Raw genomic sequence first — 115,343 nt, 5'->3', positions numbered from 1 at the left:
GCTTCTTGGATTTTTCCTGAAATATTATCTAATAGCATCGCTGCTTGATGTAATTCAGAATTTATAATATCTAATATTTTCATTTAATTCTCATTTATATCGTTTGGATCTAAGTGTTATAGCATTTAGATCTAATGCTTTAGATTGCAATATATGTAGTTGGCTCAAATTTTGAAACCATCGCTAGCGATTAGTGACCAATAAAGAAATTCGAAAATAGTAAGCTATCCAGTTCATCATCCCACATTTATTTTATTAAAATTTACACACTCATCGTGTCTTTGCTAAACTTTAAAAAACTTAGGAGTTTCTTGAATGCAAAAACCGATCATCTTTTTTGATATGGACTGATCAAACAATAAGTTATTGTTTAGTAATTAAATAATTCCTTAATAGTAAATAAAACAAATATTATGTACACAATAGTGTACAACTTTATTAGTATGCTTTTAATATCATTTTTCATCCCATTTAAGAATATATGTATGAAGAGAATTAAACTTTCACTAATTAACATGAGCAAATTAATTAACTCTCTGAATTGTTCTTTAAATCTGTATGATAAATTTAAAAACTTTAATCTCCAAAAGCCCTAATTAATTTAAGGGCTATAGTACAAACAAGTAATTATCGGAGATTAGTGTGCAAAAATTCTATTTTTTATCTAAATTATTTTTGAAATATGGTCCTAGTAGAAAATCCCAAGCATCAACAATCTGTTGATATTCAAACTCACAATCCTCAGCACGATCTTTGTTAAGTAACTCATCACCTATTAGATGATTAAAACCTTTAGGATCTGATCCATAAACATAGCATAGAAAATTTACTGCACGTTGAGCATCTAATGAGTGTGAATCATAAAAAAGTAAATCATCTAATGACTCAGCTCTTTGTGCTGCAAGACTATAAGTCTCTGATACTGTGATTAGATAATCCTTATCTTCATTATTGTAAGTTAAAATATAAGCTGCCAATTGATCAGCAACATCTTCTTCACGGCCTGTTATTTTTAGATCAAGTACAGCAATAAGTGCATGCCCTGCTTCATGAAATAAAGTCCCAACAGCACTTTGATAAAGCAAGTTATCTAATACTTCCCCAGAATCACCTACATCACTGAACATTTTCCGTTCTTCCACACCTAATTCATAACATAATTCAATGGTATAATTTTCACGGTCATAAAATGCATTAGATTCATTACATTCTTTAGATATCACTTTAATATCTCTCGGTATTTTAACAAAATCATTCATTTCATCAGTAAAGTCTTCTAATAATTTATGACTACGCCAAAGATTTTCTTCAATTCTATTCTCTGCCTTGAGTGCAGGTTCATAAACTGGAATAAATTTACCTTTTGCTGTAATTGATTCATTTGTTGGCTGTGACTTCCAACTTGTAATTTTTGAATCAGAATTATCCTCACAACCAGTAAGAATCAAAAATGTCATTAAAGAAGCAGAGAATATTCCTAAAAATCTAGAATTTGTTGAAAAATATTTTTTCATGTATTAAGTTGCCTATAATTTAAAATGTACTCTGTCCATAATTAGAAACTATTAAATAGTTAATAAAATTCATATAATTAAATAATTTTATTAAAACTATCTTCTATTTGTAACTAGTTAGTGGATAATAAAAAATTATCTATTCTTTTCATAGAAATAAGTAATCTGCAAATGCAGACACTTGTAGAATATATTTTAATTGGCGTATGCTATTGGTCTTAAATTTGATTATTCTGGCTAGGTTTCTTTTGGAACATGCTCAAGCAGTTACTACCATTGAACTCCTAGGTAATTACTTATTAAAATTAGGTAATATTTCTAGAGAATATCTTGCTTCGGACTTTATACGGCGTGGATTAGAAGAGTTAAAACAAATCCTACCCTATGATTCAGCTTGGTGGGGATTAGTCAGCCACGACAGTAAAAAGCAGCAATTAGGCCTTCATCAAGCGGAGACTATTGGTCTTCCTTTAGAATTCGCATCTGAATGGAAAGGCCTTGCATTTGATGATGAGTTTGCACAGACTGTTCATGCTTTATCTGGCATAGTACATAACTATAGTTATCTAGACGATTATCAAGATATAAGTGAAGCATTTGAACTAAATCAGTTTAGTAGGAAATATCAATTATTACATGGTATGTCGATATGCATAAAAGATCCTTTTACTGGTCACATTTTTTTTATCACTTTATATAGAAATTCTGGTGTCGGTTTTTCAGACATTGATAAATCTATTTTTAATCAGGCTGTTCGTCACATTATTCAATTATGGCGCCAAAACTTACAAGATGCTTTAGCAATTTCTCTAAGAAACAATATGTTCCATGCAGGACTTATCCGTGAAGATGGTTATGTGCTAACTATTGGCATGCATTTATGTGAATTAATTTATAGAGAATGGCAGGAATGGGATGGAGTATTTTTGCCTACTGATTTTCTTAACCTTATTTATCAAAATCAACATAAAATACATATAGGTAAACAAACTATCAATATTAGTAAAAATGATGGAAATTTTTATATTGAACTAAGTAATATTAAAAAAATTCTAACTTTATCACCTCGCGAATATCATGTTTCATGTTTGTTTGCTGAAGGCTACTCTTATAAACAAATTGCAATGCAGGTAGAGTTAAGTCCTAGTACTGTTCGTACTTATTTACAAAGAGCTTATAGTCAATTAGGCGTAAATAATAAAATTCAATTAAGTAGAGCACTCAAAAATAGTTAATATTGGACTGCTCCCAGTATCCTAGACATGAGACAGCCTCATTTTGAAGCTGCGTCAAAGGCTTCTGGGCTCATCCCATCGAGATGCGAATGAAGCCTGATTCGACAGAATATCCACGTTCGGTAATCAATTTAACAGATTCATCTTCAAATTCTGGATTATATCTTTGTCCACTCATAAGGTTCTCTCCTATGCAAAAAGAATAGACTATATTTGTCTAGGAGAGTGATAGCAGTCCAATAGAGGCCTACGTGTGTCTAAAATTTTGGAGAATATTCATACAGTATTTTTCATTTTAAATAAAATATAAACCTAAGAGCATTAAAAGAATAATTAAAGAAATCATTAAATAAATATTTAGAGTGTTAAAACTCTTAATAAATTTCCACATAATACACCTCTAAAAATTCAACCAAGCCATATTTAACTAAAAGTTCTCTCCAAGTACCTTTATAATTCCCTTTTAAATATTCTTCATCATAAATGAGTTGTTCTAAGTGATTACTATGCTTCTTTGGTCCTTTGATCATCATTAAATAATTAATTATCGCCTCATAAGTAATAGATTGATTGTTATTTGTTTTTCTAATAAATTTTAGAATTTTATAATTTGGTAATTCTACCCAACAGTCTTGATATAATTCTCTAAGAGTTTCTTCTTGAAATGAATATTTAACTAAATGCTGTATATTATCCGCCTCGCCTTTCACACCTACCAGCGTAATCATTTTAATATTAGATAACCAATTTAGTGATGCAACAATTACTTTTATATCTAGTAAAAGTTCTTTCGATGAAATCTTTAATATACTTTCCTTACAATCTAATTTTACTGCCATTAAAATTAAGATTTTTAGGATGCCTATTCTTAATTTTAGACTTAAATTTCCAATTAAAATTTTAAAGTTTTTATCTTTCAACCACCACAAACATATTATTGTCTTTTTTGACATCAGTATTTCTCTTACTTTATCTGAATTTTAAAAAAAATGAATGTACCAACTTTCCTAAAAAAGTTGGTTCATCGATTTTTTTAAACTTTTAATTGAGATAATTTGAATAAAAAAAGTTCTTCCTATAACAACAGATTATTTATTCAAGAGTCTATCCAATCAGCACTTCAAAAATATTTCTAAAAATGCTACTGATGGATCACTTTTCAATATAGCCATCAACATCAATCACAACTCGACGGTTAGGAGCTAAACAATTGATGAGTTCTGTTCTCGATAAATTGTTTTCACACTCTGTAACAGGTTGTGCAGGTCCCCGTCCTTGTGAACTCACGATATTGAGATTCACCCCTCGATTGGCTAAATACTGTTTTAAACTTTCAGCACGATCTTGAGAAAGCTTTTGATTATAAGACATTGATCCTAATCGATCAGTGTAACCAGTAATTCTGATAGAGTTGAGTACTTTAAATTGCTCCAATTCTGCAATTAGATTATCTAGATCGACTCGACCTTTCGGATTCAAATCTTGAATATCACTTTTATCAAATGTAAATAATGCATCTGTGCCAAAGGTATAACGCTTTGTTGATACTTTCTCTGGAATCTGTTCCTTTGCTGGAGACGTTAAAGCTGGAGGACATACGCCATCTTGAGGATTGATTGGATTCCAATAAAAACTACGCGCATACATATTTTGATCAAATAGAACCTTGAATTGGCACGTCGTTATATTATTTTCACCTTGATCAGGGGTTGTAAAATGAAATAAATAATTCCATTCTCGTGGTCTCCAACCATCGTCATATTGTGGACGACCCATTAATTCATAAAGCTGATCTTTGGTCATTCCTTCTCTGATCTGATTTAAACTTTGTAAATTTGGAAAGGTTCCTGAATCTTTGTTAAAGATGACCTTTTCTACTTTGTGCCATTTAGGTTGGTCCGTTGTACCTTCTGGAGTAATGATTGTTCCAGTAGTACATCCACACATTAGTCCAGCAAGTAAACCAAATATAATTAATTTTTTCATATCTCAAATCTCGCAAAATTCTGTTTTTTAGGTAATTTGAATTCAATCAATTGTAGTGCCAGATACTTTTAAGGATTTAAAAGCATCTGACCTTTTTTAAAAATTACCATTGAATTCCTGTGCCGATTGTTCCACCGAAATCGCCACGAGAGTTACCACTTCCACTTATTTTGAACACCCAGCGCCCAGTATCCGATATTGATGACATTCCTATCGCGTAGCCACTTTCGCCACGGAATGTACCACCACTGATTGCCATCATGCTTTTCCCAGGGATATAAGCCTGTGGTAAACCTGCTGTAGCTAATGCTTGTGCATTACCCGCATTAGCGCGATTTTCTACATCATCAATACGTTTGTTCGTTGTATAAAAAGCTTGTTCAAGTCGATTGCTTACATTGGTTACACTTTGATCTAATGAGTTAAGAGCATCACCCACATTATTATACGAACCACTACCTACGTTATAAGTTGGACCTGTATTGGTCTCATAATTAGCACCACCACCTAAGTAGTTATATATGTTGGTATTGCTTGAATGTAATTGTGAACCATTTATAGCATCTGTTGATGTTGAGCTAATGGTTCCATTTGCAACATTCGTTACTTTATTTTCTCCGGCATTGATACCCGCTTGATCGATAACGACATTTCCAACCGTTATTTTATCGCTTGTAACTAAACCTGATTTAACCGTATCAAAACTCACATCTTTTTGAGTTGCCACTTGATAGTTTGTACTACCATCTGCATTTTTACTGGTAGAGACTGCAATATTGTCGCCAGCAGTGACTGTTGATTTTGCAGCAGTTGCAGCCTGTGTCGCATCTTGCACAACCTGCTTTAATTGATCTTCTGTAGCAGCTTGACCAGAAACAATATTATTTGGATTCCATGTGGTATTGGTTAAACCGTTTACGGTACCAGCTTCACCATTTACAGTGACTTGACCCGCAGTTATATTTCCTTTAGCGCCATCAATATGAACATCACCAACTTGGATTGTTCCAGCGTTACCATCAATCGATACCGCTTTACTTCCTGATCCAACCTGAATTTGATCACTCAATCCAACTGTAATATTATTGCCTGTATTCTTAACAGTAACTCCGCTAACTGTATCGCCATTGATATTTACTGTATCGCTCGGTTTAACAGTACTTGTCGCATTTGATCCAGAATCTGTAGTGACCTTCCATCCTTGATTTGCATTTGCAGCCTTATCATTGACATATTTAATTGCATCATCAATGTTATTCTGGCCAGTATCACCAATATTGCTCCAGCTAATCTGGTTATTCTCATAAAGTGCATTGCCGCCAAAGATTTGGGTCAGATTGCTACCTAAACTATAAAGCTGACTACCATTGATCGCTTCTTTAGAGTCTGCACTAATCACACCTTCTGCAACATCAGTTATTTTTTGGTCTCCCGCACTGATTCCATTTTTAGTAATGCTTGGTCCATTCGTAATAACTAATCCATTTGATGTAATAGTAGTATCTCCAACGGATACTTTATTAAAGTCGACATCATCAGCTGTAGCCACAGTATAAATCGTTTGACCATCTGCTCCAGTAGTAGAACTGATCTGAATATTTTTTCCTTGGTCAACTTCTGTTTTAGATGATGCTGCAGTAGTATCGACATAGTTTTTATTCACTATATGTGTCGCTTCACTGATTGGTCCACTATAATAGCTACCACCATTATTCACTGTGAAGCTATCGCCTAACTTGGTTTCACCAGTTACAGATAGATTAGTAGTATTCACTGTAGTGAAGTTAACATCTGCTGCTGTGCCAATTTGAATACTGCCATCGGCATTGGCTTTTAATTCAACATTATCACCTGTCACAAAGTTTACTTTGTTGTCATCTTTATTGACGTTCTTAACATCAACACCATCAATCTGAGTCACTACACTTTGTAATGCTGTATCAGCTTTAACTAAACTATCCTTAGTTGATTGACTTAAATCTACAGCATAATCAGTCACATTGTTGGAATCAGCTGATCCTGCTGTTACAGTTACTGCACTTGATCCTGCTGAAGTTGTTGAGCCTTTTGCATTAACTGTGTAAATATCTTGTCCATTAGTACCTGTACTTTTCACAATACCTGCTACATTCGTACCTCCAGCAACCTCAGTTCTTGATGCTTCAATAGCTTCATCAACCGTATTTTTCCCAGTACCACCGATATTAGTATAGCTGATACTACCATTCTGATTTAAAACAGCATTTCCACCTAAAATATTGGTCACATCATTACCAACATTACCTAATATTGCATTGGTTGCATAAAGTTGACTACCATTAATAGCATCAGTACTGGTTTCGGATATTGCTCCTGAACCAACATTTTTTATTTGACGTTCAGCCCCTATTGAACCAACAGATACTTGCATACCCTTATCTGTTACTTGACCAGCAAATAGTCCATACGTTAAACCATTTAATACTGCATTTGTTTCTGTTGTGGCATCACTAGCAGTATTTGAATTACTACCTAACGCAACTGCATTTTCTTTACTAACTTCAGAAGAAGCTCCTATTGCAACAGCAAAATTTTGCGTTGCCGTAGAATTAGACCCAATCATTACACTGTAATCAGTTAAAGCATAATCTGTACCTGAATTAGCACCTAACATGATGTTATTACTGCCTCGAGTTGAAATTCCAGCTTGATAACCAACAGCTACATTCTCGTCACCATTTGTAAACCCTAATGCAAGTTGACCAACACCAACATTATTGTTCCCTTCTACAGTGCTTCCAGCCGAGTTACCATTGAATGTATTTGAATTTCCCTTAAGTCTATCTGCCGCAAAGTTCCCTGTAACAGTATTTGAATTTCCTTTAAGATTATATGCTGCATAGTGCCCCACAGCAGTATTGAAATTACCCTCTAAACTTGCACCAGCGGCAGTACCGAGTGCGGTATTATAATTACCGTATAAATTAGTACTATCACTAGTACCAATAAGTGCATTACTACCTAATGCTACATTCGACCCCCCTGTTCTCCAGCGAGCTGCATTTTGTCCAACATAAGTATTATGATCACCAATACTATTACGACCAGCCTCATCTCCTACATAAGTAGCATACAAATATTGCGAGTTTCGCCCTGCTTGGCTACCTATCAATACACTGTCTGATCCATAGACATTTCTTGCACCATCATCAAATCTTTGAGCATCTGTTCCTGCATATGCTCCAATAACAGTTTCACTGCCACCTATCGAACGGGAATTTAAACCAATAGAAATTGAACCTGTTTTACCATTTACGTCATTGACATGACTTCCTAAAATTACTTGTGCATTATCTCCAATGGCAATACTACCACTTCGATAATCTACAGTTGCTGCATTACCAATGGCAACACTATTTTTCTGATTTGCATTTGCCCCATTTCCTAAAGCAATAGAATTCTCAGCAGCAGCAATTGTTGAAAGTGAACCTATAGCAACTGCATTTTTTCCTGAAGAATTTGAATCCAAATTATACGTGCCTGCGTCAAGGGGATTAGCAGTAACACCGTTAATTAAGGCAATTCCACCTGTAGCTGTTTGCCCCATACATACCCATTCACTGTCTGTTGCAACTCCTGGATCATTAGATTGTGTCAAACAAACATTTGAAGGTTCGACTACACCAGTACTAGTTGTTGTTTCAGGGAGAGCTGATTTCGCTGCGTATGTATTACCACCAAATACTGTACTCATAACAAGAGCACCACCAATTATAGCCTTGGTCTTACTTTTAGTTCTCCCTTTAGTTGTTTCTGATACTGCTACCCACGCACCTAATGTTGCATGCCAAATAACTTTGTAAACCTTATTCATTACAATTACCTCAAACTAATCTATTAATTTTTGAGCTTCCAAATAAAAAACAGGCAGTTGATATACAATCAACTGCCTGTTTTTGCTCTTTTATTTAACTTTAACGATATAAAAAATATTTTTTTGCTTGTTTTTTGAACAAATTGAGAATAATTTTAAAATTGATAGAGAACATGAATCCTCTTCATTTGTGATTTACTTGCTTTATATTAATGCTAATGTATACTACATCACAAAATAAACAGTAGTTGATTGTATATCAACTGCCTATTTCTTCATTTTATTGTTTTAAATTACTGTTTAGATTAATTAAATCATCTCAATTCCATTGCGTAATAATTCTATATCGTGGCCTATATATTGCATTGTTGTTCTGATCGACTGATGCCCAAGTATTTTTTGCGCCATATAAATATTATTGCTATTTCTTAAAATTGTTGTTGCAACAGTATGTCTAAAACGATGGGGGCTAATTTTAAAATTAACCTCTATTGATAAATATCTAAATATCGCATCTATTTGATATATTGACATTTTTCTCACTATTATATTTTGATATTTAAAACAGTTTATATTAAATAACTGATCGACAGAGGAGGAATTTAATTTTCTATGTTGTTCAAGTAATTCTTCTAAATATGGTTTCAGCTTACTTGATATGGGTATTTGATGACTTTTATGGTTTTTATTGTAAATTCCATCAATATAGATTATTCCTTCATTTAGTTTGATGTCTTGTATTTTTAAATTAAGTAGTTGTTTTTTTCTCATACCTGTATATTGAAAACTTTTCACAATAGTTATAAAAAACCATATTGGTTTAATAAATTTTAATTTTTTACGTTGGTGACATTCTCTTAAAAAAATTTCAAGTTGTTTTATCTGGTAGTTATTTAAATATTTAATAGACTTTGTATCAGATTTTATTTGAACTTTACTAAAGGGATTATCCGAGCGTTTCAATAATTTTTGTTTTATTCCAAAATTAATTAATGCATGTAAATGTCTCGCATAGGTATTCCAGCTTACAGGTTTAACTTGTTTCAATACACTTTTCCTCCATTTGATCACATCATCTACTGTAAGTTGTTCTGGTGAAATCTTTTGATGAGATTTTATAAAATAATGAATAATTTTTTTATATGTCATTTGACTATCCGATCTCAACACATGATATGCAAAAAACTTATCTAAAAGATCATCGAAGTTGATACTCATCACATTATTACCTAAATAAATAGTAAATTAAGGATGGTTATTTAACTAAATTAAATGCTTATTAAAAAGATTTATTATAAAAATAATATTTTCCATTTATTAGAATTATCATAAATATTTTCTGGTGTTAATTTCAATTTTTTTATAATAGATGTACAATAATAATTCTTATCTAATTAAATGAATTTATATTTTTAATAAATTCTTAAATGTAGCTGTTGTTATTCGTATAATTTTATTGAGAATTCGGTAAGTAACATTCTTCAATATGTCCTAACTTTTACCTATCAGCAAACCAAAATAAAATTAAATAATTTCAAATACATAAATAATTTTACAATGTATTAAATCATGTTTACTATTTTCCATAATAGAGTTTTAAATTTACTTTTTTTCTTTATAAATTCAGGTTTATTTAATAGAATTACATTGATGTAAGTTTGTTAACCATTGATTTATATTCCCTTACCCCGTCTAAGGCCATATGATTAAATAAATCAAGTTTAAGGATGCTTCTACAAGAAGTAAGTATTGCAAGCGATCCGAGAAAACTGAGCAATGAGAGTGGTTCTAAATTTAGTAGAGAATTTAAGCGTCTATTTAGCAACTGTATCAATAATCCATAATGTGATTTCTTTACCCTGCACTTACTCAAGTTTTAAGAGTTTAGGGTAGTGGACTATAGAGATATTGTTGTTTTAGAAAATTTGTATAGAATCATTAAAAGATATATATTACTAATTGACAAGAGCATAAGTTGTGCAAATTTTAAAAGTTGATGGAATATCATACAGTTAGGAAACATATAAAACATTCGACTTCAAAGAAATACATGGGTTAAATTTAGATAATAAAGAAATTGAAGTTCTAGAAATAAAAGGCATTGACTTTGATTTTCATGTTGTAATTCGTATCGATACTACTTGTTATGTTACAAAACCATCTTATGGTGATGATCCAGATTGGCTTAAAAGAACACCAGACTGGCCAGAAAATTATTATATTTATCATCGTTTTTTAATGAGTATACTTGTTTTAGGAAAAAAAATTTTAAGAAAATATGATATTGCCCAACCAGGTATACGACTATTTATTGGTCGCTCTAGAGTCTGTAAGCTTCAAGATAATGTAATTGAAAATAAACATGTACAAAAGTATATACAGTTTATCAATAGTGACCGCTTTAAACCATATATAACAAATTCAAGTGGAACAGTTATTGTAAGAAAAGCCTCTGAAAATGATGTTATTTAAATTTCTAATAAACTGAAGTAATTTAATAATACTAAATTTAAAAAAAGCCCTCACTCAGAGGGCTATGCTCCCTCAATCTTTCTACATCAACTGAGTGCTCAACCAATAATTAGCTAACTATAAGCAAAATTATCCAAAGATCTGCAACTACAGCAGTTAAAAGGAAAGATTTAGATTGAAAAAACTGGCTCTACTTCTACATTAAGCAAACGCTACAAATTAGTATACCTTTCTATAAATATAAGGGATAAGGTATTTATACAAAGCATTCAGTTTTTCATGTCGAGAATAAGAAATGTGCTCAAACTATGAAATTCCCACCCGAGAAGCTCTCGCCTTACTTGATGTCGAAGTCGATCAGCTAGAACTTGATCTGAAATCTCATGTCTACCCACTATATTCTGCCCCGATCATAATGAAGGGATTTGATTTGGATTTTGGGCGATTTGGCTTAATTCCCAAATGGGCTAAAGATTTAAAGTTTGGAACTCATACATATAATGCAAGAACTGAAACAGTAGCGGATAAGCCAAGCTTTCGTCATGCTTGGACTTACAGCAAATTTTGCCTTGTACCAGTTCAAGAATTCTATGAACCAAAATACATAGATGGTAAAAGCCATTGGTACGGAATTAAACGTAAGGACGACCAACCATTCACCGTTGCTGGTATATATGATGATGCAGTAGTCGATGGGCAAAGAATCAGATCTTTTTCAATGCTTACGATCAATTCAGACAACCACCCTTTTATGAAACAGTTTCATGCACCAAATGACGAGAAAAGATCGATCATAGTGATACCACAAGAATATAGGAACGACTGGCTAAACGTGGATCGTGAAAACGCACATGAATATTTCTTTGAAATGCGTGATGAGTTTGTCACATTTTCACGTGACCATTCATCTGAATCACCGAAACAAAGTGATCTATTTTAGATCACCTATGATTATCCACAGCTTTTAAATTTGAAATTTTAAAACATACAATCTAAACTCTTGAATATGTAACGTAATCAAGTGGTGTTTTTATGGATATTAAATTAGATGACAGTTCATCAAAAGCAAAGTTGTTAAAGCTAAATGAAGCAAGTCTAGCCCACTTAAAAGATTCAAAAGTTATTGATATTAGAGCACTTTCTTTTAAATCGAGATGCCTATCTGATATATCCAGAATATCGTCATTTCAAGCAACTACAAAGTATTCTATTCCATTAGTTCTAAATAAAATTGCTGCGGGTTTCCCTTCTCCAGCTGAAGATTACATTGATAAAAATTTAGATATGAATGATCTTCTGATTTCAAACAAGGAAGCTACATTCATTGTTCAAGTTGAATCACTTTCGATGAAAGACATTGGAATTGATATCAATGATTATTTGATTGTCGATAGAAGTATTCGCTCACAGCATCAAGATATCGTTATCGCATTCATCGACAATGATTTCACTGTGAAAAGAATGATGATTACACAGCGAATGTCTCATGATGAATTGTTTGATATTTTTCATAATGAAAATGATCTTAGAAATTTGCCAGCAGTATGGCTCAAACCTGAGAATATTGAATACAAACCAATTATCCCCTGCAATGAACAAGAATTAGTAATTTGGGGTGTAGTCACTAAAATTATTAAGAACTTAAAATGAAACATGAAGAAAAGATATTTGCTCTTATTGATATCAATAATTGCTATGTCTCATGTGAACGTTTCTTTAACCCCAAGCTGAACAATATTCCTGTAATCGTACTCTCAAACAATGATGGATGTGCAGTAGCCCGTAGCAATGAAGCAAAGGCAATGGGAATTAAAATGGGCGTTCCGCTCTTCCAGATAAAAGATGTAGTCCAAAAAAATAACGTTCAAGTACTTTCAAGTAACTATGCTATATATGCTGAAATGTCACGTAGATTTCATTCAATCTTAGCCGGATATGTCGCACCTCATGAACAAGAGATTTACAGCATAGATGAATGCTTTCTAGATCTGACAAGCTTTAAACATAACTATGATCTTGTTGCGTACTGTCAAGGCATGCGCGAACGTATTCAACAATGGATTGGATTGCCTGTTTCTATTGGTATAGGAAGATCAAAGACTGAAGCAAAAATCGCGAATCACATGGCCAAGAAAGGAAAAAGATTTAATGGAGTCTGTGATTTAGCAAATATGGCCCCAAGGCACCGTGATTATTTTTGGTCGCTGGTTGAGGTTGGCGAAGTATGGGGAGTAGGGAGAAAGCAGAATAAAAAGCTTAATGATATGGGGATTAAGACTGTTTTAGATTTATCTAAAGCGAATCCTCCAATCTTGGGGAAAATGTTCACTGTCTGTATGCAAAGGACAGTATTAGAGCTTCAAGGCATCTCATGTATGCCAATTGATGATCAACCCAAGCCAAAGCAGCAAATAGTGGCCAGTCGTTCGTTTGGTGTGAAAATCACTGAGCTTCAGGATTTAAAAGAAGCAATGTCGAAATATGTTCAAGATGCCGTAGGTCGATTGAGAAAAGAAAAGCTATTGTGTGGAGTGATTACTGCATTTGTTCAATCAAACCCTTTTGACGCTTCTGTGCCGTATTACAGCAAAGCACAAACTTATAAATTTGTTGAGCCCACTGATTGTGTTTTAGATTTGGTTGAAGTTGCATATCGTTTACTTGAGAAGATATATAAACCAGGTATCAAGTACAAAAAGTGTGGTGTGTTTTATTCAGAGTTAATTCTGAAATCAAATCATATACCCGACTTACTTTCAGATCATGAAACAAGAGCACTAAATGAGAATTTGATGCAGGCTTATGAAGATATTCAAAGTAAATTTGGCAAAGCTAAGATTTCAGTCGGACCCTGCTATTTCAAAGATCGAAAGTGGTCTATGAGTCGAGACATGTTGTCTAAGAATTATTTTACAAAGAATGGATTTATTAAAGTCAGTTAAGGAAATGGAAGATTTAAATTATAAAAAATAGCCCCTTATATGTAAGGAACTATTTTTTTAATATTGTTTAACGTGTCACTCTTTCCCATGCATCTTTCACAGCATGTTTAGCCTCTTCCCATTTTAATCGAGACTCACGCTTTGTTTTTTCCCATTGAAGCTTGAGATCTGATTCCACTTCTTCAAATTTGGTCTCATATGGATAATTACTTCTAGATGTATAACCTAGTAGATATGCATCATGATAATCACGATCGTAGTCTAAATCATCATGTATATGAATAGTTTCTTTATAGTATGGGCGTGAAATATAAGTTTCTCGCCAATATATATCTTCTTCAGTCGGATTAACAGCTTCAGCAACATTCTTACCAGCTAACCCACCGACAACAGCACCAACTACTCCACCAATTGCCACTCCTATTGGTCCTCCAACAGCACCAATGGCTGCACCTCCAGCAGCACCACCTACTGCTCCAACTCCTGTACCAATTGGATGAGCACCAGGCTCTCCAGAAATTGGGTCAGCATTTAATTGCTCACGTTGTTCTTTACTGAGATTCTTAACCACTTCGTTATCTATATTAGAGTTTGACATAATTAATCCTCAATTTTAATGAAAGTTTTAGTTATTCCATAAATTTAATAACAAGTTTAAAATTCTATGCTAAATATTTTTTTTAATTATTACTGTTTATTAGGCTTTACAAGTGTATTTTGTAGTTTTTATAAATTAAATTAAAATTTTAAAAACACCATAAACTACCAATAAACATATATATCCTTGAATTACAAACAAATTAAAGTAATAAGATATACACACTTATTAAATCACACTACATTACAATAAAACATATTGTAACATCATCAACTTTAAACACATCAATACATTAAATATTATTAGTTTAAGAATAATTGGAGAATTACACATGTTAACTACTGATCGATTAATATTAAGACAATGGAAAAGTGAAGATATAGAAAAATTTATTAAAATAAATAAAAACACAAGAGTAATGAAATATTATCCAGACATTCTTACACGATCTGAAACACTGAAATTTATTTCTACTGAATCTAAATTTTTACAAGAAAATGGCTGGGGATATTGGGCTGTCGAATTGAAATCTTCTGGAGATTTCTTGGGTTTTATTGGATTAAAAGAAGAAAAAACATTATTTGACTTTTCTCCATGTGTTGCTATTGCATGGCGACTAGATGAAGATTCTTGGGGCCATGGATATGCCTCAGAAGGAGCAGAAGTAGTTTTAAAATATGCATTTGAACACTTAAATTTAGATGAAGTAGTAGCATTTACAGCAGTGATCAATATGAGGTCAGAAGATCTTATGAAACACTTAAAAATGTCTAAAATTAAAGAGTTTACACATCCATCTTTGGATGAAAAACATCTTCTATCCAAACACATACTTTATGCAATAAAAAATAAAAGTTGGGTTAAAAATCAATGATTTGATTTTTTTAAAGAATTATTTTTAAAATAGTTATTTATATTGTCACAAGTTTCATCATTTTTCATTTTTTTCTTACGACTTGATTTTATGTTTTCAAAATATCTTTGCATAATAATTTTACAATCATTTTCATCATTAGTTTTTTTATCATTATCATGTGTTATTTTTTCAATAAAAGCTGATACCCAAAGTAAAAACTCCGTACTTTCAATGTCTTTAGGGATCATACTAAAATCTAATGAAAATTTTAAAACAGTTTCATTTGACCTATAAAATTCGTTCAAATCAATAAAATTACACAAAAGACTTAAATTTGTACCTTTTACTTTCCCTCTTAGCTCTTTTATTATTAAATTAACATTAAAGATTGGATCCTCAGAAAATCCAGTACTAGAATTTATTTTCAATATTATTTCATCTGCAATTTTTAGATACTGTGGCATAAAAGCCTCCTTGTAAAGCATTCTGATTAATTTTAAAAAAAGGTATTATTGTTCAGACTATTACAAAAAAAATTGTTGCTTTTATTGTTTTTTTTAAATACATATGTAATTTATGTTACAACATGCTTATAAAATAAAAAAAACAATAATATTATATTTTAGCATTTCTATTAACCGACAACAAATATAAGCACTACTAGATACCACATTAAAAAAAATAAGAGCTTCAAATCACAATATTATTTAAATAGTATTAACAACACTTAAAAAATTACACCAATTTCTAAATAATATATTTTTACTTTTTGAAATAATATTTCAAGACAATAATATATTTTTATAAACCCATATACAAAACAAAACATCTAAATTAATTATTTATCCATTTTATAGTTTAAATTTTAAGAATATCTTTAGATAAAGTATTTTCAATAATTAGTTGTATTATTTATTAATTACAACTTTGGCAGCTTTAATAAGTTACTTTGCATTTAAAACAAACAACATAATTAACCCACGTTCTGTTTTAAATATTTTATAAAAACTCTTATTAATCAGACCTAAACTAGGATATAAAATATGAAAGCTAGTAATAGTTCTAAAATTATACAGTTGAAAGATGAAGCTTACGTAGACCCTAATGGTAAAACCTTAACTTCATCTTTAGGCGTACCTATCGCGGACAATCAAAATAGTCTAAAAGTTGGTGAAACAGGGCCAACACTTTTAGAAGATTTTTTATTAAGAGATAAATTGATCCATTTTGATCGCGAACGTATTCCTGAACGTGTTGTGCATGCACGTGGTCTTGGTGCTCATGGTTACTTTGAAGCATATGAAGGTAATGAAAAGTGGACGAAGGCAAAGTTTTTAACAAATACTAGTACCCCAACTCCAATTTTTGTTCGAATTTCAACTGTTCAAGGCGGCAGAGGATCTGCAGATGTTGTTCGGGATGTACGTGGATTCTCCATTAAGTTTTATACTGAAGAAGGAAATTATGATTTAGTTGGAAATAATATACCCGTATTTTTTATACAAGATGCTATTAAATTTCCTGATTTTGTTCATGCAGTTAAACCAGAAGATCCAAATGAAGTACCAACAGGTCAATCTGCACATGATACTTTCTGGGATTTTATTTCACTAAATACTGAAAGTGCTCACATGACGACTTGGATAATGTCTGATCGCGCTATTCCACGAAATCTACGATCTATACAAGGTTTTGGAGTTCATACATTTAGATTGATAAACAATCAAAATGAAACCTTTTTAGTTAAATTCCACTGGACTCCTAAGCAAGGAGTAGCTCAAGTTGTATGGGATGAAGCATTAAAAATAAATGGTAAAGATCCTGACTTTCATCGAAGAGATTTTTGGGATGCAATTGAACGTGGAAATTATCCAGAATGGGAGTTAGGAGCGCAAATTTTTACCGAAGAAGACGCTGAAAATTTTGATTTTGATGTGTTAGATCCCACAAAGTTAATACCTGAAGAGCTAGTGCCAGTAACACCATTAGGTCGATTCGTTCTAAATAAAAATCCTGACGATTTTTTCGCTGAAACAGAGCAAGTTGCTTTCAGCCCTGCCAATATAGTTTCAGGAATTGATTTTAGTAATGATCCATTACTACAAGGTAGATTATTCAGTTATACCGACACTCATTTACATCGCCTAGGCACTGTAAACTTTAATCAAATTCCAATTAATAAACCTATTTGCCCATATCACACTAATAGACGTGGTGGTTACGCAAATCATGAGGTATATAAAGGAAAAGCAAATTATGAACCAAACTCAGTTGATGATAATTGGCCTAGAGAAGCAACTGATGTGAAGAGTGCTTTCAAAACGCATTCTGAGAAAGTGCAAGGTAGCAAACTAAGAGTGCGTCCTGAAAGCTTTGCCGATCATTTTTCACAAGCAACTATGCATTTCCAAAGTTTGAAAAAGCATGAACAGCAGCATATGAAGGATGCTTATGCCTTTGAACTTTCAAAAGTTAAAGACAAGGAAATTCGTGCTCGTGTCGTAAATGAAGTCTTAGCAAACATTGATTTAGATTTAGCGGGATTTGTAGCTAATGAATTAGGGCTTAAAACGCCAAACACACAATCTATGAATGTTCAACGATCTAAAGTCGAAATTTCGAAAAAACTTAGTACTTCTGCATTTCCAGCTCCAGACATTAAACAACGGAAAATTGCATTACTTGTACATGATGGTGCGAATGCAGCTTCAGTTGAAATTATCCAGGCTTGGGCAGAATCAGAAAATGCCATTGCGGAAGTTTTGGCTCCAAGTGCGGCACCAGTAAAGTCGAATGATGGGAAAAATATAGTGGTAGATGGCAGACAAAATGGTGAGCCATCTGTTACATATGATGCAGTTATTGTGATTGATGGCAATAATATTAGTAAATTTACAGATGATGGTGTAGCTAAACACTATGTTTTAGAAACCTATAAACATCTTAAGCCAATAGTATTGCTGGGTGAAAAAAGTGAATTGATTGAAATGCTAGGATTAACAAAAGATGAAACTTTATTTTCTTCTAAAAGCTTTGAAGAGATCAAAGATGAATTCAAAAATGCAATCCAAAATCATCGATTATGGGATCGCGAAAATAAAATAGCAGCTATTTCCGCTTAATTTTTAATAATTTATTATTAAACTGAAAGATGTATAGCCCTCACCCTGAGGGCTATACTTTGTATTAATACATTATATTATTAATATATTTGGATGCATTCCTTATCAAACTAAAAAAATCTACAAAATCGGTTGCGATTCAAGCCTTTCTAAGCTGTTTCCTTTATCAAAGTTTAATTAATTCGTCTATTCGATAAAAACGGAAATAAAAACTCAACAAACCTTTGTGTACTCCATAAGCCAATTTCCTGATGATGCATATGCGGAGCTAAATATTGCATTAATTTACTTACTTTATGAGCCGTATTTACAGATGTATTAACCTGCTTTTGTAAATCCTGTAATTCATTATTAACTGAATAGCTAAAGGTTTTTAATTTTAAGAAGTTACTGATCAATTCAGCATCGACTGATTTATTGTGGTGCATCGCTTCGCTGCCAGCGATCCAATCATAAATAAACGCCTTTTCAACAACAGAGAAAACTCCAAACATTTTTCCATTATCATCATTAATTATCTTCCAAAATCTACTATGTTCGGGATCCTGATTTAGCTTTATCCATCCTATATTGATTAGTTCACAAATAAAGTCTTCAATTTGATCTTCATCTGATAGCCATTCATTCGTAGCCTTATTTTTAAACATGCATTTATTACTGTGCATATGCTTCCCAACCACCGCTTTCTTTTTAAAAATATCTATAACCGTTTGCTTGGTATTCAAGCTCTTGATGATCTGGACAGAGCTAACTCCACTGTTATTCAATAAAAATCCAATTTTTAACTTACTCATGAATTCTGCTTGATCTTTGTAATTCTTTGCAATTTTCTTAACTGCATTAATCGATAGATGAGCATGTCCATTTTCAAAATTATCTATTGTGATATGTTGATTAAAATAATTTGAATCTATCCCTAACTCTTTAAGTTCATAGTTTGTTATAAGCAAATGTAGTGGAAGCTGCTCGTAACCTAAGTTGAATCCAGCTATTTCAGGTATAAAATCAGAGGATGCATATGCTAGCGCTAATTGAATCGCAGATTGATGATAATATTCATCTGAAAGATTCATTGAGAATTGGTGTAATCCTAATGAAAAGAGCAAATTATCATATAATTTGACATGATTGTTCTCCTCGTTACCTAAGCCTAATTCTTCAAGATAGATTTGAATAAAATCTCGGAAGGCTGGATCATCCCAGTACTGAATAAAACTGTATAACCATGCACCATCTACACGTTTGGTTGGTGCAATTTTATATAAAAACTCATAAGCCTTACTGGTTGTACTGAAATACTCCCTTTTACCCCCCTTACTACGCCTCCCAATATATTCGCCATAAAATATACATTGTGCTTTATTTTGCTTTGTAACCCATTGCTCTAATTGGTCAATATGATTAGGGAATTCACAATCCTTCTCACTCATATTGGAAAGCTCATTTTCTAAAAAGTGAAATGATTTGAGTTCTTTAACTGACTTGGGAATAGAAAAATCTAAAAAAAAGTTAGTTATTTCCAGATACTTTTGATGGTCATTTTTGGCTAATTTCAGAATTCTTTCTTTTTCTACAGTTGGCATTATAATTCTCTATTACTATATACAACAAATACAATAAACGATTATTATCATTGGTTTGTTAAGATCTATACACCCTACCGTTAATATATGTAATTAAATTTTAAAATCAACTTCAAAATAATAATTAAAAATCAATTAAAACCAAATTTCAGCACAATAAGTCACGCTTTTATAAAATATTGTGAATATTTATTAAAAAATATTCACTATTAATCATAATAAAATTATTGTTTCTTTCTACATTTAAGATACTAATAAATATTAAATACATTTTAACATTATAAAAATCCATGTAACTCTCTGTAATTATAATTCAGAATTATACCTATAAATTTCAACACTTAATTTTATAAAATCACACTTAATTACTTAAATAATAAAATGTAACATATAATAAAAACAAAAAAATAAATGTATGCTAATAATAATATATCTACTTATTAATCTTTGTAGATTTATTCTAATTTAAAAGGTGTAAATAAAATGACTAATCAAAATCAACAAAATGATCAACAGCAGCAACAAAATGACAAAAAACGTCAACCTAATCAACAGGACAAGCAATCTGGTCAGCAACAGCAAGAAAATGATCAAAAGCACCAAGGAAATAAGCAAAGTGATCAGCATGGTCAAAACGATCAAAAGCATCAACAGAACAAATAGATAGTATCTATTTACTTAACGTAAGTTCACAGTATCTATTCACTCAAAAAAGAATTTTATCTTTAGAATTCTTTTATTTGAGTTAATTGGAGATTATCATGTCTACTAATGACCATCAAAATGAAAATCCAATCAAACATGATTGGCGTACAGATTATCCTAATCGACCTTATTATAACGAAATACAAAAGGATATTCCTGACGTAGATTACGATCGAGATTTTCGTTCTGCTTATGAGCTTGGACAACATGCACGTAAAGAACGTGGTGAAAATTCAAATTTCGAAGATTCTGAAAGTGACTTGAAAGTTAAATGGGAAGAATTGAAAGCTGAATCTCGTTTGAAATGGGAACAAGCTAAACATGCTGTTAAAGATGCATGGGATAAAATGTAATTTCCTTCACACGATGATAGGGCATATTGCCCTACCGTCAAAAATTTATGAATATTAATTAATTAGAACTAAAATGGACTTTATAAAAATACTGCTTCATGACACTACATTAATCTTTGCAATCGAAATTATGATTCGTTGTATTCTGATGTACATCCTAATCATATTAGTTTTAAGATTTTCGGGTAAACGTGGTATCCGGCAACTTTCTATATTTGAAATTGCCATCATTTTAAGCTTAGGCTCTGCAGCTGGCGACCCCATGTTTAATCAAGACGTCCCTATAGTGTATGCTTTGATTGTATTTGCAGTCATTCTTTTTTTATATCGATTAACTACATATTTAATGATGAAGTCTAAAGCTATTGAAATAGTTTTAGAGGGGCAGCCTATGTACATTGTTAAAAATGGCCTGTTGATCATTGAGGATATTAAGCAAGAAAAATATTCATATGATGAATTTTTTGCTGAACTGCGTCAAAAGAAGATCGAGCATCTTGGTCAAGTAAAAACAGCATTATTAGAAACAGATGGATGCTTAAGTGTAATCCCTTTTAATAAACAAAATACTCAATGGGGTTTACCTATTTTTCCAGATGAATATCAAACGTCAAAGTATCTTATAGCTGATCATTTTTACTCTTGTATGCTTTGTGGGCAAACTCAACACTTGAATAACTTAAATGAAAAGTGTCCTCGCTGTACCAATACTCAATGGGCAATGTCTAAATGGGATTGCGAATAATAAAACAGCCCTCACTACGAGAGCCACGCTTACTCTAATTTTCTTTATCAAATCGAATTGAATCACTCTCTTTTGAGTTCCCACTTTCAATAACCAGCCAATTGCTTCCACCACTATGAAGATATGATGAAAGAGTACAGAACCTATGCCCATACCTTTTGCACCTGGTTTAATAATGATTTAAAGTTTATATAAAACAAAAATTTTAACTCTCACTGTAGTATTTTTAGATAGTATCAATGATCCAAAACATTGTTTCTTTACCCTATTTTGTCTCAAGTTTAAGAGTTTGGTCCACTGCTTTTATTTAACTATTGATGTGAATAATAAATTATCTAGAATTTTTTATAACTTCTATTATGTTAATTTGATATATATATTTTGATATAGTGTATTAAATAATTACTAGTATTAATGAATATATGCTTATTCGCCTAGCTACTGAAAATGACATTAAAAACTTAATCACTATCGACAGTGTTGCCTCAAACGATCCACAGCGAGTAATACAAATCCACAATTGGTGTATGAAAGGTGCCTGCTTCCTCGCTGAAGAATATGGAGAGGTAATGGGCTATGGAGTGCTGAATTACAATTTCTTTGAATGCGGTTTTATTGAAATGCTTATGGTCGGAGAAAAATATCGTAGATGTGGCGCAGGACGTGCACTACTGAACTCGTTGAAGTCAAAATGCCAACATCCGAAACTTTTTACCACAACTAATCTTTCTAACATACCAATGCAGCGATTGTTAATGACTTCTGGATTTATTGCGAGTGGTCAAATAGATAATATTGATGATAATGATCCAGAGTTAGTTTTTTTCCAACCCACTAGCGTAGGTGTTATAGGTAATAAATAGTGCTCAACTAAGAGCCTTATTCTTCACATCATTCAAAGCACTACATTCATTCTATTTAGCAACTGTATAAATGATCCAAAGTGTTATTTCTTTGCCCTGCCCTGACTGGAGTTTTAAAAGTTTAGGGCAAGGTATCATACTGGTATTTGAAGCGTTAAAGTATATCAAAAGTTCGACATCAGCTATATTGTGTTAATTATATAAAATTGAAAAAGAGGAATTTTGGTGATGCTAGAAACAGAGCGTCTTATACTTAGACAATGGCAAGAAAGTGATTACCTGCCTTTTATTAAAATGGGTAAAGACCCTGAAGTAATGAAATATTTTCCCAATAATCTTACTGAAGATGAGAGCCTTAAAATAATTCAAACAGTTAAAGAAATTCTTGATAGTAATAAATGGGGAATTTGGGCTGTAGAATTAAAAGCGAATCATAAATTTATTGGGTTTATAGGTCTGCATGATCAACCTCTTCAGTTTGATTTTTCTCCTTGTGTGGAGATTGCTTGGCGTTTAGCAAAAGAATATTGGGGAAAAGGCTATGCAACAGAAGGAGCTAGAGCTGTTTTAGAATATGCTTTTAATGTATTGCATCTAGATAAGATAGTTTCATTTACAGCTAATACTAATAAACCATCAGAGTCAGTAATGAAAAAAATAGGTATGACAATAGTTAGGGAATTTAATCATCCAGAATTTTCCTCATCTCCAGACCTTGAAAAACACATTTTATATGAAATAACTAGATCTGATTTAGCATAATGGTCGTTAGATGAATTAGCCCTCACTCAGAGGGCCACGCCTCCCTCAATCTTTCCGCATCAGCTGCGTGTCCATCAGCTTTTTCTGCCACTGTTCGATATTCAGTGATGCAGTTTTCGAGTATGTCACTGTTGGTATTAGTGTACTCAATGATGGTTTCTTTGGAAGCACTGGACAAACGGCTGTTTGCAACTTTGAGTTGCTTTGACAAGCTGTCAGCATTGGACTGAGCAAGATCAGCATCAGAGTCAATTTGTTTAATTTTAGCATTATAGTTTTGCTCCGCTTTTAACTTTTGTTCAGCCCATTGTTTCTCTTTAAGTGCTGAGTTTGCTTTGGCCTTTGCATTTTCAGCTTGCAGAACAATTTCAGTCAGTTTGTATTTCTCGATCTGCCCTGTTTTGTGGTTTAACAGTGCAAGGCAAATAAACAATAAAAAAGCGAGAAGTCCGATTAAGATTTCTCGCCATTTTGAGATGATTAGGAATAGTGTCATTTTAAAAATAATTCCATTTCAATTTTTCTGCGCTTTATAAGCCCATTCAAAACTCGACCACCTCCACGGTTCCAGCGCGGGAATTGCTCTGCAGCGCCTTTATAATCTTTTACATTTAACTTTTTAAGGAGTGTTGAGCTTTTAAATGCACTAATACCGATGTTGTATGTCAAAGATACCAACGCATCAAACTGGTTTTGATTTAATGGGACCTTTAGTGCTGTATTAACGGCTGATTCAAATTTCCTTAAATCTTGTGCCATGTAAGACTTAGCTTGTTCTGCAGTGCAAGTATCGCTTTTCTTAACTGCTATACCATTTATTGCTGTTGTGCCGTAACCTATAGTCCATACACCCACGCCATCGTCATAAGCTTTGAGTCGAAGATCTTCAAAACCTTTGATTAAGTCAATACCTGAATTACTTGTTTTCATTGCTATCACCTTTCTTTTCTTGTTCAGAACTACCAAAATAAAATCCACATGCTGTTGTCATTGCACCTGCAATAAAACCCAATGCTGTGTTAATCAGATTGCTGTTTTCCCGTGGCATATCCACAAAAAATAATGCAATAATCAGAACAAACATCAATGCAACCAATGAGAAAGCAAGATAGGCTCTTGTGTTGTCATTATTCATCGTCCTGCTTCCTCTAGCCGAGACACCTTCTCTTTCATCAAGGATTGATCTTGGCTCATTTGAATAATTGAAGATCCAACCCAAGCGCATAGCGAAAACACAACACCAGCAAAAATCCCAAGCAATACTCGTAATACAGAAAGCCCACCATCTTGAGAAGCTGTCCGATTTTCTAAATTGGAGACCTTGATATCCAATGTATCGATATCCTTTTTGTTTTGTTCGCTAGTTTCTTTGTGCGCTTCATTAATGAATGTCAGTCGTGTAACGTGATCCGACAACATACGAATATCACTCTGAATTGAATCAATTTTCTTTTCAAATCTAATCCCGTAGGACTCGTTTTCAGACATGTAACCCCCTATATTTTTGGCAATAAAAAAGCACCCGGTCGGGTGCTAAAACTGAATTGATTCTATTTGATCAATACTTTCTGAGTCATAAATAAGTTGCCGAGCTATTCGACTTCTTGAATGACAGTTTGAAACATGCTGAGCTAGCGCAATTCTCAAACCTCTCAATTGCTCTGCATCTAGCGAAACAATTGAATTGTCTTTCAATGTCCAATCTACTGAGACACCTAAATCACTTGCCACTATTATTCGGGCCTGTGAAGTAACATCTGACTCAAAAGTAAAGTTTAAAAAAGAAAAACCGCCATATTCGGCGGTTTCTCTTTGAATTTTGATCTCCGACCATTTCTGGTCTTTAGCTTGATCTAATGACCGAGGATCAATCCACTGTTTCAAATTATAATCAAATATATGATGAGTTGATGGTTGTTTGGGTATGTGTGCCCACCACCCACGATAATACATATTTGAGGATGGAGGATCTGAAACAGCCAAACCACCAAGCGGTTTATTTAGTGCAATTGTTTCTTTATTTGCATAAATCAACTGTAGCAGCTCACCTCTTTTTGAAATAATAGCTGTCATTTCTTCATTTCCGTCAGAATCATTTGTGGACTTTGAATGCTAAAAATACCTGTAGTACTGTTTAAAGTAATACGTATCGCCCGAGTATTGCGATTTGCAAAACCTAATTTGAGAACGTAAGTAGCTGGCCCACTAAAAATGTCTTCTATACCCGCATTCACCGCAAAAGTTCCAGTGAAATAAAATCCACCAGAACTCATTACATCAGTCGGAGGTGTTTCCTGCCGGGCGACTAAAGTTCCATTTCTGTAGATTGAAACAACTGCCCTGAGGTTTAACCTTTCAAAATATGAAAGCGAGCGACCATCAACTGCATAAGCAGTCAAGTATTCATTCCTAAAAGCAATACAAGAAGCATCAATTCGGCATTTTCCTCCTGATCGATTGATTGTAGCAGTTAATAAATTCCCGAATTTAGCCTCCCACTCTGCAAGTTGAGAATCATAATCGCTATATTGCGGACTATAAGCTCCTGAAACGACAATTTCACTTGTTGACTTGATTGATGTTGGAACAGTGACTGCTTCATCTTGTATCTTTAAAGTACCTACTGCTAAATCTTTGATTTTTCCTGCTGTCACGGCTAAATCTTCAATCTTTGCTGTTTTAACAGCCAAATCTTCAATATGTGAAGTCTTAACAGATTGATAATCAAAAAAACCTGACTTTATATAAGCACCAACAGGAAATACCGTACCTGTGACTGGATCAGTAAAGGCAGTATTTCGAAACACAATGGGATAGGTCACTACACCAGAATTATCAGAACCAAAAGCCACAGAACTTGAATTAAAAATGATGTCTGAAGTTTTTCCATCATTCATCATTCCAATACCGCTGATCAAATTACCCGACTGTAATTTCAATGTATATTGAGCATTGATACCGTTAATAGACAGCAACGATTGTTGGACCATTGCAGTAGTTTCAAAGTTGTTTGGTTGCCATTGCAGGACAGGTTGAGCAACATTATCCTCATACAAACAAGCCCAATAAACTTTCGCATAAGAGTTGTTTTGATCAGGTTGGCCACCTACGACATAGAAGTTGATAGCACCATCATATCCAGTTGAGAAATAGTCGTTATATACCCTTTGAACTCTAACTTGTCTCCCAAAAGATTGATTTGTCGATTCAAATGAAACATTTCCATGGATGTAAGGTGCAAAATAGCTATTAGCTCCACCAGTTTGAAACTGTGCTTCATAAACAAGTGTATACCACTTACCTAAGACCAACTTCTTCGACATAAGACAACCGCCAAATGGGTATGGATTAGAGCCAACTGGTTTTTCAGAAGATGTGTTAGAGTTAATTAATATATTTCCGACAGCATTACCAGCCGTGGTTTGAACCTGAGTCAATGCATTTGCCTGAGACTCAACCCTACCGTTGATTTCCACCACCTTGGCATCCAGTGTTTGGGTAGCCATTGCTGTTGCACCTAATCTATTGTTGATAGATACAGGAACCCAAGATGGGTTATAACCAGTACCAGCCCAACCATCGTAATAAGGATTACCTATCACATACTGGTTACAGGTGAAGTGGTATTTAGTACCACCTCTCAAGTAGACATACTCTCTCGAAGATTCATGCTGTTGGTTAATATCTTGGAAAGGTGATTGTCCACTCTGTGTCCAAAGCCAGTTTGCATTGGTGATCTGTCGATCCACATCTTGAGCGCCCCAACCACTACCTTTAGTTGTCCACCTCAAACTCATAGCGAATGAGCCACCACCATGACTTGACCAAGGTGCTTGTTCTGTACCAAGGTTCATTACAATCTCTATTTCAGCGATACCAACAGCGTTGACATTCATAAAGACAGGATAGTAAAGATTTGGATTAAGTCCAGATAAATCAACAATAGTCTTTTTACCATTCAAAGCCATATCAGATTTCGCTTCAACCTGAGTCAATGCGGTACCTTGGGCTGTGATTGTATTCCCTTGTTGATTAACCCTTGTCTCTAACTGATTCAGTGCATTTACATCAGCTTTTCCAGCAATAGAACTTTGAAGTCCTGTAATGGATTGAGCTTGTGCAGAGATGTCCTGACCATGTTGAACCACAGTAGCATCTAACTTAGAAATAGCTGTAGCATTGGCAAAAGTGTTTTGACGATCTTGTGTGTTCGTACCAAAACCAACAGGTGTACCATCGACAAGAGTGAAACTATGCGAGAACCAATCCATGTTATTTGGTGAATCAAATAGTACATAAATAGGACTTCCTGCGGTCGCACTTCTACGTGTAATGGCAATTGGCATCCTATTACTTGTCCAGTTTCTCAGGTCTTCTAGCCTGAAACCACAACCAATAAGCATGTTTCTCAAACCTATCACTGAGGCAGTTTCATCCCAACCAATATTACCTACGTTATCACACCCAGCAATGGCAAAGAAATTACCATAAGGAATATTTCCAATGGCTGTAACCATTGCATCACTAGCTGAATATAGATCACCATATGTATCAAAGTTTGAATACTTAACTAAATCACCAAGCCTATTAAACTCATAGATGTTAAGTCCACGACTGATACCCTGTGTCCATCCACCAAGAGCATTATACAATCCACGTTTTTCATGTTGACTGTCACCATTCCTGAAAGTGAAGATAGACCAGTTTCGTGTAAGACCAACCTTATTTGCTGTCTCACCAGCTTGGGCTGAAACAGAGGTTATAGCCTGACCTTGAGAAGTAAGTGTATTCCCTTGCTCAGTGACAGTTGATTTCAATGACTCAAGTGCCGATGATTCGGCCTTATTGCTAACAGAAGTTCTAAGGTCTGTGATAGCTTGAGCATTGGCATCAGTCTTGCCCTCAACAGTTGTTACCTTTGCATCTAAAGCTTGAACAGCCGATGCTGTAGCATATTCGTCAAATGAAGTGTTCCAAGCTGTTGGAATATTTCCACGCTCAATAATAGGTCTTCTAAGTTTGTATGTACCAGAGCGTCCAGCAAAACCAAAGTGAAATTGGAAATCATCCCCTTGTCCTTTGACATACTTCCTTGTGTGGTAATATCTCTGCCAAATATCGTAACGTTGCTCTTGTCCTTTAGCTAAGTTCAATAGTAGATATCCCATATCTGGCTTCCAATACATATCGGGAGCCAACACAGTACTGCCATTTGAAATCATAACTTCAACAGAAAAGATAACATCATCACCCTCGTTACAATTTTGCTCAATCTTGGCAATCTTACTGTAAGGGGTTAACATCCCTGTAACATAATTCCCTGTACCATTAGAGGTAACAGTAAGTACTGTATTTTCCTCACTTAAAGTTGCCGATATTGACGGATCACTTGTAACACTGTTACTCCAAACACCAGCATCAGTTATCAGGTTCTCTGACCCAACAGCGATATTATCAACCCTAGCCTCAACCTTTGTGATTGCTAGACCTTGTGATGAAATAGTATTGCCCTGTTGCTCAACTGTAGTCTTCAACTGATTGACAGCAGAAGCATCAGCCTTGCCAGCAATCGAGTTTTCAAGAGCGGTAATCGCTTGCCCTTGTGATGTAACGTTGCCATCAATAGTTGATACCTTAGAGTCAAGCGCTGTTAAAGCAGAAGCATCCGCCTTACCTGCTAAAGAATTTTGCAATCCAGTGAGGATATTACTTTGTGAATTAACCTGATCTCCTATAGTCACTACATCATTTTTTAGATTTTGTACTATCGATGCATCAGCCTTATTCACTACAGTATTTTGTAATCCAGTGATAATACTGCTCTGAGTATTAACTTGATCTCCTATAGTCACTACATCATTTTTAAGATTTTGTACTAACGACGCATCAGCTTTACCGTCAATCACTGAATCTAATGCAGTCAGCTTGGAAGTGTTGGCTTCAGTTGCCGTTGCAATCGTACTGATACTAGTTTGGACATTAGATAGTGAACCATCTATTGAAGCTTTGTAGTTGTCCAGCGTTTCAATCTGTGACTTATCAGCATCTTTACTTCGTGTAATTTCCTGAGTTAGACCATCTTTCAGCGCTTTGATACCCTCTCTACGCTGTACTGTTTCCTGAGTTAAAGCATCATTCAATGCTTTGGTATCATCTCTCCGCTGTACTGTTTCTGCTGTAAGCTCGTTCGTTAACTTATCGACTTGTAAAGAAGTAGCAGTTGCAATTTTATTTACTTCTACAACTAAGTCTTTTGCCTCTGAGCCCACTTCAATACGACTAATCAAATCTTGATGTAGCTGGCTATCTGTGATTTTCTCATTTAAAAGCTCAAGCACATCAGAGGCATCTGCTGAAGTCACACCACTGACCCATTCAGACCAGTCACCAACATTCCCGATTCTATCGATCAAACGTGCTTGATAAAATTGAGTTAGATTTGGCTGTAATCCTTGGATAACTGTAGTTGAGGTTGGATAAGCAAAAGAACCTAATGTAGCAATGTTAGATTTACCATCTGGTGAGACTTTAATCTCTACATAAGCAGTATCCAAAGCATTTGCTGGATAACTCCAATCCAGTTTCATACCAAATAAAATACCAGTTGCTTGGATAAACGCCACTTTAGGTGGTTTGCCCTGCTTTCCTTTTAATTCAGTCAAAATTGAATAGGTTGGTAAAGATGAAATATCAAAAGCACTAATCGCAACAACTCGCGCTTCATATTTACCTGCGTAGATACCGGCTATCTCTGCCGAATTATTTCCAGTTATTGGTAGCTTTAACCAGGTACCATTATCTTTACGCCATTCAACTTGATACTTGGTTGCACCTTTGGCTTGTGGCCAGCTGATCACCATGGTTTCAACAGATATTCCTTGCTGAACCATTTGCTCACTGGAAATGCTGACTGATTCAACAGGATCTTGAGTTGTAGGATTGATGATGGAGATTGGGCGATCATCAATAAATGCACCATGATCAATGGCATTAAATTTAGAATCAGCATGTTGTAATGCAGTAATGGTAAATTGGTGTGGCTCATCTTGTGAGATCGAAACTACACGAAATTTCATCGTCGCTAAATCTTGTGCATCAATCACCCATACATTTTGTGGGGCAACACTATCAAATGCTGATACAACAGTAACAACTCGACCAGCAATACTTGATACAACTCGTGCTTGTGCCTTTCCATTCTCGCCATTAACAACTAGACGGTCACCAGCTCGGCATACAACATCATCACGATCTAAGGTGATTTGTTTTAAATCAACACTAACTGAAGAAATACGCCCACCATTTGCACGACCAGCTAACAACTCATCAGCAAGTTCAATCACTTTACCTGGTAATGGAATATAGCCATCCAACCCAACTTTAAATGTGACTGTTCGAGTTTCGAGTTGTTCTGTTTTTAAAGCCCATTGGCCAGTACGTTGTGCTTGTCCTTCTGATGTACAGCCCCATGCTTCTAGTTCTAATAAACGTACCGCTTTAGCCTCTGCAATTGATTTTTCATCACGTACAAAAACATATTCAGTCTTATAGCGATTTTGCGGATTATCCCAAGCAACTTTAACTGCATTATGCCGATCACGTGCACGCGTACCGGTGTAATTGATACCAAGAACACCATCAATAATATTGGCAGATGTGTATGTAAAAATAGCATCTTGAGGTACATCAGCCTCACATACGATCGATGCACCATCCCAATAACTGATTGCACGAAATAAACCTGCAAGTTTGCTTAAAATATCGAAAGCAGATTCGGCACTTTGAATATACACATTACAAGTGAACCGTGGCTCTTGACCGCCTTTACCATTCGGTACCAGCTGATCACAATATTGGGCTAAACGATACAACGACCATTTATCAATCATTTGCTCGGTTAAACGGTTGCCAAGTGCATATCGCTTATTGGTACATAAATCATAGTAAATCCAAGCTGGATTATTGCTATAACTACGCTTAAATAGACCATCCCATATCCCGATGTAGCTTCGGCTTACTGGATCATAGTTGCTTGGTACTTTGATCTTTACACCCTTTAGATCAACAGCAATTTTGGCAATATTCGAGAATGTTTCAGCATCATATTGCACGCCAATCAATGCAGTATTTGGGTAGGCAAGTTTAAGATCGACAACTTCAGTAATGGCTTGAATATACATCTTATCGCTGACATATTCAGAGCTTGAATTCGGTGTTTTACGTGTGACTCGAATCAACCAATTATTATTGGCTTTTGGTAAGCCGATACGATGGGTACGTTCATAATTTGCTGAAGTTTTTCCTGACATTTGAGTATCAAGCATTAACTCCCATGATCCCCCATCAGTCTGCACTTCAATCGAGTAATCAATAACAATACCTGAAACATCTCCATTACTTGGGTCTTGCTGTTTTAAAGCCCCAAAACGCACTCTTACAATCACGGCATCGAGATTAAGATTGGTAATCCCTTTAACCCAAGGTGTATCACTTTTAAGTTCAACACCCACAGCAGTTTCAGAAGCAATGCTTTCAAAACCTTCCATGTATGCCTGATCATTGGTACCTGAGCGAAAATCTAGAGTGACATCTTGAAAATTTCTTGCACCACTATCGTTTTCAACTGGTGTGTCATCCAGGAAGATTGACTTAAAGCCATTTGCTAAGCCCTCAACTTCGCCCTCACTCATGCCATACTGTAAACGTGCATAGGTTTTTGAAGCGGTTGTATCATTTGCAACTTTTGGTTGTCTTTGGTTTTTGCTACCGCCTTTTGCGCCTTTTACTGTTTTAAGCATACTTTTTCCCACACAATAAAAAAGCGCTTAATGCGCTTATATTCTTAAATTATTTCTTCCCACCGCTGCTGCCACCACCAGTAAAACCAGCATCTGCCGAACTAAAAGTATCTACTGCAAATTGACCAGCATTTACAATGAATCCACCGACTTCGCGCCGACCATACAGAATCGGAACTGGATTACCTTGTGAGATTGTGGTGACTGCTCCACCAAATCCCTTATTTGCCCTGTTTCCGTCTTGATTTTGATCTTGTGCGTCAACCTTAGGTGTAAGCATCTGTGCAATACCGCCTACAACCATTCCAGCGCCAGCACCAATTAATGCTATGCCTAAATTGGAAGTTGCACCGCCAGTCCAAAAACCAGCAACAATCAAAACCGCCCCAAGTACAAGTTGTAAAACACCACCATTCCCCCCAGCCCCAATGACTTTAGGCACAATCTTGATAACTTTGGCACCAGTCTCAAAATCAATCTGATCCTCAGAGATATTTTCATCATCTTGAAAAACAGCAAAGCTAAGTCCGTGTTCATGAGCGGTTAGCATGAATTGTTCAAAGCCAGGTACTTGGACTGATAGTGCTCTTACAGCTTCACGGGTGCTTTCAACAGCAAGCTTAAATTCCTTACCAAACTTCTTTCCCAGTACGCCATATAATTTGATCGTTTTAAGCATTCTTATGCCTCACAATTTTGACAACACGCTCTTGCCATTGTTGCCCAAAGATTTCACGCACTGACTTTCGACCATAAGGATGATGTAGGATTAATGGTCCACCAAAACAACTTGTGCTTTCTTCTGACTTCAATTGCCACTGATCACCCAACCAAATCACAGCATGATTCGGGTGTTCTGTACGGCCAACATTACACACCAACATGTCACCATACTGAGGTTCTCTGACTTCATAAAATCCAGCTGTGTATAAGTTTTCTAGATAAAGGGATTTATGATCTTTATCACTCCACCAATCATCTTTACGCTCGAAATCAATCAACTGAATACCCAATTCACGATTATAAAAATCACGAATAATTGAATAGCAATCTTGATATCCATGATGGTAATCACGACTAATGAGTGGTGCTTTATAGCCACATGGCTTATAGACTTGAAAATCTACTTCGGGCCAAGCACAGATCACCCATAGCATTTCATGAAGTTCAATTTGTAATAAATCTAAATCAGAAGCACGTGCTGTAGCATTTGGATGTGAATGTACATAAGCTTGAATCTCACCATGATCTTCAGCATTCGCCAAGTCTTCGTGGTGAATTTGAAACTGACCTTTTTCAGCAACATTACGGCATGGAATATACTCACCAGAAACAATAACCCCGCAACATTCTGCGGGGAAACATTGTTCAGCATGAGATAAAATCGCTGCTTTGAGTTTTTTATTTAATTTCATTTTTACACCATTGAAGATGCAGGGAATCCACCAAAATGCAGTTCATTCTCTCGGCAACGACAGCCTGATGTTCGGTAGTTACATCGATCTAAAGCTGGATTGTCTGTTGATTCATCTTTTTCAGTAAACATTGCAGAACCGATATATCCGCACTCTTCGCTTCGATATTCCCAATTGCAGTAGTTTGAGATTTGCCGTGTAGGGATTTTTAGCCCTTCAAAATCCACTGGATTAGAAAGTTCAAAAGTCACTTGCTGAGCATTTTCAGAAGTCTTTTGTTCAATAAACCAAATCTGCTCGCGCTTCTCACTTGGATTCGCACTGGTATTACCAGCACTAAAGTTTTCTGAATCGAGATATTTAGCTAATGTGGTAATGACTTTGATTTTCGCACCAGCAAAATCACCAAACTGTAAACAATATGCAGTTACCGCACCTTGAATACCTTTAATATTGTTGGCCATACTTAAAGTTGGTGCTGAAGCCTTTCCATCACTTCGCATTTCCAAACCACTTACTTGCAACACCATTGGCTCAAAAGTCTGACCATTAAAAATGATATTGCGTTGCCAAACTCTTTCATCACCAAGATCAAATCCCTCACTGGTTGAGACAGACTCATTACCAATCGATGAATAAATCTTTTCCCAGTCTTCATGAAAAATATGACTGTGGAAACGCAAAACGCCAGCTCCTAATGCGCTGGCGTCTAATTCAAATAGTGTGATTAATCCATCTACATACAGCTTTTGAAAATCACTGTTTAACATTGTCATTCACCACAATATCAAGATCCAAGCCTTCCGCATCATAAATGGCTTGAATCGATTGGATTGAAACTCCCAACCGGTTCTGCAAAGAAATAATATGGGGGATCAACCAGCTTATGAATTGTGCTTCTTTTAATGAGACTCGGCTCACATCAGGCTCTTTATCCTTTTTTAAACCGATTAAGACATCATCTGTGGCCTTGTTATAATCAATCGACAGATAATCTATTTTTGATCCAAATTCATAGGCTGATGCTTCAATTTTGACTATGAGTGCTGCAGTAAAACTTGCTTCAATTTGTGTAAATTGCTTTGACATTTTTCATGTTCCTTCAAGTAAAAAGCCCCAACGAGTGGGGCGTGAAGTTAATTAGATTTAAGGGTAAAAAACTTGGGTAAAGGTTGTGGAAATAGTCCAGATCATTCCACCTACTTGACTAGGTGTATAGCTTGTATCTGTTTTAACTCTCACCTCACCATCCAATGGAGAATTCCATAGAAATGAATCTGCCCCTTTATGTCGATCAAAAAAAGCTTTGATTTGAAGGATTTCATCTTTAGTAGACATTCGTTTGTATGCCCATTCCCCCTTTCGATTGTTGATGCCTACTGAGATATTCTGTTCGTAGCCATCTCCAAATTTAGAAGTCAAAATATTGAAGTTTTGTTTGCCTGAGTTTCCATCTAGATCACATGGATATGTAAATTTTTCATTGCTCATAAATTGCGTCCAATAAAAAACCCACTTAGGTGGGTTTTTTAATTTCTAGGTTCTTAAAGTTTCTTGTAAGCAGCTATCATTTCATCAAAGCTTTTCTTAAAGCCTTCGAGTTCCACTTCATTATCAACATTGTATTCATAAGGCCATTTTTTATACCTAGTGTAAGCAACTTTTCCATTCTTTAATTGATTAATAATACTTAATGTATTTGAAAAGAATTTACCCTCTTTTGCGTTTAAAGTTGCATTTTTATCAATTTTCAAGCTACCAGTAGAACTTGGAAAGTGGTTCCCTCCCACCACCACGCCAAACACACCATTCAAGTAAATCAATGACAAATCTTTCTTAAATAGATAGCAACTTTTATCATTGGTAAATCTATCTTTTTTACAACTATACACCCAATCAGGATTGAGTATCTTCTCAACCTCTTTATCTCTAATCTTTTGAGAATCTATTTTTTTCTTAAAATCATTAAAATTTAATTTTGAATAATCGTAAGATAATTTATAGTCATCTTTTAAGTTTTCATTATTAGATAAACTATTTTTTAAAGTTTGAATATTATCACCTAATAAATATGAATTTTCATCATCATCAACAATGACCAATAGGGCTAAATTTTCGTATACATTATAGGCGACATATAAGGATAAATTGTTATTATAAAAATCTTTATTTTTTTGCCAAAACTTTGTAATTAATAAACTATTTGTGACAGATTTGGAATTTAAACACTCTCCCATATCAAAATCATTTATCCTTAATCCTCCAAATTCGCTTAAGTGCATTGACATTTTTGCTTTGAATTTACTATCTGTCTCTAGTAATTTAAAATTATCTATATTGCATTCTTTATCATCTATTGCAGCATTTTGTACATTATAAACAAATGATTCAGTGCTTGACATTCTTTTTAGTCTATCTTCACTATTAATCTGAGAGAAATTCGAAAAGTTCAGTGATGAGTCTAAATTAACGCCATATAGGTTATTCTTATATATTGGATTGGATTTTATTGCTTGTTTCAGCTCACCCTTATTGTCTCCCAATACATAAGCATTTTTATTTTGATCGATAATTACACCTAGTAAATCCTTACTTTTTAGGTTGTAAGCTATAAATAAGTCAACTTTAGTATCAAATATACTATTTTGACTCTGCCAAATATAAGTAGTAAATATATTATCCTGAAAATTAGATAATTGAACGCAATCGCCCTTATCGAAATCTTGTATTCGCATTGAACCAAACGTGTTTAATGTTGATTGTAGTTTTGAGCTAAAGTCTCGATCTGTACTCATAAGGTAAAAATTATCTATTTGGCAATTGATATTAATTTTTGGATTTTTAGTTATTGTTTTTTGAAAGTTAGCAAGATCAATTTGTTTCCCAGCAAAAGATAGACCTGATACCGTCAAAAAAAAGCATATTAATAATAATTTTTTCATTCTAAAGCACTCCTCAAAGTGCTCATAAAATATCAATTAAAACAGAAAAAAGCCACCGAAGTGGCTTTTCTTATTTTGACAACAAACCGCCTTGACGCTTCTCTTGAATAATTACAGCTCTCACAGCATTACCAACAATTTGAGCGAACTGTCTATGATCCTGAGTATTACCACCTGAAGTATTAACGCCTGAGTCAGTGATGTTGACTTCAATTTTAATATCTCTACTGCCTTCACCCTGAGATGAGTTCTTTGGAATAGAATTGAATCGCCTTCTATCAGCATCCTCATTACTCATTCGACTGACACCAACTAAACCACCATCTTTAAATTTTTGAGTACTGGAATCTGGTAAAGTAGATCCTAAAAACTGCGATTTCATAGCAAGATATTCACTTTGAAATGGAATTTCCCCAGTCTGATTCATATAATTTAAAGCAGTCAAACCAAGTTTAGATACGGAAGCAGCTTTCAACATAAACTCACCATTGGATGCCATGATTGGAATATCATCACTCGTTCCAGTGCCTTTACCTGTAATAGGGCCACCAGTTGCAAAACCTTGAGGGGTAATTGCTTGGATCATTGCTAAGAATGTACCTTGATCCAAAGCTGCCTTAGCGCCTGCGGCAACTTTCTGCCATACAGTACCTGGTTCTTTAGCATAAGCATCTGATACAGACGACCATAAATTCATACCAGCTTGAGTAAGTGCAAAGCCCTGCTGCATTGCAAACATAGTTTTATATGCACCTGAACTTTCACCAAGAATACCTTTAAACATATTCGCAAATGAACCTGTCAATTGCTGAGCTTGTGTTAATTGCAAATTCAAGGAATCCGTTTGATACTGATTTTCAATATCAATCATCCGCTTATTGTGATCAGCCCAAATTTTCTCACGAACCTCAGCTAATTTTTCCAAATCAGCACCTGGTTCTTGCTCTTGTCTCTCAGCGTCAGCACTCTGCGTTTCAAGTAGGGTTTGTGAAACCGCCATTCTGCTGAATTTATCTTGACTAATCTGGTATCGCCCTGTAGATCCATTCATTTGGGCTTGAACGGATTCCCAGCCTGTTGAGGCGTCTCTTAAACGTCTACTTAAATCAGCTTGATGTATTAAATATGTCCAAACTCTTAAAGGTTTACTTTCTGATAACTTATTCATCACTTTATCAACCTGCATATTTAGGTTAAAATTCATTTATGTTCTGATCCTCAAGTGTACGTTGTGGGTTGGAAACAAAGACCTCAATGTTTGCCGCATTGGGGTTTTGCTTTATTTATAATCTGAAAAATTGAAATTCAATTTATCGCGCTCTTTCCTAATGGCTTGCTTGCAAGCTCACTCTGAAATAATTGTGTTGATGTTATAAAAAGTATTTTTTAATTTCATGCCTTACAGGGGGTTAATGAATTTTTCAAAATTACGCCTGTAGGTTTTGACAAATTAAACTTTGTACGATTGTCCAAAATAATTCATATAATGCTGTCAATTGGCTTGGATTATTTTTTATTCACTTCACTCAAATACTTCCCATCCAGCGCAAAGATACACTCAACAAAAAGCCCTCGATCCAAGTCACAACCGTACACATCAAAATAGCTTTTAATATCCGCAAGAGTGAGTGAATCATAGAACCCACCACCCTGCGGAAAAGCAATAAACCGTCGCGCCCTTGAAATTAAATTAAAGGCTTTGATGATATGGTTTGCGGTGTAACTAGGTTCTAAACGCTCAGGTGGTTTTATGCCAAGCTTTTGGTAGACTTCTGCTGTTTTTTCTTCGCACCATTTGATGTTTCTTTGTTCGTAGTGCTTGAGGACTTTCCCACTTCATCAACAATCTCTTCTGCCTTAGAGTCATGGATCACTTTGGCTTTGTCCATGATGAATACGATAATTTCAAGTGCTTGCTTAGAGCTTGTACAAATCAGTTCTGCATTTTGCGCGCTGTATTCAATCGGCTTTTTATCCTTACCTACTAGCCCAACCCATCCTAGCAAAAGATGTGAAACAGCACGGTTAAAACCTAATTTGGCCTTAACCGCTCCTTCATCGGTAACGGCCTTAATGCCTGCAAGCTCTTGCTCAGCTTGAATCCCATTGAGTTCAAGTGAACGTTGAAACGATGGCTTATCAATACTCGCAATGAGTAGCTTTACACCATCTTTAAAATCAAACCATTCTTGAACATATTCAATGGACTTCTGTTCTTCGATTTCAATTAACATGATTAAGGCCCCGCAACTACAGGAATACGTGTAAGAGTTGGTGCAACATCCGCTACTGTAAACGAGAATTGGGTAGTTAATACATCACCAGCGCCACCACTTGGCAAAGGTGCAGATACTTGAACCTTAGGTAGTTTGAGTGTGTATTTATTACCTGCAGTATCTTTCAATGAATATTCAAGGCCGATCGGTTCATTTAAGAATTGTTTTTCATAAAGTTCTGCAGTGTTTTTGGACCATGCAATTGTAAAGTTACCACTGCCTTTCATAATGGTTTCTAAGATTGCGGCAATGTTATTTTCATAGTCTAAGCACTTCTGAATCTGCATTGTATTATCAATGGTTAATTCAATCTGAGTGATGCACATTCCGGGTTTCTTTTCACCATCAATAAGAATGTCACCAGTTGATAGACTGGTTAATGGAATAGCATCCACTGCAGGTGTTACAGTCCCAGTCGGTGCAACCTCATAAGCTGTACGCTTCATTCCCATAATTGCGAATTTAGAAGTCACAATGCCACTATCAGGAATCGATAAAGTCCACTGGTTAATGTGGCAACCGGTGAAAACTTGGAAATTATCGATATCGCTAAAGCCGCGAATAATTGATAGGGTTTTTCGAGTAGTGCCGCCAAAAGCTAAAACGTTGGCTGCCCATTGGTTGAAGGCTACCAACTCTAAGACACCATCTTGAATGCCATAAGCCCATTCAGATTCAATATCTCCTTGCACTTCAACACCAGTTACTAAAGTGCCGGCTGCAATTCGTGAATCTTTAATCGTTTGCGATTCGGTGGTTTGTGCTGATGCATCTAAACCATTCGTGGTAAATGCAAATGTATTCCAAGTTGTTGCAATCACACCAGGTGATGCTTCAAAACCAACTCGAGTTAATTGTTTAGCTCCAGAACTCATTAAGTTCTCCTTAATTTAGGCGTAAAAAAACCTCCCTTAAGGAGGTGGTTGATTTAAATGTAATTCAGGTTAGTTACGTGATTTAGCTAGTTCACTCGAAATTCAGCTCTCAGGATCTTTGCAAAAAAATTATCATCATCCATACCTTGTGGCGCATGGACTTTATAAACTTCAAGAGTGGAAACACCAAAGGATTGTAAGAAGTCACGCCATTTAACACATAGATTAGTCATTTCAATCGTGCCTGTATTCTTTGGTGCAAAGCATTGTATTGAAATAGTACCTATATCTCGAATACAGGGCTCATTTCCAATTCCAGCTATTTGGCTGTCTCCATATTGAATATAGACCTTACACCAAAGTTTATTTGGTGGTGGCTCAAATGGTTTACCATCTGGAGTTTTCTGATTTTCAATACGAAGATTTGTTTTTTCCACACCACTAAATTGACCTATTCGCTTGTATATCGCCAATTCAGCCTCTGATAAAGTCATCATTTATATTTACTCGTAACTGACTGGAAAGTGATTGAATAAATTCCTAGTGGTGCTTGCCCAGAATGTCCATTCTCTAGAGCAATTGCGTAAGGTAAATTATTGCTAATGAATACTCTCATCCCTAATTGAACGCTCAGTATTTTAGCCATTCCATCTGCAATGGTAGTGGTACCTGATTTATCTATTTTCTGAAAGTCTTTGGTGTAATCCACACTACCAATTGAAACACGATGATTACCTCTGAAAGCCCCTGTATCGACTGGACTTTTAAGTACAACACCTTGAAGCATTGCAGCAGTGATTTTTCTTTGTAATTCTGAGCCATCACGTAATACTTGGAGTGTGAATTGTGATGGTCTTAATCCGTTCCATCCCATAAGTTTCACCCATCAATCAAAATTAAACTTTTCTCAGTTGGCAAACCCAAATACTACCACTTGGATCTTTAGCTACGCTCAAAACTTTAAACTCACCACCTGCCACCCAAAAATCATCAATCTGAGGCACACCACTTACCTCATTTTGAAGCACAGTAGCTTTTAAATCTTCAACTTGGTAATTGATAGGCTTTACTAAATCTCGCTTATATGAGCCAAACACTCCACGTCCAGAGTATTGCTCAACGGTAACTATAGGATAAGTCTGCGTAACAAAGTCGAAATCACCTGATTGGATTTCTTTAGAACAGGTAAAAGTGGTGATAGCATCAGCAAGTTTTGTATTAAAGGCTTTAGCCACTTTGGATTGAATCTTATCTCTCATCCGCGATACACCTTGAATGTGAATCCTTTGGGTTTTAGATCCAGCGAATTTATAAATGCTTTAGCGATCTGCTCAAATTCTGATATTTCACGACTTCCTTCTACAAATGACTCTTCAACTTCAACTGAATCGGCCTTAATACGCTCGCTTGTAGTTTGCCGTGATACTCCTGAATAAATCACACCAGCTTTAATGCCTTTCACGATTTCACATGCTGCATCTTGCAATAAAGGATCTATTGGATTAGGAACAAAACCTATTTCATTCTTCATCCATGTATTGGCCAGCAAAACTAGACGAGCCTTATCACTATCATCGGCGAAGTCTGCACCAAGGATAGATTCAGCTTCTGCAATAGTAATAAAGCTCATAGTGTTATTCCTTTGGCAATAGGGCTAGCAAGTCATCTTTTTTTGCATCAGATGAGAATGCAATGCCTTTCAGTTTGAGTACATCTTTAAGTTCATCTACTTTAAGTTTTGAATAATCCACTAACTGAAGTTCAGAGATACGTTCTTGCATTGCACCAACATCATTTTTAAAGGCAATAAATTCACCTTCCACGGTGGCTAGTTGCTCTTTTGTATTAGTTAGATCAAGTGCTACAGCATCGAATTGCTCAGTAGGTATCAAACCAGTAAAATCAGTAGGCTCACCGTGCAAAAACTCAGTCTTTAATGATTCCAATTGTTGTTTTAGATCTTCATTCTCAACAACAACCTTTTCACATTCTGCCTTTGCGTCATCAATCACAGCTTGGAGTTCTGGTGTAATACCAACCTCAACATCTACAGTTAAAGGGTTGATAGAAAGTTCTTCACCCTCACACAATTCATGCTGGCCATGCTGAAAATCCGATTCGTTAATGATGCGAAAATCTTCACCATCTTTAATTTTTACTGTTTTTGCTAACATTGTTTATTCCTTAAAAAAGAAATGGGCGCAAGACGCCCAAACCATTACCCAATTAGCAAACCGATATGCCGCTTAGTAACAGCCTTTACACCCCAAGCTAAAGCAACTTCATACACAACCTGTTTGTACTGGCGATAAACTGATACTTCAAAAGCCAATCCAGTTAAAGGATCAACAATCGTAGTGCGGTCATCTGCGCTATCACCACCTTCGGGTAATGCAGGCGCACGTGTTGCTAATGCGATCGCAGAGCGAGAGAAAGCTACATTCGGCGTGTAAGATGAGCCAAGAGTAATTACAGAATTATCTGCAGGTTCAATAATTAGCCCTCCATTTAATGAAAGGTTGGCACCAACCAGCCCACCCGAAACATATTTATTGGTGTCACCAGCAAAAGTCAAAATGTCACCAGCTAAAACAGCACCAGTACCACCGTCAACAGTTAAAGTTTTATCACCAATTGCAGGTGCACCATTCACCAGGTAGTCAGCACCAGATCCTTTAGTGTGAATACCAATTGAATGAGAGTGGCGAATAGCAAAATTCATTACACGGTCAGTCATACCATTTCGTAGTAAATCAGCACTTCCAGCTTCATTTACTTTAAAGAGCTGTGATTGCTTACCACGGAAGTTACCAATTGCCGAATGTCCTAAAACTAACTGTAGGTCATTACGTGGTGCGCCATTGCGCTCTAATACACCCAAAATGCCTGAAAAGTCTGTCATATCAGCTGCTACAGCAAATGGAGTAGATCCAGCCACACCATATGCACCACCAGCACCTTTATATGCTTCAAGCCAGCAATCATATTCAACTTCATTAATCAATGTCCGCATCGCTTGTGCAAAGCGATCAGCCATAATTGTTTGATACGTTCCAGCATTTTGAAGTGAGCGAGTTTCCTCACCATTCCAACGAATCGGCACATTGCGAGATTTAGTAATCTTCGCAACCACATTATCAACTGTGCCATCACCAGCATTAGGCGCAGTTACACCAGGCACAGTATCTTGTGCACCGGCAACTGTAGTTACAGGAATTTTTACGTCATCCCCCACGGCGGCACGCTCAATTGTACTATCACGCGTAACAGCTGGAATAAACCCTGTTAATTCACGAGATACGATATCCATAGCAGTGTAAAGCGTAGGTAGTAAACCATTTAAATTGTTAGCCATTTATTGGACTCCAAAAATAAGAAAACCTGCTAATGCAGGCTGTAAGATATTTACAAATCAAGATTCAATTTCACCGCCACTTTTCATAAATGATGCTTTATCAGTAGGGCTTAATTGCTCAAAACCTTGACGTGACATTGATTTACCGCCAACCTGCCCACTTTGACCATTAAAGCCACCACCACCTGCTTGAGAGCCTTTAAGTAAAGAATCTTTGTGTTGATATCCACCAACAAGAATCTCTAAGGCTTCATCAAAACCAGCTGCATCACCATGATTGGTACGTGAATAAATCTTTTGACCGTTGTTGTCATAAGCAGTTGGCTTACCATCTTCAACTTTGAAGTTTTTGCCAAACATCGCTTGAAATACATCCGCAGGAACAGCTGATTTATCTGCAATATATTTAGATCGAGCGAATCCACCACCAATTAATTCACTATGTAATTGCTGTTGATATGTGTCACGATCTTTGGTTAATTGCTCAATTTGTGGATTGTATTTTTGCTCGAATGACTGTGTTACTGATGCAATCGCTTCATTACGAACACGCTCTGCTTCACCAGCATCAATCAATTTTTTAGCATCAAGATTCTGGACAGTAGTCAAAGCTTGTTTGGCTTTTTCAACATCAAGACCTTCAAATGCTTTCAAGCTAGTTTCTGCTGCTTCTTTTGCTTCACGATGGGTTTTAGCTTCCGCATTTAAAGAACTGATTTTTTGTACCGCATGGGCAGCATCAAAACCTACTTCTTTACCATCATCATGAACATAAATAGGCAAACCTTGCTCGTTCACTTCAGCGTATGTTTTACCTTCAACAACTACAGTTTTGATTTTCATAGGTTTCCACCTTTTAAAATTGAGCATCCGCTCGTTGCGCCTTGTTCATCCGAATTTCAGGCAATAAAAAACCGCCTTTCGGCGGTCGTATTGATTTTAAAAAAATTAAGAAATTACTGATAACTCAATAATTGCAAATTCATAACCTTCAGATTCTAAATTTTTGCCTAAGCTTTTTAGATGTTCTATTGCATTTTGTCTTGAAGTAAAAAGACCAACATTAATAACATTATGCTCAAGCCCATCCTCAATTTTCAGGTCAAACGTTTTAAGATAAAAATATTTTTCTTGCATTTTTAACCCCCTTAAAATTAAAAGACTTTTTACATAGTTAAGTTATACCTTAAATAATCTTTACTTCGTTTTAAATAGTTTTACAAATTGTAATTACAAACTTAAATCATTAAGAGTTTTGATATCATTTTTTCTCAATTCCTTAAGCGTGAATGCCTTTCCACTTAATGGATCAACAAATTTATCAATTGATAACCCACCTTCTGAATAGAGTTTGTATTTCGATGGACCTAACCATTCTTTTTGAAAAGATTCATCCTGATGAGCAAACCATTCTTTATACGTTTGATTCGCATACACCTGACCTATCTTGCTTTCACGTTGATCTTTAGGAATATTTTTGACAGCTCTCTTATCTGAAACGAAAGGACGTATACCAGCTAAATCACCATCTTTATCACAACCTACTTGAATAGTTCGGCAACGGCGGTGATATGGTGGTTTCTGATGACCTTCCCCAATTTGTTGTATGCGTCCATCTTTGGCAGCACAGCCTAAACTTGTACGCCCATCCAATGTTGCCACATCTTTTGTGTAGTTGAAGCCTAAGGCTTTCCAAGTATCCAGATATGAAATATTACTGACATGTGATCTTGCAGTTCTAACTTCGGCATCTATCGCATTACGGGTCTGATTTAATAAACCATCTGAGTAATTTAGCTTTTTAGTCCCCTTGATCCGTTGAACAATTTTCTGACTCGTTTGTCCCTGGTAAATACCATCACGAATAACATATTCAACCTTTTTAAGGACATCCTCAGCAATATTTGGAAAAATCAGATCGATCAGCTGACCTTCAGCATAAGGAACTTTCCTAAACTTATTAAAAAGCTTGTCACCTTCTAATTTAGGTTGCTTCTTTTCAGCTAAAGCATAAATAAATCCAGCCTCATGAACTGCTAAAGCAATTGCTGAAGCTGTAAATATCTCAGGAAGTACGACAGATATTGATTGCTGCCAATTCATCAAAATTCCTAAGATATCTTTCAATGAAGAGGTCGTGTATTTACCACTTGCCAAAATCGTCTTTTCAACTTCGTTTAGATCGATTAGCAAATTTTGAAGCTTATTTAACATCTCGATAGATAAACCATCAAACGTTTTTAGAATTTCATTAACTGATGCTGAAGAAAGTCGTTGAAGATATGAGTTGTGTTGATTTAAGGCATCAAGTATTGCTTGTTGAATCATTTGATCTTTCATCATCTACACCTTGATATGGCAGATAACCACCTAATGGCTTGCTCATCCGATATTCATCTATCTTTTTCTCGATATCTTCCCATTTGGCATCTGAGAACGTTCCTGTTTGCTCATATTGATAAAGAACTTCTGGTGGTATTAACTCACCTTGCACCATCTCTAAAATCAGTTTTGAACGTTCTACACTGTATTTCTGCTTATTGAAATCTTGAGAAATCACATAAGTTAATTCATCTGGTTTTATGTCATGGTTAGGCAATGCAAATTTCGCGCACCAACGTAAAGCCATTTGAAGTGCTTCACTAATGTTTGATACTGCCAAAGAGACGACAGAATGCTGAATAGAATCCTCATTATCGGCTTGAGTTGCAGTCTTATTAGCAGATCCTACTTCAATTAGGCGAGCACCCATTTCTTTCATTTGCCCCCATTTGTCTGTCATCAATTGTTTGGCCAAGTTATTACTTTCTGCTTGTACAATTTCAATTTTGGTTGGGAAGCCACGGCGCGAACCCACAGTTAAACCTTCATTCTTTGCAATTTCGTATTGCTCATGAGTCACATCAGGCATTGAAATAATGGGTTGACCAACAACAAAACCTGATTCTTCAACATCAGCGCTGTTACGGTAATGAGCGAGGTTTAAATCTGCGAGTTCAAGCAAAGGTGCGTTATCAATTTCATCTGTATTATCTACAGCTCCACAAAATGTGAATGGAATATATGACCAGGCTTTTCCATGATAATCTGTAGGGGTATATTTTTTATCTTCCACCCACTCGCCTTTATCATTCTGCTTATAAATTTGAACTGTATATGTATGGCCATTCTCACCTTCATCCAGTCTTAAAAATCTATATTGTTTCTTAACGTCACGGCCAAAACCGTCGGCAGTACGTGTAGAGACAGTTTCAAGAATCTTTACGAAAGAAAGCTTTTTCTGATTGCCCAAAATAATATGGTCCCAATCTTCAACTGAGGCTGCTTTTAGGACATGAATCATTGGAAATGCATTCTTTTGTTTATCTTCCTCCCGGTTACGACTGGGAGCTACTTCTGGATAATCAACATACACACCACAACGATAATGCTTGAGGATTAAACTCAACATGTATTGTGATGTTTGGAAAATCGAACGCCCAGATCCATCAGCATTACGATCTAAATACTCTAATTCTTCAGGTCGTTTGAAATCAGGAAGCTTATTAAAAGCTAAACCAATGTTGCTTTTCAGAGTTCGGCCAGTTACACCATAAAATACAGCTCGATCCAAATACTCTGTGTATCTGTCATCTTCTTCAAAAGTTTGTGGAACAGGTAAATAACGTTTTCCTTTAGCTTTAACTGCAGTCTGCCCTTTACAAACATCATCCACTTTTGTCCAAGCATTAATATTTGCACTATATTCTGTGTGCAGTGATGTTATTCCTGTCATTTTCTTCGTCCAAAAATAGAAATGTCTTTAAGGCTGGTTACAGGTTTTATAATCGGGAATCGCTTTGCCAATGGATAACCACCAGCATCTCCCACATGATCTAAACCTGATTTTTTATCTGGCATTCCAAAATCATCATAAATTTGCTGTTCTAGCGTTTCTGTAAAACGGGGGCATTTGTTGGTATTTACTTTAAGTGTTCGCTCACCCTCTGCATTAAGAATCAGAGCATTTACTGCGTTAATCCGATCTTTAATTGCAGGGTTTATTCCATCCACTTCAATCCTAAAACCCTTATCTCGTAATATTTGGTGATCTGACTCACTGCTATTTTTAGATGATGTAGATTGCCCTGCTGCATCAGGAATTACTGTCATTTCATGAAATGGAAAGCGCTCAATAAGTAAAGTTGCCATTGTTGGTGTATCTCTTACCCCAACCATCTCATCCAATGCTAGGGGCTTACCATCACGTATGACATAAATAACTGCAGCCATTTTCAAAACGTTAAAGTCCATACCAATGAGTAAAGACTCATTAGGTCTAATTTCTTCATTGGTGTGATTTAATTTTCGATCAAAATCAGGATATACAGCCCCACTAGTTAAGTTTACGAACTGCCCTTTTAAATATGCAGAAATGAGCTGAGGTGGATAGGACTCGAATAACGAAGAAATATAATCATCAGGTAAATTTGCTTCATTATCGTAGGTTGAAGCCTGAATCATTCCGTAAAGTGCTCGTTTCTGAGGTGTTGAGTTTGCCTCTTTTACAAACTGTTCATGTGTAAATTTAAATCCCTCAGGTGTGGTGGCCACATCAATACCATTGATTAAACCCGCTTGCTTATAACGCATACGAGCAATGATTTTTCGCCATGCTTGTTGCGCTTTAAGCGTAGGCATGACATCAAGTTCATCAATTAGCCCATGGCCAATTTTAAAACCAACAATTGTTTGAGGTTTTTCCATTGAACGGCAAATAACTGTACTTCTGTATTGGCGACCATAGTAAATATCAACTTCCTTATTTGACTCATAAATCTTGGTCTTAAGGCCCCAGTCAAAAGCAACTTCGTCAATGGTAGGAAAGAAAATATCTCGTATCTGAGGATAGGTTGGTGCAAAGTAGCCCAAAGGTACTTTCGGAAATTCCCAAGACTTATCACAAAGACTTGAACATCCCACCCAAGTTTTACCAGATCCAAACCCTGCGACAAATGCACGAAACTTATTTTTGAGTTGTAGAAAATTAGCCTGAGGTACATTCAGGGTCGGATTTATGTTCGGCATTTTCTTTACTCGCATCAACAACCTGAATTGTTACTTTTACTGGTGTAGGATCATCAGCGCCTTCACCATCTCCGTTTTTAATTCTGTCTATTTCAAGCTGTTTAAGCTGCTCATCTAATAATTGAATTTCATAACCATGCATTTCATCCTTAACCTGTTTAATGATGCTTTGTTTTTTTACTTTATTATTCTTCCAATCGACATACATCTTTTGGAGTTCATTAAGGCGTACCGCTTTATTGGCTAATGGAATGTCATATATATTTTTCTTGAAATGTTCGCGTGTATGTTGAAAAAGTGTCTTAAGCTTTTTACTCATTCCTCTACATGTTGCTTTTGTTGGATCATATGAGGCAACTTGCTGCCGTTCAATTTCAATACCAAATTCTTCTCTTACAGCATCTACAACTTGTTGAGGGGTTTCAAAGCAAGCAAGAGACTGAACTATAAAGATTTTCACAGGCTCTTTAAGTGTTGCCATAACCACCCCTTCGTAAGACTACGTAAGGGTAAATAGGCAAAAAAAAGAGCCAAGAGGCTCAATTGATCACACAAGTTCCACAACACGCAGATACATTAAAATCTGATACAAACGGCGGGTTCTTAGCGACCTCAACCAATCGCTTGACGTTCTCGCTTGCTCCCCAACGTTTGACTACCCCGATAAATTCCTCTACATCATGACCTGCTAAATAGTGCTTAGGTAAGCCTGTATGATCGCTATAGAGTATTTCCCCATCTTCATCACGCTCTACACCAATATGGTAAAGCTCATGCTCAATCAAAGCACAAAATTCACGGTCATTTGCACGTTCGCAAAAGCTTGCATCGACAGTAATGAGATAAACAGGAACAAATCCAAACCAGTCGCGCATTTGCTGCTCTTGCCGAGCTTTACGCCATCCACCTTGGTTAAACATTACTTTTTCACACTGGCCTAACACCATCCGTTTTTTAGCTACGGCGGCAGATGACGCCCAAGCGAAAGCTAAAAAAGTTTCATCGTCGTGTAATAGCTCTGCTATGTGGTCATGGTCGGGGTTATGAAGTGCACCGCCAAGCGTAAGAAAGTTGGTTACCACCCATTCTTTTAGATCCACGGCGGGTGCCAAGCGAATCGCTTCCTCTTCTTCTGCTTGATCAATTAGCTCAGTTGATGGAAATGGTCTGATCTGTTCCATTGAAAATATGCCTCTTCAAATTCTTAAGCCACTTGGAAGCTTGGTTAGATTCAATTTGCATTGGACCAAATTCATCAATCTTATGTCTATTCGCTGATTCTATCCTTACAACGGTATAACCCATTTCAGACGCCAAATCGTAACGATCCATACTCCAAGCTTTATCTTTCAGCTTACCTTTGCGACCACCCGACCAAGGTCCACCAGAAATTTCAACTAAAATTCTGAGTTCAATAAGATGAAAATCAAAACGCCAATGTTTTGTTGATTCAAATTGGAATAGTTTCTCATACTTAATTTTTAATACATTCAGCGATTGCTCAAAGTCTTCAAATGCTTCTAGGTATGCTTCTTTTGCCTTAGGTAAAGGTCTTGTTCTTGGTTTTAGTTTAGGTAGATTCTTTTTTGTTCGTTCATGATACTGCTTTAAATCCAATGGAATGTAACTCCCAAAAATTGACTTCAGATTAGTGTTTAACAAAACAAATAAAAAGTTAACTTAAAGATTTTATTTTTTTAAATATAAATATCAATAACTTAAACATATTGTGCAAAACGCAAAAAATCATTAAAATAAATATCAAACTTATGGTTATTAATTAAGTTTTTTATCATTCCTGAAAGTTTCTAATGAGGTGAAGTATGTTATATTTTTTTTTAATCTTGTTCTTAGGAGTATCTATTGATGATAGAAATAAATATTAAGGTAAAAATTAAAAAACCCCTAAATGCAGAGCCTATAGTTTGGTCGACGAAGAATCTGCTAGAAGGGGCTTGGTTTTTACGACTTAAATTAAACTGGACATATGTCTTTGTTTTTATTAAGTGTATATATTGGTTACATGTCTATATAAATCAATATATACCTTATCTTACAACTTAATTTCCCTTGCTTCAAGCCAACGCTTTCTCATGAAGGCGTTTTTGTTTTAAATACTATATTTAAAAATAAAGACCCCGCTACTTATTATGCAAAAATATCCGATCTAGCGCTATCAGTATGCTAACCTTAGTCTTCAATGTAAATTTTATATTTAGCTTTTAGAGTTTAAATTCTATATTTATATGACTGGCTTTAAAATTAATAACTTTCCATTTATTTAATCATAATCATCTTATTGAATAAGTTACCTATAATTTTATATTTTGAAAATGCAATATGTAATTCATCACAATTTTTTGTAACTCCAAGCTAACAATATTTAATGATTTCAATTGAGATAAAATTTTAGGATCTTCAAAGCTAATGTTTTTATTATTAAAAATTAATTCTAAATCATTAATGTATACTTCTATTTTATAAATGCTTTCATCATCTGAAATATGTTGAAGCAATCCATAATACAAATTCAAATACTGAAGATTCTCAGCATATCTAATTTTAATTTTTTCTACATGATAATCATTTTTAGCCTCCACTTTCCCCCAACTATCAATTATGGCTTTTATATTATGATGATTATCGTGCAAATAATTATAGAAAACTTTACTTTCAGCTGCAATAACATCACTAGCTTTTTGAGACCTCCAGCCATTGTAAGTCAATAGTAACGCTAATGGTGCAAATAAAGTAGCAGACCATATTAATAAATTTGTTGTAAGAGTGATATCAAGCTTAAAGAAAAAAATAATTGCATATAAAACCACATCAACTAATATCAAATATCCGTATATAGCCAAAATTTCATGTATGAATGTACTATTCTTCAATTTATAAAGTTCCGATATAAATAAACCCCGCAATGCGAGGTTTTAGACGGCGGTGTTATACAAATTCGCCAAGTTATCACAAATATGCCATAACCTGTGCGCACACTCAAGTGGTTTTTTCGAAAGTTTCAAAGACAAAATGCGAATATCGACTCTTAATAAAAGCCATTCCGCATTTAATATCTTGTCTAATCTGATTCACTGTTGTGTCATTACTTGAAGAGATATCTCTTAGAGAATTACCTATTACATGATGTGACCATACTGAAGAAATCCATTCTTGAAGAATTTCATCTTCTATCAATTGAACATCTAAAAATAATCTTTGGAAAGCTCGTGCTTCATTACTATTCAGTTGACAACAGGTACCACGACGACGAACACATAAGCGATCCTTTAAATTCTCATCATTTATATACATAGCAAGCAGTCTTTCACGCTGCTTCTGTGTAATTCGCTTTGTTGGCATTGTTTTTACAATACGTACCATTGTTTCATTATCACCATTTATCCAAGCCCCTAACTGGCGACACCATTCCTCAAAGCTGTACTTTTTCCAATCTGTTGCCTGCATAATTGTAATTGCTGCATTCATATAATCACCCTTTTAACCGTCTAATTTCTTCAATCGCTTTACCGCTCTTTACCTGCTCAGTGCTATATCTGAACACTAAATAACCCAGTACCTGAGCTGAGTTATATTTCTCCATATCTGCTATATAACCTTTCCCCCTTGTATGTCTGCCATTGCTCCAAATACCTCCTTCAACTTCTATTAAAATCTTGGTACCAGTTATATGAAAATCAGCTCTCCATTTTCGATTTTCATTGAACTGATACTCTTGTTTAAATTCGATTCCGTAAGCTCTCAAATGCTGAATTAATGTTGCTTCACCATCACTTACAACACGTTCTTTTTTTGATGAATTACTACGCTTTGATTTCCTTTTCACCTTAGGCGCGTATTTCTTTTTATATTCAGCAATTGAGATGCTTTCCACTTACGCTGCACCTCTGCTCTTGGATTTAAATCCAACGTTAGCAAGATATGATTTCCAATTCTGGCGTTCAGTTGGATCAGCAAGTTTTGCAGCTATGCGACCAGCAAGATTTTCGTATGATTCACCTGCAGTGCTGTACTTGCTGATAACTTCAGGATGTCGAGCAAGTTTGTTTGCAAACATGTACATCTGACTTGGTGAAGCGAAAACAAGGAAATCAGGATCTAAATTAATTTGCTCAGGCTTACATTTATTTCCGTATTTATGGCGATTTTTTAAAAGCCAGTCTGCAAAGTGGTAAATCATCAAGTCAGCACAAAGATTGTTTCCAGCATTAAAAAGTTCGAAAGTTTTCTTTTCGCGCTCAAACCAACTTGCTTCGATAATTTCTTTTGGTGTCACATTGGGATCAGCCTGTTCTAATTCCAAACGAAGTTTTTTAAAACAAAGCCACCCATTTTTATTTTTAGATTCATTAATAGATTCTTTGAAAGATTCCGTGTCCCAACGTTGGGACTCTTTAACGGAATTGTTGGGACTGTTTAATGGAATTGTTGGAACTGTTCCATTATTGGTACTGTTCCATTGTTGGGACTCTTTAGACCCTTTAAAAGTACCATTGTTGGTATTGTTTAAGTCTTGATTTTCATTACTTAACAGTACCGTTATTGGTACTGTTTCACGACCACATACACCCATCAATTGATAAACTTTTACCTGTTTTGTGCGCCCTTTCCGCTCCCCAGTATCAATAATTAATCCATCTTCAACCAATTCATCGATGATTTTTAAAACGGTTTTACGATCCATTTCGGTATCTTCAACCAATCTGGCCACACTTGGATAAGCGCAATGATCCTCACTTGCACGATCCGCAAGTGACAGTAAAACCAATTTTTTTAAAGGTTTTATACTGCCACCTTTCTTTTGTTTTTGTCTAATTTTCCATGCCCAAATGGTTGCATCTAAGCTCATAATTCACCGACCTTAGGCTTTACGTACCCACCAAATGAAATGACCTGTTCAGCTTTGATCAGGCTCGTAATAACCTGACTTGCTAACCAAATCGTGATCTTGAATCGATAAGCCATCTTTTGGGCCAATTCTTCCTTGGTTACAGCTGCATTCTCTTCGTTGTAACCACGCAATCTTAGATTGCCTTTTTTGATGCCATGAATATGGTTCAACAAAAGCAAAGTTGGTTCATAAAATGATTGGATTTCCTGAGTCTGTTTATGCTCAGGTTTAATTTGAAAATGGCTATTCATGAAACCTCCGCTAGTGCTTGTTCAGCTTCGGTTAAACGGCGATTGGCTTGGATTTCTGCAATTGATGCTGTGCGAACTTCATTTGCAAAAACATGCAGCAAATAACTTTTAGACTCAATTTCGTACATATCAAGATTTGAGTGAAACTCTTCAACACTGAATAATTCCTCTGAATCTGTCGTGTAATTTGGCTTTGTGAGAACTACAACATCACCTGTTAGAAAATCAGCATTAATGTTGTTTGTGTTTTGGTGTTGTGCTAAATTTGATTTCATATTCATTGGTCCCATAATTGATGAATTAAAAGCCTGATTCGCGAGATCAGGCTTTTTCTATTTCGTTGTATCCAAGTTCAATATCGATTCCAAAATCATCAATATCATCTTGAAAAAGATCATCTACAGAATTAAGTCGTCCCATATATCCCTTAGCCATAGCCAATAAAGCTGCAAGTTTTTCTTTGTGAATTAACTTGTATTTCTTTGGAACGATTTTTAACCCCATTGCGTCCAATGCTGCGCAAGTGTTTTCAAAGTCACTCAAGCCATTGCTTTTCTTGTCATTTTTCATTCTAGAAAATGTGGTTGGATCAAGTCCAATTGAATCAGCAATCTGCGCATTGTTGGTGCTTGCAAGAACACGCATAACTCGTGAAATGCTATTTCTAGCGCTTGCAGACAATTCATTTAATACTTTGCTCATGGTGGTTCCTAAGCTGCACTGGTCTTTCTAAGAAAGAAGTCAAATATGCTTTTGTGGGTTAGTTTCTGATTGCTCGCATCTACCATTCTTTGAATGGTATCCATGCTTGGTTTTTTGCGTCCATGGATAAGATGAGATTCCATATATCCATAAGAAATTTTTGTGGTTTCACAAAATTTAATGCGTTGATCTTTATCGAGACCACGCCAGAAATCGTAAAGGGTAACCATAAATACACCCGGAAGGTAAATTAAATATAAATATACCCACAAGGTAAATAAAAAACAACCTCTCAGGGTATTTATTTTTTCTACCTGAAAGGTAAATTACTTAATATTGAATAAAGGCGAACTTAAAATGGCTGAATTGAAGACAATTCATGAAATTAGACTTGGTAATACTAAAAAGCTGATGAAGGAATCTGGCCTAAGTCGCACAGAGTTTGCTGAAAGAATTGATATGTCTTACAACTTATTTAGCCAATATATTGGTAAAAACCCAACAAAAAATATTGGTGATGATACAGCTGAAAAGATAGAAAAAGCCTTTAACAAACCTAAAGGATATCTTGATCAATCCGACAGTAAGCTACTAGGTATAGGTAGCTTTAATAAATTTGATATTGAAGCTTTCAAAAAGCAGCACAACATTGCTGATGGAGAGGAAGCTGTTTTATTCTCGAAAGTGGCTGAAAAACCGTTCGTGATAAGCAAAAGATGGGTTCCAGTTAAGGCTTACAGCAAAATGGGCATGGATGGCTTTTTCACTGATATGGGTTATGAGGGTAATGGTGGAGATGGTTATATCCCAACTCACTCTGGTGGTGAAAAAGCATATGGAATTAAAGGAACTGGTGATTCCATGTACCCTGCTATTCGTAATGGTTGGTATGTTGTTTGTGATCCAGATGCAGAGCCAACTCCTTCAGAGTTTGTTCAGGTTTGCTTAAAGGATGGAAGATGCACTATTAAGGAATTCATCGGAATCCATAACAATGTCCTTAATCTTTTAGCTGTGAACGGAAGTGAAAGGATTACATTTGATATGGATGAAGTGGAAAGCATTACAGCTATTACAGACATCATCCCACCAAGCCAGCACAAGCAAGAACACCCTAATTCCATATAAATAAAAGAGAATTTTATGATCGCAACACTTAATAAATACAAAACTGCGCTAACGATTAATCGTCAAGAGTTTAAATCAGCATTAGGTAAAATTGGTGCAGGAATTGATAAACAAATAGCTTCACTAAAGAAAGCTAAGCAAAGCTATGACGCTGCGGAAATAGCGCGGGAGGTCATTAGTGAAGCAAATATCTTTGAGGCCATTATTGAAGGCTTTAACGAAGCTGAAGAAACCAATCTAAAACTAACAGACATAACCAATCTTGAAGTTGCACAAGGATGGATAGATGAGTTTTTAGAAACGTATTCAGAGGCACGATAAGCAAAAGCTTAAAATTTCACCCCGTAATTATAAACTTTTAAGCAGAATCAATCTCTATGGAAACAATTTCATTTTTATGCTTGTTGACACTTTCAATGTTTGGATGTGATAAGCCTGAGCAAATATCACCTGAACGTGAAAAGCTTCTTGAGAAATATCAAGAAGTTGATTTAAAAATGACAATGTATCTTGTAACACTAGCAGGACCATCTACTCCATTAGAAGAGCGTAAGAAAGTTATTTGTGAGGAATTCCCTGTTACCTATAAGCAAGAATACCTACCACTTTATCTAAAGCTGACTGATCCTACAGATGTTGATACAAGTTCGGATCTTTTAAAAACAATTGAATCGTATAAAGGTAGATATAATATTCAGTGCTAATACAAAATTATCAACAATTTAACCCACCTTGTGTGGGTTTTCTTTTGTCTATAAAAACACAGTTACAAAAAATACACCTATAAAGTATAAAAATATTCTAATTATTTTACCTCACAGGTGTTTACATTATTTTACCTCACAGGTATATTTAAGTCATACACAAACAAAAAAAGCGCACCGACCTCGAAATCAAATGCGCTTTTCCTTACTACAGGTGAATTATGAACATTAAACCGAATTCAATCAATCCCATCGTTACACATCGTGTACAGTCATTTAGCTTTATTAAAGTAGCTGCAATCAGTGGTTTATTCACTGTTGCCGTGATCGGTCTTACATATGATCAAAAAGCCACTGAATACAAACCTGCAGTAGTTATTCCAAACACTGCCCCTTCTTCATATAGCATTCAAGCTTTAAAAGTCACTTCTAATTCATCAGGCTTGGCCCTAATAAAACTTGATAGCTTCTTACTTAAAGTTAGCTTCGATTTTGAATCTTATCCCGATAACTACGGTGTACCAGATTCTGAATTTACTGTAGTTGAAATCACCAACTTAGCAATTGATGAGATCCAAGACATTAATGGCAAGGAATATAACGACTTCACAGATTACAACGATCACCGAAATATCAATCAGATAATTATCGGTTATATCGAACGTAACCGTTTGGTGGAGGCTGTCTAATGAATACATCTACTCCAAAAAAATCAGAATTCATTAGTGATGAAAACGGCGAATTCCGTATGCGTATTTATTCATCTGAATATATTCAGAAAAATGGTGAAATTTACCGTGTAAGCAAATCAGGCTATTTGTACCTTATCGATTTCGCAGAGCACTTAGAGAAACCTTGGATTAGCCTTAATTTTGAGCGTGAACGGAAGTTTCAAAAGCGTAAAGCATTGGCTATTGGTCTTCAAAATTCAAATATCCCTTCTTATGAACGTCGCGCTTACAAAAAGCGCATGGGATGGACTGGAGCATAATCATGACTAATTCAAATAATACAAACATGGATCTTTGGAATTCTTTAAGCATTACCGATCCAAGCAAAGTAAAACCCATTACTGGTAAATCTTATAAGGGCTCATCACCTCAACCTTATTGGTTAGTTCAACGTGCTACAGAAACTTTCGGCCCTTGTGGCCTAGGTTGGGGAATTGAAATAGTTCAACAAGGTTTCCAGCAGTGTAATGCCGAAACAATGATGCATTATGCGACTGTCCGTGTTTGGTATATGCAAGATGGTAAAAAGTGTTCAGTGGAACACATGGGCGGAACAATGGCCATGTATAAAACTAATACAGGCAAAATGATATACGACGAAGATGCCCCTAAAAAATCTGTAACAGATGCAATGGTTAAGGCACTTAGTTTTATTGGTTTTGCTGGCGATATTTTCTCAGGCATTTGGGATGACTGGAAATACCAAGAAATGGCTGCAGCACATTACAATGAGCAAAAACAACAGCCAACACAAAACCTAAACAACCAGAATTCTGTTCAGCAACAAAAACCTTTAGCTCAGCGTTATAAAGATGCACTTCTAGCTATAAAAGATGCTAAAAAACCTCAAACACTTGATAAAGCTATCAATACTTTCAAAGGTACCCAATACGAGTCTGGTATATCAAAAGCCTGCCGCGCTCGAGCAGATCAAATGGGATGGAATGAAGCGCCACCGATAAACCAAGTTCAACAACAAAATCAAATGCAGCACTGAGGAAAATAAAAAATGAATTTACTAAATAGTAATGAAGCATTTTCAGCACTCATGGCTGGTAAAAATATCATGTGCCGCGCTGTTGGTGAATTGATGGACTTTGATGACTTAAATCAGTTCCCTGCTACGATTTTTGCTTTACCTGGTTATGAGTTCTGTATTAAACGTGAATCGTTAACTTTGGCAGATATTCAATTTACTAAGCCAGTAGAACCACACGATCTGGAGAATGGTCAAGAAATCTTTATTGTGATGCCAACATGTATCTTGCGTACTAAATACGATCCAGAACATGGAGATATAAGTTTGAGTGTGGCAAATGGATTTGCTCAATTAGATGCTGAGAATGCACAGCTGCAGCTTCAGGCGTTTGGTAAAACATTTGGCAATATGATTACTGAAATTGAAATTAAAGACGGTTTCAGTGAAAAGCCAAAAAAATCTAAAGCTCCTCGTAAAACTAAAGAAGCTTTTACAACTGAAGATACCCCAGAAATTGAAACAGATCCTGCCTTAATAATTGATAAATTTACAGCGAAAATTGCAAACTGTACGACAACAGAAGCTGTTCTTTTATTACGCCCAGTGTTTTTTGCTAATGGTCATCTTGAGCGTGAACATACTCAACACCTATGCAAATTGACTGAGAATAAGTTGATAGAACTTGATCCTGAGCAATATGCACCAAAACCAAGTTACATTGATCATCAAATTTATATAGATGGCATTAATGCATGTGTTTCAGAGGAAGAAATTAAAACCACTCTACACGATGTGAATGATCAAGGTTTTAGCGAAGAACAGCTCTCAGAAATTAATCTTGCAAAATGTTCTAAACTTGCAGAATTTCAGGCGACATTTCTAGATAAAATTCAGGATAACCAGTACAACCAGTTATTTGCAGAGCTATTAGAACGTGCTCAAAAATCAAATTCAGCTGCTGAAGCTAATGCCTTGTATAAATACACAACACAATGGACTGAAGAACAACGCAAACCATTAATGGATGCAATTAATAAACGATTGAGTGAGTTGAGTGCGTCAGCCCCGCCCCCTGAACAACCACCGTCACTTGCTGTTCAAATACAAAATGCTCCTGATTTAACAGCCTTGGATATTTTGGAAATTGATGTTGCAGGCCGTCATCCGGATATTCAACCAAAACTCATGGGGCTTGTTCGTAAACGTCGATTTGAGCTTGAAAATTCAGACCCCAAGGCGATGGCTTCTAGATTAACTATTGGAGATAATTTATGAATGAATTGTACATTTCAACCCCTGAGCTTCTTAAAAGATATGATATTTCCAAGGGAACATTAAAAAATTGGAGAGATCACCAAGACTTTCCAGCTCCGTTAATCAAGGCACATGGTAAATCCAGCAGCCGCTATGGCATTAAAGCAGTAGCATCATGGGAAGAAAGCAATGGATTACTTGAATCATTAGATATAGAGCCTTTGATATCAAATCGATCATAATTGTCGAGAATGGCGCAAAGTTTATAGAACCATTTCTCATAAGCTTGCGCCTGATCAGATAAATATTCATGTAAATCATACGTTCCCCAAACTGCAGGTAAACCATGTCCTAACATGATTTCGCAAATATGAGGAGCAGCAAGATCTGAAATATGTGTTCTCATCGTTCTTCTTAGGTCATGTGTAGTCCAATGAGCTATTTCGACCCCAAATATTTTTTTTATACTATTATCAACATACATTGGAATTGTAGTCTGAAAGCCTTTTTCTAATTTCGTATATTTTTTCCCTTTTAGATTTGGAAAAGCATATTCACAACTTGGTGGTGACATTGAAAATACATATTCTAAAAAAGGTACAATTTGAGGAATTATTGGGCGAATGATCGGACGATGTGTTCTATCCCCCATCTTGTGATTTTCTACTGGTATGTACCATGTATTCTCACTAAAGTCGAAATCAGATTTTTTTGCCAATCTCAATTCAGATACTCGGCAACCATAAAATAACAGCATAACAATAACTGCTTTATTTTTAGGTGACATACCATTGTTTCTAATTGCTGAATGCACAACCCAAAATATTTCTTGTTCAGATAAATACCGAGAACGTTTTACTTTTTTAAAGTTTAAATCTGCAGCTTTTAGATGTTGTAAAGGTTGATTGTTAATCCTTCCATGAATGCATCCCCATCTCATAATTAATTTTAAATTACTTAAAATTTTGACGGATACAGATTTTGCATCTGAAGCAATTTTAAATAAAAGTTCAGACCACTCTTGTAGTGTGACTTCATCACAAATACGCTTTCCTAAATGTGGATATAAATGTATTTCAAAAGCTCTAAAATTATCTTTTGTGGAAACCTTGCCGATTGCGATTGTTGTAAACCACTGATCACATATTTCTTTGACTGTGAGTTGTTTTAAATAGTTTGTTTCAGACTTTAACTTTAATTGAAATGGGTCTTTACCCTGATCTAATTCTGTTTTGTACTTTTGAACTAAAATCCTAGCATCTTTCAGGCTCAAATGTGGATATGTTCCAATATCTAAACGTGATGCTTTTCCATTAAAACGATAGCGATATTGAAATACAATTTTTCCCTTTGGAGAGATTCGCACTGATAGAGAGTCGCGATCTGTAATGACTTCAACTTTTTCTCTTATTTTTCCATTGTTAGATTTCAACCAACTATCACTTAATGCCATGATTAAATTTTCCAAATATCTTATACTTTATTGTCATGTGAATATTTTAAATTATGTACACAGATATGTACATAATTTTTCTTGAAACATGAATGACTTTATTGAGCTTTGAAATTTTTTAAAATTGTTTTAACCTTTTTAAAATCAAACAATTTAGTTATAAAATAGATAGTTTCAAATATTTCGATGCGCTTTAATGTGCTTTAAAATTCTTAGGAGTTTCTTGAATGGAAAAACCAATCCTTCTTTTTGATATGGACGGCACACTCCTTGATTTAGCTTTCGATGATCTGATCTGGAATACCAAACTCCCCGAACGTCATGCAGAAACCCATCAATATAGTTTAGAGCACAGTCAAAATATTCTAAATGCATTTTATCAACAACATAATCATACTCTCTGCTGGTATTCTTCAAAATATTGGTCTGAAAAAGTTGGGGTTGATGTCCTCCAGTTACAATATGATTTTAAAGATAAAATCACCCCAAGAGCTGGCTGTTTTGAATTATTAAAACAATTAAAAGCACAAGGTTATCGTTGTTGGTTACTGACCAATGCAGATTGTGCTGGCTTAAAACTTAAACTTGAAAATGTTGATCTCAGCCCTTATTTTGAAGTAATGATCAGCAGTGAAGAAATTGGCTATTCCAAAGAGTTTATTGAGTTTTGGCAAATCCTACAGCAAAAGCATCCATTTGACCCACAAAATGCATGTTTTGTGGATGACACCATTCCAGTATTAAAAGGTGCTGAAAAGTTTGGTATAGCACACTTAATCACGATTACCCAACCTTCCAGTGGTCGTACTGCGCGTCATCAATTAGAATTGGAATATCCTGCAATCAATCATTTAACTGAGCTTTTACCTTTACTGAAAAACGTAGTGTTAGCAAATTTACAGTCAACAGATTTAGAACATAAGGATGTCGATGTCAAAACAGCCTGAGAAACAACAACTTGAAACAATGCGTGTAGACAAATGGCTTTGGGCTGCACGTTTTTTTAAAACACGCTCTATTGCCAAAGATGCAATCGAGGGTGGTAAAGTTCATCATAATAATGAACGTGTTAAAGTCTCAAAAGAGATTCGTGTTGGAATGGAGCTCACCATACAACAAGGTTTTGATCGTAAAACGGTAGTGATTAAAGCACTCTCCTTTGTTCGTGGCGGCGCACCGATCGCCCAACAACTTTATGAAGAAACTGAGGTGAGTGTGGCACGTAGAGAGTTGATTTCATCCCAAAGAAAATTGCATAATCTAGCACGCCCTGATCATCGACCAAGTAAAAAAGATCGACGACAAATTAGCAAATTTAAACAAGAAAATGATCAACAATTTGACCAATCTTGGTCCTATGATGATGACTGAATTCGTTTAGGTTGGGTACGACATCTTATGTCGTACTAATGTTTTTTTAATATAGAACCATTTTTTATTTTCTGTCACTATTACTGCCGTGGACGAAAGATCAAATTTAATGACATCCACTTAAGATATTAGTGATATTACATCGTTTGAGGTTTACGAGATGGATGATAACAAAAGCAAGGCACTGAATGCGGCACTGAGCCAAATTGAGAAACAATTTGGTAAAAACACAGTGATGCGCTTAGGTGATAACACTGTTCAAGCGGTTGAAGCAGTTTCTACAGGCTCTTTAACACTTGATATTGCATTGGGTATTGGGGGCTTACCAAAAGGTCGTATCGTTGAAATTTACGGTCCTGAATCTTCTGGTAAAACGACAATGACGCTACAAGCCATTGCGCAATGCCAAAAAGCAGGTGGAACATGTGCCTTTATTGATGCGGAACATGCTTTAGATCCACAATATGCACGTAAACTTGGGGTAGATATAGACAACCTTTTAGTTTCACAACCAGATAATGGTGAACAAGCACTTGAAATCGCAGATATGTTGGTTCGTTCGGGTGCAGTCGATATGATCGTTGTCGATTCTGTAGCAGCGTTAACCCCTAAAGCCGAAATTGAAGGCGAAATGGGTGACTCTCACATGGGTCTACAAGCACGTTTGATGAGCCAAGCTTTACGTAAAATCACAGGTAATGCCAAACGTTCAAACTGTATGGTTATCTTCATTAACCAGATTCGTATGAAAATTGGGGTTATGTTTGGTAGCCCTGAAACCACAACTGGTGGTAACGCATTGAAGTTCTATGCTTCTGTACGTTTAGATATTCGTCGTATTGGACAAGTTAAAGAAGGCGATGAAATTGTAGGTTCTGAAACCAAAGTCAAAGTTGTTAAAAACAAAATGGCGCCTCCTTTCCGTGAAGCACTTTTCCAAATTATGTATGGTAAAGGTGTGAACCATTTAGGTGAATTAGTTGATCTGGCTGTTGCACAAGAACTCGTACAAAAAGCGGGTGCTTGGTATTCATATCAAGGTGACAAAATCGGTCAAGGTAAAAACAATGTCATTCGACATTTAGAGGAAAATCCTCAATTGGCTCAAGATCTTGATCGTATGATTCGTGAAAAACTTTTAACCACTGCCAATGCTGCACCTGCAGAAGATAAAGAAGAAGAACCTGATCTTTTAGATGTTTAAATTAAAACTTTATTTTAAGTATATCAAGCGCCTTTCGAGGCGCTTTTTTATGCTAAAAACCAAATTATACAACAGTCATTTTGATTTAAGATAAATTTCAGTTATAACTAAACGAAAGCCCTATAAATCAGACTTAATCATTATCATGTATAAAAAAATCAGAACAATCACTGAATTTTTATTTTTTCGAGCCCCACAAATTCAAGAAAATATACTGGATCAACATTTCTGCAATAAAACGATTTTAATTACAGGTGCAAGTTTTGGGATTGGTGAAGCATGTGCAAGGCTGTTATCCAATACACAATGCACGCTTGTGCTGATTGCACGTAGTACAGATAAGCTTGTACAACTCAAAAGTGAATTAGAATCTAATCAGTGCCATATTGAAATCATCTGTGCAGATTTATATCAATCCAATGCCGCAGAACATATTTTTCAAAGCCTAACAGCGCGCAATATTCAGATTGATGTATTGATCCATAATGCAGGAAAATCAATTCAGCGCTCTATTTGGGATAGCTTAGATCGCCCACAGGATATCGATCGAACCATTGCAATTAATTACATCAACCCTGCCCAACTTACCCGTTTATTGTTAACTGATTTAAAACTCAAGCAAGGGCAAATTATTGTGGTTTCAACCATCAACACCAAACTATTTGCCCCGCCATTTTGGTCAACCTATCAAGCCTCGAAAACAGCAATGCAACAGTGGATTCTTGCCATTCAACCAGAATTGGCGGTTTATGAAGTACACGCAGGCTTAGTCTACTTACCCCTAGTCCGTACACGAATGATTTTACCCACTAAACAATATCAGCAAATGCCAGCGATGCAAGCAAAAGACGCCGCTCAAGCAATTCTTGCGTGCCTAATTTATCGTAAACGACAATGGCAACCATGGTGGCTAGGAATTGCACAGATTGCTTCAATATTGTTGATCACACCGATTTATTATTTCTATAAAAATTTACTCAAGCGAAAGTTATAAGATGAAATGGTTCTTTTGGTTAAGATGGTGCATAAGTTTATGCTATAGCACTATTCAACATGGTATTCATTTATATAGTATTTTAGATGTTCAAACACGTATTCAAAAAAATAAAACAGCATTTATTATTGATGATCAACAAATTAGCTTTTTAGAATTAAAATACAGAACTGACCAACTTATTTGTGCATGGCAAAACCCACATAGTCCGAAGCAACTTCCACAACAAATTGGTTTAATGATGCAGCAAGACCTAGATAGCTTAGCGGCCTTGTTTGCACTGAGCCGTTTAGGTAAAGATATCATTATCGTTAACCCCAACCTCGTACAGCATAAACTTCAGGCTTTAATTGACCAGAGACAACTACATCTTGTTGGCAGTTTAGAAGTATTTACTCCAGTCAATATCCAAAATTTTACGCTTATTCCTGCACCAAGTACCCAGCAGAAATTTCGTATAAAACCGACTTATTTTAATAAAATAAGTGTCTGCTCTGCTGGTTCAACAGGGATTCCCAAAGTTGCCACAAGGCAATCTAAGCCACTACAAAGTTTACCCTTGTTAGACCTCATGCTCAGAAAATTAAAATTTTTTAAAATTAAGCAAATTTTTGTGATGACACCGCTCTGCCATGCGGCAGGTTTAACTGCCAGTTTGATGGCACTGAGCTTTCATAAAACTGTGATTTTGCAAAAACGATTTGATCCACAATCTGCCAAGCAACTGATTAAACACCATCAAATTGATTGTTTAAACTTAGTGCCCACTATTTTATACCGTTTAATTGAACTGAATGCTCCTCTGTGCTCAGTACAATACATAATTACAGGTAGCGCGCCTTTAAGCGCGAAATTGGTCAAACACGCGCTACTACACTATCCTCAGCTACAACTGTTCAATCTCTATGGCAGCTCTGAAAGTGGTATTAACCTCTTGGCAACAACAACTGATTTAAAACGAAATCCAGAAAGTATAGGAAAAGCTATTCAAGGTGTACAAATTAAAATTGCCGACTCTACGGGTCAGCCTTTAGAAAATGGCAATATCGGTATCTTATGGAGCAAATGTGCTTGGTCAATTACACCGAATCAATGGCTACAGTGCGGAGATTTAGCCGTACAAGATGCTGAAGGTTATTATTATTTAAAAGGTCGCTCTGATGATATGTTAATTTGCGGTGGAGTCAATGTTTACCCGATTGACTTGGAAAATATTTTATATACCCATAGCGCAATTAGCTATGCACGCGCTTATGCTATAGATGATACTGATCTTGGACAATGTTTGGCAGTAGACATTATTCTCTATCAGGTACTGAATATTGAAGAATTACAATTATGGATTAGTGGCCAAACGCCTCGCTACCTTCGCCCTAAATCAATTCGAATCATTGACCGAATAGAAACGGATAGTATCGGTAAGCCAGTTTAGGCGTTATTAAGCTTCGACATGAAGCGTTTTAAATAAAAATTTAAATCCTCATATCTGTTTATCTTCCCCCTCTAATACTTGCTTAGACTCTTTGATATTTAGGAGGAGTAAAATTCATCTGTATAGCATTTGCACTGTTAAAAAAATGAATTAAAGCTAAACTAGCATTTATCTCTGAAATAAATAGATTGTTATCAATAGCTATGAGCCGAGCAAAATTTCCCAAATTGTTAGATTACCAAAAACTCAAACAGCAATTTGGTGAACAGGAAGCAACAGAGTATCAGCATTCTACATCTCGACCTGCAGAACCTGAATCTAATATTGCAAATGATGAACACGCTTTTAATGCCGCACAGGATCTTGCACCCAAACCACAGGGCTTGACCGGTACTCGTTTGCGTTCTTATGCTTTTGCTGTGTTGACTCGAAAAGAATATTCTAAAGCTGATCTGATTGAAAAGCTGATGACCTATGCACAAAGCCGTGAAGAGGTTTTAACTTTGGTTGATGAGTTGTCAGCAAATAACTACCAAAGTGACCAACGCGTAGCGGAAATGACTGTACGTAGCCAAGTCCGTAGAGGTAAAGGCCCGAATCGAATCAAACTGGCTTTACGTGCCAAACAACTGGATAAAGCCTTGGTTCAAGAGGATATTGCAGAAATTGATTGGTATGAACAAGCCTATCAATTGAAAGTTAAGAAATATGGTACGGAGGTCAGCAAGGATCCAAAAATTAAAGCCAAACAAATTCGCTTTTTACAATATCGTGGGTTTGAAATGGATGCGATTATGAAAGCAATTTCAAAAAAACCAAGTGATGATTGATGATGGTCAGTCGATACAATTCCAAATAAACTTTTCATTTAAAGGTAGGTTGAAAATCTTAGACTGAAAATCTATTGATAGAATTCCCTTCTCACTTTTGTTTTCTTATAAATTCTAAGCAGATGCAATATCTTTTAGCCCTGCACAAGCTAGCATTTCATTCATCCATAAAACTATATGCGTATTTTCAATACAAGCTCAATAAGGATGATAGATCTTTAATCACGACTAAAAAATGATGGTTGAATTAAATAAGAGGGTCTAAAGATTGAAAATATAAATTTTCAGGGATTAAATAACAGAGATAATTTTAAAATGTAGCATATAAATTGAATGGATATATTGAGTTATTATTATTGGTAAATTTAGAAATCTGGTGGCAGCCCTACTAGCAAAATCTCGGCACATCGTATTTCTGATACCGTTGCTACCTTCCGGTCCTGGCGGGGTTTTCAGAGTACAATTGCGAAACCACCAGCAGGGCTACCATTGCAAGAACAGAGTATAGAGATTTTTAATTTTCTTTCAAGCCTAACATTGTGATTTTCTCAAGTTATTCATTCGTTTGCTTATTTCATCATCAATATGGTTAATTTTTAACAGTAATTCTAACTTTCTTTTCAATAGCCCATTAAACTTATCAAGCATCCGTTAATATTTTACTGATTTTTTTCTCAGCACTACTTCATAAATTACAAGCGTTAAAATACAAAAAAGCTTCATATTGCATTAGAATTAGCTGAAGATTGTAAAAGCATCTTGCAATTCCGCCCCTAGCCGTTTTTAATGATAACAATTATTGATTTTCAAATAGCCCATATCAACCTATTTGAAAAATTTTGACTTTGATGGATTTTAAATTATGCTAAAAAAGCATGCTCTGTTTTCTATTGCTTTACTCAGTTCAGCATCTTTATATGCAATTCCTATAGAATCTCGTGGATTAAGTGATACTGCATCATCGCGAAATGATGTAGCAAATTCACCAGCACCCATTGCTGGAAATATGAATTGGGATTTAATACAAAAGAATCAACAATTAGAAAATCAAATTCGTGAATTACGTGGCAAGATTGAAGAACAAGATCATGCCATCGATCAATTAAACAAAGAACTCACCAACCGCTATACCGATTTAGACCAGCGTCTTGAACTTCTCAATCAAAAGCTTGAACCTGAGAGCAATCAACCAGAACAAGCCCCCGCTGAAAATGCGCCTGTCGATAGTTCAAACACAACTGATCAAACAACTTCGACAAAGAAAGCTACGACAAATAGCCCAGTACCGACAACGGCACAAAATTCAGCAACACCAACCACCGATAGTGGCAATAATACCAGCGATCCTGTTGCACTCGAAAAAGCTGCCTATACTATCGCTTTAGATGCGTATAAAAAAGGCGGTGCAAAACAAGCCATTGCTCCTATGCAAAACTTTATTAAAAACTATCCAAACAGTATTTATACTGGAAATGCTTATTTCTGGTTAGCTGAGTTTCAATTGGCAATTGATCCGCCAAACTATAATGACGCCAAGAAAAACTATGAAATTGTGGCAGCTAAATTTCCAAACTCATCTAAAGCACCACGTGCCTTATACCAACTTTATAGTATTGCCAAAGATGTCAACAAGAATACCCAAACTGCGAATGTCTATAAAAATAAACTGTTAAGCACTTACCCTAAATCAGAAGAAGCTGGTTTTTTCAAAAAAGGCTAACAATCTTATTTATAGCTTAAACAAAAAAAATGCCTCAACTATGAGGCATTTTTTGGAATCATTAACAATTAACGCACGATACCGCGCTTAGATTCTAATACTGAATCAATCAATAACTGGACTTCTTCAACTTCTGGAAGGATCTCTTGACGAATTTTTTCAATGGCTTGCTCAGTGGTTAAACTCTCTTTATAGATCAATTTAAACGACTCTCTTAAGCCTTGAATCACATTCTTAGACCAGCCTTTACGGCGCATCCCTTCTACGTTCATACCATAGGCATGCGCAGGATTGCCTGAAACCATGACATAAGCGGGAACATCTTTAAGAATCAATGATGCGCCACCAATCATACTATAAGAATCAATCTTACAGAATTGATGGATACCTGAGTTCCCGCCCACAATGACGAAATCGCCAATGTGCACATGACCAGCGATGCCTACATTATTTGCAAAAATATTGTTATTTCCAATCAAACAATCATGTGCAATGTGTGTATTCACCATCAATAGGTTATTGTTCCCTATTTTGGTTAAACCTCGATCTTGAACAGTGCCACGATGTAAGCTGCAATGTTCACGGATTTTGTTATTGTCGCCAATTTCTAACCAAGTTTCTTCACCCTGGTATTTTAAATCTTGACAAATTTCACCTACACTTGCGAATTGGAAAATATCGTTATTTTCACCAATACGTGTATAACCTCCAATCACAACATGTGAGTGAAGTTTGGTACCAGCACCAATCGTCACTTGCGGACCAATAATACAATATGGTCCAATTTGGACATCTGGTGCTATCACTGCAGAAGAGTCAATAATAGCGGTTGGGTGGATTAAGTCGTTACTGCTCATGCCTGCTCTAATTTCTGATGAGAAATGATAATTTCAGCGGTTGCTGCTACCACGCCGTCAACACTGGCAGTACATAAATACTTGTAAATGCCACGTTTTTGCATGAGTAATTCAGATTTTAGCACGAGTTGGTCACCTGGTACGACTTGTTTTTTAAATCGTATTTTTTCAGCACCAGCGAATAAGAACAAAGAACCTGGTCTTGGCTTTTCATTATTCATGATAAAACCGAGCACACCAGAAACTTGTGCCATCGCCTCAACGATCAAAACACCCGGCATAATTGGATAGCCTGGGAAATGACCTTGCATAAATTCTTCATTAATTGAAACGTTTTTGTATCCTACAATCCCATTCTCTGTAACTTCAGTTACACGATCGACAAGCAAAAATGGATAACGATGTGGCAAATATTCGCGAATCGTTTGGGTTTGCATTGGTAATTCAGGAACCGTAAAAGGTAGAGATTTAGACTCAGTCATAATTATTTACGCGACTTTAAAGTTGATTCAATGGACTCAATTTGAGCCTGCATATGATCTATTTGTTTCACCAGTTTGGTCAATGGCACATCTGCTAATTGTCTTAAGCGAACAACCGTTCTTTTCCAATGATTTGTTTCAAACTGTCCAGTACCTGAAGAATAAGAACCCGCTTCAGAAATACTTTTTGTGACTATTGACATTCCAGTAATCGTAACATTATCCGTGATTTTTATATGCCCTACGATACCAACAGCACCCGCAAGAACACAGTTTTTGCCAATAATGGTACTTCCCGCAATACCACACTTAGCTGCGATGGCAGTATTCTCGCCAATCTGCACGTTATGGGCGATTTGCACAAGGTTATCAATAATGACACCATCATGAATGATTGTATCGTCCAAAGCACCACGATCAATACTACAATTTGAACCTATACGGACATCATTTCCAATACGTACAGAACCCAATTGAGCAATACGATTCCACTTTCCTTGATAGGGAGCAAAACCGAAGCCCTCTCCACCAATAGCGGTATTAGAATGAATTCGAACACGATCTGCGATTTTTGTTTGACCTGTTATCAGCACATGAGAGTCAATGAAACTGTCTTTGCCAATTTCAACACCATCGTCAATTTTGCTTTGCGATTGGATAATTGTATTTGCACCCACCACACAATCATTACCAATCACAACATAATGACCAATATACGCATCATCTGCAATAATTGCTGAAGGAGAGATTTGTGCAGTACTTTCGATCCCCCGTTTAGTTACTTTAACTTCAAATTGATGGGTTAAAATTGCAAAAGCGAGATAGGGATTGGCAACAACAATAAAATTCTGGCAATTTGTAAGCTGTTCTTTTAACTCGACCGTAACAATCAAAGCACCGGCTTTAGAGTTTTGAGCTTCATTCAAATATTTGTCATTATTTACAAAAGAAATATGATTGGATTGCGCATGTTCTAAACTTGCAAGCCCATCTAAAACAAAATTGGCTTGACCAATTAGCTCACCTTGTACAAGCTGAGCTAATTCATCGAGATGAAAACGATTTGATTTCATTGATTATTTAATTGCATTAACCTTTTGGATCATTTTAGCAGTTAAATCACTCTTTGCGTCATAAGCTAGTGCTGAATTTTTATTCAAAACAAAGTCTAATCCACCTTCTTGGCGCAATTGTTCAGCAACTTGCTTTACACGAGCCTCAAAAGTCGCATTAGTATTTTGAATTGTACTTTGTACTTTAGCCTGAACACCTTGCTGAATCGTTTGGAATTCATTCACTTTTGCTTGATACTGCGCATTAATTTGCTGCACATTTGCACCTTGAGCCTGTGCTTTTTGTTTCAATGCTTCAATATCTTTGGTGATTTGTTCAAGCTTCGTGGTTTGCGGTTTAACCGATTGTTCTAAACTTGCATTCTGTTGCTTTAAGTAGCTGCTACTTTCTACAACTTTTTCTAGATCAACTACACCAAAACCAGCTGCTTGAACCAATCCAGCAAAACCTAAACCCAAGCCCATAATGGCCATTTTCATTGTTTTCATCATTGTTCCTTATATTAAGTTAAATCTCGTAAAAAGATCACACTTAGAAAGTACGACCAATCTCGAATTGAATATTTTTAGTTTCATCGCCCGGTTTGTCATTCAGTGGGAATGCATAACTCAACGAAAGCGGGCCAATCATGGTAATCCAAGTAAAGCCTACACCCACGCTATAACGCATGTTACCAAAGTCAAAATCATAGTTATCTTTACAGTACTTTTTAGCATCAACACCTTGATCAGTGTCACCACCTTGCCAATATAATTTACCTGTAGCAGTACTACAATTTGTATCAAAAACTTGCGCACCTTCAGCAAAAATCACAGGGCGAATCTGACGTGCCCAATCACCTTTAAATGGCACTGGTAAAGCCAACTCTGTACCAAATTGTACTAAAGCATTACCACCGACTTCTTCAGGATCGTAATCTTTGGTTTTTCTTTCATTATACGTTACACCAGGATATTTGGGTCCCAATGTACTATTGTCATAACCACGAACCGAGCCAAAACCACCTGCATAGAAGTTTTTATAGAAGGGTAAATCATTACCATAACCTAACTTACCATAGCCACGTAATACAAAATCACGACCTAATGGGAAATAAGTTTGCGCATCATATGTGACTTTTTGATATTCAACATCACTACCTGGTAATGCAATTTCAGCATTGATACGATGTGCTGTACCATTGGTAGGGAAAATTGGACGATTCAATGTATTATATGACCAACCTAAATTTAAATTATAAGTTAGATATTTACCTTCAAATGCATCACCATATGGAGATAACTTATCAGCAGGACAGTCTTTATAACCCGTTATTTTACTAGGATCTTTTGGGTCCTCATAAAGTGGTTCTAAATCAACTGTACAATATGTTGAAGTATGCGTTTGCTTGCCACCATTTGCTAGCAAATAATCACGTACATAAGTTGAAACATAAGCACCGGTAGTTACTTTAGTTTGGTCAATGTTTAGACCCGCACTAATATTTTGGTTCTCGTCAATTGGATAACCAAAAGTAATACCACCACCAATACTATCCGTCACATAGTTGTTAACGTTATAGTCATCATTTAACTTGGTTTTACGATAGTACATATTATAACCACGACTAACACCATCTATGGTAAAGTATGGATCTGTCACACTTAAGTTATAATAATCTTGAGTTTCTGAACGAGATAAATCGATAGCAACACGATTACCTGTTCCCATAAAGTTAGTTTGGCTTAAACCTGCTTGGAATGTGATACCACCATTCTGAGAGTAACCCACTGCCAATGTACTGGTACCAGAATGCTGTTCTTCAACATCAATATTCAAGTCCATTTGATCTGGCAAGTTCGGTACGCGAACAGGCTTAACATCAACTTTACTAAAGAAACCAGTACGTTCTAAACGAACTTTAGACAAGTCAATTTTTTCATTACTCGCTAAAGCACCTTCCATTTGACGCATTTCACGACGTAATACTTCATCCGCAGTTTTGGTATTACCAGTAAAGTTAATACGACGTACAGTTACTTGTTGACCAGGATTAATATAATAATTTAAATCAACTACATGCGTTTCATTATTAATTTCAGGAACTACATTTACTTCTGCATAATAGTAACCTGCATTACCATATTTACGTAAAAGTAACTGTTTTACAGCATTCACTTTTTCTTGAGAATAAGTTGTCCCATCTTTATAGATTTGCAACGCTTTCAAATCTTCAGTTTTATAAAGTGCATCACCTAAAAATTTAGATTCACCAAATTTAAACTGCTCGCCTTCATTCACTGAAACTTCAATAAAGATATGTTTTTTATCTTCACTAAGATTCAAATTTGAACTGTTAATATCAAAATTGATATAACCTTTATTGAGATATAACGCACGTAATGACTCTAGACTTGCTGACATTTTTTCGCGTGCATAACGATCATTTCGAGAAATTACCGATAACCAGCCACTTTCTTTTACCGCAAACGCTTGTTTAATTTCGTCTTCTTTAAATACGGTATTACCAATAATATTGATATCAAAAACTTTTGCAGGTTTCCCTTCATTAAAATTAATATTCAATTCGACGCGGTTATTTGGCTGAGCAACTTGTTCAACTTTAATATCTGCATCATAACGACCTTGTTGAGCATATTGTTGCTCTAACTCAGTTTCTAAGGTTTGTAATGCAGACTTTTTAAGCACTTCGCCTTCAGCCAAGCCCATCTTCTTTAAACCATCCGCCAAAGCTTCTTTGGGAATCAGTTTATTTCCTTTAAAATTAATTTTTGAAATTACTGGACGTTCAATCACTTTAAACACCAAGATACCGTCTTGGTTAGATGCTTGTATATCATCAAAAAGATTTGAAGCATACAAAGCACGAATTGAATCCGCAATTGCAGGATCATTGACACGGTCACCACTATTTATTGGTAAAAGTGCAAGAACATTTTGTTGCGTTAAACGAACCAAGCCATCCACACGGATATCACGTGCAATGAACTCATCTGCCGCTTGTACTTGCTGTACAGCTGCCATCGCACTAACGAGCGCTAATGGCATAAATAAATGTGAGTGCTGCATGCCTATTATTTTCCAGTAAGTTAATCCACAATTGCGTTATAAACGCATAAAATCATTAAATATTGCTAGAAGCATCATGCTACCTAGCAGTACCATACCAATTTTTAACCCAACCAATTGTATTTGTTCAGAAACAGGCTTACCACGAATTAATTCAATAATGTAATAAACCAAATGACCACCATCTAGCATTGGAATAGGTAGTAAATTCAAGATCCCCAAACTCACACTCATCAAAGCCATAAACGAAATAAATGTCTGCCATCCCATTTCAGCGCTTTGACCAGCGACTTTGGCAATTGTAATTGGACCTGATAAATTATCTAAGCCAATTAAACCACGAACCATCTTCACCATAGAATTCAAAATCATTGCAGAAAGTTGCCCGGTCTTTTCAACAGCAACAACAAATGCTTCAGCAGGATTATATTGAATTGTTTGTTTATATTCAGTAGGAATTGTCAGTTTATCAGTCTGCGCTTGTACACCCAACATACCTGTTACATTTCCCATATTGTCACGTTTACCTTGTGGCATTACTTGTAAATGTACAATCTGTCCTTGGCGCAACACATCAACTTTAAGTAACTTTTCAGGTGATTTTTGTACCACATCTACCACATCAAACCAATCTTTCATTTTCACTTGATTGATTGAAATGATTTGATCACCCTCTTTCATTCCTTGACGAAACGCAGCGCCATCGCTACTTAACTTATAAACAGTTGCAGGGATTTGCGGACGATATGGGGTAAAACCCAGTACATCAAAAGGTGACTGACTTTGATCTTTTAAGAAATTTTTGATGGGTAGAGCAAAACTTTGAGGCTGACCATTACGCTCAACTTGAACATCGATATGACCAGTTTCACCAACACGATCAACGATTGCATAATTAAGTTTTTCCCAAGTCGTGGTATCTGTTCCATCTACAGCAACAATTTTATCACCAATCTGCATTTGAGCTGTTGCAGCAGGGGTATTGGGCAAAATAGCACCAACACGAGTATTTAATTGCTCTTGCGCAGGAAGAAATAAAATCCAAAACAAGAAAATTGCAAAAATTAAATTGATCAATGGTCCTGCAGCAACAATCGCTATACGTTTCCATGGTGCTTGACGGTTAAATGCTAACGGTAAATCTTCCGCACTAACATTACCCTCACGCTCATCTAACATTTTGACATAGCCACCCAGTGGTAATGCCGAAAGTTGATATTGGATACCTGATTTTTTCGATGTCCATTTCAACAAAGTTGGACCAAAACCAATAGAATAGACCAGTACTTTTACACCAAGCTTACGCGCAACCCAATAATGCCCAAACTCATGAATCGCAATCAGTGGACCAAGTAAAAATATGGCAGCAACAATGATAAATAAAACATTCATGATCAGCTTCCCAATTGTGTAATGCGTTGTGAAGCAACTTGGCGTGCAAGTTGATCTGTCTGCAAAATCGTCTCAATCGAATCTGCTAACCCATTTTGAACTTGATTTAATGTATGTTCAACCACTTGTGAAATTTCTAAGAATGCAATTTTTTGCTGTAAAAAAGCACTAACAGCAATTTCATTTGCAGCATTGAGAATAGAGGGTGCTAATCCGCCCGCCTGCATCGCATGTCGAGCCAGCTTAAGCGATGGAAAACGAATAATATCTGGCGCTTGAAAGTCGAGTTGTGAATGGACGAATAAATCCAGAGGCGGGACATGAGTTTGAATCCGCTCAGGCCATGCAAGTGCATGCGCAATCGGCGTACACATATCAGGATTACCCATTTGTGCCAAAGTTGAACCATCCACATATTGAACCATTGAATGAATAATACTTTGTGGATGAACAACAACTGTAACAAATTGTTCTTTAATTGAAAATAAATGACATGCTTCGATCAATTCTAAACCTTTATTCATCAGGGTTGCAGAATCTACCGAAATTTTTTGCCCCATAGACCAATTTGGATGCTTACAGGCTTGTGCAGGTGTTACAGTTTTTAATTGTTCTAAACTAAAATTTAAAAATGGACCGCCTGAAGCAGTCAACAATACTTGCTTCACCCCTAATTGAGGCTCACCATTGGGTTGAATCTGTAAATAGTTTTGAGGAAGGCATTGAAAAATAGCATTATGTTCAGAGTCCACTGGTAGCAATAAAGCATGATGCTCTTTAGCCGCTTGAAGCATGATGTCACCAGACATCACCAATGCCTCTTTGTTTGCAAGTAAAACGCGCTTACCTGCTTTCACTGCGGCTAAAGTAGGCAATAAACCTGCTGCACCAACAATTGCAGCCATCACTACATCCACATCAGGATGTTCCGATACGGTGATAAGCCCTGCCTCGTCTGTCAGTATTTCGATATCAAAAATATTATGTGTATTTAGTAGTTGTTGTAACTCATCTACTTTATCTGATGGTACAACAACACATTTCGGTCGATACTGTTTGCATATTTCACTAAGTTCTTTTATTCGACTAAATCCAGTTACCGCAAAAACAGAATACTGGTCCGAATGCTGTTGTAAAATTTTTAAAGTACTGCGCCCAATAGAACCTGTAACACCTAAAATACAAACAGATTGTGACATCTATAAATCTACACCAATAAGTTTTAAAACATACATACCAGCTGCAAAGAACGGAGCCGCAGCAAGCAATGAATCGATACGATCAAGCACTCCACCATGCCCTGGAAGGATACGGCCTGAGTCTTTAATTCCTGCACGACGTTTGATCATAGATTCAAACAAGTCACCTAACACAGAACTAAACACAGTCACAATAGACAAAACCAGGAAAAGAATATGTTGTGGAAGCGTTAAATGTAGGTAAATTGATTGAACAACAATGATCACAATCGCAACAGTGAGAATCCCACCAAACAAGCCTTCAATTGATTTGTTTGGACTCACATCGGGTGCAAGTTTACGTTTACCAAATTTTCGCCCAACAAAATATGCACCACTATCTGCACCCCAAACCAACAAGAACAGATACATTAACCACCAAGGCGAGCTTTTCCAAACTTCAAAAATAGCAGTAACTGCTGCGCTGATTAAAACCAAGCCAACAACATTTAAAGTAATATTATACCAGCCATCGTATTCAGGATAATGTTTAACCCAATACAGACTACACAACCAAGTGAGAATAGAGGCACTCCAAAGAATAAGCGCCAAATCATTAAAATATAATGCTAACCCCGAAAAAAAAGCGGTCAATAAACCAAATCCAGCAGCTTTAATTTTCTTCACATGGTCAGACTCATGTGGCATGAGTTTAAACCACTCATAACCTGCTGCCCCAGCTGCGATAATCATTAACACTAACATTGGATATTGAGATTTAGTTGCAAACATACAACTCAGCACAACGGCAACCAAGACCAATGCGGTTATAATCCGCTCTAACATTATAAATTCTCTATATGTTCTTGTTGAATTTGTTCAGAGGTTTTTCCGAAACGTCTTTCACGCCCTGAAAAAATATTGAACGCATGATCCAACTCTTGTACTGTAAATTCTGGCCATAATGTCTCAGTAAAGTATAACTCAGCATATGCAGCCTGCCACAGCAAGAAATTAGACAATCGGTAATCACCGCCTGTACGAATCAATAAATCCACGGGTGGCAAATCCCCCAAACTTATTTGTTGTGCAAATAACTCAGTATTGATTTGATTCACATCAATTTGTTGATCTTTAACCTGTTGTGCAAGTTGTCGAGCAGTATCTGCGATATCCCACATACCACCATAACTAATTGCAATCGTTAAAGTCATGTTACTGAACTTAGCAGTCCTTTGTTCAGCATGCAACATTAATTCACGTAGCTGTGGAGAAAGCCGACTACGATCACCAATAAATCTCAACGAAATTTCAAATTTTTCCATTCGTGGAATTTGTTCATTAATTGTGTCTTCCAACAACTTCATCAACAAATCAACTTCATACTGTGGTCGATTCCAGTTTTCACTTGAAAAAGCAAATACAGTAAGCGCCTGAACACCCACTTTACGGCAATGCTCTACAATCGGATCAAGGACATTTTTACCTTCACGATGTCCGTCACCTTTTTGCAGTTGTTTCTTTTTTGCAAAACGATTGTTGCCATCCATGATGATGGCAACATGTTTTGGAAGATGATTGTCTTCAGATGTGGTCATTTAAATCTTAGACCTTCATCAATTCAGCTTCTTTCGCAGCAAGACGTTTGTCTACTTCAGCAACAAATTTATCCGTAATTTTTTGAATATCATCACCTGCACGACGCTCATCATCTTCAGAAATTTCTTTATCTTTTAACAATGATTTGATATCGCCTAAAACATCACGACGAATATTACGAATCGCAACTTTGGCATTTTCTGCTTCATTACGCGCAACTTTCTGCATATCTTTACGTGTTTCTTCTGTTAAAGCCGCCATTGGCACGCGAATCGCGTCAGCCGTTACTGGATTTAAACCTAAATCCGATTCACGGATAGCTTTATCAATTGCAGACACCATTGAACGTTCAAATGGTTGTACCAATAAGGTACGCGAATCTTCAACACCCACGTTAGCTACTTGATTTAACGGCACGTCAGACCCATAGTAAGGAACCATAACCCCATTCAAAATAGATGGATGCGCACGACCTGTACGAACCTTTGCAAAACCATGTTCCAAAGACTCCAATGACTTGTTCATACGGTCTTCTGCGTCTTTTTTAAGATCGTTAATCATATGATCTTCCTTACTTATTTATCTAAATGTGTATGAGGTCTAGTGACATTTCATAAACAGACGAAGTGTCAATACACCCTAATCTAAAATTGCAGTAGTATAAAGAGCTTTACTACTCACGTACATTAGTTTGTAACGTGAGTGCCCTCTTTTTCGCCCATTACTACAGAAAGCAAAGCACCAGACTTGTTCATATCAAATACTTGAAGTGGCACATTGTGATCACGGCATAAGCAAATTGCAGTTAAATCCATTACACCAAGTTTCTCATCTAAAACTTCATCGAAACTTAAATGATCATATTTAACAGCGTCATCATATTTACTTGGGTCTTTATTATAGACACCATCAACTTTAGTGGCTTTTAAAATAAGGTTTGCTTCAATTTCAATGCCACGTAAACAAGCCGCTGTATCCGTTGTAAAGAATGGATTTCCTGTTCCAGCAACAAATACGCACACCTCACCTTGGGTTAAATGACGAATTGCATCACGACTTGAATATGCTTCAACTACTGCACCAATTGGAAGTGCTGACATTAAACGGGTTTTAATGTTACGGCGAACCAAAGCATCACGTAATGCCAAACCATTCATTACTGTAGCAAGCATACCCATTTGATCACCCGTTACACGGCCAACCAAACCATCTTTTTGTAATTGACTACCACGGTATAAGTTACCACCACCCACCACGATACCCACTTGCACACCTAAACCAACCAAGTGAGCAATAGATAAAGACATCTGATCTAAGACTTGGGCATCAATCCCCATGTCTTTATTACCCGCAAGCGCTTCACCCGAAAGTTTCAGCAAAATTCGCTCATAGCGTGGCTTTTTAGAATCTAACATCACGAAACTCCAATACTTATATCTACAATTTTATTCGTATTTAATCAAATCGAAATCGGCAACTTTTAAGCTGATTTAACGCTAATCAACTTGGCAAACAAATCGTATTCATCTGCATCTGTAATTTCGACTTCAAGTAAATCACCAGCTTTAATCACTGACTTATCAATATCTTCGACAAAAACATTACCATCAATCTCAGGTGCATCTGCATAAGAGCGTGCAACTGCGACTGGGAATTCTTCTTCAAGATCATCGACTAAAACCGTCATGGTTTGACCAATACGACTTTGCAATTTTTCAGCAGAAATCGCTTGTTGAACTTCCATAAAACGTTCATAGCGTTGTTGCTTAATTTCTTCAGGAACATGATCAGGCAAATCGTTGGCTGTTGCACCTTCTACAGGTGAGTAGGTAAAACAACCCACACGATCAAGTTTTGCCTCTTGCAACCAATCCAATAACATTTGAAAATCTTCTTCAGTTTCACCAGGGAAACCAACGACAAATGTCGAACGAATAACCAATTCAGGACATTTTTCACGCCATAATTTTAGACGTTCCAAGGTATTTTCACTATGAGCTGGTCGCTTCATCAATTTCAAGATGCGCGGACTGGCGTGTTGAAAAGGAATGTCTAAATACGGAAGAATTTTACCTTGTGCCATCAAATCGATAACTGCATCCACATGCGGATAGGGATAAACATAATGTAATCGCACCCAAATCCCTAACTGACCGAGCGCTTCGCACATGTCATAGAATTTGGTTTTAACAGGCTGACCATTCCAAAAATCAAGCTTATATTTGGTATCTACACCATAAGCAGAAGTGTCTTGAGAAATCACCAAGACCTCTTTTACACCCGCCTTCTTTAACGCCTGTGCTTCATTTAATACAGAACCAACAGGACGTGACACAAGATCACCACGCATGCTTGGAATAATGCAGAATGTGCAACGATGGTTACAGCCTTCTGATATTTTTAAATAAGCATAATGCTTAGGTGTTAAACGAATACCTTGTTCAGGCACAAGATCTACAAAAGGATTGTGTTTAGGTGGTTCTGGAACATATTGATGGACAGCTTCCATCACATCTTGATACGCCGCCGCACCTGTCACTTTTAAGACATTTGGATGCATCTGGCGAATTTTATCTTCATCTTTACCCAAACAGCCTGTGACAATCACACGACCATTGGCGCTCATGGCTTCACCAATTGCGTCTAAAGACTCTTGTACTGCAGATTCAATAAAACCACAGGTGTTCACAACAACTAAATCAGCACCTTCATAATCTGATGCAACATCATAACCTTCAGTCTTTAACTGCGTTAAAATGCGTTCAGAATCTACCAATGCCTTAGGACAACCTAAAGATACAAAACCGACTTTGGGGGACTTCATGAATCTGCGCTCCACTATAATCCGCGTATTGTATGACTTTTCAAGAGATAAAAACAGGTGGAAACTGCACTCTTTGTATAATGCACCAAAATACATCCAATCAAATAATTAAATTACTACAATGCACTATTTTGGAACAATATGATGATAGCGTAATATGAATGCTAGTTTTTACACTTGAATAAAGCGCAGTAAATGCGCAATTTTTATCATTCATGTAAGAAAACTGCGCAACATATAAAAGTTGGCGTACATCTTGCTTTATATCAGCACGATTTATACCGATTCAATCCCCTTGTTCGGGAAAATAGAAAACGAGGTGCAGATGCCATTGCGCTATTTAAAGACAGGAAAGCTCTGCTAATGGATCAATACCCAACAATTGATTATAGATTGCTTGTGGATAATTTAACCACTGCAATTCTTTTGGTCGATTGTAATTTAAATATTTTTTATCTTAATTCATCATGCGAAGCATTGTTTGATATTAGCTTGCTTCGTGCGGCAGGTCAGCCAGTGATTAATATTTTACACGCACCAAATGACAGCTTTAATACATTGGAAGCATTAAACAACTCAATAAAAACAGGTCAAGCCTATACACGCCGTGAAGCAATTATCAATGTTAACTTTAAAGACATGCATGTTGATTATTCAGTGTCGCAGTTAAATACAGGAAGACCTTATCACCCATTACTATTAATTGAGTTAAATCCAATTGATCGGATGCTTAAAATCTCTAAAGAAGAAAACTTAATTCAACAACATCAAGTTGCACGTCAACTTATTCGAGGTGTTGCACATGAGATCAAAAATCCTTTGGGCGGAATTCGTGGTGCGACTCAACTGCTTGCTCGTAGTTTAAATGATCCACAATACGCAGAATTCACCGATATTATTATCAGTGAAGTCGATCGTTTAAGAAACCTTGCTGATACTATGCTGGGTTCGCGTCAACTTCCCAGCTACGAGTTGGTCAACGTACATGAACCGCTTGAACGTGTTCGCTCTTTAATTGTAAATCAGACCAAGAAAAAAATTAAAATCACACGAGACTATGACCTTTCATTGCCTGATGTCAAAGCAGATCGCGATCAACTAATTCAAGTAATGCTTAATATTAGTGTCAATGCGGTACAGGCGATGACTGAGAATCGTGAGTTTTTTATTGATCATCAACCTGAACTGATGTTGCGTACACGCATTCAACGTTTGGTTACGATTAATGGTGTACTAAATAAATCAGCCATTCGTATTGATATTGAAGACAATGGTCCTGGTGTCCCTGAAGAAATTTTAGAATCCGTGTTTTATCCGCTTGTGACTGGCCGTGCCAAAGGAACAGGTCTTGGCTTAAGCATCGCTCAAAATATCATGCATCAACACAATGGAATGATTGAATGCCAATCCATTCCTGGAAAAACAGTATTTAGCTTATATCTACCTTGGGAGTCTAACAATGTCGCATAATAAAATTTGGGTGATCGATGACGACCGTGCTATGCGTTGGGTCTTAGAAAAAACCTTTAAAGAGGAAGGCTTCGATGTTACCAGTTTTGAAGAGGCACAATCGGCTTTGGATCAACTTCCAAGCAATGCCCCAGACGTCATTCTCACTGATATTCGTATGCCCGGCATTGATGGTTTAACCTTCTTAGGAAAAGTCAAAGGAAGTTATCCTGATCTGCCTGTGATCATTATGACAGCACACTCAGATTTAGAATCTGCGGTATCGAGCTATCAAACGGGTGCTTTTGAATATCTTCCAAAACCATTTGATATTGACGAAGCACTTGCACTGGTGAATCGTGCCATTTTGCACATCAACAAACTGCAACAACAAGAATCGGCCAAAGTCACCCCCATTCAATCTACGGAAATTATTGGTGAATCCCCTGCAATGCAGGAAGTTTTTCGTGCCATTGGACGTTTATCTCAATCGCACATTACCGTATTGATCAACGGTGAATCTGGAACAGGTAAAGAGTTAGTTGCACATGCTTTACATCGACACTCACCAAGAAGCAGCAAACCATTTATTGCTTTAAACATGGCTGCTATTCCAAAAGATTTAATTGAAACTGAATTATTTGGCCATGAAAAAGGTGCATTTACCGGTGCCAATACTCAACGCCAAGGTCGTTTTGAACAAGCCAATGGCGGTACCTTATTCTTAGATGAAATCGGTGATATGCCTTTTGAAACCCAAACACGTCTACTCCGTGTTTTGGCTGATGGTGAGTTCTACCGTGTGGGTGGGCATATTCCAGTTCGTGTTGATGTTCGTATCGTGGCAGCAACACATCAAGATTTAGAAAAATTAGTCAATGATGGGCGTTTCCGTGAAGACTTATATCATCGACTAAATGTCATTCGTATTCATATCCCTAAACTTGCTCATCGTTCTGAAGACATTCCGATGTTGGCGCAACACTTCTTGGCACGTGCGGGTAAAGAACTCGGGGTTAGTCCGAAAATTTTACGCCCAGAAACGCAAGAATATATTCAAAAACTGCCTTGGCCCGGCAATGTACGTCAGCTAGAGAATACCTGCCGCTGGTTAACTGTAATGATCACAGGCCGTGAAGTTTATCCTGAAGACTTGCCGTCTGAATTAAAACAAATTCCAATCAATAAATCTGATGATCAGGGACAAGCGCAAGCTGGTATTGACCGCATTGCGTTACATCATTGGGATGAGTTACTGGCACAATGGGCAATTCAAAAGCTTAAAAATGGTGAAATGAAAATTTTAGACATTGCCACACCAATGTTTGAACGCACTTTGATCATAGCAGCGCTTCAACAAACCCGTGGCCGTAAACGTCATGCTGCTGAACTTTTAGGCTGGGGGCGTAATACTTTAACCCGCAAACTCAAAGAATTAGGTATGGATTCTGCTGAAGATGATGAAGAGGAAGATAAAACCGTCTTAGCAGAATAATAAGCGACTCATAAATATAAAGTTTACTCCAACCATATTTCGTAAGAATATGGTTGTTTTTTATTGGCTCATAGTGAAAAATAGCCTCGTGAAATTTAAACTTTATCGTCTAGGGTAAAAATGAAGAAAACTGTTGTTGCAATTGGCTTACTTTCTATTTTTAGTGTTGCTTGCTCTAAAAATAAACCGCATGACAGTTCTGAACATCAAGCAGAAGCACCAGCGATTAAAAAAGCACATAAAGTAGCTAATTCAGATGATTGTTTTAAATTAGAACCCAACAAACAGTTTACCCTGAACAACAATGAAGAAACAGAAATACAAATTGTTCCCACAACCTTCAACAATCAAAATGTGATAGCAATCGTTAGACAAGGTGCAGGTGTGCGTACAGATTATATCTACGATTTAACTGGGCGTACCATGCTTGCAAACTTGGATTATGGTATTGCCGCACTCGGATCAAATCCAAATGATGTGCTGGTAAAAACCACTTACCAAGCCCCGCTCCCAACATTCCCATCTAATCTTAAACCACAGCAAAAATTCCAGATGACTTATAACGCGGTTATTGAATCGCAAATGGATAACAATGATAAGTCTGTAAACAATAAGACGATTGATTTAGTATTTGTAGGATTTGAAGATCTGACTTTAATTGACAATGATAACAATACATTAAAGTTTGATAATGCCTGTCATTTCATTTCTCAAATTGGAGATGAAACATTGGATGAATGGTATGCTGAAGGGTATGGACAAATTAAATACGTTAAAAAGAAACAGAATGGTGACGTAAAAAGTAGCGAAGCAATTGGTGATGACCCACAACCTTAATTTAAATCAGCCAGTCAACATTTATTGACTGGCTTTGAACATTTTTATGTTCGATTTTACTTTAAAAAACCTGATACCAAATTCATAACATTTTGAATATCACCATTGGCTTCAGTGTGATCTGTTGCATCACCTTGTGGCGTCAGTGAATCAATAATTTGCGGTAATACAGTAGATATTGCGCCATACACTTCATTGGTCGGAACATTGGCTTGTTGGGCAACTTGTTCAACTTGCTGACCACCAAATAAACTCTGGATTTGCTCTACATTTACCGCTCCATTACCTTGTGACGGATCGACCCAGCTTTGAACCTGCCCACCTAAACCTGCGCCTTGCAATTTAGCTAAAGCACCTTGTAGGCCACCATTTTGTTGAATCCAACCTAAGACCAATGGCACAACTGCAATCAATAAAGAAGAGGCATTAAAGCCACCCGCTTGTGGTGCTTGTTGTTGTCCACCTGTCAAACCACCTAAAACTGAACCAAGTACGCCACCCAATCCACCTTGTGATTGTTGTTGCTGTCCCCCCAAGCCACCGAGTACTGAACCAAGTACCCCGCCCAATCCACCACCTAGCCCGCCTTGTGATTGTTGTTGTCCGCCAAGTGCTTGCTTTGCCAGAATTTCCACAATATTGGTTAAATCTGTCATGAGTTTTCCTTTTTTAAGTTTTATGAGACAAGTACAGCATACTTGGCTTTATCAGATTCACCAAAATTGGAATTGTTAAATTTTGCAATAGCTTAAGGCTAGTTTTATAGGCAAAATAAACCCACTACCAACGAAATTTATTCCAGTTTTCTGGATTGGCCCAAAACTTAGCGTTAAACCAATCTGGTACATGTTTATAGGTCAAAATATTAAATTGCCAAAGTGCAAAATCATTTTGATGTAATGTTTTATCAATCAGTTGGGTAAAACCAAGCGATCTGAGCAACCGTTCATCTTTTAGCTGACATGCGACAACAATTCGTTTTGCCAGTAAATCACGTAACTTGACCAATAACTGGGATTTCTGTAAATCGGTGATCCCAGACATTTCATCTGTATCTAAAAGTACAAATCCTAAATCATATCGTTGCGTAAAAGGCAGACTTAAAAACTCAGATACGTTAAAATAGGACCATTGAATCGAATAATTTGTTGGGTATTGCGCCAAATTTTGCCCAATACATAATGCAGTTTGAATTGGCTGTTCTTGCGATAAATCGTCTAGCATTGAAGTGATGACATTTTGCTCAGCCATAACTGCACCTTTTTTGAAGCGAGTAATTAAACATGGAACTACAAGGCATTTGTCATAAAATGCATGCAGGTCTTAAAGACCTTAGTGTAACTGATCAACAAACACATAAGGCAAATGTTGAATATAAATTTATATTAGATCGCTCAGAAACCGAGCTACCATTTAGTTTAGGCCAGGAAATCGAGATTGAAGCGACAGGAAATATTTATTGCGTTTCTTGTGGAGCTAAAACACCAAAGTCTTACTCTCAAGGCCACTGCTTTAAATGCATGAAAACCAAGGCATCTTGCGACATGTGTATCATGAAGCCTGAAACTTGTCATTATCATTTAGGTACTTGCCGTGAAGATGATTTTGCTCATGAAGTTTGCTTTCAACCGCATATTGTATATCTAGCAAATTCAAGCGCTTTAAAAGTCGGAATAACTCGTTTAGGTCAAATGCCAACACGCTGGTTAGATCAAGGTGCGACCCAAGCATTACCTATTTTAAAAGTCGGTTCGCGGCGTCTTTCTGGTCAGCTTGAAGTCATGTTTGGAACGCAGGTTGCGGACAAAACGGATTGGCGTAAACTGCTTAAAGGTGAAGCTGAACCGATTGATCTAATTGAAATTCGTAATGAATTGATTCAAGAGTTTTCCCCAAAGATTCAAAGTATTCGCAATGAGTTTGCGCAAAATCTTGAGTTTAATGAAACGGTCGAATTGTTAGAAAATGAATTACCCCGTGAATTCATCTACCCTGTCGACATTTATCCTGAAAAAGTTAAATCACACAATTTAGATAAAACCCCAATCATTCGGGGCAAGCTACAAGGAATTAAAGGCCAATACTTGATTATGGATACCGGTGTCATCAATATTCGTAAATATACAGGTTATGAACTTAAAGTTCGGGCGGAATAATTTTTCACACCCAAACCCAGAAATTGATTTATACATACTCCTCTTTATCTTAGATTTAGAGGAGTTTTTATTGGTTAAAGGTTTTCTATATCCAACCTGTCAAAAAACTTAGACAAAAGAATATAATTTCTCCTAATTAATATTTTTAATTAAATCAATTAGATGAAATAAACAAATTGTTTGTTTAAAAAAACCGCAATGCCACACCTTTCATTCAAGGTTTAAATACCTTTGCGTAGGCGATCCCCCACTAACTTGATGGAAATCACTGGTTTGAATAATTAGATGCTTTGACAATAGGGCGATTAATAAAAATTTCCAGCAACTCGATAAGCAAACGGATATTTGCTTAATCAGTTGTTAGCGTTAAAAATCAAGCTGTTAAAATTGCTAAAATCGCCTGAGCCGGATCTTCACTATTTCCAGCCAAAAGTTGTTTGTGCATGGTGATTAATTGCATCACCTGAATTTGTGCAGTTTCAATATTCATTAATTTTTCAATTTGATTGGCCAAATTTTCTGATGTCGCATCTTGTTGAATAAGCTCTTGAATCACTTTTTTGCCCGCAATAATATTCGGCAATGAATAATACGGAATTTTCACTAAAAATTTAGCAATTACATAAGTTAACCAATTCAACTTATAAAAAGTCACCATTGGACGATGTAACAATAATGCTTCAAGTGTCGCTGTCCCCGATGCCAAAGCCACAATATTGGCAGCATTCATGACCTGACGACCAATTTTTGATTCTTTATCGGTATTTTCCAGTAAATGAATTTTTGCGACTAAGTCACTTGGATAATGCTTTAATAATTCCTGAATTTGCTGTTTGCGTAACTCATTAATTGCAGGAATTAAAAACTGATAATCTGGATATTTTTGATAAAGAATTTTTGCTGCATCCAAAACCAACGGCCCAAGTCGTTCAATCTCACCGCGCCGACTTCCTGGTAACAAGGCAATATGCTTTTGACTGATATCTAAACCAAGCTCTTGCTTTGCATCCAAAATTGGATTTTGTAATGGCAATTGACCTGCCAATGGATGTCCAACAAAGGCTGCGGGTACGTCATATCGTTGATAAAAGCCTTTTTCAAAAGGAAATAGACAAAGCACCAAATCTATACTGGCCTTGATGCCATGTACCCGTCCTTGTCGCCAAGCCCATACAGATGGACTGACATATTGCACCGTTTTAATCGGCAAATTTTTCTGTTTTATGCTTTTTGAAAGGCGTAAGTTAAAGTCTGGTGCATCAATACCGACAAAAACATCTACGGGATTGGCAGACCATTTCTCGACCAGACCATCACGTACAGCAAATAATTTTTTTAAATCCTTAAGTACTTCAACAATCCCCATCACAGATAAAATATCCATTGAATAAAAACTGTTAAATCCTTCTGCAATCATTTGAGGACCACCAATCCCTTCAAATTCAGCATCAATACCCTGTTCACGAAAACTACGAATAAGTTTTGCGCCTAAAGTATCCCCTGATACCTCACCTACGACAATTCCAATTTTAAGCTTTCGATTTTGCAAGATATTCTTCCTGATCAGCACTATAAGCGCATCATAGCATATTCATAGGATTTAATCGTGAATACTCAAACTGGATGCTGGCTTGGAAAATGGGGAAATTTATATAACAATTCATCTAATTTTCTATCGTTATTTTATTTTCTATTTATATTTTCAATTGCACGACTATTGTAAGCCCACCTCACTAACAATAAACTAAGCAATAATTATTATCATTTAAGATAAGCAATGCTAAATCCTCTCCCACACAGTTTTAAGTTCTCTATTCTTAGTTTAGCGGTACTCATTGCCCAGCAGAGTTTTGCTGAAGATATTGAAAATCTACCCACAATTTCAGTTCAAGCCACAGCTGATCAAACTGAATTAAGCTCCGAACAATCAAAATCTTATATCGTTAAAAAATCTGCAAGTGCTGCCAAGCTGAATATTCCTGTCAAAGAAACACCACAAACAGTGAATGTTGTTACACGTCAGCAATTAAATGATTTTGCACTCAATAGTGCACGTGAAGCTTTAAGTAATACCCCAGGTATTACTGTCAGCAGTCAAGAAACCGAACGTTCAACCTACACTGCCCGTGGTTTTGAAATATCAAATATTTTAACAGATGGCGTTGGCTTCCCTTCTAGCAGCTACAATTATAATAATACCAATCCTGATACATATTTTTATGATCGTATTGACGTGATTAAAGGTGCAGATGCCTTAACCAATGCTTTTGGTGATCCAAGCGCAACAATCGATTATATCCGTAAGCGTCCTACTCAAGAATTTCAAGCCAATGCTGGGCTAAGTTATGGCTCTTGGAATACCCAACGCTATGAAGCAGATGTTTCAGGTGCATTAAATAAAGAAGGCAGCATCCGCGGACGTTTGATGGGTTATGAGCAAACTGGAGATTCTTATCTAGACCGTTATTCATCTGAGAAAAATGGATTTTCTGGCATCATTGATGCGGATTTAAGTGATAGCACGTTATTAACTGTCGGTTATAGCCAACAACAGAATAAACCTAATGCAAATAATTGGGGTGCTTTACCACTTCTCGGTGCAGATGGGAAACAACTTTCCTATGAGCGTAATTATAATCCCAATCCAGATTGGACATATTGGGATAATAAGTCACAAAATGCTTTTGCTGAGTTAAAGCAAAAAATTAATGACAAGTGGACAGCTAAGCTGAGTTATAACTACACCCAAACCGACCATAACAGTAACTTACTCTATTATTTCGGTTATCCTGATCAAAATGGAGCAGGTGTAGCCCTCACCGCTTGGGGCGGAAAAGAAAGTCTAAAAAGTCATTTTGCCGACTTAAATCTACAAGGCTCATATTCATTATTTGGCCGTGAACACGAAGCGACACTGGGTTATAGTTATCTACAAAATAAACAGTATGATCAACAGACGTCAGGCACAATTAATGACAGCAATATCAATAATAATCAAACCACAGACTGGGCAAGCTGGACACCTCAATCAGTCACTTGGTCAGCATTTAGTGATGCGGCAAACTATACCCAAAAGCTCAATTCTGTATATGCGGCAACACGACTACACTTAAACGATGATTTGAAACTTTTACTCGGTTTAAATTATGTTCAAGCTAAAAGTGAAGGTGAAAGTTACGGTTCATCAATGGCCTATGATGAAAACAAAGTATCTCCTTATGCTGGCATTACCTATAACTTTAGCCCTGAATACACAGGTTATCTAAGCTATACCTCTATTTTCCGCCCACAATCTGGAGTGGGTACTGATAATAAAGCACTCAAACCAGTTGAAGGTGAAAGCTATGAGGCAGGTATTAAAAGTTCATGGCTAGATGACAAACTCACTGGAACTTTGGCGGTGTTTCGAACAGAACAAAGTAATTACCCTTTGCGCAATTCAGATGGAAATATTCTCAATCGAAAAGTTGAAACCAGTGATTTACGCTCTCAAGGGGTAGAAGTTGGTTTGGCTGGGCAATTAACAGATCACTTAAATATTGCATTTGGTTATAGCCAATTTAGCTTAAAAGATTTAAAAAATGGTGGAGAGGCTCGTACTTACAACCCGAACCAAACCATTAATCTTTTAACGACTTATACTATTCCTGCTATACCTAAACTGAAAATTGGTGCAGCTTTACAATGGCAAGAGGCGACTAAGCAGTATGATTCTTCGGTAAAGAGTACAATTACCCAAGATGCTTATGCTTTAGTGAATATGATGAGCAGCTATGACTTGAATAAGCATATTTCGCTACAGGCAAATGTAAACAACGTGACAGACAAAAAATATTTATATAGCTTTCCAGATGGTCAGGCTTTTTATGGCCCATCTACAAACTATAGTGTTGCTGTAAAATTTAAATACTAATCTGAACTCGCCTTAATCTTTTTATGATTAAGGCGTTTTCAATTGCAAGAAAGTGATCGTTATGCAGATTGTGCTCTACCCTTTATTAGTGCTCTTTCGTTTTATACTGGCTTTTGGTATGGGCTATCTGTGCAGTTATTTAGTATCCTTAACTTTAATTGACGTGTTTTATCCTTATTTTGCCAAGGCTGAATCTATTTATTTGGCAGCATTTAGCGCACTTATTTTTTACATTTTTTTTGTGATTCTAAGCTTTTGTATTCATTCTTTAAAGAAGCTTACGCTGATCAGCCTAGCTCTGGTCGCTACTTTTTTCCTATTTTCCAAGTTTATAGGTTAACTCATGCATAAATCTGTTCGTCAATCTATGGCATGGTTACACTCTTGGATCGGGCTTACCTTCGGCTGGCTGTTATTTGCAATTTTTTTGACAGGTTCTGCAACATATTATCGCCATGAAATTAGTATGTGGATGCAACCACAATTCGCAAGTATGCAAATCAAACAGGAATCCGCTATACAGTCTGCGTTTGCTTATTTGCAAAAAAATGCCCCAGATGCAAAAAGTTGGTATATCGGCGTTGCAAATCAGAATACCCCTGCAAATAAAATTTATTGGCAAAAAGCCGATGGTGGTTATGAAAGTAAAACTTTAGATGCCAATACAGGTAAAGAATTGAGTCTTTCTGCCACACAAGGCGGTGATTTCTTCTATGGGTTTCATTATCAGCTTTATGGAATGCCTTACTCGATTGGTCGTTTGATTGTCACCTTTGCAGCGTTAATTATGTTTATAGCCTTGATTTCAGGCATTATTACCCATAAAAAGATATTTACAGATTTCTTTACCTTAAGAGTATTTAAAGGTCAGCGTTCATATTTAGATTTTCATAATGTAAGTTCGGTAATAGCATTGCCCTTTTTCTTAACCATTACATTTACCGGCTTAGCGATCTTTTTCTATCTGCTTTTCCCCGCAGGGATGAAAAAAGCCTATCCAGATAATCCATATCAGTATTTTGATGAAATTCGCCATGTTTCAACTGCAAACAAGGCTCAACACGCACAGCCGAAGAATATGTTATCTATTCAACATTTCCTGCAACAAACCCAACAGCAATGGGGAAAAACTAATATTGATAACATTACCGTAGATCAACCCAATACACAGCTTGCTAAGCTAACGATTACTGCCTTAGAAGATCATTCGATTACTCGTAATCAAGCACAACTTAGCTTTAATGGCGCTACAGGTGGTTTAATTGGGAATACCCGTAATAACAGTGCAATTGCAACATTAAATGCCAGTATGTACGGACTGCATATGGCGAATTTTGCCCAACCTTTATTGCGTTTAGGCTTATTTTTCTCTGGCCTCTTAGGTTGTGCAATGATTGCTTCTGGCTTATTGCTCTGGAGTTTAAAACGACAATTACAAAAGAAAAATGATCATTTTCACGTTGGGCATTATCTGGTAAACCGACTCAATACCACGATGATTATTGGTTTACCCATTGCGATGTTGGGTTATTTGTATGCCAATCGTTTTGTACAACTTCAATCAGATACACCGAATTATGAAGTCTATACATTTTTTACTTTGTGGTTATTCAGTTTTATTATTGCGCTCTGCACAAAACAACAATACCTCTGGAAAACTCAGCTCAAGCTGCTAATTGCCATGACATTAGCCTTGCCTATTTTAAATGTCTATTATCTGATTTCTAATCAATATATTCATTCATTACAGGACTATTGGTTATTTTTACGTGTGGACTTAATGATCTGGTTATTTGCCATTTTAGCGATTTTTTTACATCAAAGAATCACACCGATTCAAAACAAAGCTGTGGCGAAGATCAAGAAAAAGCTAGAACAAAAACAATCACAGGAATCTGTATCATGATATTGGCATTTGCATTTCTCCTGATCCTGATTGCCAGTTATAGCTTATATTTGATCAGTTCAAAGCAGATCACCAAGACTCAGAAAAGTAAATTATCTGTTTTAGCGCAACATGTGAAACTGGTAAAAGTTATCGCGTTTGCGTTGATCATCTCGGCTTTATTTTTATTCAGTGTAAATTATGGCAATAGCATCTCTTTTGTGGCCTTATGTATACTGAGTAGCCCAATACTGTTTGGATTGATACTCTTTGTAAATGACTTAAAACCCAAAATTAAAAAGTAGACATCTAGCGTTTTAATACTGCTATCTAAGTTTGATTAGTTTTTTAGGATGCTCAATGGCGAAGCTATAATTCATTGGGCAATCCTGATTGAACCGATAAATTTTTTTAACAAGGTTTAGGCGCAATATAAATCGTTTTTATTCGATATAAATAACTGGTGTATTTCCACGAAAAATACACAATCTACATTACACCGCTATTCTCCCAATTTCTGCAGAATTTGTCTTAAAATAATTTAAGCTGTTCAGGTTGTAACTGCATTTCAATATTTTACAATTTAATCAATCTATAAAATTTCCCCGAGGATTTTATGTTGCTGCAATGGTTTGATTCAATTTTAATTTACAATCAATGATTTAAAAAATTTAAACAAATCTTAGTGCAATAAATAGCGTAAAATTATTTTTATTTATTTCAATTTTTTGATGATATTGAAAATAATTATATTTTAACAATGAATGAAGCCGTGAGTGTACTCAAACTATGAAATTCCCTTTCTTAGAAATTCTGCACTCAGCTTAAATCGAAGTAGATTTTTAAAAATTAAAATAGACAGAATTAATTGATTTAAGAGCTTTTCATCATCTGTCTGTGCCTCCTTACTAACCCTAAAAGTATCTTTCTCTCAAGTATTTCATCTTCAGTAAATGACAATGAATCAACCAATAACTCTATAGGCAATGAACTATTTTCAATTAAAAAACAGTCTTGATCTGTAGACCATTCAGGAAGTATTGTAACTTTTTTACGCTTGCGCCTTTGATGCATATAAACACCTTACTTTAAAAACTATGAATTTACTTGCTCATCAACCCAAGATAAGAATTTGTATTTATTACTTATTTCAGGTGCACTCATTATTAAAATATTTTTTTTATTTCCAAACTTACCGGATACTTTATTAGAATTATTAAATTTAAAGTCAGTTTCATCTCCTTCATTTAAAGCTTTGAAATATGCAACAATTTTCTCGGACTTGGTCTTACTCTTGAAGTCCGGTGTCAAAAGTAAAAAATTATAGATCTGCTCTAAAACACACATATAGTTACTACTTTTCATAAAAACCTTAATTATAGATTATTAATGAGATAATTTACTGTAAAGAAATTAGCCAACTATAGAACAAATATATTCGATAGTTGGCTATATAAAATACTATGATTTTCCACGAGATATAAAACCAATAATTGCTAAAATAACAGCTACAACTAGTAGAATTACAGCAAAATCTTTCGATAGACCAGCAACTCCACCAAAACCTAATAAACTAGCAATTAATGCTATAACTGCAAAAATTATCGCCCAACGAAACATACATTATTACTCCTAAAATATTTAATTTTTTTTGATTTAAATAAAATTTATCTAAATCAATCTATATAAAAACCTATTCTTTATATAGCTTATCAGAAATAAAAAACCTATTTATTTCTTGATTCTTTAGTTTTGGCATAACAATCTTAATTAAAAAAAGAACTGAACAGGAAATAAGAAGCATTCCTATAACTTCAATTGAATAACTAATCATGAATAATAGACTATAAAAGCCAAAGAAAAATAAAAGACTTAAAAATACTTTTTTTAGATATAAGGTCATAATAAGACCATATAACATTGCCGAAAAGAATACATTAAACTTTTTATGTATTCCTAACTTGTCAAAAATTATGATTATTAAACATATAATTAAAACTGAGATAATAAATATAAAAAAATTTTTTAAAATTAACATTTCATTTCCTCTACTTTAGATTTAATAAAATGCTTCCCCCTTAGTAGAGCAACTAAGGGGGAAGACTACCCCAATACACCATCTATTATTATGCTCATTAATTTTATAACTTCTTATTCTAATTTAAGTGTAAGCGACCACATCTTAAACTAATATTCAGTTGTATATTAATAATAATGAACACGTATGGTGTATGAACGCAGTATATATAAATCAAAAATCCAGGCTGTAATCTCTGGCTTACATGATTGTGAGAAATTTCGTACATTTGTTTATTTTTTAACCTATTAATATTTAAAAAATTAGAATTATTTCATTTATTTTCATAAAGTTAATTTTAATAAACTATCACTTCAACACAATATATTAACAATTAGCTTAAGTAAAAGTAAAAAAAGTTTACATTACATTTTTTTTTGATCGTTTTTATTTTAAATTGGCTTCAATCCTAACTATGTTGTAAACTTTTAAAGTTACTATTCTTTCTATGTGGAAACATAAAGTTTACTAATAAAATTAAATAGTTATCACACACCATCAGTAACAAATCAAACTGGATGAATTCATAATGGAATTTGTAAGGGTTTTATACGCTAGTAAAGCGACACAAGCGCACCCTGAACTTAAATCTGATCTAATTGATATTCTTAACACTGCTGTTGATTTTAATTCTCGTCATGAGATTACAGGAGTTCTTTACTATGGACATGGATATTTTGTCCAATGTCTTGAAGGTAGCAAGAGTAAAGTTAATGATCTTTTTTATAACCGCATTTTAAAAGATCCACGTCATCAAAATTGTGAAATTCTCTATCATGAGAAATGCGATGTTGGATTATTCAAACATTGGAATATGAAATTTGCACCTGTTAACAAAAGATTAGGTGACTTTTTTCAAGAACACCATCTTGATGATTTTAACCCATTTCTTCTTTCAAGTAACACTATTCCTTCATTCATAGACCTTTTAGCTTCGGAGTATGCTCATGAACCATATAATTTTGAAATCGATGAGTAATTCATTAGTCTATTTTGAAAACGTTAATTTAGATGATAAATCATGATTCGTTTGTGCTACGCAAGTACAAGAAATGAATCAACTAATGACCTCATAGAAGATTTAAATGATATTTTGAATACTGCTCGAGATTTTAATTCGAAAAACAATGTTTTTGGTGTGCTTTACTATGCTAATAACTTTTTTTTCCAGTGTCTTGAAGGTGAAAGATCAACTGTACTAGAGCTATTCCATAACATTAGAAATGACGCTAGGCATAAAGATATTATTGAATTCAAAAATGTAGAAATTGACCAAATTAGTTTTAAAAACTGGTCAATGAAATATGTTCAAAAGTGCTCAAAAGCAGAGGTCTTCTTTAATCGTTTAGGTTACGACTCGTTCACTCCTACTGCTTTAACCGAAGACAATTTAGATGCCTTCTTAAATGAACTCTTAAATGAAAAGCAGACTCGGCTTCGAAAGCGAGTTGGTTTAAACCAACGTGGAATATCTAATTTTCTTTAATAAAAAAAGACGAACGTAAGTTCGTCTTTTTTACAAAAATTTATAGCTTAACAGAATGACTTGTTCCAAGCTGCTCTGTTTCACGTGATATTGACGCTTTTGCTACTTTGAAAAGAGTTACAAATTTTCCTGCACCTTTCCAGTATTGTGCACCATTACATATTACACGTACTAATTGAATATTTGGATCCGACTTTCCTTGTTCAAAAAAAGTTCCATACGAAGCGGAGGACCACAATTGATCAAGCACCTCTTAATCTTGGACACATTCTGCAATTCCATTAATTGAGACATAATCATTTTTTAAATTTTCCAATTTTAACATTCTCATGTAAATTGAAATACCAATATCTCCTCAATATAAAAATTTAAATAGTTTCTTAGTGTTAATTAAATATTTTAATTATATGATAAAAAATTATTATTCATGAATAATTTATTTTTTTGTTATCATTGATGCTTACAACTTTGAACTGGTAATCTTTATGAGTAATATTTTGATTTACCACAGCACGGTCTAATTGATCCCACAATTCAAAGTGAAAAAAATCAGAAGTTTCAGAGTAAATCCAAAACCATAAAATAGACCTATCCTTTTTTATAGGGTCATAAGTGGTATCTTTAACTTTTACCAATTTATGTAAATGAAAATTTTCATCTTGAAGTACTATTTCTTGAATATCCAATAGAAGATTTCCGTCGATCTTAATTGATTAGGAATATAACATTTTTTTAATTTTTTTTTAAATATGGTTTCAGATAAAATATGTAAACTAATTTTTCTTAATTTTGTTCAATGTACTGATATTAAATATCAATTAACTCTCATTAAATTATTTTATCCAATTAATTTTTATATATTAAATAACTAACCAATAAATTATTGTAATACAATTAAAAACGAAATTTAAAATTTATAATAAATTGATTAACTCATGTGCTCAAACTATCAAACTCCAAAAATAACAGCATTTGTTCAATTAGGAATCGAACTCAATGCAATGGATTATCCTTTAAAGTCACACGTTTATCCGTTATACCCTGCTCCAATTATTATGAAAGAGTTTAACCTAGATTTATGAAGATTTGCACTAATTCCAAAATGGGCTGATGATACAAAGTTAGGGACACACCTATAATACTTGAACTGAAACTATAGTTGAGAAGCCTAACTTTCGACATGCTTGACTTATAGCAAGTTTTACTTTGTGCCGGTTCAAGAATTTGATGATCTCAAGTGCATCGATGGTAAAAGCCATTTGTACAGAATTCACCGTAAGAACGACTACCATTCGCTGTTGCAGAAACTCACGATGATTAGTTAATTAAAAAATAATAATATTTTTTCAATGATTACAATCAATTCTGACAATCATCCTTTCATGAAGCAATTTTATGCGCCTACCGATGAAAAAAGATCAATCATAGTCATATCAAGAGAATATCGAAAAGACTGCTTGAATATTGATAAAGAAAATGCACACGAAAATTTCTTTGAAATGCGTGATGATTTTCCGCTTTCCCTCGTGAACACTCATCTGAAGTAGCCAAACAAAGTGACCTTTTTTAAATTAAGACTGTTTATCCACATAGTTTAAATTTGAAATTAAAAACTATTACATTTAATATCTTGAATACGTAACTTATTCAAGTGGTATTTTTTATGAATATTGAATTAAATTCAAAATTATCGAAAGCTAAACTTCAAAAGCTTAAAGATGCAAGTCTAGATCACTTGAAAAGCTCTAAAGTTATTGATATCAGAGCACATTCATCTAAATTAAAATGTCCATCTGACCTATATAGAATATCGTCATTTCAGGCAATCACTAAGTATTCTATTCCATTAGTTTTAAATAAAATTACTGCAGATTCCTCCTCAGTATTTGAGAATTATATAGACAAAACTGTTGACATGGATGATCTGCTTATTTCAAATAAGGAAGCTACATTCATTGTTCAAGTTGAGTCGTATTCGATGAAAGACATTGGAATTGATATCACTGACTATTTGATTGTCGATAGAAGTATTCGATCACAGCACCAAGATATTGTTATCGCATTCATTGACAATGATTTCACTGTGAAAAGAATGATGATTACACAACGGATGTCACATGATGAATTGTTTAATATTTTTCATAATGAAAATGATCTTAGAAATTTGCCTGCAGTGTGGCTCAAACCTGAGAATATTGAGTACAAACCAATCCTCCCCCGCAATGAACAAGAATTAGTAATTTGGGGTGTTGTCACCAAAATTATTAAGAACTTTAAATGATACATGAAGAAAAGATATTTGTTCTTATTGATATCAATAATTGCTATGTCTGGTGTGAGCGTTTCTTTAACCCGAAGCTAAATAATGTCTTGGTGATAGTTTTATTAAATAACAATGGTTGCGCAGTAGCTCGAAGTAACTAAGTCAAGGCTATGGGGATTAAAATGAGCCTCCATTTTTTCAAATCAAAGATGCTGTCCAGAAAAATTGTTTTCAAGTTCCTTCAAGTAACTATGCGATATATGCTGAGATGTCACGTCGATTTCATTCATTTTTTGCCAGTTATTTCGCACCACCCGAACTCGAGATTTATTGAATTGATGAGTGTTTTCTAGATCTATCAAGTTTTAAGCATAATTATAATCTTGGTGATTGATTATCGCCAAGGAATGCACGAACGTATTCAACAATGAAGCGGATTGCCTGTCTCAGTATGAATTGGTTCCAACAAAACAGAAGCAAATATCGCTAATCAGAAAGCAAAAAAGGGAAAGCGATTTAATGGAGATTATGATTTAGCAAGCATGGCACAGAAACATCCTGATTACTTGTGTTTGTTTATAGAAGTAGGTGAAAATATGAAATGTTGCTAGAAAACAAATGCTTGAAAAAAATAGCCCTTACATTGAAGGACTACTTTTTCGAGCATCTGTTAACGTGTTACTCTTTCCCAAGCATCTTTAACTGCATGTTTTGCTTCTTCCCATTTTAAACGAGACTCTCTTTTAGTCTTTTCCCATTGAAGCTTAAGATCAGCTTCAACTTCTTCAAATTTTGTTTCATAAGGATAATTGCTTCTAGAAGTGTACCCTAGTTGATAGGCATCACGATAATCACGATCGTAATCTACATTATCATATAAGTTAACCGTGTCTTTAAAGTAAGGCCGCGTATTATAAGTCTCACGCCAATAAACATCCTCATCTGTTGGATTTACAGCTTCAGAAATACTTTTCCCTGCTAATCCTCCAACAACTGCTCCTACTACTCCCCCGACTGCAGCACCTACAGGTCCGCCAACGGCTCCAATAGCTACACCACTTGCTGCGCCACCTGCTGCACCAACACCTGTGCCAATTGGGTGAGCTCCTGGCTCACCTGAAATAGGGTCAGCATTTAGTTGCTTACGTTGTTCTTTACTCATATTTTGAACAACTTCATTATCTATATTAGAATTTGACATATTTAATCCTCTATTTGACAAAAATTATTAATCCAGATACTCAGTCAACGATAATCATCCTAGATTAATTATTTTCATTCAATATTACTATTTGTTATAGTTTGAAGAACAGTTTGTATAAAACAGAATTAAGTAAATTAAAATAAAACATGTTCAAAACCACAGCACTGTTGAATATTATCGTTTTTAAAACTTCTTAAATAAAAAACATTAAATTACAATATAAAACACTAAAACCTCACTTTGATAAATTAAAAATAAATAATTATAAAACATAAAGTTAAAATAAAATATCTCAACAACATCATTAAAACCAAAGCGAATAATCATATACTTCTCAATAAAATTTTTAAATTATAATTGCATCACAAAAAATAAAGAAACCAAATATAATATATCAAAGCAAGTGAGAAAAAAATCACATTACCATTAGTTTTATATCTGTTTACAAATATAATTTTTTAAATTAAATAACTCTTTAAACCTTACATTCTTAACCCAATAAAACTTAAAGCTTAAAAATACTTACATCATTATCTTTTTTTAAGTTTTAGACTGGTATCTCAACTTGAACAATAAATAGGCAAACATTATGAGTAACGTTAATGCTAACGATATTAAAGAACATGCTTCAGTAATTGCTTCATGTGGTACACAGATCGGTAAAGTCGATCATCTTGAGGGAAAAGATTCCATTAAATTGACACGAAGTGATGATGAACATAATGAACATCATCTGATTCCATTAAGTTGGGTGAGTGAAATTAAAGATGGAAATGTAATTTTGAATAAAAATTCAGAAGAAGTAAGAAATCAGTGGCAAACATTGTAGGCTTTACCTAAATTAATTTGCTATTTCAAAAATGCCAATCAATTTGATTGGCATTTTTATCATCATTATATTACCGATTCCCACATAATCATTGCATGAGTCAGAATTCCCCTTATTAGTATTAGTTCATTTTGAATTGTACTTCAAGCAACAGTTATCAAATGTATTCGACATTACCATTTTTTCGCAAATTAACATGGTTTGATATATCAATTGATCTTAAGTTTGAAATAGTTAACTTAGCAATTGCAAATTTCTGTATCTGCTTCAAAGTATTTATTTTTGAGATAATATATACACCTTTTACTTCTTCTAAATATTTTTATAACATTTCCTAAACTCATTTTTATCAGATCAGAATGACCATTTAATATATTAGGATTAAGGTTAATCGCTTTTTTACGATCTTCAATCCATTTTTCTGCTATTCTACGAGGGTTAAATGTTTTGCTTTCAATGAAAACTAGATAGACTTTTCTGTTAGTTCTAATTCCAGCTCGATAACGAATAGTGCCATCGGTAAGACTTCTTTGTCTAATTGAACCCATAATTATTTACGCCATTCCTACTTTATTAATTATGGCGTAAATATTGGCGTAATAAACTTATTATTCACATAGGTTTTCACATGTTCAAAACTAAACTTGCATCTCATGTAAGATCTTGTTTAGAAAGTAAATTTTTGCAAACTCATAATTGTTAAAGTAATTCACATAAAGTTAGGTAAACTATGCTGCAATGGTTTGAAAAGTTAGTAGATCCATATCCGTCGAAAGGTTTAAACGAACCATTATCCACTAAGTTCTTTCCATTTGTTTGGCAAGCTGCGACTGGTGTTAAGCGTTATTTATTGATTTTAATATTATTCACTGCTGCAACAGCATCTTTTGAAGCCTTATTCTTTTCACAAATCGGACATTTAGTCGATTGGTTGACTCAGTCAAAACCTCAAGACTTTTTAGTGAATCATCGTGAAAATTTGATCTTTTTAAGCTGTATTTTATTGGCAAATATCTTTTTTGCCAGTATGCAATCTATTATCAGACATCAGATTTTATACAGTAGTTTTCCAATGCGTTTGCGTTGGAGATTTCATAATCTTATGTTACGCCAAGGCTTAGACTTCTTTCATAATGACTTTGCAGGTCGTTTATCTGCAAAAGTTATGCAGACAGCGCTAGCAGTACGTGAGTTTTGGGTGATTTTAGGCGATATGGTGACTTATGTTGTCATCTACTTCATCACCATCAGTATAGTATTGGGCTCAATTTCCCCTATTCTATTGATTCCACTTTTATTGTGGTTGGCACTGTTTGTGAGTGCAGCATTATTTTACATTCCAAGATTAGGACGAATATCTAAAGAACAAGCCGATGCGCGTGCGGTGATGACCGGACGAGTAACAGATGCCTATACCAATATTCAGACAGTGAAACTTTTTGCCCATGCTGGCCGTGAAAGTCAATATGCAAAAGAATCAATGAAAGAATTTATGCGTACTGTGTTCAAACAAATGCGTTTAGGCACTGCATACGAACTTTGCATCAATTTGCTGACCGCCGTTTTATTCTTTGGAGTTCTAGGCACTGCTGTTTGGTTATGGTTACAGGGGCAAGCCGCGATTGGTGTCATTGCGGCAACAACAGCCATGATTCTTAAACTCAATAGTATGGCTGAATTTATGATGTGGCAAACCTCTGCCCTGTTTGAAAATGTCGGAACAATTCAAGATGGTATGCAAACCTTAGGCCGTCAGATCAATATCCAAGACAAAGAAGATGCCAAACCACTTGTTGTGACTGAAGGCAGTATTAAATTTAGTGATGTCACATTTGCCTATAATAGCAAAAAAATAATTGATCACTTCAACTTAAACATTCAACCAGGTGAGAAAATTGGTATTGTTGGACGTTCTGGTGCGGGAAAATCCACCTTAATTCAATTACTTCTACATTTTTATACCATTAATGAGGGAAAAATTACCATTGATAGTCAAAATATTGAGGAAGTCACTCAAGACAGTTTAAGAAAAAATATCGCGCTTGTTACCCAAGATACCTCGTTGCTACATCGTACAGTTGCGGAAAATATTAAATATGGTCGTCCTGATGCGACTGATGAAGAAATGTATGAAGCAGTAAGAAAAGCCAAAGCAGATGAGTTTATTCCACAACTTTCAGATTTAAGAGGTCGTACTGGCTATGATGCTTATGTTGGTGAGCGTGGAGTAAAACTGTCGGGTGGTCAACGTCAGCGTATTGCCATTGCACGTGTATTTTTAAAAGATGCGCCAATTTTAATCTTAGATGAAGCAACCAGTGCCTTAGACTCCGAAGTTGAAGCTGCAATTCAATCAAGCTTAGATGAGTTAATGCAAAAGAAAACCGTGATCGCGATTGCCCATCGTCTTTCAACCATTGCACAAATGGATCGTTTGATTGTGCTAGATCAAGGTCAAATTGCAGAACAAGGCACCCATGAAGAGCTTATTGCACAAAATGGTATTTATGCGCATTTATGGCATAGGCAGACGGGTGGTTTTTTAGTTGAACCTGAACAGAAAACCACTGAAGATGAAGACTCAACAGTCAGCGCTTCATAAATAAAGCGTTTAAATAGCCAAATTATAAAAACCACGTTAAAAATAGCGTGGTTTTTTATTGCGTCTATTCTATTGATTAAGCATACATCATAGCCTTATTTGGATATATTTTAGCTACAACATGCAGTTCAATGATTATATTTTTAGAATCAAGAATTAATCGGCTTGACGAGGCAACAGAATTGATTATTTTGATATGATTAAGTACCCTCCATCATTTGTACTCAAATTATTACTTATGTTATTGCAATATTTAAACTAGTATATAAAAACAGTACTCTTGAGCTTTCCGCATACTTATCCAGATAAAACAACAACTTTTCCGTATAAGTCAAAAACAAAAAAGCTGCCTTATATAAAGACAGCTTCTTATTTAAATCTAGCCAATCAACGCTATTTTAAATGATTAATACCAGTTCATTAATGAAACACCTAGTCCAACATAGGTCGCACGGTGATTATAATCAATCAAACTTTCGCCATATCCATCAAACAATTGAAAATGACCACGTAACTTCCCTTTAATAGGGAACGCCCAATCAAACTGCACTGCACCATGTGAATCATCCCCACCTTTTAAAGAATGACGTAGCATCAAAGAAAAATCATTGTCATTCCAACGATAGAATGCGGTTAAATCACCACGACCAATATAATTTTTAATATCAGGATTATTGTCATCCTGAAAATCTTCTTCAATGCGATACCACGGACGCACCATCAAAGCAAAATTATCTTTTTCAAATCCAAGATTTAAAATTACTCGATTCCAGCTACGTGAAAGTGGATCAGAACGTCCATTTGACTGATGATTCAACGTCAAACCTAATAAACGTCCATTTAAACCCAATAAATTATAATTGGTTCGAAAAATTAAACTTGCTTCAGGCTCGTAATTTGTTTCACGAAATGGACGGGACTCTTCACTGTTGTAAACTTGCCAACGAGAAGATTGTGTATATCCTACCCAAACATCACCATTATTTCCAAACACGTTTTCAGCAGCTTTGGTTTTTAAAGAAATCTGGAATTTTGCTTCCATAGACTTTAAATTTTGATCTTCTTCCACTGTATTTTGGGGGTTTGGGCTCTGTGGAAATTCATTTTTCTTACTGGTCCAAAATGCAGGAAGTAAATATACAGGTTGATTCGCCCGAATATTCCATGTACCTAACTTACTATCTTCTGAAAGCTCCCAACGTCGATCAAGTAATGAGGTGTTGGGATCAATTTTATCACCATGAATTGCAAATAAATTTTCAGCTGTCTGGGTAATTTTGTCTTTTAGTGTTTCAGGTTCAACATTGGCTTTTTGAATATCTAAGGCAGCACGTTGCTCTGACACCAAAACTTGCGGAGCAACCGCAGGCGTTTTAAATATTTTATCGTAACAAGCCAAACGATCAGCGTTAGATTCGAGTGCAACACAGGCTTGTGTACTTGCAGGATTTACTTGTGCAGTATCATCTGCGTGTACAATGGTCACCAAACCAAAACTGAGCATCATTAAGATGCTCAGATTTAATGGTGTACGTTCAAAATTTTTGAACGACATAGAATTCTCCAGAAAGAATTTATAGGGTTAATTTACTTTCTTAATTTCAAAACCTAATTGTTCCAACACGTCTTTTTTTACAACTGGAGCGACTACAGCTCTTACAGGCTTTTGCTCAAGTAAATAAGTTTGTGTGACACGCTTAAGGTCATCAATAGTAACGTTTAATAAGCGTTCGCGTAATTGCTTTCTAAACGCAGGTGTCCGTCCATGAAGCAATGCATAACATGCAGTAATGGCCTCACCTGCTGGTGATCCAGGTTTATCCATACTCGAAACTAGACCAAGAATTGCTTCTTCAAGTTGATAATCATGCTGCTCTTTATGTAATAACCAATCTAGACTTGCCTCAAAGTCTTGGAATGTTTCTGCAAGGCGCGGATCTCGATAACTATAGAATCTGAACGAGCAAGCATTGCCGTCATAGCTTGCACCACCACCATATGCTCCGCCTTTTTCTCTAATGGCACTATGTAGGAAACCATTCCGTAAATAGCCTGCAAGTACCATTAACGGCGCAGCATCTGGATGTGCAACATCTACAGCTTGGTAAGCAGAAGCACAAAATTGAACATTGGCTTGAATTAACCATGCTTGATCTGCATCGCTCTCATCCATAGCCACTTGAGTTAAATAAACATGAGATTGATCAACCTTAAGCTTATCCCAAACAGTTTGAACCTCTTCAACTAAACGCTCTGAATGATGCTCTTCACACACCAATAAAAATTGTTTTGGTGCAAGCATTAAACCTTTATGAATTGATTTTAACTCATCTATAAACGCATCATATGCCGCATCATCTTTTTCAATTTTTGCAATCAAATCACCTAGCCAATTCAATGCGCCTAGGCCTGTATTGTCATAATCGCGTTTTGCTAACGCACTCATATGACGTGAGGCAATTTGCATCGCATAACTATGGCCAGAACCAGATAAACGAGAAGCCCAACGGGTTTTACGTTGTTGTAAAAGTTCGATAATGCGATCTTTTTCATCAAAACGTAACTGCTCAAAAGCCAGTTTAAGCAACTGAATGGCATCAAATTTATCAGTTAAAGATTTAGTTGTTAAAGTCAACCATGCACTGATTTGACCTTTGTCATCGGTTTTAGAACGAAGCGAAGCGCCCATTCCCAAGCCGCCACTGACAGCAGTCTGTAACTGTTGAAGTTCAAGATAATCATATTCGCCCGCCCCCACTTCTCCCATGAGAACAGACAGTAAGTTGAAATAAGGCGATTTTACAATTTGATCTGGAATTTGAATCAATACTTGTTGGTAGTAAATTCCGTTTGTACCTGCATGGTACAGATGTAATGGTGTATCTACCCCATTGCAAATCACTTCACGCAATTGACCTTGAACAATGGCCAATTCAGCAGGAATATCCTCCAAACCGACTTTAGGCAATAAGCTCAAATCATCTGGTGTTTCTTGACGGATTTTTAAAGCTTCTGTCTGAGCAATAATTTCAGCTTTATCTGCTTCAGACAAAGCCTCACCAATTTTCGCTAAACGTGATTTTTCATCTTCTGCTTCTTGAGCAGATTTATTTGCATCTGGAACTAAAGTCATTTGTACACGATGTGGATTATCCAATAAATGAACTTGAATCAAATTAGATAACCACATCGGATCTTTGAGTTCTTCTTTTACTTCTGCAATGGCAGTATCTACATCCCAGGCATGGATTGGATCATTATGATGAATTGCATTACCCAAACCATTGAGGATCAGCGTTAAACCATACGGTGTACCATCACCACTGATTTCACGTTGATGTAATTCAATTTGGTGCAAAATTGCATCAACCATTTCTTTATCAATAGGCTTTGAAGCAACATCTTGAAGAATATTGAGTACACCATTTTTAAATTCTTCAGTATGCTCAGGGTTTGAACCTTGAACACCACAATAGAACGTCATTTCATAGTTTGAATCATCTACACCCATGATTGGACCCGTAGACTGCGCATAACCACATGTTTCTAAATAATGGCGCAATGGCGAAGCTGAATTTTCTAAAAGAATCCCTTCAACTAAACGCATACCCAAGCGAAGTTTAACATCACTGGTCTTCGGCAATAACCAAGACAAAATATGGTACGTCTTTTCTTTTAAATCTTCTGCATCAACAGCATAGGTTTCTTGTACTTCAATTGGTGCTGTGAGGCGCTGCTCTTCTTTAGAGTAAATCGTTTCACCTTTACTGAATTTGGACAGCGCCAACTTTTCAAATTGTTCTTGCAATTTATAAGCAGGCTCATCACCAAAGGTCATAAATACAGCATTACTTGGGTGATAATGTGATTTATAAAACGCTACTAACTCTTCATAAGTTAAGTCTGGAATATCCTTTGGATCACCACCAGAATTATAATGATAAGTTGTTTTCGGGAACAAATGATGTGCAAGCTGATGATAAAGCTGGTCTGAAGGCGAACTCATCGCTCCCTTCATTTCATTAAATACCACGCCTTTATAAACAGGTTCACCATTTTCAAGCTCAATACGAATACCTTCTTGAGCAAAGTCCAATGGATTTAAATTGGCAGCAAAAGCAGCATCTAAATAGACTTCCAATAAGTTCTGGAAATCCTTTTTATTTTGTGTTGCAAATGGATAAGCCGTCCAATCTGCTGCCGTAAATGCGTTCATAAATGTGTTTAATGAACGACGAATCATCAAAAAGAATGGATCACGTACAGGAAATTTCTCTGAACCACATAACGCTGTATGTTCAAGAATATGCGCCTCACCTTTGGAATCCATCGGTTGAGTACGAAAAGCAACTAGAAACACATTTTCGTCATGATCTGTTGCTAAATGGTAGTGCATCGCACCAGTCACTTTATGTTTATATTCAGACACTAAAATGTCTAAAGCTTCTACATGGTGTTGACGTACCAGCTGAAACGCAGGATGAACAGTTTGAGATAAGGTTTCAGTGACATCTACAGTCATGCGATCTCCAATATTAAATATTTATCTATACGTTTAAGTATAACCGAAACTTAAATAAATGCGATTCATTCCTAAAACTAATTCTTAGTAAATCAATCAGAATTAATCGCGAATTACTGTCAAAATATCAAGAATGAGCAATGGGATAAATAAAAAAAGTGATGATCAAAAGATTCGATCATCACTGTAAAACTTCACTTTTTTTACTCAATATTTTTAAATTAGTGATGCTTATGTTTTTTCTGTATCCCAACGCTGAGCAATAAAAATACAGATCAAAATTACACTCAACAATACAGCTGATGCTATGAAGTGACTCAGGGCTAATCCACCATGATCAATTGGTTTATCTAGAAAATCACCAACCACAGCACCTAATGGTCGAGTAAGCACAAATGCGCTCCAGAACAAAATAACTCTGGATATTTTTGTAAATAAATACAAAGTGATGACGATTAAAATCAATACCACATATAACACAATCCCACCGCTATAACCCAGTCCTGCTGTATCTGATGACCAATCTCCCAATGCTGTACCTAAAGTTTGCGAAAAGGTAATGGTTAACCAATAGAACAGTTCTGCTCGGGGCTGATTAATATGTGGTGAAATTGTTCCTTCAACCTTATACCAAGCATATAAAGTCAACAATACCAAACTGAGTAATAACGTACTTCCACCGAAATAGCCAATACCCAGTGAGCGATCGACAAAGTCTGCTAATGTGGTCCCCACTGTCGTACTTGCAATAATGGTAAACCAATATAAATAGGGGTGAAAAGCCTTAGCCCGAATTTGAAAATAGACAAAAGCGATAAAGATAAAAGCAAAGATAAAGGTTCCTAGCAAATACCCTAAATTAAGCGACATTGACACAGCATCACCGGCCGTTTCACCAAAAGTGGTTGCAAAGATTTTGGTGATCCAAAATAGTAATGTGACTTGCGGAACTTTTGCAATCAGCACATCTAAATCATTTTGCTTCATTTCACATATTCAGCAATTATGCGTTAAAAGCTATAGTCTATACTTCGACTTAAAATAGAATTAAAATGTGAAAAAAGTCACTTAACCCTCTTAAAGACTCAGTAAGATTTGTATTTAGTACTTATCATGACTTTACAAAAACTGATTAAATATGGCTTATCTATGTTTAGGTTTTTGTAGAAAAGAATTACTTAGGCTATTTTTAGTATGTTTACCAAGAAAACTATTTTTGGAGATCAATACAAATTCGTCTCCAAAAATCAAGATGACCTTAAAGCCTATCTTTGTAATCCAGCAGCATTTTCAAATTATGTTGTTGCGTAACATTACAGATTAGAGACCAAAGGATTTCCAAATTCACTAAATTAAATATTTAAAGTAATTATAATTTGGGTGATTTGAGACAAAAACATAATTTTGCTTTTGGTAAAATGGCGCTGCATCTTTTTCACTATTTAAGCACAATGCAGAAAAATTGGGTTTTGCTCTTTTTTCAAGTTCAAGCAATAAACTTTTACCTAATCCATTTTTGCGGTATTCAGGCAATACATAAAAACGACGTACCCGACCAATTTTATGCTGAGTTTCAGGGTTATGCTTTGTATCACCATCTTCACTGATTTGAATATTTAAACCACCGCATGCAACCAGTTTATCTCCATCAAACGCAACCAATAAAAATTCACCATGTCGATTAAATTTATTGGTTCCTTTCTGAAATTCATCAACCAACCGTTGAATAAAATGAAACCCTTCTTTCTCAGCAACTATAGCTAAATCTTGAATTTGCGCAGGCAATTGATCTACCTGTTGAATTAAAATATTCACTCAACCTCCAATATGTTTAGGGTCTGTAGACAGTTTTAACTTTATGCCTATGTTTATTTCCAAACAAAACCTAACCTAGCAATCTAATTTAATCACGCACATTGATAAAAACAATGGCTTAAATGAAGCAAAAATCATCTCAAAAACAGTTTTGTTCAGCACACAAGCAGATTATAAAACTCCAACAAACCATATTTGACAAATGTAATTGAATTTTTTTCAACAAACTACTGTAAAGCTGAGCATTCGTGTAAACTTTATGTTTTTAACATTGATGTGATGAAGAACATGGCTACAGTTGACCTTTTTGCAATTGGTAACGCGCTCATTGACCAAGAATTTAAAGTATCAGATCACTTTTTAGCTGAACAAAATTTGCAAAAAGGCACCATGCAACTCGCAGATGGTGAGTCCCAAACTCAGCTATACAATAATTTAAAAGCTAGCCAAAATTATAAAGGTCAAGCATCTGGTGGTTCAGCTGCCAATACAACAGTGGCATTTAGTGCATTAGGTTCTTCAGCATTTTATGCCTGTCGTGTTGGAAATGATGATCTAGGCACAATTTATCTCGATGGTTTAAATGAAGCAGGCATCAAAACTTCTAAAAAATCCATCAGTGAAGGCGTTACGGGCACCTGTATGGTTTTAGTCAGTGGGGACTCAGAACGCACGATGCAGACTTATCTCGGTATTACTGCTGAGCTTTCAGATCTACAAATGGATTTTGAACCTTTAAAGACAGCACAATGGTTATATATCGAAGGTTATTTGTCTACAAGTGATTCAGCACGAGCTGCAGTAAATCAAGCACGTCAAATTGCACGTGATCACAAGGTTAAAATCGCATTAACTCTATCAGACCCAGCTATGGTGCAATATGCACGTCAAGGTTTAAATGAATTAATCGATGATGGTGTAGATCTAATTTTCTGTAATGAACAAGAAGCTATGATGTATACAGAAACTGACTCTGTAGAAGCTGCGCTCAATAAGTTAAAAATGCTAAGTACTGATGTGGTCATCACCTTGAGTGAAAAAGGTGCATTGGTCGCAGATCAAAAACAACATTTTTATGTTCAAGGTCGTAAAGTAAATGCAGTCGATGCAAATGGCGCTGGTGATGCATTCTCAGGTGCTTTCTTATATGCTTTAAATAATGGTGAAAATTTACAAACTGCGGCACAACTTGCTATTCTTATTTCTAGTGAAGTGGTGTCTAAATTTGGGCCACGTCTAGACGTTGCAGAATACGCAAATCTACTCGAAACGTTCAAAAAGGAATGTGCATAAATGTCTGAAAAAATTGCAATGACCGATGAAATTGAAGAGCGTAAGGCACGTGCGTTTGACACAATGACAGGTGATACAATTTTTATCACTCAACGTGATGGTGCATTTTATGCCTATCAAAACGTCTGCCCACACCTACAAACTGAGTTAGAATTTCTTGAAAATCAGTTTTTAGACCAAGATGGCGAATATATTCAATGCTCTACACATGGTGCTTTGTTTGAAGTTGAAACAGGTGAATGTATTTCAGGACCATGTCTGGGTGATAAACTTGAAAAAGTAAATATTTCAGTCCATTCAGATGGTGGTATTTACATCGAGGACGAATAAGATTGGAAACTGCCATGCTTGGATTTTTATTTGAACATGAATTAATGCCCTTTCACCTCAGTGTCTTGGCTTTAATTCTGCTGAGTATGGCAGAAACTTTTGGCTACTATATCGGCTTACGGCCAAGTACCTTTCTGAAAAAAATTTCACCAGATTGGCTCATCGAATCCCCCTTACTACAAGTTAAATTTTCCAAAGTTCTTATTTTCGTTTTTTTATTATTGAATTTTAGTTTTGCAGGCTATTTTTTACAGCTATCTATCTTTGCCAGCAAACAAGTTTTTGCCGCTTGGTATTATGTGGTTTTACCCGCATTGGTGATTGCAATCTTCTTTACCGTGTTTATGATTCATTGTTTGGATCAGGTGATAAAACCTAAAGTTGCATTGAATCAAGTTGACTTGCTTGGACGATTAGCTACTGTTTCTAGTGGTAATGCACGCCCAGGTTTTTCAGCTCAAGCACGAGTACGTGATGAAAATGGACAGCTTCACTATATCCAAGTCGAACCAGAATTTGGTGAATTAGAATTTCAATCTCAAATTATCTTAATACGTTTTAGAAAATCCCATTATATTGCGAAGAAGATTTCAATTTCAAATCATCTATTTAGTTCAGACCAATATTAATTCATAATTTGTTCATTTAAGTCAACATTCTTTTGTGCGACGTATTAGTACAATTACTCACTATATTTTTATATCTTGTTCTCCCCCATAAACTTTAATAAAATAATAACTTTACATCAAGAAATGAAGCAGAATTTAATGCAATAGTCTAAGCGAAAACTAAACTTAATCAGCAATAATTTCAGAGATCTATAGCTAAATTTAAACATGTTCTACGAGATGAAAACCACCCTTCACACTGATAGCTCCACTTTATAACCCACTAAATATTGCATAACATCCCCCCTAATTTACGACATCGCAAAAATTAGAATTTACTCTTTAGAATAAACATGAAACCACAATCCGATATTTTACTCTTTCATCTTTTACATGAGCCAATGGGGCTCTTACTTTAAGTAAAATTCTAGTAAAAAGTCTATTATTTATTAAAACATAAAATCGTACTTGTGTAAGAATTCAAGTGGTTGATTTATTTTACAGCACAATTATAAAAATTTAAAACCAACTCTTTTAATCAGATTAATTTTTAAAGAAAAAACTAAATCAAACTAATTTAGTTGGTTTAATAAAATCTAAACAATACCATTCTAGTTGGTTTTATTTTTATTAATTCTAAGTGTTTTGATCAACTTTAAAATCAATAAAATTTAGAATATTTTTTAACAAAGTAAATTTTTAACTACTTGTTTAATATAAATTTAATAATATATTTTTATTTTAACTGTTTTATCTATTTATTTCCTGTTGCGTTTTGTTTAATAATATAAGCATATTTAAATAATAGGCTTAACGCATGAGCTTAAAACCTAACGATTTAAACCGTCGGCTTGTCAGAGAAATTGCAGTCATATTAATAATTAAGATTGCTCTTCTAATGACGATCAAACATATCTGGTTTGATGCTCCGACTATTCCTAAAGATTTTGATAACCAAGTTGCTGAGCGTATTGCTGGCAGTCCTTCCCAAATCAAGGAGACACGTTGATGATTTCTGAAAGCGTGGTCGATCTTTCGCGGTTCCAATTTGCAATGACCGCGATGTATCACTTTATATTTGTACCACTTACTCTAGGTCTGGCTTTTATTCTTGCCATTATGGAAACCACTTATGTGATTTCTGGTAAAGAAATTTATAAAGACATGACCAAATTCTGGGGCAAACTTTTTGGTATTAACTTTGCTTTAGGTGTAACCACTGGTCTGACGATGGAATTCCAGTTTGGTACAAACTGGGCGTACTACTCTCACTATGTGGGTGATATTTTTGGTGCGCCACTTGCCATTGAAGGATTGATGGCATTCTTTCTAGAATCAACTTTTATTGGTTTATTCTTCTTTGGCTGGGATCGCCTTTCAAAAGTTCAACATTTAAGTGTGACATGGCTAGTTGCGCTGGGTTCGAATTTATCCGCATTATGGATTTTAGTTGCCAATGGTTGGATGCAAAATCCTGTCGGTTCAGAATTTAATTTTGAAACCATGCGTATGGAACTTGTCGATTTTGGTGCTTTGATTTTTAACCCAGTTGCTCAAGTGAAATTTGTTCATACGGTGTCAGCAGGTTATGTGACTGGTGCAATCTTTGTTCTTGCCATTTCGAGTTATTACTTATTGAAAAAACGTGATTTACCATTTGCGCGTCGCTCTTTCGCCATCGCTGCAATCTTTGGTTTAGCATCTACACTTTCAGTAATCTTACTAGGTGACGAATCTGGTTATGAGCTTGGTGACGTTCAAAAAACTAAGTTGGCAGCAATTGAGTCTGAGTGGGAAACACATCCTGCGCCTGCGCCATTTACTTTATTTGGTATTCCAAATCAGGAAGAACAACGTACTGACTACGCTATAAAAATCCCGTATGCAATGGGTATTATTGCCACACGTTCACTCGATAAAGAAGTCACAGGTCTTAAAGATTTGATGGTTCAGCATGAGGCCCGTATCCGTAATGGTATGGTCGCATATAGCGAACTCGAAAAACTTCGTGCTGGTGACCGTTCGCCTGAACTTATGGCATCGTTCAAAGAAAACCAAAAAGATTTAGGTTATGGCTTACTTCTCAAAAAGTATACTGAAAATGTAACGGATGCTTCTGAAGCACATATTCAAGCAGCAACAAAAGATACGATTCCAAATGTAACCGCATTGTTCTTCTCTTTCCGTGCAATGGTCGCTTCTGGTTTCTTGATGCTACTCCTGTTTATTCTTGCAACATTTGCTGTGGCAAAACGTAATGCAGAAAATAAACCGTGGTTACTTAAATTTGCATTGTTTGCACTGCCATTACCTTGGATTGCAGCACAAACAGGTTGGTATGTGGCTGAAGGCGGTCGTCAACCATGGACCATTGGTGAAGTGTTGCCTACACATCTGTCTGCATCAAGTTTAAGCACTGGCGATGTATGGGGATCAATCATTGCATTAGCCGCGTTCTATACGGTGTTATTGATTATTGAAATGTATTTAATGATCAAATTCTCACGTTTAGGACCAAGTTCTTTACATACAGGCAAATATCACTTCGAGAAACTTGAAGCTCAGCAAGCTCAAACTGGGGAGAATCAATCATGATCGAATATGAACTTCTCAAAATTATCTGGTGGGTTTTAGTCGGTGTTCTACTGATTGGCTTTGCCCTGACAGATGGTTTCGATATGGGCTCAATGGCACTCATGCCATTTGTAGGTAAAACTGATGATGAACGCCGTGCAGCAATCAATACCATTGCACCGCATTGGGAAGGCAACCAAGTTTGGTTCGTGACTGCGGGTGGTGCACTATTTGCTGCTTGGCCTATGGTTTATGCAACGGCCTTCTCAGGTATGTACTGGGCGCTCTTGCTGGTCTTATTTGCACTCTTCCTTAGACCTGTTGGCTTTGACTATCGCTCTAAACTTCAAAATACTCAATGGCGTAATTCTTGGGATTGGGGCTTATGTATCGGTGGAGCTGTACCTGCGCTGGTTTTCGGTGTTGCATTTGGTAATATGTTCTTAGGCGTACCGTTTACTTTAGATGAGACTGTACGTTCAACTTATACAGGTAGCTTCTTTGCCCTACTCAATCCATTTGCCTTGGTTTGCGGTATAGTAAGCTTGTCGATGCTGTGTGCACATGGTGGCGCATGGTTAATGCTGCGTACAGATGGTGTATTACGTCAACGTTCTGCTAAAGCCACACAATTGATGGGCATTCTCTTCTTAGTTACCTTCTTGGGCGTTGGTGCTTGGTTATATTTTGGTGGCATCGAAGGATATACTTTGGTACAACCATTTAATACCAATGCTGTTGCTAATCCGCTTGCGAAAGAAGTATTAACAACGGGTAACCATGGTTGGATGAATAACTATTCAATTTACCCGATCACCATGCTTGCACCTATTTCTGCAATCCTTGGTGCAATCCTGATTATCTTTGGTGCTGGTAAAAACAAAGCTGGCGTGAGCTTTACAGGTTCTACCTTAGCAGTGACTGGTTCAATTTTAACTGCTGGTTTTGCACTATTCCCATTCTTAATGCCATCGAGTATCAACCCAACTGTAAGTTTAACCATGTGGGATGCGGTTTCGAGTAAGAATACATTAACAGTAATGACTGTGGTTGCTTCTATATTTGTGCCAATTATTTTAATCTATACCACATGGTGTTATTACAAGATGTGGGGCGTTATCACCAACAAACATGTTCAAGATAACTCACACAGCCTGTACTAAGGCTGTGTCTAAGCAAATAGGAGAATATTTATGTGGTATTTCGCTTGGATTCTTGGGATCTTGATGGCGTGTTTTGCAGGTGTGTTAAGCGCACTCTATATTGAACATCATCAAGATTTGGATGAGGAATAAACCATGACAGAGATCGCAATGACAACAAAAGAAAGAAAGCCGAATAAGTTTGCAATGGCCATTTCGTTTTTGATGGCATTGCCTCTTGCTGCGGTATTATTGATTCACCCTGGCGCAATGCTTGATGCCAATGGTCATTATAACCATAGTGCGCTCATGATGGTGATGATTGGTATTTCAGGTGGCTTTATACATGGGGTAGGATTTCTACCACAGTTTTGGTTATGGAAATGGTTATTTAGCCCCTATGTTGCAT

At 35.8% G+C, this 115,343-nt stretch carries 119 protein-coding genes, 1 other RNA gene and 3 pseudogenes (2 of these 123 cut by a window edge); 49 read left to right on the top strand and 74 right to left on the bottom strand.

From position 1 onward, the window contains the following. Together WFN33_RS00895 and WFN33_RS00890 are read right to left on the bottom strand one after the other, a co-directional pair. Positions 1-83 carry the start of a hypothetical protein gene (locus WFN33_RS00895; protein WP_336950882.1) on the bottom strand. The gene continues 130 nt to the left of window position 1, outside the view, so 83 of the gene's 213 nt are visible here — the first part of the coding sequence; its start codon is at positions 81-83; its stop codon lies beyond the left edge, outside the window. Between the two features lie 570 nt (positions 84-653). Further along, on the bottom strand, positions 654-1,514 hold the full coding sequence (locus tag WFN33_RS00890; protein WP_336950881.1) for a DUF4344 domain-containing metallopeptidase: 861 nt from the start codon (positions 1,512-1,514) through the stop codon (positions 654-656). A 248-nt stretch (positions 1,515-1,762) separates the two neighbouring features. On the opposite strand from WFN33_RS00890, the gene WFN33_RS00885 reads away from it, so the two are divergent. Beyond that, positions 1,763-2,749 (top strand): response regulator transcription factor, encoded by a 987-nt coding sequence (locus WFN33_RS00885; protein ID WP_336950880.1) that lies wholly within the window; start codon positions 1,763-1,765, stop codon positions 2,747-2,749. Positions 2,750-2,852: 103 nt separating this feature from the next. On the opposite strand, the pseudogene WFN33_RS20400 reads toward WFN33_RS00885, so the two are convergent. The 5 genes and pseudogenes from WFN33_RS20400 to WFN33_RS00865 form a co-directional block, all read right to left on the bottom strand. Beyond that, positions 2,853-2,927, bottom strand: a pseudogene (locus tag WFN33_RS20400) (transposase); the annotation flags it as partial. A gap of 196 nt (positions 2,928-3,123) precedes the next feature. Next, a complete protein-coding gene (locus tag WFN33_RS00880; protein ID WP_336950879.1) occupies positions 3,124-3,702 on the bottom strand; it encodes a hypothetical protein in 579 nt (192 codons plus the stop codon). A gap of 199 nt (positions 3,703-3,901) precedes the next feature. Then, on the bottom strand, positions 3,902-4,735 hold the full coding sequence (locus WFN33_RS00875) for an OmpA family protein (protein ID WP_336950878.1): 834 nt from the start codon (positions 4,733-4,735) through the stop codon (positions 3,902-3,904). 103 nt (positions 4,736-4,838) lie between these two features. Next, positions 4,839-8,588, bottom strand: a complete 3,750-nt coding sequence (locus WFN33_RS00870; protein WP_336950877.1) for a YadA-like family protein — start codon at positions 8,586-8,588, stop codon at positions 4,839-4,841. 309 nt (positions 8,589-8,897) lie between these two features. After that, positions 8,898-9,806, bottom strand: coding sequence for a tyrosine-type recombinase/integrase (locus WFN33_RS00865; protein WP_336950876.1), 909 nt, complete (start codon positions 9,804-9,806; stop codon positions 8,898-8,900). 1,020 nt (positions 9,807-10,826) lie between these two features. Here WFN33_RS00865 and WFN33_RS00860 point away from each other — a divergent pair. From WFN33_RS00860 to WFN33_RS00845, 4 genes are all read left to right on the top strand, one after another. Beyond that, a complete protein-coding gene (locus WFN33_RS00860) occupies positions 10,827-11,060 on the top strand; it encodes a hypothetical protein (protein ID WP_336950875.1) in 234 nt (77 codons plus the stop codon). 295 nt (positions 11,061-11,355) lie between these two features. Further along, positions 11,356-12,000, top strand: a complete 645-nt coding sequence (locus tag WFN33_RS00855) for an SOS response-associated peptidase (RefSeq protein ID WP_336950874.1) — start codon at positions 11,356-11,358, stop codon at positions 11,998-12,000. Between the two features lie 92 nt (positions 12,001-12,092). Continuing rightward, positions 12,093-12,710: a LexA family protein gene (locus tag WFN33_RS00850; protein WP_336950873.1), complete on the top strand. Its 618-nt coding sequence runs from the start codon at positions 12,093-12,095 to the stop codon at positions 12,708-12,710. Next, positions 12,707-14,002: a Y-family DNA polymerase gene (locus WFN33_RS00845; protein WP_336950872.1), complete on the top strand. Its 1,296-nt coding sequence runs from the start codon at positions 12,707-12,709 to the stop codon at positions 14,000-14,002. Before WFN33_RS00850 ends, WFN33_RS00845 begins: the two co-directional genes overlap by 4 nt. 67 nt (positions 14,003-14,069) lie before the next feature. Here the strand turns inward: WFN33_RS00845 and WFN33_RS00840 are convergent, their stop codons facing one another. After that, positions 14,070-14,600, bottom strand: coding sequence for a hypothetical protein (locus WFN33_RS00840; RefSeq protein ID WP_336950871.1), 531 nt, complete (start codon positions 14,598-14,600; stop codon positions 14,070-14,072). Positions 14,601-14,931: 331 nt separating this feature from the next. Between WFN33_RS00840 and WFN33_RS00835 the strand changes: the two genes are divergently transcribed. After that, a complete protein-coding gene (locus WFN33_RS00835) occupies positions 14,932-15,474 on the top strand; it encodes a GNAT family N-acetyltransferase (RefSeq protein WP_336950870.1) in 543 nt (180 codons plus the stop codon). Here WFN33_RS00835 and WFN33_RS00830 read toward each other — a convergent pair. Then, positions 15,468-15,920, bottom strand: a complete 453-nt coding sequence (locus WFN33_RS00830) for a hypothetical protein (protein ID WP_336950869.1) — start codon at positions 15,918-15,920, stop codon at positions 15,468-15,470. The two genes, WFN33_RS00835 and WFN33_RS00830, sit on opposite strands and share 7 nt — an antisense overlap. 579 nt (positions 15,921-16,499) lie before the next feature. Between WFN33_RS00830 and WFN33_RS00825 the strand changes: the two genes are divergently transcribed. Further along, on the top strand, positions 16,500-18,578 hold the full coding sequence (locus WFN33_RS00825) for a catalase (protein WP_336950868.1): 2,079 nt from the start codon (positions 16,500-16,502) through the stop codon (positions 18,576-18,578). A gap of 173 nt (positions 18,579-18,751) precedes the next feature. Here the strand turns inward: WFN33_RS00825 and WFN33_RS00820 are convergent, their stop codons facing one another. Beyond that, complete coding sequence (locus tag WFN33_RS00820; RefSeq protein WP_336950867.1) at positions 18,752-20,161, bottom strand: iron-containing redox enzyme family protein; 1,410 nt, start codon at positions 20,159-20,161, stop codon at positions 18,752-18,754. A gap of 483 nt (positions 20,162-20,644) precedes the next feature. On the opposite strand from WFN33_RS00820, the gene WFN33_RS00815 reads away from it, so the two are divergent. The 5 genes from WFN33_RS00815 to WFN33_RS00795 all read left to right on the top strand — a co-directional run bounded on the left by WFN33_RS00815 (position 20,645) and on the right by WFN33_RS00795 (position 23,589). Continuing rightward, positions 20,645-20,824: a hypothetical protein gene (locus WFN33_RS00815; protein WP_336950866.1), complete on the top strand. Its 180-nt coding sequence runs from the start codon at positions 20,645-20,647 to the stop codon at positions 20,822-20,824. A 98-nt stretch (positions 20,825-20,922) separates the two neighbouring features. Next, entirely contained in the window at positions 20,923-21,219 is a 297-nt protein-coding gene (locus WFN33_RS00810) for a hypothetical protein (RefSeq protein WP_336950865.1), read from the top strand. 73 nt (positions 21,220-21,292) lie between these two features. Beyond that, positions 21,293-21,964 carry a DUF421 domain-containing protein gene (locus WFN33_RS00805; RefSeq protein WP_336950864.1) on the top strand — a complete coding sequence of 224 codons (672 nt, stop codon included), beginning with the start codon at positions 21,293-21,295 and terminating at the stop codon, positions 21,962-21,964. A gap of 422 nt (positions 21,965-22,386) precedes the next feature. Then, complete coding sequence (locus WFN33_RS00800) at positions 22,387-22,827, top strand: GNAT family N-acetyltransferase (RefSeq protein ID WP_336950863.1); 441 nt, start codon at positions 22,387-22,389, stop codon at positions 22,825-22,827. 228 nt (positions 22,828-23,055) lie between these two features. After that, a complete protein-coding gene (locus tag WFN33_RS00795; protein WP_336950862.1) occupies positions 23,056-23,589 on the top strand; it encodes a GNAT family N-acetyltransferase in 534 nt (177 codons plus the stop codon). A 22-nt stretch (positions 23,590-23,611) separates the two neighbouring features. On the opposite strand, the gene WFN33_RS00790 is transcribed toward WFN33_RS00795, so the two are convergent. The 37 genes and pseudogenes from WFN33_RS00790 to WFN33_RS00610 all read right to left on the bottom strand — a co-directional run bounded on the left by WFN33_RS00790 (position 23,612) and on the right by WFN33_RS00610 (position 54,409). Next, positions 23,612-24,085, bottom strand: coding sequence for a hypothetical protein (locus WFN33_RS00790; RefSeq protein ID WP_336950861.1), 474 nt, complete (start codon positions 24,083-24,085; stop codon positions 23,612-23,614). Beyond that, entirely contained in the window at positions 24,082-24,519 is a 438-nt protein-coding gene (locus WFN33_RS00785) for a lysozyme (RefSeq protein WP_336950860.1), read from the bottom strand. The genes WFN33_RS00790 and WFN33_RS00785 overlap by 4 nt, the downstream gene beginning before the upstream one ends. Beyond that, the gene (locus WFN33_RS00780; protein ID WP_004724917.1) at positions 24,506-24,724 is read right to left on the bottom strand and encodes a hypothetical protein; all 219 of its coding nucleotides are present in this window, start codon (positions 24,722-24,724) and stop codon (positions 24,506-24,508) included. The genes WFN33_RS00785 and WFN33_RS00780 overlap by 14 nt, the downstream gene beginning before the upstream one ends. Continuing rightward, complete coding sequence (locus WFN33_RS00775) at positions 24,721-25,077, bottom strand: hypothetical protein (RefSeq protein ID WP_336950858.1); 357 nt, start codon at positions 25,075-25,077, stop codon at positions 24,721-24,723. The genes WFN33_RS00780 and WFN33_RS00775 overlap by 4 nt, the downstream gene beginning before the upstream one ends. A 45-nt stretch (positions 25,078-25,122) precedes the next feature. Next, positions 25,123-25,662, bottom strand: coding sequence for a DUF4376 domain-containing protein (locus WFN33_RS00770; protein ID WP_336950857.1), 540 nt, complete (start codon positions 25,660-25,662; stop codon positions 25,123-25,125). Beyond that, positions 25,659-32,387, bottom strand: a complete 6,729-nt coding sequence (gpJ, locus tag WFN33_RS00765) for a TipJ family phage tail tip protein (RefSeq protein WP_336950856.1) — start codon at positions 32,385-32,387, stop codon at positions 25,659-25,661. The genes WFN33_RS00770 and gpJ overlap by 4 nt, the downstream gene beginning before the upstream one ends. Positions 32,388-32,436: 49 nt before the next feature. After that, a complete protein-coding gene (locus WFN33_RS00760; protein WP_336950854.1) occupies positions 32,437-33,066 on the bottom strand; it encodes a tail assembly protein in 630 nt (209 codons plus the stop codon). Then, a complete protein-coding gene (locus WFN33_RS00755) occupies positions 33,059-33,802 on the bottom strand; it encodes a C40 family peptidase (RefSeq protein WP_336950853.1) in 744 nt (247 codons plus the stop codon). The genes WFN33_RS00760 and WFN33_RS00755 overlap by 8 nt, the downstream gene beginning before the upstream one ends. Positions 33,803-33,804: 2 nt before the next feature. After that, complete coding sequence (locus tag WFN33_RS00750; RefSeq protein ID WP_442892746.1) at positions 33,805-34,572, bottom strand: phage minor tail protein L; 768 nt, start codon at positions 34,570-34,572, stop codon at positions 33,805-33,807. Next, the gene (locus tag WFN33_RS00745; RefSeq protein WP_336950851.1) at positions 34,559-34,891 is read right to left on the bottom strand and encodes a hypothetical protein; all 333 of its coding nucleotides are present in this window, start codon (positions 34,889-34,891) and stop codon (positions 34,559-34,561) included. Before WFN33_RS00745 ends, WFN33_RS00750 begins: the two co-directional genes overlap by 14 nt. Before the next feature lie 57 nt (positions 34,892-34,948). Further along, positions 34,949-35,293: a phage tail protein gene (locus WFN33_RS00740; RefSeq protein WP_336950849.1), complete on the bottom strand. Its 345-nt coding sequence runs from the start codon at positions 35,291-35,293 to the stop codon at positions 34,949-34,951. Between the two features lie 53 nt (positions 35,294-35,346). After that, positions 35,347-36,744 carry a hypothetical protein gene (locus tag WFN33_RS00735; RefSeq protein WP_336950847.1) on the bottom strand — a complete coding sequence of 466 codons (1,398 nt, stop codon included), beginning with the start codon at positions 36,742-36,744 and terminating at the stop codon, positions 35,347-35,349. A gap of 70 nt (positions 36,745-36,814) precedes the next feature. Beyond that, entirely contained in the window at positions 36,815-37,948 is a 1,134-nt protein-coding gene (locus WFN33_RS00730; RefSeq protein ID WP_336950846.1) for a hypothetical protein, read from the bottom strand. Positions 37,949-38,492: 544 nt separating this feature from the next. Then, on the bottom strand, positions 38,493-38,978 hold the full coding sequence (locus WFN33_RS00725) for a hypothetical protein (protein WP_336950845.1): 486 nt from the start codon (positions 38,976-38,978) through the stop codon (positions 38,493-38,495). A gap of 2 nt (positions 38,979-38,980) precedes the next feature. Beyond that, positions 38,981-39,895 (bottom strand): phage tail tube protein, encoded by a 915-nt coding sequence (locus tag WFN33_RS00720; protein WP_336950844.1) that lies wholly within the window; start codon positions 39,893-39,895, stop codon positions 38,981-38,983. An 86-nt stretch (positions 39,896-39,981) separates the two neighbouring features. Next, on the bottom strand, positions 39,982-40,392 hold the full coding sequence (locus WFN33_RS00715) for a hypothetical protein (RefSeq protein ID WP_336950843.1): 411 nt from the start codon (positions 40,390-40,392) through the stop codon (positions 39,982-39,984). Beyond that, positions 40,389-40,769, bottom strand: coding sequence for a hypothetical protein (locus tag WFN33_RS00710; protein ID WP_336950842.1), 381 nt, complete (start codon positions 40,767-40,769; stop codon positions 40,389-40,391). Before WFN33_RS00710 ends, WFN33_RS00715 begins: the two co-directional genes overlap by 4 nt. 22 nt (positions 40,770-40,791) lie before the next feature. Next, complete coding sequence (locus tag WFN33_RS00705; RefSeq protein WP_336950841.1) at positions 40,792-41,154, bottom strand: glutamate 5-kinase; 363 nt, start codon at positions 41,152-41,154, stop codon at positions 40,792-40,794. Next, positions 41,151-41,525, bottom strand: coding sequence for a hypothetical protein (locus tag WFN33_RS00700; RefSeq protein WP_336950840.1), 375 nt, complete (start codon positions 41,523-41,525; stop codon positions 41,151-41,153). Before WFN33_RS00700 ends, WFN33_RS00705 begins: the two co-directional genes overlap by 4 nt. A gap of 4 nt (positions 41,526-41,529) precedes the next feature. Next, positions 41,530-42,069 carry a HeH/LEM domain-containing protein gene (locus WFN33_RS00695; protein WP_336950839.1) on the bottom strand — a complete coding sequence of 180 codons (540 nt, stop codon included), beginning with the start codon at positions 42,067-42,069 and terminating at the stop codon, positions 41,530-41,532. 44 nt (positions 42,070-42,113) lie between these two features. After that, positions 42,114-43,250 carry a P22 coat - protein 5 family protein gene (locus tag WFN33_RS00690; protein WP_327858635.1) on the bottom strand — a complete coding sequence of 379 codons (1,137 nt, stop codon included), beginning with the start codon at positions 43,248-43,250 and terminating at the stop codon, positions 42,114-42,116. A gap of 57 nt (positions 43,251-43,307) precedes the next feature. After that, the gene (locus WFN33_RS00685; protein ID WP_336950837.1) at positions 43,308-44,093 is read right to left on the bottom strand and encodes a DUF6651 domain-containing protein; all 786 of its coding nucleotides are present in this window, start codon (positions 44,091-44,093) and stop codon (positions 43,308-43,310) included. A gap of 105 nt (positions 44,094-44,198) precedes the next feature. Next, on the bottom strand, positions 44,199-44,387 hold the full coding sequence (locus tag WFN33_RS00680; RefSeq protein WP_004720068.1) for a hypothetical protein: 189 nt from the start codon (positions 44,385-44,387) through the stop codon (positions 44,199-44,201). 93 nt (positions 44,388-44,480) lie between these two features. Further along, positions 44,481-45,590 carry a phage head morphogenesis protein gene (locus WFN33_RS00675; RefSeq protein ID WP_336950836.1) on the bottom strand — a complete coding sequence of 370 codons (1,110 nt, stop codon included), beginning with the start codon at positions 45,588-45,590 and terminating at the stop codon, positions 44,481-44,483. Then, a complete protein-coding gene (locus WFN33_RS00670) occupies positions 45,556-47,025 on the bottom strand; it encodes a DUF4055 domain-containing protein (RefSeq protein ID WP_336950835.1) in 1,470 nt (489 codons plus the stop codon). Before WFN33_RS00670 ends, WFN33_RS00675 begins: the two co-directional genes overlap by 35 nt. Then, positions 47,022-48,317, bottom strand: coding sequence for a terminase large subunit domain-containing protein (locus WFN33_RS00665; protein ID WP_004720064.1), 1,296 nt, complete (start codon positions 48,315-48,317; stop codon positions 47,022-47,024). Before WFN33_RS00665 ends, WFN33_RS00670 begins: the two co-directional genes overlap by 4 nt. Next, positions 48,277-48,798, bottom strand: coding sequence for a DUF2280 domain-containing protein (locus WFN33_RS00660; RefSeq protein ID WP_336950834.1), 522 nt, complete (start codon positions 48,796-48,798; stop codon positions 48,277-48,279). Before WFN33_RS00660 ends, WFN33_RS00665 begins: the two co-directional genes overlap by 41 nt. 58 nt (positions 48,799-48,856) lie before the next feature. Then, positions 48,857-49,498, bottom strand: coding sequence for a putative metallopeptidase (locus WFN33_RS00655; protein ID WP_336950833.1), 642 nt, complete (start codon positions 49,496-49,498; stop codon positions 48,857-48,859). Beyond that, the gene (locus WFN33_RS00650) at positions 49,467-49,934 is read right to left on the bottom strand and encodes a hypothetical protein (RefSeq protein WP_336950832.1); all 468 of its coding nucleotides are present in this window, start codon (positions 49,932-49,934) and stop codon (positions 49,467-49,469) included. Before WFN33_RS00650 ends, WFN33_RS00655 begins: the two co-directional genes overlap by 32 nt. A gap of 695 nt (positions 49,935-50,629) precedes the next feature. Further along, the gene (locus tag WFN33_RS00645) at positions 50,630-51,208 is read right to left on the bottom strand and encodes a hypothetical protein (protein ID WP_336950831.1); all 579 of its coding nucleotides are present in this window, start codon (positions 51,206-51,208) and stop codon (positions 50,630-50,632) included. A gap of 106 nt (positions 51,209-51,314) precedes the next feature. Further along, positions 51,315-51,803 (bottom strand): hypothetical protein, encoded by a 489-nt coding sequence (locus WFN33_RS00640; RefSeq protein ID WP_336950830.1) that lies wholly within the window; start codon positions 51,801-51,803, stop codon positions 51,315-51,317. A 4-nt stretch (positions 51,804-51,807) separates the two neighbouring features. Further along, positions 51,808-52,209, bottom strand: coding sequence for a DUF559 domain-containing protein (locus WFN33_RS00635; protein WP_336950828.1), 402 nt, complete (start codon positions 52,207-52,209; stop codon positions 51,808-51,810). Next, positions 52,210-53,184: pseudogene (locus WFN33_RS00630) on the bottom strand (helix-turn-helix domain-containing protein). It abuts the gene before it with no gap. Beyond that, on the bottom strand, positions 53,181-53,477 hold the full coding sequence (locus WFN33_RS00625) for a hypothetical protein (protein WP_336950827.1): 297 nt from the start codon (positions 53,475-53,477) through the stop codon (positions 53,181-53,183). The pseudogene WFN33_RS00630 and the gene WFN33_RS00625 overlap by 4 nt, the downstream one beginning before the upstream one ends. Next, entirely contained in the window at positions 53,474-53,752 is a 279-nt protein-coding gene (locus tag WFN33_RS00620) for a hypothetical protein (RefSeq protein WP_336950826.1), read from the bottom strand. The genes WFN33_RS00625 and WFN33_RS00620 overlap by 4 nt, the downstream gene beginning before the upstream one ends. A 46-nt stretch (positions 53,753-53,798) precedes the next feature. Next, positions 53,799-54,179, bottom strand: a complete 381-nt coding sequence (locus tag WFN33_RS00615) for a transcriptional regulator (protein WP_336950824.1) — start codon at positions 54,177-54,179, stop codon at positions 53,799-53,801. Positions 54,180-54,187: 8 nt separating this feature from the next. After that, a complete protein-coding gene (locus tag WFN33_RS00610) occupies positions 54,188-54,409 on the bottom strand; it encodes an XRE family transcriptional regulator (RefSeq protein ID WP_336950823.1) in 222 nt (73 codons plus the stop codon). Between the two features lie 127 nt (positions 54,410-54,536). Here WFN33_RS00610 and WFN33_RS00605 point away from each other — a divergent pair, with 127 nt between their 5' ends. The 8 genes from WFN33_RS00605 (at position 54,537) to WFN33_RS00570 (ending at position 59,217) form a co-directional block, all read left to right on the top strand. Then, the gene (locus WFN33_RS00605) at positions 54,537-55,307 is read left to right on the top strand and encodes a LexA family transcriptional regulator (RefSeq protein ID WP_336950822.1); all 771 of its coding nucleotides are present in this window, start codon (positions 54,537-54,539) and stop codon (positions 55,305-55,307) included. A 15-nt stretch (positions 55,308-55,322) separates the two neighbouring features. After that, a complete protein-coding gene (locus WFN33_RS00600; RefSeq protein ID WP_336950821.1) occupies positions 55,323-55,628 on the top strand; it encodes a hypothetical protein in 306 nt (101 codons plus the stop codon). 56 nt (positions 55,629-55,684) lie between these two features. After that, positions 55,685-56,011 carry a hypothetical protein gene (locus WFN33_RS00595; RefSeq protein ID WP_336950820.1) on the top strand — a complete coding sequence of 109 codons (327 nt, stop codon included), beginning with the start codon at positions 55,685-55,687 and terminating at the stop codon, positions 56,009-56,011. A gap of 221 nt (positions 56,012-56,232) precedes the next feature. Then, entirely contained in the window at positions 56,233-56,700 is a 468-nt protein-coding gene (locus WFN33_RS00590) for a hypothetical protein (RefSeq protein ID WP_336950819.1), read from the top strand. After that, positions 56,700-57,002 (top strand): hypothetical protein, encoded by a 303-nt coding sequence (locus WFN33_RS00585; RefSeq protein ID WP_336950818.1) that lies wholly within the window; start codon positions 56,700-56,702, stop codon positions 57,000-57,002. The genes WFN33_RS00590 and WFN33_RS00585 overlap by 1 nt, the downstream gene beginning before the upstream one ends. 2 nt (positions 57,003-57,004) lie before the next feature. Further along, complete coding sequence (locus tag WFN33_RS00580; protein WP_336950817.1) at positions 57,005-57,739, top strand: hypothetical protein; 735 nt, start codon at positions 57,005-57,007, stop codon at positions 57,737-57,739. A gap of 12 nt (positions 57,740-57,751) precedes the next feature. Next, a complete protein-coding gene (locus WFN33_RS00575) occupies positions 57,752-58,996 on the top strand; it encodes a hypothetical protein (RefSeq protein ID WP_336950816.1) in 1,245 nt (414 codons plus the stop codon). Beyond that, the gene (locus WFN33_RS00570) at positions 58,993-59,217 is read left to right on the top strand and encodes a hypothetical protein (RefSeq protein WP_336950815.1); all 225 of its coding nucleotides are present in this window, start codon (positions 58,993-58,995) and stop codon (positions 59,215-59,217) included. The genes WFN33_RS00575 and WFN33_RS00570 overlap by 4 nt, the downstream gene beginning before the upstream one ends. On the opposite strand, the gene WFN33_RS00565 is transcribed toward WFN33_RS00570, so the two are convergent. After that, a complete protein-coding gene (locus tag WFN33_RS00565) occupies positions 59,127-60,428 on the bottom strand; it encodes a tyrosine-type recombinase/integrase (protein ID WP_336950814.1) in 1,302 nt (433 codons plus the stop codon). The genes WFN33_RS00570 and WFN33_RS00565 overlap by 91 nt on opposite strands. 227 nt (positions 60,429-60,655) lie before the next feature. Between WFN33_RS00565 and WFN33_RS00560 the strand changes: the two genes are divergently transcribed. The 6 genes from WFN33_RS00560 (at position 60,656) to WFN33_RS00535 (ending at position 66,259) form a co-directional block, all read left to right on the top strand. Beyond that, on the top strand, positions 60,656-61,375 hold the full coding sequence (locus tag WFN33_RS00560) for an HAD-IA family hydrolase (RefSeq protein ID WP_336950813.1): 720 nt from the start codon (positions 60,656-60,658) through the stop codon (positions 61,373-61,375). Next, on the top strand, positions 61,359-61,799 hold the full coding sequence (locus WFN33_RS00555; RefSeq protein ID WP_336950812.1) for an RNA-binding S4 domain-containing protein: 441 nt from the start codon (positions 61,359-61,361) through the stop codon (positions 61,797-61,799). Before WFN33_RS00560 ends, WFN33_RS00555 begins: the two co-directional genes overlap by 17 nt. Before the next feature lie 160 nt (positions 61,800-61,959). Beyond that, positions 61,960-63,003 (top strand): recombinase RecA, encoded by a 1,044-nt coding sequence (gene recA, locus WFN33_RS00550; protein WP_336950811.1) that lies wholly within the window; start codon positions 61,960-61,962, stop codon positions 63,001-63,003. 145 nt (positions 63,004-63,148) lie between these two features. Next, a complete protein-coding gene (locus WFN33_RS00545; RefSeq protein ID WP_336950810.1) occupies positions 63,149-63,997 on the top strand; it encodes an SDR family NAD(P)-dependent oxidoreductase in 849 nt (282 codons plus the stop codon). Position 63,998: 1 nt separating this feature from the next. Beyond that, complete coding sequence (locus WFN33_RS00540) at positions 63,999-65,429, top strand: class I adenylate-forming enzyme family protein (RefSeq protein WP_336950809.1); 1,431 nt, start codon at positions 63,999-64,001, stop codon at positions 65,427-65,429. Between the two features lie 203 nt (positions 65,430-65,632). Beyond that, complete coding sequence (locus tag WFN33_RS00535; protein ID WP_336950808.1) at positions 65,633-66,259, top strand: regulatory protein RecX; 627 nt, start codon at positions 65,633-65,635, stop codon at positions 66,257-66,259. A 383-nt stretch (positions 66,260-66,642) separates the two neighbouring features. Here the strand turns inward: WFN33_RS00535 and ffs are convergent. After that, an RNA gene (gene ffs, locus WFN33_RS00530) (signal recognition particle sRNA small type) lies at positions 66,643-66,739 on the bottom strand. 382 nt (positions 66,740-67,121) lie between these two features. Between ffs and WFN33_RS00525 the strand changes: the two genes are divergently transcribed. After that, the gene (locus tag WFN33_RS00525; protein ID WP_336950807.1) at positions 67,122-67,979 is read left to right on the top strand and encodes a YbgF trimerization domain-containing protein; all 858 of its coding nucleotides are present in this window, start codon (positions 67,122-67,124) and stop codon (positions 67,977-67,979) included. 68 nt (positions 67,980-68,047) lie between these two features. On the opposite strand, the gene lpxA is transcribed toward WFN33_RS00525, so the two are convergent. The 12 genes from lpxA to rimO form a co-directional block, all read right to left on the bottom strand. Beyond that, complete coding sequence (lpxA, locus tag WFN33_RS00520) at positions 68,048-68,836, bottom strand: acyl-ACP--UDP-N-acetylglucosamine O-acyltransferase (RefSeq protein ID WP_336950806.1); 789 nt, start codon at positions 68,834-68,836, stop codon at positions 68,048-68,050. Then, the gene (gene fabZ / locus WFN33_RS00515; protein ID WP_004719745.1) at positions 68,833-69,318 is read right to left on the bottom strand and encodes a 3-hydroxyacyl-ACP dehydratase FabZ; all 486 of its coding nucleotides are present in this window, start codon (positions 69,316-69,318) and stop codon (positions 68,833-68,835) included. Before fabZ ends, lpxA begins: the two co-directional genes overlap by 4 nt. A gap of 2 nt (positions 69,319-69,320) precedes the next feature. Continuing rightward, the gene (lpxD, locus tag WFN33_RS00510) at positions 69,321-70,391 is read right to left on the bottom strand and encodes a UDP-3-O-(3-hydroxymyristoyl)glucosamine N-acyltransferase (RefSeq protein WP_336950805.1); all 1,071 of its coding nucleotides are present in this window, start codon (positions 70,389-70,391) and stop codon (positions 69,321-69,323) included. Positions 70,392-70,394: 3 nt separating this feature from the next. Continuing rightward, a complete protein-coding gene (locus tag WFN33_RS00505; protein WP_336950804.1) occupies positions 70,395-70,880 on the bottom strand; it encodes an OmpH family outer membrane protein in 486 nt (161 codons plus the stop codon). 43 nt (positions 70,881-70,923) lie between these two features. After that, on the bottom strand, positions 70,924-73,461 hold the full coding sequence (gene bamA, locus WFN33_RS00500) for an outer membrane protein assembly factor BamA (protein ID WP_336950803.1): 2,538 nt from the start codon (positions 73,459-73,461) through the stop codon (positions 70,924-70,926). 36 nt (positions 73,462-73,497) lie between these two features. After that, on the bottom strand, positions 73,498-74,853 hold the full coding sequence (gene rseP, locus WFN33_RS00495; protein ID WP_336950802.1) for an RIP metalloprotease RseP: 1,356 nt from the start codon (positions 74,851-74,853) through the stop codon (positions 73,498-73,500). 2 nt (positions 74,854-74,855) lie between these two features. Then, positions 74,856-76,052, bottom strand: coding sequence for a 1-deoxy-D-xylulose-5-phosphate reductoisomerase (gene ispC, locus WFN33_RS00490; RefSeq protein ID WP_336950801.1), 1,197 nt, complete (start codon positions 76,050-76,052; stop codon positions 74,856-74,858). Then, positions 76,053-76,877, bottom strand: a complete 825-nt coding sequence (locus tag WFN33_RS00485; RefSeq protein ID WP_336950800.1) for a phosphatidate cytidylyltransferase — start codon at positions 76,875-76,877, stop codon at positions 76,053-76,055. Next, positions 76,877-77,629 carry a polyprenyl diphosphate synthase gene (uppS, locus tag WFN33_RS00480; protein ID WP_336950799.1) on the bottom strand — a complete coding sequence of 251 codons (753 nt, stop codon included), beginning with the start codon at positions 77,627-77,629 and terminating at the stop codon, positions 76,877-76,879. Before uppS ends, WFN33_RS00485 begins: the two co-directional genes overlap by 1 nt. Positions 77,630-77,636: 7 nt before the next feature. Beyond that, positions 77,637-78,191, bottom strand: a complete 555-nt coding sequence (frr, locus tag WFN33_RS00475) for a ribosome recycling factor (protein ID WP_004719727.1) — start codon at positions 78,189-78,191, stop codon at positions 77,637-77,639. A 125-nt stretch (positions 78,192-78,316) separates the two neighbouring features. Further along, on the bottom strand, positions 78,317-79,045 hold the full coding sequence (gene pyrH, locus WFN33_RS00470; RefSeq protein WP_004719725.1) for a UMP kinase: 729 nt from the start codon (positions 79,043-79,045) through the stop codon (positions 78,317-78,319). Between the two features lie 65 nt (positions 79,046-79,110). Then, a complete protein-coding gene (gene rimO, locus WFN33_RS00465; protein ID WP_336950798.1) occupies positions 79,111-80,454 on the bottom strand; it encodes a 30S ribosomal protein S12 methylthiotransferase RimO in 1,344 nt (447 codons plus the stop codon). A 363-nt stretch (positions 80,455-80,817) separates the two neighbouring features. Here rimO and glnL point away from each other — a divergent pair, with 363 nt between their 5' ends. From glnL to WFN33_RS00450, 3 genes are all read left to right on the top strand, one after another. Beyond that, positions 80,818-81,924, top strand: a complete 1,107-nt coding sequence (gene glnL, locus WFN33_RS00460; RefSeq protein ID WP_336951463.1) for a nitrogen regulation protein NR(II) — start codon at positions 80,818-80,820, stop codon at positions 81,922-81,924. Then, positions 81,914-83,398: a nitrogen regulation protein NR(I) gene (gene glnG, locus WFN33_RS00455; protein ID WP_004822147.1), complete on the top strand. Its 1,485-nt coding sequence runs from the start codon at positions 81,914-81,916 to the stop codon at positions 83,396-83,398. The genes glnL and glnG overlap by 11 nt, the downstream gene beginning before the upstream one ends. A gap of 120 nt (positions 83,399-83,518) precedes the next feature. Beyond that, a complete protein-coding gene (locus WFN33_RS00450; protein ID WP_336950797.1) occupies positions 83,519-84,235 on the top strand; it encodes a hypothetical protein in 717 nt (238 codons plus the stop codon). A 56-nt stretch (positions 84,236-84,291) separates the two neighbouring features. On the opposite strand, the gene WFN33_RS00445 is transcribed toward WFN33_RS00450, so the two are convergent. Further along, on the bottom strand, positions 84,292-84,891 hold the full coding sequence (locus tag WFN33_RS00445) for a YidB family protein (RefSeq protein ID WP_096734314.1): 600 nt from the start codon (positions 84,889-84,891) through the stop codon (positions 84,292-84,294). 124 nt (positions 84,892-85,015) lie between these two features. Then, a complete protein-coding gene (locus tag WFN33_RS00440; RefSeq protein WP_336950796.1) occupies positions 85,016-85,486 on the bottom strand; it encodes a DUF6231 family protein in 471 nt (156 codons plus the stop codon). A 32-nt stretch (positions 85,487-85,518) separates the two neighbouring features. On the opposite strand from WFN33_RS00440, the gene WFN33_RS00435 reads away from it, so the two are divergent. After that, positions 85,519-86,391 carry a DUF2797 domain-containing protein gene (locus tag WFN33_RS00435; RefSeq protein WP_336950795.1) on the top strand — a complete coding sequence of 291 codons (873 nt, stop codon included), beginning with the start codon at positions 85,519-85,521 and terminating at the stop codon, positions 86,389-86,391. A gap of 373 nt (positions 86,392-86,764) precedes the next feature. On the opposite strand, the gene lpxB is transcribed toward WFN33_RS00435, so the two are convergent. Beyond that, a complete protein-coding gene (gene lpxB, locus WFN33_RS00430) occupies positions 86,765-87,940 on the bottom strand; it encodes a lipid-A-disaccharide synthase (RefSeq protein WP_336950794.1) in 1,176 nt (391 codons plus the stop codon). A 228-nt stretch (positions 87,941-88,168) separates the two neighbouring features. Here lpxB and WFN33_RS00425 point away from each other — a divergent pair, with 228 nt between their 5' ends. The 4 genes from WFN33_RS00425 to WFN33_RS00410 all read left to right on the top strand — a co-directional run bounded on the left by WFN33_RS00425 (position 88,169) and on the right by WFN33_RS00410 (position 92,494). Beyond that, the gene (locus WFN33_RS00425) at positions 88,169-90,304 is read left to right on the top strand and encodes a TonB-dependent siderophore receptor (protein ID WP_336950793.1); all 2,136 of its coding nucleotides are present in this window, start codon (positions 88,169-88,171) and stop codon (positions 90,302-90,304) included. A gap of 61 nt (positions 90,305-90,365) precedes the next feature. Then, positions 90,366-90,644 carry a hypothetical protein gene (locus WFN33_RS00420; RefSeq protein ID WP_336950792.1) on the top strand — a complete coding sequence of 93 codons (279 nt, stop codon included), beginning with the start codon at positions 90,366-90,368 and terminating at the stop codon, positions 90,642-90,644. A gap of 3 nt (positions 90,645-90,647) precedes the next feature. Next, the gene (locus WFN33_RS00415; protein WP_336950791.1) at positions 90,648-92,210 is read left to right on the top strand and encodes a PepSY-associated TM helix domain-containing protein; all 1,563 of its coding nucleotides are present in this window, start codon (positions 90,648-90,650) and stop codon (positions 92,208-92,210) included. Continuing rightward, a complete protein-coding gene (locus tag WFN33_RS00410) occupies positions 92,207-92,494 on the top strand; it encodes a hypothetical protein (protein WP_336950790.1) in 288 nt (95 codons plus the stop codon). The genes WFN33_RS00415 and WFN33_RS00410 overlap by 4 nt, the downstream gene beginning before the upstream one ends. A 790-nt stretch (positions 92,495-93,284) precedes the next feature. Here WFN33_RS00410 and WFN33_RS00400 read toward each other — a convergent pair. Both WFN33_RS00400 and WFN33_RS00395 read right to left on the bottom strand, forming a co-directional pair. Next, complete coding sequence (locus tag WFN33_RS00400; protein ID WP_336950788.1) at positions 93,285-93,554, bottom strand: hypothetical protein; 270 nt, start codon at positions 93,552-93,554, stop codon at positions 93,285-93,287. A 96-nt stretch (positions 93,555-93,650) separates the two neighbouring features. Beyond that, a complete protein-coding gene (locus tag WFN33_RS00395; protein ID WP_336950787.1) occupies positions 93,651-93,809 on the bottom strand; it encodes a DUF1328 domain-containing protein in 159 nt (52 codons plus the stop codon). Positions 93,810-94,795: 986 nt separating this feature from the next. On the opposite strand from WFN33_RS00395, the gene WFN33_RS00385 reads away from it, so the two are divergent. Further along, positions 94,796-95,245, top strand: a complete 450-nt coding sequence (locus tag WFN33_RS00385; RefSeq protein ID WP_336950785.1) for a BLUF domain-containing protein — start codon at positions 94,796-94,798, stop codon at positions 95,243-95,245. A gap of 39 nt (positions 95,246-95,284) precedes the next feature. After that, the gene (locus tag WFN33_RS00380) at positions 95,285-95,752 is read left to right on the top strand and encodes a BLUF domain-containing protein (protein WP_336951462.1); all 468 of its coding nucleotides are present in this window, start codon (positions 95,285-95,287) and stop codon (positions 95,750-95,752) included. Between the two features lie 40 nt (positions 95,753-95,792). Here WFN33_RS00380 and WFN33_RS00375 read toward each other — a convergent pair whose 3' ends face one another. After that, positions 95,793-96,002, bottom strand: a complete 210-nt coding sequence (locus WFN33_RS00375; protein ID WP_336950784.1) for a pyridoxamine 5'-phosphate oxidase family protein — start codon at positions 96,000-96,002, stop codon at positions 95,793-95,795. Positions 96,003-96,177: 175 nt separating this feature from the next. Next, a complete protein-coding gene (locus tag WFN33_RS00370) occupies positions 96,178-96,438 on the bottom strand; it encodes a hypothetical protein (RefSeq protein WP_336950783.1) in 261 nt (86 codons plus the stop codon). Between the two features lie 249 nt (positions 96,439-96,687). Between WFN33_RS00370 and WFN33_RS20395 the strand changes: the two are divergent. Together WFN33_RS20395 and WFN33_RS00365 are read left to right on the top strand one after the other, a co-directional pair. Continuing rightward, positions 96,688-97,322: pseudogene (locus WFN33_RS20395) on the top strand (SOS response-associated peptidase family protein). Positions 97,323-97,415: 93 nt separating this feature from the next. Beyond that, positions 97,416-98,033 (top strand): LexA family protein, encoded by a 618-nt coding sequence (locus WFN33_RS00365; protein ID WP_336950782.1) that lies wholly within the window; start codon positions 97,416-97,418, stop codon positions 98,031-98,033. Between the two features lie 652 nt (positions 98,034-98,685). On the opposite strand, the gene WFN33_RS00355 is transcribed toward WFN33_RS00365, so the two are convergent. Further along, positions 98,686-99,216, bottom strand: a complete 531-nt coding sequence (locus WFN33_RS00355) for a hypothetical protein (protein WP_336950781.1) — start codon at positions 99,214-99,216, stop codon at positions 98,686-98,688. 592 nt (positions 99,217-99,808) lie between these two features. On the opposite strand from WFN33_RS00355, the gene WFN33_RS00350 reads away from it, so the two are divergent. After that, complete coding sequence (locus tag WFN33_RS00350) at positions 99,809-100,048, top strand: DUF2171 domain-containing protein (RefSeq protein WP_336950780.1); 240 nt, start codon at positions 99,809-99,811, stop codon at positions 100,046-100,048. 239 nt (positions 100,049-100,287) lie between these two features. On the opposite strand, the gene WFN33_RS00345 is transcribed toward WFN33_RS00350, so the two are convergent. Further along, entirely contained in the window at positions 100,288-100,596 is a 309-nt protein-coding gene (locus WFN33_RS00345; protein WP_336950779.1) for a hypothetical protein, read from the bottom strand. 182 nt (positions 100,597-100,778) lie between these two features. On the opposite strand from WFN33_RS00345, the gene WFN33_RS00340 reads away from it, so the two are divergent. Next, positions 100,779-102,650, top strand: coding sequence for an ABC transporter ATP-binding protein (locus WFN33_RS00340; RefSeq protein ID WP_336950777.1), 1,872 nt, complete (start codon positions 100,779-100,781; stop codon positions 102,648-102,650). 406 nt (positions 102,651-103,056) lie between these two features. Here WFN33_RS00340 and WFN33_RS00335 read toward each other — a convergent pair whose 3' ends face one another. From WFN33_RS00335 to WFN33_RS00320, 4 genes are all read right to left on the bottom strand, one after another. Beyond that, positions 103,057-104,205 carry a phospholipase A gene (locus WFN33_RS00335; RefSeq protein ID WP_336950775.1) on the bottom strand — a complete coding sequence of 383 codons (1,149 nt, stop codon included), beginning with the start codon at positions 104,203-104,205 and terminating at the stop codon, positions 103,057-103,059. Positions 104,206-104,232: 27 nt separating this feature from the next. Next, positions 104,233-107,172: an insulinase family protein gene (locus WFN33_RS00330; RefSeq protein WP_336950774.1), complete on the bottom strand. Its 2,940-nt coding sequence runs from the start codon at positions 107,170-107,172 to the stop codon at positions 104,233-104,235. A gap of 231 nt (positions 107,173-107,403) precedes the next feature. Continuing rightward, entirely contained in the window at positions 107,404-108,159 is a 756-nt protein-coding gene (locus tag WFN33_RS00325) for a COG4705 family protein (RefSeq protein WP_336950772.1), read from the bottom strand. Positions 108,160-108,519: 360 nt separating this feature from the next. Further along, a complete protein-coding gene (locus tag WFN33_RS00320; RefSeq protein ID WP_336950771.1) occupies positions 108,520-108,987 on the bottom strand; it encodes a GNAT family N-acetyltransferase in 468 nt (155 codons plus the stop codon). Positions 108,988-109,275: 288 nt separating this feature from the next. Between WFN33_RS00320 and WFN33_RS00315 the strand changes: the two genes are divergently transcribed. The 8 genes from WFN33_RS00315 to WFN33_RS00280 all read left to right on the top strand — a co-directional run. Then, a complete protein-coding gene (locus tag WFN33_RS00315) occupies positions 109,276-110,280 on the top strand; it encodes an adenosine kinase (RefSeq protein ID WP_336950770.1) in 1,005 nt (334 codons plus the stop codon). 18 nt (positions 110,281-110,298) lie between these two features. Next, positions 110,299-110,610: a Rieske (2Fe-2S) protein gene (locus WFN33_RS00310; RefSeq protein ID WP_162242519.1), complete on the top strand. Its 312-nt coding sequence runs from the start codon at positions 110,299-110,301 to the stop codon at positions 110,608-110,610. Positions 110,611-110,624: 14 nt separating this feature from the next. Next, complete coding sequence (locus WFN33_RS00305) at positions 110,625-111,239, top strand: OB-fold-containig protein (RefSeq protein WP_336950769.1); 615 nt, start codon at positions 110,625-110,627, stop codon at positions 111,237-111,239. A 796-nt stretch (positions 111,240-112,035) separates the two neighbouring features. After that, entirely contained in the window at positions 112,036-112,227 is a 192-nt protein-coding gene (cydP, locus tag WFN33_RS00300; RefSeq protein ID WP_004719678.1) for a cytochrome oxidase putative small subunit CydP, read from the top strand. Then, positions 112,227-113,813: a cytochrome ubiquinol oxidase subunit I gene (locus WFN33_RS00295; protein WP_004719676.1), complete on the top strand. Its 1,587-nt coding sequence runs from the start codon at positions 112,227-112,229 to the stop codon at positions 113,811-113,813. The genes cydP and WFN33_RS00295 overlap by 1 nt, the downstream gene beginning before the upstream one ends. Then, positions 113,810-114,955 (top strand): cytochrome d ubiquinol oxidase subunit II, encoded by a 1,146-nt coding sequence (cydB, locus tag WFN33_RS00290; RefSeq protein ID WP_004719675.1) that lies wholly within the window; start codon positions 113,810-113,812, stop codon positions 114,953-114,955. Before WFN33_RS00295 ends, cydB begins: the two co-directional genes overlap by 4 nt. A gap of 30 nt (positions 114,956-114,985) precedes the next feature. Then, positions 114,986-115,087, top strand: a complete 102-nt coding sequence (cydX, locus tag WFN33_RS00285; protein ID WP_002120988.1) for a cytochrome bd-I oxidase subunit CydX — start codon at positions 114,986-114,988, stop codon at positions 115,085-115,087. Between the two features lie 3 nt (positions 115,088-115,090). Then, positions 115,091-115,343, top strand: partial view of a cyd operon YbgE family protein gene (locus tag WFN33_RS00280; RefSeq protein ID WP_336950768.1) — the 5' portion only. It continues 44 nt past the right edge of the window; the window shows 253 of its 297 coding nt (coding positions 1-253); its start codon is at positions 115,091-115,093; its stop codon lies off the right edge, out of view.

Origin of the sequence: Acinetobacter sp. AS167 (assembly GCF_037152175.1) — a bacterium.
Taxonomy (GTDB): domain Bacteria; phylum Pseudomonadota; class Gammaproteobacteria; order Pseudomonadales; family Moraxellaceae; genus Acinetobacter.
The sequence above is the reverse complement of the archived record's forward strand: the minus strand, read 5'-3'. Positions and strand labels throughout refer to the sequence as shown.

Coding starts and splice junctions, on each gene's coding strand:
- WFN33_RS00575 (WP_336950816.1), top strand. CDS start 57,752: ATGAATTTACTAAATAGTAATGAAGCATTTTCAGCACTCATGGCTGGT.
- WFN33_RS00560 (WP_336950813.1), top strand. CDS start 60,656: ATGGAAAAACCAATCCTTCTTTTTGATATGGACGGCACACTCCTTGAT.
- WFN33_RS00760 (WP_336950854.1), bottom strand. CDS start 33,066: ATGCTTAAAACGATCAAATTATATGGCGTACTGGGAAAGAAGTTTGGT.
- WFN33_RS00890 (WP_336950881.1), bottom strand. CDS start 1,514: ATGAAAAAATATTTTTCAACAAATTCTAGATTTTTAGGAATATTCTCT.
- WFN33_RS00835 (WP_336950870.1), top strand. CDS start 14,932: ATGTTAACTACTGATCGATTAATATTAAGACAATGGAAAAGTGAAGAT.
- WFN33_RS00740 (WP_336950849.1), bottom strand. CDS start 35,293: ATGAGCAATGAAAAATTTACATATCCATGTGATCTAGATGGAAACTCA.
- WFN33_RS00620 (WP_336950826.1), bottom strand. CDS start 53,752: ATGAAATCAAATTTAGCACAACACCAAAACACAAACAACATTAATGCT.
- WFN33_RS00695 (WP_336950839.1), bottom strand. CDS start 42,069: ATGTTAGCAAAAACAGTAAAAATTAAAGATGGTGAAGATTTTCGCATC.
- rseP (WP_336950802.1), bottom strand. CDS start 74,853: ATGAATGTTTTATTTATCATTGTTGCTGCCATATTTTTACTTGGTCCA.
- WFN33_RS00675 (WP_336950836.1), bottom strand. CDS start 45,590: ATGAAAGATCAAATGATTCAACAAGCAATACTTGATGCCTTAAATCAA.
- WFN33_RS00660 (WP_336950834.1), bottom strand. CDS start 48,798: ATGGCAACACTTAAAGAGCCTGTGAAAATCTTTATAGTTCAGTCTCTT.
- WFN33_RS00625 (WP_336950827.1), bottom strand. CDS start 53,477: ATGAATAGCCATTTTCAAATTAAACCTGAGCATAAACAGACTCAGGAA.
- WFN33_RS00880 (WP_336950879.1), bottom strand. CDS start 3,702: ATGTCAAAAAAGACAATAATATGTTTGTGGTGGTTGAAAGATAAAAAC.
- WFN33_RS00715 (WP_336950843.1), bottom strand. CDS start 40,392: ATGATGACTTTATCAGAGGCTGAATTGGCGATATACAAGCGAATAGGT.
- WFN33_RS00540 (WP_336950809.1), top strand. CDS start 63,999: ATGAAATGGTTCTTTTGGTTAAGATGGTGCATAAGTTTATGCTATAGC.
- WFN33_RS00640 (WP_336950830.1), bottom strand. CDS start 51,803: ATGAATGCAGCAATTACAATTATGCAGGCAACAGATTGGAAAAAGTAC.
- WFN33_RS00710 (WP_336950842.1), bottom strand. CDS start 40,769: ATGGGATGGAACGGATTAAGACCATCACAATTCACACTCCAAGTATTA.
- WFN33_RS00670 (WP_336950835.1), bottom strand. CDS start 47,025: ATGACAGGAATAACATCACTGCACACAGAATATAGTGCAAATATTAAT.
- WFN33_RS00505 (WP_336950804.1), bottom strand. CDS start 70,880: ATGAAAACAATGAAAATGGCCATTATGGGCTTGGGTTTAGGTTTTGCT.
- WFN33_RS00870 (WP_336950877.1), bottom strand. CDS start 8,588: ATGAATAAGGTTTACAAAGTTATTTGGCATGCAACATTAGGTGCGTGG.
- WFN33_RS00305 (WP_336950769.1), top strand. CDS start 110,625: ATGCTTGGATTTTTATTTGAACATGAATTAATGCCCTTTCACCTCAGT.
- WFN33_RS00730 (WP_336950846.1), bottom strand. CDS start 37,948: ATGAATTTTAACCTAAATATGCAGGTTGATAAAGTGATGAATAAGTTA.
- WFN33_RS00580 (WP_336950817.1), top strand. CDS start 57,005: ATGACTAATTCAAATAATACAAACATGGATCTTTGGAATTCTTTAAGC.
- WFN33_RS00400 (WP_336950788.1), bottom strand. CDS start 93,554: ATGAAAAGTAGTAACTATATGTGTGTTTTAGAGCAGATCTATAATTTT.
- WFN33_RS00610 (WP_336950823.1), bottom strand. CDS start 54,409: ATGGTTACCCTTTACGATTTCTGGCGTGGTCTCGATAAAGATCAACGC.
- WFN33_RS00450 (WP_336950797.1), top strand. CDS start 83,519: ATGAAGAAAACTGTTGTTGCAATTGGCTTACTTTCTATTTTTAGTGTT.
- WFN33_RS00605 (WP_336950822.1), top strand. CDS start 54,537: ATGGCTGAATTGAAGACAATTCATGAAATTAGACTTGGTAATACTAAA.
- cydX (WP_002120988.1), top strand. CDS start 114,986: ATGTGGTATTTCGCTTGGATTCTTGGGATCTTGATGGCGTGTTTTGCA.
- WFN33_RS00595 (WP_336950820.1), top strand. CDS start 55,685: ATGGAAACAATTTCATTTTTATGCTTGTTGACACTTTCAATGTTTGGA.
- lpxA (WP_336950806.1), bottom strand. CDS start 68,836: ATGAGCAGTAACGACTTAATCCACCCAACCGCTATTATTGACTCTTCT.
- WFN33_RS00875 (WP_336950878.1), bottom strand. CDS start 4,735: ATGAAAAAATTAATTATATTTGGTTTACTTGCTGGACTAATGTGTGGA.
- WFN33_RS00325 (WP_336950772.1), bottom strand. CDS start 108,159: ATGAAGCAAAATGATTTAGATGTGCTGATTGCAAAAGTTCCGCAAGTC.
- WFN33_RS00780 (WP_004724917.1), bottom strand. CDS start 24,724: ATGAATAATGACAACACAAGAGCCTATCTTGCTTTCTCATTGGTTGCA.
- WFN33_RS00755 (WP_336950853.1), bottom strand. CDS start 33,802: ATGAAATTAAATAAAAAACTCAAAGCAGCGATTTTATCTCATGCTGAA.
- gpJ (WP_336950856.1), bottom strand. CDS start 32,387: ATGCTTAAAACAGTAAAAGGCGCAAAAGGCGGTAGCAAAAACCAAAGA.
- WFN33_RS00410 (WP_336950790.1), top strand. CDS start 92,207: ATGATATTGGCATTTGCATTTCTCCTGATCCTGATTGCCAGTTATAGC.
- glnL (WP_336951463.1), top strand. CDS start 80,818: ATGGATCAATACCCAACAATTGATTATAGATTGCTTGTGGATAATTTA.
- WFN33_RS00680 (WP_004720068.1), bottom strand. CDS start 44,387: ATGCAAGAAAAATATTTTTATCTTAAAACGTTTGACCTGAAAATTGAG.
- WFN33_RS00395 (WP_336950787.1), bottom strand. CDS start 93,809: ATGTTTCGTTGGGCGATAATTTTTGCAGTTATAGCATTAATTGCTAGT.
- WFN33_RS00685 (WP_336950837.1), bottom strand. CDS start 44,093: ATGAAAATCAAAACTGTAGTTGTTGAAGGTAAAACATACGCTGAAGTG.
- WFN33_RS00810 (WP_336950865.1), top strand. CDS start 20,923: ATGTCTACTAATGACCATCAAAATGAAAATCCAATCAAACATGATTGG.
- WFN33_RS00750 (WP_442892746.1), bottom strand. CDS start 34,572: ATGTTAAACAGTGATTTTCAAAAGCTGTATGTAGATGGATTAATCACA.
- WFN33_RS00785 (WP_336950860.1), bottom strand. CDS start 24,519: ATGAAAACAAGTAATTCAGGTATTGACTTAATCAAAGGTTTTGAAGAT.
- fabZ (WP_004719745.1), bottom strand. CDS start 69,318: ATGACTGAGTCTAAATCTCTACCTTTTACGGTTCCTGAATTACCAATG.
- WFN33_RS00735 (WP_336950847.1), bottom strand. CDS start 36,744: ATGAAAAAATTATTATTAATATGCTTTTTTTTGACGGTATCAGGTCTA.
- WFN33_RS00790 (WP_336950861.1), bottom strand. CDS start 24,085: ATGACACTATTCCTAATCATCTCAAAATGGCGAGAAATCTTAATCGGA.
- rimO (WP_336950798.1), bottom strand. CDS start 80,454: ATGAAGTCCCCCAAAGTCGGTTTTGTATCTTTAGGTTGTCCTAAGGCA.
- uppS (WP_336950799.1), bottom strand. CDS start 77,629: ATGACCACATCTGAAGACAATCATCTTCCAAAACATGTTGCCATCATC.
- WFN33_RS00330 (WP_336950774.1), bottom strand. CDS start 107,172: ATGACTGTAGATGTCACTGAAACCTTATCTCAAACTGTTCATCCTGCG.
- WFN33_RS00845 (WP_336950872.1), top strand. CDS start 12,707: ATGAAACATGAAGAAAAGATATTTGCTCTTATTGATATCAATAATTGC.
- WFN33_RS00745 (WP_336950851.1), bottom strand. CDS start 34,891: ATGTCAAAGCAATTTACACAAATTGAAGCAAGTTTTACTGCAGCACTC.
- WFN33_RS00420 (WP_336950792.1), top strand. CDS start 90,366: ATGCAGATTGTGCTCTACCCTTTATTAGTGCTCTTTCGTTTTATACTG.
- WFN33_RS00340 (WP_336950777.1), top strand. CDS start 100,779: ATGCTGCAATGGTTTGAAAAGTTAGTAGATCCATATCCGTCGAAAGGT.
- WFN33_RS00700 (WP_336950840.1), bottom strand. CDS start 41,525: ATGAGCTTTATTACTATTGCAGAAGCTGAATCTATCCTTGGTGCAGAC.
- WFN33_RS00415 (WP_336950791.1), top strand. CDS start 90,648: ATGCATAAATCTGTTCGTCAATCTATGGCATGGTTACACTCTTGGATC.
- WFN33_RS00655 (WP_336950833.1), bottom strand. CDS start 49,498: ATGGAACAGATCAGACCATTTCCATCAACTGAGCTAATTGATCAAGCA.
- WFN33_RS00425 (WP_336950793.1), top strand. CDS start 88,169: ATGCTAAATCCTCTCCCACACAGTTTTAAGTTCTCTATTCTTAGTTTA.
- WFN33_RS00310 (WP_162242519.1), top strand. CDS start 110,299: ATGACCGATGAAATTGAAGAGCGTAAGGCACGTGCGTTTGACACAATG.
- WFN33_RS00665 (WP_004720064.1), bottom strand. CDS start 48,317: ATGCCGAACATAAATCCGACCCTGAATGTACCTCAGGCTAATTTTCTA.
- WFN33_RS00485 (WP_336950800.1), bottom strand. CDS start 76,877: ATGTTAGAGCGGATTATAACCGCATTGGTCTTGGTTGCCGTTGTGCTG.
- WFN33_RS00690 (WP_327858635.1), bottom strand. CDS start 43,250: ATGGCTAACAATTTAAATGGTTTACTACCTACGCTTTACACTGCTATG.
- WFN33_RS00775 (WP_336950858.1), bottom strand. CDS start 25,077: ATGTCTGAAAACGAGTCCTACGGGATTAGATTTGAAAAGAAAATTGAT.
- recA (WP_336950811.1), top strand. CDS start 61,960: ATGGATGATAACAAAAGCAAGGCACTGAATGCGGCACTGAGCCAAATT.
- WFN33_RS00720 (WP_336950844.1), bottom strand. CDS start 39,895: ATGAGTTCTGGAGCTAAACAATTAACTCGAGTTGGTTTTGAAGCATCA.
- WFN33_RS00445 (WP_096734314.1), bottom strand. CDS start 84,891: ATGACAGATTTAACCAATATTGTGGAAATTCTGGCAAAGCAAGCACTT.
- WFN33_RS00585 (WP_336950818.1), top strand. CDS start 56,700: ATGAATACATCTACTCCAAAAAAATCAGAATTCATTAGTGATGAAAAC.
- WFN33_RS00850 (WP_336950873.1), top strand. CDS start 12,093: ATGGATATTAAATTAGATGACAGTTCATCAAAAGCAAAGTTGTTAAAG.
- WFN33_RS00525 (WP_336950807.1), top strand. CDS start 67,122: ATGCTAAAAAAGCATGCTCTGTTTTCTATTGCTTTACTCAGTTCAGCA.
- pyrH (WP_004719725.1), bottom strand. CDS start 79,045: ATGTTAGATTCTAAAAAGCCACGCTATGAGCGAATTTTGCTGAAACTT.
- cydP (WP_004719678.1), top strand. CDS start 112,036: ATGAGCTTAAAACCTAACGATTTAAACCGTCGGCTTGTCAGAGAAATT.
- WFN33_RS00855 (WP_336950874.1), top strand. CDS start 11,356: ATGTGCTCAAACTATGAAATTCCCACCCGAGAAGCTCTCGCCTTACTT.
- WFN33_RS00345 (WP_336950779.1), bottom strand. CDS start 100,596: ATGGGTTCAATTAGACAAAGAAGTCTTACCGATGGCACTATTCGTTAT.
- cydB (WP_004719675.1), top strand. CDS start 113,810: ATGATCGAATATGAACTTCTCAAAATTATCTGGTGGGTTTTAGTCGGT.
- WFN33_RS00555 (WP_336950812.1), top strand. CDS start 61,359: ATGTCAAAACAGCCTGAGAAACAACAACTTGAAACAATGCGTGTAGAC.
- WFN33_RS00815 (WP_336950866.1), top strand. CDS start 20,645: ATGACTAATCAAAATCAACAAAATGATCAACAGCAGCAACAAAATGAC.
- WFN33_RS00820 (WP_336950867.1), bottom strand. CDS start 20,161: ATGCCAACTGTAGAAAAAGAAAGAATTCTGAAATTAGCCAAAAATGAC.
- WFN33_RS00435 (WP_336950795.1), top strand. CDS start 85,519: ATGGAACTACAAGGCATTTGTCATAAAATGCATGCAGGTCTTAAAGAC.
- WFN33_RS00350 (WP_336950780.1), top strand. CDS start 99,809: ATGAGTAACGTTAATGCTAACGATATTAAAGAACATGCTTCAGTAATT.
- WFN33_RS00565 (WP_336950814.1), bottom strand. CDS start 60,428: ATGGCATTAAGTGATAGTTGGTTGAAATCTAACAATGGAAAAATAAGA.
- WFN33_RS00770 (WP_336950857.1), bottom strand. CDS start 25,662: ATGACAGCTATTATTTCAAAAAGAGGTGAGCTGCTACAGTTGATTTAT.
- WFN33_RS00830 (WP_336950869.1), bottom strand. CDS start 15,920: ATGCCACAGTATCTAAAAATTGCAGATGAAATAATATTGAAAATAAAT.
- WFN33_RS00385 (WP_336950785.1), top strand. CDS start 94,796: ATGGAATTTGTAAGGGTTTTATACGCTAGTAAAGCGACACAAGCGCAC.
- frr (WP_004719727.1), bottom strand. CDS start 78,191: ATGATTAACGATCTTAAAAAAGACGCAGAAGACCGTATGAACAAGTCA.
- WFN33_RS00795 (WP_336950862.1), top strand. CDS start 23,056: ATGCTAGAAACAGAGCGTCTTATACTTAGACAATGGCAAGAAAGTGAT.
- WFN33_RS00860 (WP_336950875.1), top strand. CDS start 10,827: ATGAGTATACTTGTTTTAGGAAAAAAAATTTTAAGAAAATATGATATT.
- WFN33_RS00335 (WP_336950775.1), bottom strand. CDS start 104,205: ATGTCGTTCAAAAATTTTGAACGTACACCATTAAATCTGAGCATCTTA.
- WFN33_RS00535 (WP_336950808.1), top strand. CDS start 65,633: ATGAGCCGAGCAAAATTTCCCAAATTGTTAGATTACCAAAAACTCAAA.
- WFN33_RS00600 (WP_336950821.1), top strand. CDS start 55,323: ATGATCGCAACACTTAATAAATACAAAACTGCGCTAACGATTAATCGT.
- WFN33_RS00840 (WP_336950871.1), bottom strand. CDS start 14,600: ATGTCAAACTCTAATATAGATAACGAAGTGGTTAAGAATCTCAGTAAA.
- glnG (WP_004822147.1), top strand. CDS start 81,914: ATGTCGCATAATAAAATTTGGGTGATCGATGACGACCGTGCTATGCGT.
- ispC (WP_336950801.1), bottom strand. CDS start 76,052: ATGTCACAATCTGTTTGTATTTTAGGTGTTACAGGTTCTATTGGGCGC.
- WFN33_RS00705 (WP_336950841.1), bottom strand. CDS start 41,154: ATGAGAGATAAGATTCAATCCAAAGTGGCTAAAGCCTTTAATACAAAA.
- WFN33_RS00570 (WP_336950815.1), top strand. CDS start 58,993: ATGAATGAATTGTACATTTCAACCCCTGAGCTTCTTAAAAGATATGAT.
- WFN33_RS00590 (WP_336950819.1), top strand. CDS start 56,233: ATGAACATTAAACCGAATTCAATCAATCCCATCGTTACACATCGTGTA.
- WFN33_RS00315 (WP_336950770.1), top strand. CDS start 109,276: ATGGCTACAGTTGACCTTTTTGCAATTGGTAACGCGCTCATTGACCAA.
- WFN33_RS00355 (WP_336950781.1), bottom strand. CDS start 99,216: ATGTCAAATTCTAATATAGATAATGAAGTTGTTCAAAATATGAGTAAA.
- bamA (WP_336950803.1), bottom strand. CDS start 73,461: ATGCAGCACTCACATTTATTTATGCCATTAGCGCTCGTTAGTGCGATG.
- WFN33_RS00800 (WP_336950863.1), top strand. CDS start 22,387: ATGCTTATTCGCCTAGCTACTGAAAATGACATTAAAAACTTAATCACT.
- WFN33_RS00825 (WP_336950868.1), top strand. CDS start 16,500: ATGAAAGCTAGTAATAGTTCTAAAATTATACAGTTGAAAGATGAAGCT.
- WFN33_RS00545 (WP_336950810.1), top strand. CDS start 63,149: ATGTATAAAAAAATCAGAACAATCACTGAATTTTTATTTTTTCGAGCC.
- WFN33_RS00440 (WP_336950796.1), bottom strand. CDS start 85,486: ATGGCTGAGCAAAATGTCATCACTTCAATGCTAGACGATTTATCGCAA.
- WFN33_RS00865 (WP_336950876.1), bottom strand. CDS start 9,806: ATGAGTATCAACTTCGATGATCTTTTAGATAAGTTTTTTGCATATCAT.
- WFN33_RS00615 (WP_336950824.1), bottom strand. CDS start 54,179: ATGAGCAAAGTATTAAATGAATTGTCTGCAAGCGCTAGAAATAGCATT.
- WFN33_RS00295 (WP_004719676.1), top strand. CDS start 112,227: ATGATTTCTGAAAGCGTGGTCGATCTTTCGCGGTTCCAATTTGCAATG.
- WFN33_RS00805 (WP_336950864.1), top strand. CDS start 21,293: ATGGACTTTATAAAAATACTGCTTCATGACACTACATTAATCTTTGCA.
- WFN33_RS00365 (WP_336950782.1), top strand. CDS start 97,416: ATGAATATTGAATTAAATTCAAAATTATCGAAAGCTAAACTTCAAAAG.
- lpxD (WP_336950805.1), bottom strand. CDS start 70,391: ATGAAATCAAATCGTTTTCATCTCGATGAATTAGCTCAGCTTGTACAA.
- WFN33_RS00725 (WP_336950845.1), bottom strand. CDS start 38,978: ATGTTAATTGAAATCGAAGAACAGAAGTCCATTGAATATGTTCAAGAA.